Origin of the sequence: Cysteiniphilum sp. JM-1 (assembly GCF_008711525.1) — a bacterium.
GTDB lineage: Bacteria > Pseudomonadota > Gammaproteobacteria > Francisellales > Francisellaceae > Caedibacter.
Genome location: NZ_VXKS01000003.1, coordinates 1 through 115,343 on the forward strand (window position 1 = coordinate 1; position 115,343 = coordinate 115,343).

General features: G+C 40.1%; 112 protein-coding genes, 3 tRNA genes and 1 pseudogene (1 of these 116 running past the window's edge). 48 read left to right on the top strand and 68 right to left on the bottom strand.

The genetic code is table 11. The features are described 5' to 3' along the window. Positions 1–64: 64 nt before the first annotated feature. From F3D68_RS01415 to F3D68_RS01430, 4 genes are all read right to left on the bottom strand, one after another. Positions 65–634, bottom strand: coding sequence for a hypothetical protein (locus F3D68_RS01415; protein WP_224728201.1), 570 nt, complete (start codon positions 632–634; stop codon positions 65–67). Between the two features lie 177 nt (positions 635–811). Next, on the bottom strand, positions 812–2,086 hold the full coding sequence (locus F3D68_RS01420; protein WP_151192757.1) for a hypothetical protein: 1,275 nt from the start codon (positions 2,084–2,086) through the stop codon (positions 812–814). Positions 2,087–2,251: 165 nt separating this feature from the next. After that, on the bottom strand, positions 2,252–3,469 hold the full coding sequence (locus F3D68_RS01425) for an MFS transporter (protein ID WP_151192758.1): 1,218 nt from the start codon (positions 3,467–3,469) through the stop codon (positions 2,252–2,254). 79 nt (positions 3,470–3,548) lie between these two features. Next, entirely contained in the window at positions 3,549–4,127 is a 579-nt protein-coding gene (locus tag F3D68_RS01430) for a thymidine kinase (protein ID WP_151192759.1), read from the bottom strand. 150 nt (positions 4,128–4,277) lie between these two features. Between F3D68_RS01430 and F3D68_RS01435 the strand changes: the two genes are divergently transcribed. Next, positions 4,278–4,874, top strand: coding sequence for a transglycosylase SLT domain-containing protein (locus F3D68_RS01435; protein WP_117002387.1), 597 nt, complete (start codon positions 4,278–4,280; stop codon positions 4,872–4,874). 11 nt (positions 4,875–4,885) lie between these two features. Here F3D68_RS01435 and parC read toward each other — a convergent pair whose 3' ends face one another. Genes parC through F3D68_RS01455 form a run of 4 tightly spaced genes read right to left on the bottom strand, consistent with a single transcriptional unit; the run spans position 4,886 to position 9,391 of the window. Then, on the bottom strand, positions 4,886–7,123 hold the full coding sequence (gene parC / locus F3D68_RS01440) for a DNA topoisomerase IV subunit A (protein ID WP_151192760.1): 2,238 nt from the start codon (positions 7,121–7,123) through the stop codon (positions 4,886–4,888). Between the two features lie 60 nt (positions 7,124–7,183). Continuing rightward, positions 7,184–7,885, bottom strand: a complete 702-nt coding sequence (gene recO / locus F3D68_RS01445; protein ID WP_151192761.1) for a DNA repair protein RecO — start codon at positions 7,883–7,885, stop codon at positions 7,184–7,186. Further along, positions 7,882–8,217, bottom strand: a complete 336-nt coding sequence (locus F3D68_RS01450) for a hypothetical protein (RefSeq protein WP_191092657.1) — start codon at positions 8,215–8,217, stop codon at positions 7,882–7,884. The genes recO and F3D68_RS01450 overlap by 4 nt, the downstream gene beginning before the upstream one ends. 7 nt (positions 8,218–8,224) lie before the next feature. Next, positions 8,225–9,391 (bottom strand): IscS subfamily cysteine desulfurase, encoded by a 1,167-nt coding sequence (locus F3D68_RS01455; protein ID WP_151192763.1) that lies wholly within the window; start codon positions 9,389–9,391, stop codon positions 8,225–8,227. 205 nt (positions 9,392–9,596) lie between these two features. On the opposite strand from F3D68_RS01455, the gene F3D68_RS01460 reads away from it, so the two are divergent. The 3 genes from F3D68_RS01460 to F3D68_RS01470 are packed head-to-tail and all read left to right on the top strand — an operon-like array spanning position 9,597 to position 11,511. Continuing rightward, entirely contained in the window at positions 9,597–9,953 is a 357-nt protein-coding gene (locus F3D68_RS01460) for a hypothetical protein (RefSeq protein ID WP_151192764.1), read from the top strand. A 20-nt stretch (positions 9,954–9,973) separates the two neighbouring features. Then, entirely contained in the window at positions 9,974–10,804 is an 831-nt protein-coding gene (locus tag F3D68_RS01465; protein WP_151192765.1) for a DUF692 domain-containing protein, read from the top strand. Beyond that, positions 10,801–11,511 carry a DUF2063 domain-containing protein gene (locus F3D68_RS01470; protein WP_151192766.1) on the top strand — a complete coding sequence of 237 codons (711 nt, stop codon included), beginning with the start codon at positions 10,801–10,803 and terminating at the stop codon, positions 11,509–11,511. Before F3D68_RS01465 ends, F3D68_RS01470 begins: the two co-directional genes overlap by 4 nt. 4 nt (positions 11,512–11,515) lie before the next feature. Here F3D68_RS01470 and F3D68_RS11365 read toward each other — a convergent pair whose 3' ends face one another. After that, positions 11,516–11,941: a type IV pilin protein gene (locus tag F3D68_RS11365; protein ID WP_151192767.1), complete on the bottom strand. Its 426-nt coding sequence runs from the start codon at positions 11,939–11,941 to the stop codon at positions 11,516–11,518. A 135-nt stretch (positions 11,942–12,076) separates the two neighbouring features. On the opposite strand from F3D68_RS11365, the gene F3D68_RS01480 reads away from it, so the two are divergent. From F3D68_RS01480 to rpoH, 3 genes are all read left to right on the top strand, one after another. Then, positions 12,077–12,152, top strand: a tRNA-Ala gene (locus F3D68_RS01480). 25 nt (positions 12,153–12,177) lie between these two features. Next, positions 12,178–12,253: transfer RNA gene (locus tag F3D68_RS01485), tRNA-Glu, on the top strand. Positions 12,254–12,425: 172 nt separating this feature from the next. Next, positions 12,426–13,301, top strand: a complete 876-nt coding sequence (rpoH, locus tag F3D68_RS01490; RefSeq protein WP_151192768.1) for an RNA polymerase sigma factor RpoH — start codon at positions 12,426–12,428, stop codon at positions 13,299–13,301. A 1-nt stretch (position 13,302) separates the two neighbouring features. Here rpoH and F3D68_RS01495 read toward each other — a convergent pair whose 3' ends face one another. The 5 genes from F3D68_RS01495 to F3D68_RS01515 all read right to left on the bottom strand — a co-directional run bounded on the left by F3D68_RS01495 (position 13,303) and on the right by F3D68_RS01515 (position 17,920). Then, complete coding sequence (locus F3D68_RS01495) at positions 13,303–14,715, bottom strand: DHA2 family efflux MFS transporter permease subunit (protein ID WP_151192769.1); 1,413 nt, start codon at positions 14,713–14,715, stop codon at positions 13,303–13,305. Positions 14,716–14,834: 119 nt separating this feature from the next. Next, positions 14,835–15,398, bottom strand: coding sequence for a YggT family protein (locus F3D68_RS01500; protein WP_151192770.1), 564 nt, complete (start codon positions 15,396–15,398; stop codon positions 14,835–14,837). After that, positions 15,395–16,255: a pyrroline-5-carboxylate reductase gene (gene proC / locus F3D68_RS01505; RefSeq protein ID WP_151192771.1), complete on the bottom strand. Its 861-nt coding sequence runs from the start codon at positions 16,253–16,255 to the stop codon at positions 15,395–15,397. The genes F3D68_RS01500 and proC overlap by 4 nt, the downstream gene beginning before the upstream one ends. Positions 16,256–16,493: 238 nt before the next feature. Next, a complete protein-coding gene (locus tag F3D68_RS01510) occupies positions 16,494–16,955 on the bottom strand; it encodes a PACE efflux transporter (RefSeq protein ID WP_151192772.1) in 462 nt (153 codons plus the stop codon). Positions 16,956–17,035: 80 nt separating this feature from the next. Then, a complete protein-coding gene (locus tag F3D68_RS01515) occupies positions 17,036–17,920 on the bottom strand; it encodes a DMT family transporter (RefSeq protein WP_151192773.1) in 885 nt (294 codons plus the stop codon). 136 nt (positions 17,921–18,056) lie between these two features. Here F3D68_RS01515 and F3D68_RS01520 point away from each other — a divergent pair, with 136 nt between their 5' ends. From F3D68_RS01520 to F3D68_RS01540, 5 genes are all read left to right on the top strand, one after another. Beyond that, a complete protein-coding gene (locus tag F3D68_RS01520) occupies positions 18,057–18,653 on the top strand; it encodes an XTP/dITP diphosphatase (RefSeq protein ID WP_151192774.1) in 597 nt (198 codons plus the stop codon). Positions 18,654–18,741: 88 nt separating this feature from the next. Continuing rightward, positions 18,742–19,095, top strand: coding sequence for a YbeD family protein (locus tag F3D68_RS01525; RefSeq protein WP_151192775.1), 354 nt, complete (start codon positions 18,742–18,744; stop codon positions 19,093–19,095). 3 nt (positions 19,096–19,098) lie between these two features. Next, positions 19,099–19,719 (top strand): lipoyl(octanoyl) transferase LipB, encoded by a 621-nt coding sequence (gene lipB, locus F3D68_RS01530; protein ID WP_151192776.1) that lies wholly within the window; start codon positions 19,099–19,101, stop codon positions 19,717–19,719. A gap of 56 nt (positions 19,720–19,775) precedes the next feature. Then, positions 19,776–21,251 (top strand): peptide MFS transporter, encoded by a 1,476-nt coding sequence (locus tag F3D68_RS01535; RefSeq protein WP_151192777.1) that lies wholly within the window; start codon positions 19,776–19,778, stop codon positions 21,249–21,251. Between the two features lie 93 nt (positions 21,252–21,344). Further along, positions 21,345–22,037 carry a Bax inhibitor-1/YccA family protein gene (locus tag F3D68_RS01540; protein ID WP_151192778.1) on the top strand — a complete coding sequence of 231 codons (693 nt, stop codon included), beginning with the start codon at positions 21,345–21,347 and terminating at the stop codon, positions 22,035–22,037. A 23-nt stretch (positions 22,038–22,060) separates the two neighbouring features. Here the strand turns inward: F3D68_RS01540 and F3D68_RS01545 are convergent, their stop codons facing one another. Together F3D68_RS01545 and F3D68_RS01550 are read right to left on the bottom strand one after the other, a co-directional pair. Further along, positions 22,061–22,687, bottom strand: coding sequence for a hypothetical protein (locus tag F3D68_RS01545; protein WP_151192779.1), 627 nt, complete (start codon positions 22,685–22,687; stop codon positions 22,061–22,063). A gap of 24 nt (positions 22,688–22,711) precedes the next feature. After that, on the bottom strand, positions 22,712–23,878 hold the full coding sequence (locus F3D68_RS01550) for an amino acid permease (RefSeq protein ID WP_151192780.1): 1,167 nt from the start codon (positions 23,876–23,878) through the stop codon (positions 22,712–22,714). 200 nt (positions 23,879–24,078) lie between these two features. Between F3D68_RS01550 and F3D68_RS01555 the strand changes: the two genes are divergently transcribed. Next, positions 24,079–24,306 carry a hypothetical protein gene (locus tag F3D68_RS01555; RefSeq protein ID WP_151192781.1) on the top strand — a complete coding sequence of 76 codons (228 nt, stop codon included), beginning with the start codon at positions 24,079–24,081 and terminating at the stop codon, positions 24,304–24,306. 149 nt (positions 24,307–24,455) lie between these two features. Continuing rightward, entirely contained in the window at positions 24,456–26,765 is a 2,310-nt protein-coding gene (locus F3D68_RS01560) for an MMPL family transporter (RefSeq protein ID WP_191092658.1), read from the top strand. Here the strand turns inward: F3D68_RS01560 and F3D68_RS11510 are convergent. Together F3D68_RS11510 and F3D68_RS01570 are read right to left on the bottom strand one after the other, a co-directional pair. Next, the gene (locus F3D68_RS11510; protein WP_411954654.1) at positions 26,748–26,828 is read right to left on the bottom strand and encodes a hypothetical protein; all 81 of its coding nucleotides are present in this window, start codon (positions 26,826–26,828) and stop codon (positions 26,748–26,750) included. The genes F3D68_RS01560 and F3D68_RS11510 overlap by 18 nt on opposite strands. A 51-nt stretch (positions 26,829–26,879) precedes the next feature. After that, complete coding sequence (locus tag F3D68_RS01570; RefSeq protein ID WP_224728202.1) at positions 26,880–27,668, bottom strand: sulfite exporter TauE/SafE family protein; 789 nt, start codon at positions 27,666–27,668, stop codon at positions 26,880–26,882. A gap of 103 nt (positions 27,669–27,771) precedes the next feature. Between F3D68_RS01570 and F3D68_RS01575 the strand changes: the two genes are divergently transcribed. Continuing rightward, a complete protein-coding gene (locus tag F3D68_RS01575) occupies positions 27,772–28,635 on the top strand; it encodes a LysR family transcriptional regulator (protein ID WP_191092659.1) in 864 nt (287 codons plus the stop codon). Between the two features lie 14 nt (positions 28,636–28,649). On the opposite strand, the gene coaD is transcribed toward F3D68_RS01575, so the two are convergent. From coaD to F3D68_RS01610, 7 genes are all read right to left on the bottom strand, one after another. After that, entirely contained in the window at positions 28,650–29,138 is a 489-nt protein-coding gene (gene coaD / locus F3D68_RS01580; RefSeq protein WP_151192784.1) for a pantetheine-phosphate adenylyltransferase, read from the bottom strand. Between the two features lie 21 nt (positions 29,139–29,159). Continuing rightward, positions 29,160–29,711, bottom strand: a complete 552-nt coding sequence (gene sufT, locus F3D68_RS01585) for a putative Fe-S cluster assembly protein SufT (RefSeq protein ID WP_151192785.1) — start codon at positions 29,709–29,711, stop codon at positions 29,160–29,162. Between the two features lie 2 nt (positions 29,712–29,713). Beyond that, positions 29,714–30,085 (bottom strand): HesB/IscA family protein, encoded by a 372-nt coding sequence (locus F3D68_RS01590; protein WP_151192786.1) that lies wholly within the window; start codon positions 30,083–30,085, stop codon positions 29,714–29,716. A gap of 78 nt (positions 30,086–30,163) precedes the next feature. Then, the gene (gyrB, locus tag F3D68_RS01595) at positions 30,164–32,581 is read right to left on the bottom strand and encodes a DNA topoisomerase (ATP-hydrolyzing) subunit B (protein ID WP_151192787.1); all 2,418 of its coding nucleotides are present in this window, start codon (positions 32,579–32,581) and stop codon (positions 30,164–30,166) included. Positions 32,582–32,791: 210 nt separating this feature from the next. Continuing rightward, positions 32,792–33,982 (bottom strand): acetyl-CoA C-acyltransferase, encoded by a 1,191-nt coding sequence (locus F3D68_RS01600; protein WP_151192788.1) that lies wholly within the window; start codon positions 33,980–33,982, stop codon positions 32,792–32,794. A gap of 17 nt (positions 33,983–33,999) precedes the next feature. Next, on the bottom strand, positions 34,000–36,699 hold the full coding sequence (locus F3D68_RS01605; RefSeq protein ID WP_151192789.1) for an acyl-CoA-binding protein: 2,700 nt from the start codon (positions 36,697–36,699) through the stop codon (positions 34,000–34,002). 162 nt (positions 36,700–36,861) lie between these two features. Beyond that, complete coding sequence (locus tag F3D68_RS01610; RefSeq protein ID WP_151192790.1) at positions 36,862–39,168, bottom strand: acyl-CoA dehydrogenase; 2,307 nt, start codon at positions 39,166–39,168, stop codon at positions 36,862–36,864. Between the two features lie 362 nt (positions 39,169–39,530). Between F3D68_RS01610 and F3D68_RS01615 the strand changes: the two genes are divergently transcribed. After that, positions 39,531–41,225, top strand: a complete 1,695-nt coding sequence (locus F3D68_RS01615) for a long-chain-fatty-acid--CoA ligase (protein ID WP_151192791.1) — start codon at positions 39,531–39,533, stop codon at positions 41,223–41,225. 29 nt (positions 41,226–41,254) lie between these two features. Here the strand turns inward: F3D68_RS01615 and coq7 are convergent, their stop codons facing one another. The 3 genes from coq7 to F3D68_RS01630 form a co-directional block, all read right to left on the bottom strand. Further along, positions 41,255–41,893, bottom strand: coding sequence for a 2-polyprenyl-3-methyl-6-methoxy-1,4-benzoquinone monooxygenase (gene coq7, locus F3D68_RS01620; RefSeq protein WP_151192887.1), 639 nt, complete (start codon positions 41,891–41,893; stop codon positions 41,255–41,257). Between the two features lie 100 nt (positions 41,894–41,993). After that, positions 41,994–42,872 (bottom strand): LysR family transcriptional regulator, encoded by an 879-nt coding sequence (locus tag F3D68_RS01625; protein ID WP_151192792.1) that lies wholly within the window; start codon positions 42,870–42,872, stop codon positions 41,994–41,996. Positions 42,873–43,066: 194 nt separating this feature from the next. After that, entirely contained in the window at positions 43,067–44,257 is a 1,191-nt protein-coding gene (locus F3D68_RS01630) for a thioester reductase domain-containing protein (RefSeq protein WP_151192793.1), read from the bottom strand. 361 nt (positions 44,258–44,618) lie between these two features. On the opposite strand from F3D68_RS01630, the gene F3D68_RS01635 reads away from it, so the two are divergent. The 11 genes from F3D68_RS01635 (at position 44,619) to F3D68_RS01685 (ending at position 57,165) form a co-directional block, all read left to right on the top strand. Next, the gene (locus F3D68_RS01635; RefSeq protein WP_151192794.1) at positions 44,619–45,260 is read left to right on the top strand and encodes an alpha/beta hydrolase; all 642 of its coding nucleotides are present in this window, start codon (positions 44,619–44,621) and stop codon (positions 45,258–45,260) included. Next, entirely contained in the window at positions 45,254–46,174 is a 921-nt protein-coding gene (gene hemF, locus F3D68_RS01640; RefSeq protein WP_151192795.1) for an oxygen-dependent coproporphyrinogen oxidase, read from the top strand. Before F3D68_RS01635 ends, hemF begins: the two co-directional genes overlap by 7 nt. A 413-nt stretch (positions 46,175–46,587) precedes the next feature. Continuing rightward, entirely contained in the window at positions 46,588–46,911 is a 324-nt protein-coding gene (locus F3D68_RS01645) for an ATP-dependent Clp protease adaptor ClpS (RefSeq protein ID WP_151192796.1), read from the top strand. A 125-nt stretch (positions 46,912–47,036) separates the two neighbouring features. Continuing rightward, positions 47,037–49,271, top strand: a complete 2,235-nt coding sequence (clpA, locus tag F3D68_RS01650) for an ATP-dependent Clp protease ATP-binding subunit ClpA (protein ID WP_151192797.1) — start codon at positions 47,037–47,039, stop codon at positions 49,269–49,271. Between the two features lie 167 nt (positions 49,272–49,438). Further along, entirely contained in the window at positions 49,439–50,257 is an 819-nt protein-coding gene (gene lgt / locus F3D68_RS01655) for a prolipoprotein diacylglyceryl transferase (protein ID WP_151192888.1), read from the top strand. Then, on the top strand, positions 50,241–51,074 hold the full coding sequence (locus F3D68_RS01660) for a thymidylate synthase (protein WP_151192798.1): 834 nt from the start codon (positions 50,241–50,243) through the stop codon (positions 51,072–51,074). The genes lgt and F3D68_RS01660 overlap by 17 nt, the downstream gene beginning before the upstream one ends. After that, a complete protein-coding gene (gene serA, locus F3D68_RS01665) occupies positions 51,074–52,315 on the top strand; it encodes a phosphoglycerate dehydrogenase (RefSeq protein WP_151192799.1) in 1,242 nt (413 codons plus the stop codon). The genes F3D68_RS01660 and serA overlap by 1 nt, the downstream gene beginning before the upstream one ends. 5 nt (positions 52,316–52,320) lie before the next feature. After that, positions 52,321–53,532, top strand: coding sequence for a tRNA lysidine(34) synthetase TilS (gene tilS, locus F3D68_RS01670; protein WP_151192800.1), 1,212 nt, complete (start codon positions 52,321–52,323; stop codon positions 53,530–53,532). A gap of 143 nt (positions 53,533–53,675) precedes the next feature. After that, a complete protein-coding gene (gene gnd, locus F3D68_RS01675) occupies positions 53,676–55,136 on the top strand; it encodes a decarboxylating NADP(+)-dependent phosphogluconate dehydrogenase (RefSeq protein ID WP_224728204.1) in 1,461 nt (486 codons plus the stop codon). A gap of 18 nt (positions 55,137–55,154) precedes the next feature. Continuing rightward, positions 55,155–55,676: an outer membrane beta-barrel protein gene (locus tag F3D68_RS01680; RefSeq protein ID WP_151192802.1), complete on the top strand. Its 522-nt coding sequence runs from the start codon at positions 55,155–55,157 to the stop codon at positions 55,674–55,676. An 85-nt stretch (positions 55,677–55,761) separates the two neighbouring features. Further along, positions 55,762–57,165, top strand: coding sequence for a leucyl aminopeptidase (locus tag F3D68_RS01685; RefSeq protein WP_151192803.1), 1,404 nt, complete (start codon positions 55,762–55,764; stop codon positions 57,163–57,165). Between the two features lie 188 nt (positions 57,166–57,353). On the opposite strand, the gene F3D68_RS01690 is transcribed toward F3D68_RS01685, so the two are convergent. The 10 genes and pseudogenes from F3D68_RS01690 to F3D68_RS01730 all read right to left on the bottom strand — a co-directional run bounded on the left by F3D68_RS01690 (position 57,354) and on the right by F3D68_RS01730 (position 65,132). Next, positions 57,354–57,755: a type II toxin-antitoxin system HigA family antitoxin gene (locus tag F3D68_RS01690; protein WP_191092660.1), complete on the bottom strand. Its 402-nt coding sequence runs from the start codon at positions 57,753–57,755 to the stop codon at positions 57,354–57,356. Next, positions 57,739–58,062 (bottom strand): type II toxin-antitoxin system HigB family toxin, encoded by a 324-nt coding sequence (locus F3D68_RS01695; RefSeq protein ID WP_151192805.1) that lies wholly within the window; start codon positions 58,060–58,062, stop codon positions 57,739–57,741. Before F3D68_RS01695 ends, F3D68_RS01690 begins: the two co-directional genes overlap by 17 nt. Positions 58,063–58,073: 11 nt before the next feature. Beyond that, positions 58,074–58,268 (bottom strand): hypothetical protein, encoded by a 195-nt coding sequence (locus F3D68_RS01700; protein WP_117002986.1) that lies wholly within the window; start codon positions 58,266–58,268, stop codon positions 58,074–58,076. A gap of 92 nt (positions 58,269–58,360) precedes the next feature. Beyond that, positions 58,361–60,043, bottom strand: coding sequence for a dihydroxy-acid dehydratase (gene ilvD / locus F3D68_RS01705; protein WP_151192806.1), 1,683 nt, complete (start codon positions 60,041–60,043; stop codon positions 58,361–58,363). Positions 60,044–60,064: 21 nt separating this feature from the next. After that, the gene (locus tag F3D68_RS11480; protein ID WP_318010175.1) at positions 60,065–60,640 is read right to left on the bottom strand and encodes an alpha-isopropylmalate synthase regulatory domain-containing protein; all 576 of its coding nucleotides are present in this window, start codon (positions 60,638–60,640) and stop codon (positions 60,065–60,067) included. Between the two features lie 159 nt (positions 60,641–60,799). Beyond that, positions 60,800–61,864 (bottom strand): annotated as a pseudogene (gene thrC, locus F3D68_RS11485) (threonine synthase); the annotation flags it as partial. An 11-nt stretch (positions 61,865–61,875) separates the two neighbouring features. Next, complete coding sequence (locus F3D68_RS01715) at positions 61,876–62,172, bottom strand: acetolactate synthase small subunit (protein ID WP_117002983.1); 297 nt, start codon at positions 62,170–62,172, stop codon at positions 61,876–61,878. A gap of 4 nt (positions 62,173–62,176) precedes the next feature. Further along, positions 62,177–63,889 carry a biosynthetic-type acetolactate synthase large subunit gene (ilvB, locus tag F3D68_RS01720; RefSeq protein ID WP_151192808.1) on the bottom strand — a complete coding sequence of 571 codons (1,713 nt, stop codon included), beginning with the start codon at positions 63,887–63,889 and terminating at the stop codon, positions 62,177–62,179. 460 nt (positions 63,890–64,349) lie between these two features. Beyond that, the gene (locus F3D68_RS01725) at positions 64,350–64,562 is read right to left on the bottom strand and encodes a helix-turn-helix domain-containing protein (protein ID WP_117002981.1); all 213 of its coding nucleotides are present in this window, start codon (positions 64,560–64,562) and stop codon (positions 64,350–64,352) included. Between the two features lie 9 nt (positions 64,563–64,571). Continuing rightward, complete coding sequence (locus tag F3D68_RS01730) at positions 64,572–65,132, bottom strand: DUF2975 domain-containing protein (protein WP_151192809.1); 561 nt, start codon at positions 65,130–65,132, stop codon at positions 64,572–64,574. A gap of 406 nt (positions 65,133–65,538) precedes the next feature. On the opposite strand from F3D68_RS01730, the gene F3D68_RS01735 reads away from it, so the two are divergent. The 4 genes from F3D68_RS01735 (at position 65,539) to purN (ending at position 68,610) form a co-directional block, all read left to right on the top strand. Beyond that, positions 65,539–66,189, top strand: a complete 651-nt coding sequence (locus F3D68_RS01735) for an outer membrane protein (RefSeq protein WP_151192810.1) — start codon at positions 65,539–65,541, stop codon at positions 66,187–66,189. Positions 66,190–66,379: 190 nt separating this feature from the next. Next, positions 66,380–66,892: a DUF4442 domain-containing protein gene (locus tag F3D68_RS01740; protein ID WP_151192811.1), complete on the top strand. Its 513-nt coding sequence runs from the start codon at positions 66,380–66,382 to the stop codon at positions 66,890–66,892. A 64-nt stretch (positions 66,893–66,956) separates the two neighbouring features. Beyond that, on the top strand, positions 66,957–68,003 hold the full coding sequence (purM, locus tag F3D68_RS01745; RefSeq protein WP_151192812.1) for a phosphoribosylformylglycinamidine cyclo-ligase: 1,047 nt from the start codon (positions 66,957–66,959) through the stop codon (positions 68,001–68,003). Then, on the top strand, positions 67,993–68,610 hold the full coding sequence (gene purN / locus F3D68_RS01750; protein WP_191092661.1) for a phosphoribosylglycinamide formyltransferase: 618 nt from the start codon (positions 67,993–67,995) through the stop codon (positions 68,608–68,610). Before purM ends, purN begins: the two co-directional genes overlap by 11 nt. Before the next feature lie 463 nt (positions 68,611–69,073). Here purN and F3D68_RS01755 read toward each other — a convergent pair whose 3' ends face one another. Then, entirely contained in the window at positions 69,074–70,339 is a 1,266-nt protein-coding gene (locus tag F3D68_RS01755) for a cysteine desulfurase-like protein (protein ID WP_151192814.1), read from the bottom strand. 25 nt (positions 70,340–70,364) lie between these two features. Beyond that, entirely contained in the window at positions 70,365–71,066 is a 702-nt protein-coding gene (locus F3D68_RS01760) for a 2OG-Fe dioxygenase family protein (RefSeq protein WP_151192815.1), read from the bottom strand. A 192-nt stretch (positions 71,067–71,258) separates the two neighbouring features. Here F3D68_RS01760 and F3D68_RS01765 point away from each other — a divergent pair, with 192 nt between their 5' ends. The 3 genes from F3D68_RS01765 (at position 71,259) to F3D68_RS01775 (ending at position 73,940) form a co-directional block, all read left to right on the top strand. Next, entirely contained in the window at positions 71,259–72,260 is a 1,002-nt protein-coding gene (locus F3D68_RS01765) for a GRP family sugar transporter (RefSeq protein ID WP_151192816.1), read from the top strand. An 18-nt stretch (positions 72,261–72,278) separates the two neighbouring features. Next, a complete protein-coding gene (locus F3D68_RS01770; protein WP_151192817.1) occupies positions 72,279–73,010 on the top strand; it encodes a helix-turn-helix transcriptional regulator in 732 nt (243 codons plus the stop codon). 93 nt (positions 73,011–73,103) lie between these two features. Then, on the top strand, positions 73,104–73,940 hold the full coding sequence (locus tag F3D68_RS01775; protein ID WP_151192818.1) for a helix-turn-helix transcriptional regulator: 837 nt from the start codon (positions 73,104–73,106) through the stop codon (positions 73,938–73,940). On the opposite strand, the gene F3D68_RS01780 is transcribed toward F3D68_RS01775, so the two are convergent. The 4 genes from F3D68_RS01780 to F3D68_RS01795 form a co-directional block, all read right to left on the bottom strand. Next, complete coding sequence (locus F3D68_RS01780; RefSeq protein WP_191092662.1) at positions 73,934–75,553, bottom strand: SGNH/GDSL hydrolase family protein; 1,620 nt, start codon at positions 75,551–75,553, stop codon at positions 73,934–73,936. The genes F3D68_RS01775 and F3D68_RS01780 overlap by 7 nt on opposite strands. Next, on the bottom strand, positions 75,492–76,802 hold the full coding sequence (locus tag F3D68_RS01785) for a hypothetical protein (RefSeq protein ID WP_151192820.1): 1,311 nt from the start codon (positions 76,800–76,802) through the stop codon (positions 75,492–75,494). The genes F3D68_RS01780 and F3D68_RS01785 overlap by 62 nt, the downstream gene beginning before the upstream one ends. A 115-nt stretch (positions 76,803–76,917) precedes the next feature. After that, positions 76,918–78,438 (bottom strand): fumarate hydratase, encoded by a 1,521-nt coding sequence (locus F3D68_RS01790; RefSeq protein ID WP_151192821.1) that lies wholly within the window; start codon positions 78,436–78,438, stop codon positions 76,918–76,920. A gap of 77 nt (positions 78,439–78,515) precedes the next feature. Continuing rightward, positions 78,516–79,487, bottom strand: coding sequence for a zinc transporter ZntB (locus tag F3D68_RS01795; RefSeq protein WP_151192822.1), 972 nt, complete (start codon positions 79,485–79,487; stop codon positions 78,516–78,518). A gap of 170 nt (positions 79,488–79,657) precedes the next feature. On the opposite strand from F3D68_RS01795, the gene F3D68_RS01800 reads away from it, so the two are divergent. Beyond that, positions 79,658–80,443, top strand: a complete 786-nt coding sequence (locus F3D68_RS01800; protein ID WP_151192823.1) for an SPOR domain-containing protein — start codon at positions 79,658–79,660, stop codon at positions 80,441–80,443. Between the two features lie 41 nt (positions 80,444–80,484). After that, on the top strand, positions 80,485–80,943 hold the full coding sequence (locus F3D68_RS01805) for an acyl-CoA thioesterase (protein ID WP_151192824.1): 459 nt from the start codon (positions 80,485–80,487) through the stop codon (positions 80,941–80,943). Here F3D68_RS01805 and F3D68_RS01810 read toward each other — a convergent pair. After that, on the bottom strand, positions 80,882–81,991 hold the full coding sequence (locus F3D68_RS01810; protein WP_151192825.1) for an SGNH/GDSL hydrolase family protein: 1,110 nt from the start codon (positions 81,989–81,991) through the stop codon (positions 80,882–80,884). The genes F3D68_RS01805 and F3D68_RS01810 overlap by 62 nt on opposite strands. A 13-nt stretch (positions 81,992–82,004) precedes the next feature. Then, entirely contained in the window at positions 82,005–82,703 is a 699-nt protein-coding gene (locus tag F3D68_RS01815) for a YggS family pyridoxal phosphate-dependent enzyme (protein ID WP_151192826.1), read from the bottom strand. 46 nt (positions 82,704–82,749) lie between these two features. Here F3D68_RS01815 and F3D68_RS01820 point away from each other — a divergent pair, with 46 nt between their 5' ends. Further along, positions 82,750–83,790: a type IV pilus twitching motility protein PilT gene (locus F3D68_RS01820; RefSeq protein ID WP_151192827.1), complete on the top strand. Its 1,041-nt coding sequence runs from the start codon at positions 82,750–82,752 to the stop codon at positions 83,788–83,790. A gap of 1 nt (position 83,791) precedes the next feature. On the opposite strand, the gene F3D68_RS01825 is transcribed toward F3D68_RS01820, so the two are convergent. Continuing rightward, on the bottom strand, positions 83,792–85,243 hold the full coding sequence (locus F3D68_RS01825; protein ID WP_151192828.1) for a potassium transporter TrkG: 1,452 nt from the start codon (positions 85,241–85,243) through the stop codon (positions 83,792–83,794). Positions 85,244–85,334: 91 nt separating this feature from the next. Between F3D68_RS01825 and F3D68_RS01830 the strand changes: the two genes are divergently transcribed. Together F3D68_RS01830 and F3D68_RS01835 are read left to right on the top strand one after the other, a co-directional pair. Beyond that, positions 85,335–85,517 (top strand): CBU_0585 family protein, encoded by a 183-nt coding sequence (locus tag F3D68_RS01830; RefSeq protein WP_151192829.1) that lies wholly within the window; start codon positions 85,335–85,337, stop codon positions 85,515–85,517. 6 nt (positions 85,518–85,523) lie between these two features. Beyond that, entirely contained in the window at positions 85,524–86,285 is a 762-nt protein-coding gene (locus F3D68_RS01835) for a prepilin-type N-terminal cleavage/methylation domain-containing protein (RefSeq protein ID WP_151192830.1), read from the top strand. Here the strand turns inward: F3D68_RS01835 and F3D68_RS11185 are convergent. Together F3D68_RS11185 and glyQ are read right to left on the bottom strand one after the other, a co-directional pair. Then, a complete protein-coding gene (locus tag F3D68_RS11185; RefSeq protein ID WP_191092663.1) occupies positions 86,282–86,440 on the bottom strand; it encodes a hypothetical protein in 159 nt (52 codons plus the stop codon). The two genes, F3D68_RS01835 and F3D68_RS11185, sit on opposite strands and share 4 nt — an antisense overlap. Positions 86,441–86,472: 32 nt before the next feature. Continuing rightward, positions 86,473–87,360, bottom strand: coding sequence for a glycine--tRNA ligase subunit alpha (gene glyQ, locus F3D68_RS01840; RefSeq protein WP_151192831.1), 888 nt, complete (start codon positions 87,358–87,360; stop codon positions 86,473–86,475). A 483-nt stretch (positions 87,361–87,843) separates the two neighbouring features. On the opposite strand from glyQ, the gene asnS reads away from it, so the two are divergent. From asnS to ndk, 5 genes are all read left to right on the top strand, one after another. Beyond that, positions 87,844–89,247, top strand: a complete 1,404-nt coding sequence (gene asnS, locus F3D68_RS01845) for an asparagine--tRNA ligase (RefSeq protein WP_151192832.1) — start codon at positions 87,844–87,846, stop codon at positions 89,245–89,247. A 238-nt stretch (positions 89,248–89,485) separates the two neighbouring features. Continuing rightward, entirely contained in the window at positions 89,486–91,039 is a 1,554-nt protein-coding gene (gene murJ / locus F3D68_RS01850) for a murein biosynthesis integral membrane protein MurJ (protein WP_191092664.1), read from the top strand. 63 nt (positions 91,040–91,102) lie between these two features. Continuing rightward, positions 91,103–92,176: a FimV family protein gene (locus tag F3D68_RS01855; protein WP_151192834.1), complete on the top strand. Its 1,074-nt coding sequence runs from the start codon at positions 91,103–91,105 to the stop codon at positions 92,174–92,176. Positions 92,177–92,185: 9 nt separating this feature from the next. Then, positions 92,186–92,647 carry a hypothetical protein gene (locus tag F3D68_RS01860; protein WP_151192835.1) on the top strand — a complete coding sequence of 154 codons (462 nt, stop codon included), beginning with the start codon at positions 92,186–92,188 and terminating at the stop codon, positions 92,645–92,647. 100 nt (positions 92,648–92,747) lie between these two features. Further along, complete coding sequence (gene ndk, locus F3D68_RS01865) at positions 92,748–93,173, top strand: nucleoside-diphosphate kinase (protein ID WP_151192836.1); 426 nt, start codon at positions 92,748–92,750, stop codon at positions 93,171–93,173. Positions 93,174–93,212: 39 nt separating this feature from the next. Here the strand turns inward: ndk and F3D68_RS01870 are convergent, their stop codons facing one another. The 19 genes from F3D68_RS01870 to glmM all read right to left on the bottom strand — a co-directional run bounded on the left by F3D68_RS01870 (position 93,213) and on the right by glmM (position 111,255). Continuing rightward, a complete protein-coding gene (locus F3D68_RS01870) occupies positions 93,213–93,641 on the bottom strand; it encodes a type II toxin-antitoxin system HicB family antitoxin (RefSeq protein WP_151192837.1) in 429 nt (142 codons plus the stop codon). 114 nt (positions 93,642–93,755) lie between these two features. After that, positions 93,756–95,198, bottom strand: coding sequence for an NADH-quinone oxidoreductase subunit NuoN (nuoN, locus tag F3D68_RS01875; RefSeq protein WP_224728205.1), 1,443 nt, complete (start codon positions 95,196–95,198; stop codon positions 93,756–93,758). 6 nt (positions 95,199–95,204) lie between these two features. Then, positions 95,205–96,818, bottom strand: coding sequence for a NuoM family protein (locus F3D68_RS01880; RefSeq protein ID WP_117002255.1), 1,614 nt, complete (start codon positions 96,816–96,818; stop codon positions 95,205–95,207). A 27-nt stretch (positions 96,819–96,845) separates the two neighbouring features. Then, entirely contained in the window at positions 96,846–98,855 is a 2,010-nt protein-coding gene (gene nuoL / locus F3D68_RS01885; protein WP_151192838.1) for an NADH-quinone oxidoreductase subunit L, read from the bottom strand. 4 nt (positions 98,856–98,859) lie between these two features. Then, a complete protein-coding gene (gene nuoK, locus F3D68_RS01890; protein WP_117002257.1) occupies positions 98,860–99,177 on the bottom strand; it encodes an NADH-quinone oxidoreductase subunit NuoK in 318 nt (105 codons plus the stop codon). After that, positions 99,170–99,829 (bottom strand): NADH-quinone oxidoreductase subunit J, encoded by a 660-nt coding sequence (locus F3D68_RS01895; protein WP_151192839.1) that lies wholly within the window; start codon positions 99,827–99,829, stop codon positions 99,170–99,172. The genes nuoK and F3D68_RS01895 overlap by 8 nt, the downstream gene beginning before the upstream one ends. Positions 99,830–99,835: 6 nt before the next feature. Then, a complete protein-coding gene (gene nuoI / locus F3D68_RS01900) occupies positions 99,836–100,327 on the bottom strand; it encodes an NADH-quinone oxidoreductase subunit NuoI (protein WP_117002259.1) in 492 nt (163 codons plus the stop codon). An 11-nt stretch (positions 100,328–100,338) separates the two neighbouring features. Next, on the bottom strand, positions 100,339–101,352 hold the full coding sequence (nuoH, locus tag F3D68_RS01905) for an NADH-quinone oxidoreductase subunit NuoH (RefSeq protein ID WP_150468978.1): 1,014 nt from the start codon (positions 101,350–101,352) through the stop codon (positions 100,339–100,341). Beyond that, positions 101,349–103,751, bottom strand: a complete 2,403-nt coding sequence (gene nuoG / locus F3D68_RS01910) for an NADH-quinone oxidoreductase subunit NuoG (RefSeq protein WP_191092665.1) — start codon at positions 103,749–103,751, stop codon at positions 101,349–101,351. Before nuoG ends, nuoH begins: the two co-directional genes overlap by 4 nt. A 72-nt stretch (positions 103,752–103,823) precedes the next feature. Continuing rightward, positions 103,824–105,095, bottom strand: a complete 1,272-nt coding sequence (nuoF, locus tag F3D68_RS01915; RefSeq protein WP_151192841.1) for an NADH-quinone oxidoreductase subunit NuoF — start codon at positions 105,093–105,095, stop codon at positions 103,824–103,826. A 3-nt stretch (positions 105,096–105,098) separates the two neighbouring features. After that, entirely contained in the window at positions 105,099–105,602 is a 504-nt protein-coding gene (nuoE, locus tag F3D68_RS01920) for an NADH-quinone oxidoreductase subunit NuoE (protein ID WP_151192842.1), read from the bottom strand. 13 nt (positions 105,603–105,615) lie between these two features. Beyond that, positions 105,616–106,869: an NADH-quinone oxidoreductase subunit D gene (locus tag F3D68_RS01925; protein ID WP_151192843.1), complete on the bottom strand. Its 1,254-nt coding sequence runs from the start codon at positions 106,867–106,869 to the stop codon at positions 105,616–105,618. An 11-nt stretch (positions 106,870–106,880) separates the two neighbouring features. Next, positions 106,881–107,549 (bottom strand): NADH-quinone oxidoreductase subunit C, encoded by a 669-nt coding sequence (locus tag F3D68_RS01930; RefSeq protein ID WP_151192844.1) that lies wholly within the window; start codon positions 107,547–107,549, stop codon positions 106,881–106,883. Positions 107,550–107,551: 2 nt separating this feature from the next. After that, a complete protein-coding gene (locus F3D68_RS01935; RefSeq protein WP_117002266.1) occupies positions 107,552–108,037 on the bottom strand; it encodes a NuoB/complex I 20 kDa subunit family protein in 486 nt (161 codons plus the stop codon). Continuing rightward, positions 108,028–108,423 carry an NADH-quinone oxidoreductase subunit A gene (gene ndhC, locus F3D68_RS01940; RefSeq protein WP_170137198.1) on the bottom strand — a complete coding sequence of 132 codons (396 nt, stop codon included), beginning with the start codon at positions 108,421–108,423 and terminating at the stop codon, positions 108,028–108,030. Before ndhC ends, F3D68_RS01935 begins: the two co-directional genes overlap by 10 nt. A 20-nt stretch (positions 108,424–108,443) precedes the next feature. After that, positions 108,444–108,529 (bottom strand) — tRNA-Leu (locus F3D68_RS01945). A gap of 91 nt (positions 108,530–108,620) precedes the next feature. Continuing rightward, positions 108,621–109,127, bottom strand: a complete 507-nt coding sequence (secG, locus tag F3D68_RS01950) for a preprotein translocase subunit SecG (protein WP_151192845.1) — start codon at positions 109,125–109,127, stop codon at positions 108,621–108,623. A 13-nt stretch (positions 109,128–109,140) separates the two neighbouring features. Beyond that, the gene (gene tpiA, locus F3D68_RS01955) at positions 109,141–109,914 is read right to left on the bottom strand and encodes a triose-phosphate isomerase (RefSeq protein ID WP_151192846.1); all 774 of its coding nucleotides are present in this window, start codon (positions 109,912–109,914) and stop codon (positions 109,141–109,143) included. Positions 109,915–109,926: 12 nt separating this feature from the next. Further along, on the bottom strand, positions 109,927–111,255 hold the full coding sequence (gene glmM / locus F3D68_RS01960) for a phosphoglucosamine mutase (RefSeq protein WP_151192847.1): 1,329 nt from the start codon (positions 111,253–111,255) through the stop codon (positions 109,927–109,929). Between the two features lie 270 nt (positions 111,256–111,525). Here glmM and F3D68_RS01965 point away from each other — a divergent pair, with 270 nt between their 5' ends. From F3D68_RS01965 to F3D68_RS01980, 4 genes are all read left to right on the top strand, one after another. Beyond that, a complete protein-coding gene (locus F3D68_RS01965; RefSeq protein ID WP_151192848.1) occupies positions 111,526–113,085 on the top strand; it encodes an ATP-binding protein in 1,560 nt (519 codons plus the stop codon). A gap of 207 nt (positions 113,086–113,292) precedes the next feature. Further along, positions 113,293–114,258 (top strand): class II fructose-bisphosphatase, encoded by a 966-nt coding sequence (glpX, locus tag F3D68_RS01970; protein WP_151192849.1) that lies wholly within the window; start codon positions 113,293–113,295, stop codon positions 114,256–114,258. Positions 114,259–114,275: 17 nt separating this feature from the next. After that, positions 114,276–115,148: a LysR substrate-binding domain-containing protein gene (locus tag F3D68_RS01975; RefSeq protein WP_151192850.1), complete on the top strand. Its 873-nt coding sequence runs from the start codon at positions 114,276–114,278 to the stop codon at positions 115,146–115,148. A 91-nt stretch (positions 115,149–115,239) separates the two neighbouring features. Continuing rightward, a protein-coding gene (locus F3D68_RS01980) for a TDT family transporter (protein WP_151192851.1) crosses the window boundary here: on the top strand, positions 115,240–115,343 show its 5' portion. It continues 880 nt past the right edge of the window; only the first 104 of its 984 coding nucleotides appear in the window; the start codon lies at positions 115,240–115,242; its stop codon lies beyond the right edge, outside the window.

Genomic DNA, 115,343 nt, shown 5'->3' on the forward strand with positions numbered 1-115,343 from the left:
TACATCATGCAACCGTGATTAGCCTAGAAGGAGAAAGTTATCGTATGAAAAAATAATTTTTTTGCTATAAATCGGCAAAGTTAGTTGTCGTAACCGGAAAAGTTAGTTGACATTTGATATTATTAAGCAAATAAACAGCCTCTAATACTTTAAGAATATTTTCGGGTGTTTCTTTAATATTGATTTTAATGGTACCACCAAACTTCATTGTCTGATGACTTGTTTGCATCCATTTATCCAAAGGCAACGCTTGGCTATGCAAATTATCCAATGCTACTTTTGATAAATATTTCTGGTGTTTTGGTAGTTCTAAAGGAGATATAGAAGCTCCACTAAAACTTGCTTTATAATCCCTAGCCACACCTTTAAAGTAACTCTCTACCAATTTTGCAGATTCTATCGCTTGCCGAATCTGCAAAAAATTACTGACAAAAGCCCCCTTACCCATTAAATCAGTAATCACAATGAATTGCTCATCTGGCATCGAATCTGTCTCAACAATAAAGCTATAAGTTTTACTTTGAGCGTTATATTTGCCTTTGATTACTTTAAACTTTTCGTGATACCGCTCATTGAGTTCTTTGACTATGTTAGGCTTTAAGGCCTCAAGCTTAGAATCTGTTGACTCATGCATGACTGCCCTATAAATAAAATAAGACGATAAACCGATGAGTAATACCACTATTGCCGATATCGCCAAATACCTTTTACTGCACTCCTTCATCATACCCCCCAAACTGACCGGTTTTTTTATTTTGGATATATGCCAGACAGGACAAAAAGGCGGCTTGTTGCGAATTGGTTTGCTTATTCATAAGTTTTCTCCCGTAGTTGTAAGTTTAACGATTTGTTGATAAAGCGGGGTATTCACTAAAAATTGCGCCTGTTCTGAGCTATATCGCCTTGAAATTGCCCAAGAGTCTACAATATCTCCAAAAATATCAGCTTTAACAGGGTGTGTTGGGATCAATTTAATATATTTGGCAATATCTAAAGGACTTTTGATTTTCGTATCTAGTGCAGTGTATTTTGAATCTCCTCTTTCTGCGCTATTACATCCATCTGTGCTAGGACTGTTTTTGCAATCTGCTATAAATAACAATCCCCAGGTGTGCCTTATTGCATAGCTATTTTTATAATACATCAATTGTCGCCAATCAAATGGAATATCAATCTGAGTGCTATCTATTGGTTCGGGCAAATCGACCAAATGAACTTTTAGATAAGTCTTCTGAGTATTATTAATATTTTGATAAATCTCAAAGATGCTCGTCATAAATTCCAATAACTTCTCAGGCGACTTCTGTATATCGATATACCCACTTAACCCATCAGAATAAATATTAAAAATTATTTTATTAACATCAAACTGCTTAAAGTATTTTTGCCTATAGGCAAGTTCTTGTTTGGCTTTTGTTAAATCATTATTGTCCAAACTCACACTATTACTTTTAGTAATACTAACGTCAAAATAGTGCCCTAAATATTTCTTTGATCTCACTGTAAAGTAATTGGTTTCACCTTTTCTCAAATCAGTGTAGGCTTTGACATCATAAAATTTTGCATCAGGATAGTTTTTAGCTAAAAATGTCTTGATGACATTTTGCTTACTTTCAAGAAAATTCGCTTTTTTATACTTAAAAATTAATGAAGCTATTGTTATAGATAGCGTTAATCCAACGATAATGATCGAACAAATTATCCAGATTTTTTTTGCTCTAGATTTATAATAGACGCTCGTCTTTTGCTCATATTTATCCCATAATTTTTGATGTTTTTGTTTATAACTGTCCCGTCGGGCATAACCACGCAATATTAACGCAATAGATACAATAAAAGAGATAATCATCGGTATTATGATAAAAGGCGTAATTAAAGATAAAAACAAAAGTGGTCCAGCTCGATCACCTCCAACATGAGTATGCATAACATACACAATGCACAGACCAATAAGTAATGGCCAAAAAGCAATAGAAAATATGACAGTTAATATGTCAAAAAATGGCTTTACTTGCTCTAACAATCTAATTTTTCTTAGGTTTTTAAGCTTAAAAACTGTGCTTTCATTCTTTGTCACATTATGCATTTCATACCTCGCCTAGGTTATATTACCAAAGCAACACAATTAAAAATGATAACACCAAGCCCTAAAAGTCGGCTGTTAATATAATTGATCCCTCAATAGATAAATAAACAAATAGAATAAGTGTCGCCCTTGCAATCCTAGCTCAATATTTCAAAAGATCAAATGTCATCCTTGATTTTTTTGTAGTTTTCCACCACGCAACAATGGATAGATAATCATTAATGCCAAGACGATAATAAAGTAAAACCAATAGTTACTTGGGAAATGCATTTGACTATTGATAATCAAAAACATCGTATAGATGACCATGACCATTAAGCCGGATAAGCCGTAGCTTAAGCCTTGAGTTTTCCCTTGTAGCGTGATATCAGTATGCCTTTGGGCAAGAGTCACTGAAATCGCCCAACATGAAAGACATATACCAATAATAAAGTAAAAGATTAGTGCCAACCATACACTATGGACTATTGCCAGCATAAAGTATAAACAGACTGATACTAAAAGTGCGCCGACAATGGTTTTAACCTCATTATACCGATCTGCAAACCATGGCAGGATAATGCAGCCAATAATAAAGCCAATCGAAAAACCAGTTTCAATCAAGGCAAATTGCCATGAGCTTGCTTGTAAAATATTCTTAGCATAGGGTGCGATAAAAATCGGTACCGTCATAAACAAGCAAGTAAAACCAATTTCAGCGACATAAAACCAAAAGACAAACCGCTTTTTGCGCAAAAAGCGATAAACCATGCGCCAGTCTTCAATAAATCCAGTATCTCTGCGCTCAACATGACGTCTAGGTCTAACACCAAAGCTTGCTATCAATGCGACTGCTGTGCCAAATAATAAGAAGTATAGGATTTGATGCATATTATAAAACACAACTAACAAGCCACCCAGTGACATCCCGATAACCATGCCAATTTCAAATATGCCATCCATCGTGCTATTGGCATATAACAGATAACTATCATCACTAAAGATCTCTCGCACCATAATCAGCATTGCCGGCATATAAAACGCTAATATCAAGCCCCAAAAGCTGGTAAAGAAGTATACCTCAGCCAATGTATCAAGGTAGCCAGACATTAGAAATGCAGCAATCACAACAACACGTGCACTATTGGTCGCAATGATAATTTTTTGTCGTGGAAAACGATCGGCAACATAGCCTGTCACAGGAGATAAAACGGCACCTGAGACCCACCAGCTAAACATAAATATAATAATCGCATTCACACTATTGTAGATCTCAAGCAAGTGCCAACTAAACGAGACATACGCCACGCCAACGGCAATAGCAGAAAAAAAGCTCATAATACACGCACAGCTAAACGAGCTATTTTTAAATAATGCCGCACGCGCCTTTAAATATGACTTCACACACCCTCTCTATACCATCATCAGCTCTAAAGAGCATTGTGGCAAAGATCGGATTTCACAGCAAGAAAAAGTATTTTAATCAGGCAATTTGCCCTTTTTTATAATGCCAACGACAGACCGAGATATAACGCTCATTGCCGCCAATTTGCAGCTGTTCACCATCTTTAATAACATTCATATCTTGATCCAGACGCAAGACATGTGTGGCTTTTTTACCACAGTGACAAATGGTTTTGATCTCAATCAACTGATCTGCCCAAGTCAGTAGATATTTACTTCCCTCAAAGGGCTCTGCCTGAAAATCATTACGTAAGCCATAGGCAAGTACCGGAATATCCAACTCATCAACAATGTCAGTTAATTGCAGGACTTGTGCTTTTGTTAAAAACTGCGCCTCATCGACCAAGATGCAATGTAGTTTCTTCGTTTTAAGCACTTCTTGCGTTTCCACACAGAGATCCGTTGATTGATCATATAACAACGCATCTGCTTGGAGACCAATGCGCGATGAGATTTTACCCACCCCAAAGCGATCATCAAAGCTAGGCGCGAATAATAAGGTATTCATCCCGCGCTCACGATAATTGTAATCAGATTGTAAAAGAGTTGTACTCTTGCCGGCATTCATGGTGGAGTAATAAAAATGAAGCTTTGCCATATCTTAGATAGTCATACTTGGTATATTAGTTGCATAACTTACTGTATTGCGCGTTCACTTGGAATAAAAAGTTGTTGAAAATAGTTCGCGTTCTCTCAAAAATCCGTTAGGCTGTGCCTCAATGTTACTAAAAAATCGCTACTTGATTTAATGAAATTTGATTTTAAGTTTTTAGCTATTTTAGCTGTTTTGCCACTTGCCGGTTGTATTACCGCACCACCGAATAACCCTAATAACGCTTGCTCAATCGCACAGCAATACCCTGATTGGTATTACGACTCTTTAGACTCCTATAAAAAATGGGGTGTGCCTATCAGTGTCCAATGGGCATTTATTCGTAAAGAATCAAGCTTCATTGCCGATGCGCAAACACCGATGCAGTATGTTCTCGGGTTTATCCCAACCGGACGCCAGTCCACAGCTTATGGTTATGCCCAAGCACTTGATGGCACATGGGAGGAATATCAAAAAGAAACCGGAAACTCATGGGCAAGTCGCACGAATTTTGCCGATTCTGTTGACTTTATCGGTTGGTATGCCAATCGTGCGCAACGCATTGCAGGGATTTCCAAGGACAATGCTTATCAGCTATATTTAGCCTATAACCAAGGTGTTTATGGCTATATGAAAAAAAGCTATCGTAATAATCAATTTTTAATGAAATACGCACGTGAAACCCAAGATATGGCGTATCGCTACGCCTATCAGCTTAGACGCTGTAATATTCCATCGCAAAGTTGGTGGTAGTCTACTATTACTTATTCAACACCAATATGATCAACATTCTGAAAGCCACGCGGCAGAATCTTACCACGTGAGGCGCGTTTACCTTGATACTCATTAAGATCGCTAAAGCTTAAACGCATATGGCGTTTACCTGAGTAGATTATTAAGCTTTGTCCATTAGTAATGGCGCTAACAAATTTAAGCTCTTCACCTGTTGCTAGCGGGCTTGGCATATTCAAAAGACGATTGCCCTTACCTTTTGCCAAACTTGGCAACTCACTTCTATCAACCGCCAAAAGGCGTCCTTGATTAGAAATAGCAACAATCAAGCTATGCTCATCATCATGCGCGTTAGCCGGAGGCACCATCTTGTCACTGCCTAATGTAATGACCTGTTTTCCTGAGCGGTTCTTACTAATTAGATCATCGACATTTGCTAAAAAGGCATTACCTGCACTTGAGGCTAAAACAAACTGATCTTCTGAAGTCACAAATGTTAGTGCAACAATATGCTCGTTTTGCTCAAGCTTCAAATGTCCTGTAATCGGTTCACCTTGACCTCTTGCTGAAGGCAAATCAGCACTTAATAAACTATAAGCCTTACCCAAACTTGAGAAGAACAAACAATGCTGATTACTCTTACCCATACTTGAGGCGAAATAACTATCACCGGTTTTGTAGCTTAACCCTTCAACATTGACATCATGACCTTTGGCAACACGCACCCAGCCTTGCTTTGATAAGACAACGGTAACACTTTCAACCGGTTGTAAATCCGCTTCTTTTAATGCTTTAGCCTCAGGGCGCACCACAAGGGCTGATTTTCTTTGATCACCATGTTTTTGTTGTGCAGCTTTGAGCTCTTTTTTGATGAGATTTTTTAATTTAGTTGGATTCTCCAAATACCCCATAATCTCATCACGTTCTTTTTCAAGCTCATGTTTTTCTTTTTTAATCGCCATTTCTTCCAGCTTGGCTAAATTGCGTAGACGCAAATTAAGTACAGCTTCAGCTTGCGTGTCAGTAAGATCAAAACGCTTTTTCAGCTCTTGTTTAGAATCATCTTCATAACGAATAATCGCAATGACTTCATCGATATTTAAAAATGCAATCAAAAAGCCATCTAAAATATGCAAACGCTCTAAGATTTTATCCAAACGAAATTCCAGGCGCTTAGTCGTGACTTCCGTTCTAAATTGCAACCACTCTACAAGTACTTCCATCAGTGATTTTACTTGTGGCTTACCATTTAAACCGATCATGTTTAAATTAACACGATAGCTTTTTTCAAGATCGGTTGTCGCAAATAGGTGACTCATCAAAAGATTGGTATCCACACGATTTGAACGTGGTACTAATACGATTCTCACCGGATCACTGTGATCAGACTCATCACGTATGTCACTAAGCCATGAGATTTTTTTACTGTTCATTTGGGCAGCAATCTGTTCAATCACCTTGGCACTTGAGACCTGATGTGGCACACGAGTAATAACGATATTCCCCTCTTCCGTATGAAATACCGCACGCAGACGAATGCTACCAGTACCTGTCTCGTAAATCTTTTTACGTTCTTCAAAAGGAGTAATAACCTCAGCCCCTCCTGGATAATCAGGTCCAGGAATATGCGCCATTAAACCGTCTAAATCGTGATCTTTACCTGTTAAGAGATATAAACAACCTTCAACGACTTCCGTAAGATTATGTGACGGGATATCCGTTGACATCCCCACAGCAATCCCCATGCTGCCATTTAAGAGTACATTAGGCACTTGCGCGGGTAACATCTTTGGCTCTTGTAGTGTGCCATCGAAATTTGGCTGCCAATCGACTGTACCAAGCTTTAGTTCATTTAATAAAACTTCAGCGTATTTGGATAATCGCGACTCGGTATAGCGCATTGCCGCAAATGATTTTGGATCATCTGGCGAGCCCCAGTTACCTTGCCCATCAATCAAGGGATAGCGATATGAGAAATCCTGCGCCATCAGCACCATTGCTTCATAACAAGCGCTATCGCCGTGTGGGTGATACTTACCCAACACATCACCGACAGTACGTGCGGATTTCTTGTGCTTACTTAATGCCGATAAGCCAATCTCGCTCATCGCATAAATAATCCGCCGCTGCACGGGCTTTAAACCATCACCAATATGCGGTAATGCGCGATCAAGAATCACATACATCGAGTAATTCAAATATGCCTGACGACTAAAGGCGCTAATCGTCTGCTTTTCATTATCTTCAAAAGAAAGGCTTAATTGATCCATACGTTAAAAAATTAAGACGTTAAACTCGTCACATCATAGCAAATGATCACCTAAGCGTCATCAAGCATTTTGGTTTCGTAAATAACTTATTAACAACTCACGGGTTTTAAGTACTCTGCCTTGCAAACAAGCATTTAAATTAATCCGTATGAGTTTTTGCAGCACTTGCAGCGTGTCATTATCCCAACTGGACACAGGCTGTTGCAACTGTTTGATATATTTGCCACTAATACCACTTTCAGCGGTTGTTTGATAAAAGGCGGATAATGGCGCCATTGCATAATAATGCTCTTCAGTCATCATTTTATGATGCTCATCATAATCCACCTGAAAACCATAACCTAAGCTTTCTAATAGCTGCAGCTCAAAATACCGTAACAATTTCGTAATATCATCGCTAACCAACTCTTGTATTACTAATAAATAACGATCAAAAAGCACTGCATCATGATGATCATGCGGCAAAAGCCAGTATAAAACCTCATTAAGATACATCCGCGCTAATTGCGATAGATATGTCCCCATGATGAAGCTCTTTTCACACTCGGCAAAACGAATATTTGCCAAGCTTTCCGCCGCAGGCATGATCTTTATATCAACATTCAATAAGCTAAATGGCTGATAAATGCCATGATTCTTTTTGTTCGTCCGCGCAATTGCATTCAACTTACCATGGTCTTTTAACCATAATGTTAATAACAGTGATGATTCTTTGTACTTACGACTGTGTAACACAACCGCCCTATTTATTGTGCTCATCATAACTGCTCAATCAACTGCAAAATCACTAGGGCGTCTTGACGTTTATGCATTGGTAAATCAAACATCTGTTGCAACTTAGCAATATCGATATCAGCAAAAGCAGTAAGCGCTGCCTTATCGTTATCTTGCAATTGCATTACCAGCCATTTTGTTATTGCCAATAAATACGGGCTACCAATCGCTTTAAAGTAGTAATTAGTCTGATCACTATAAATGAAAACTTGCTGCCCCAACTCCCCAACATGCGCAATAGTTTGAACGCATGAAGCATCATACTGGCAGTCTTTCAATGTAATCGCTTTAAGTAGTGCTAAAATTTTCTCACTCATCATAGCACTATTAACCTTGCCATAGTGGCGATAATGCACGCAATTTCGTAACCACATCAACGATTGCTGCAGTGGCAATATCGATATCTTCTGTCGTAGTATAGCGCCCAAATGAAAAACGTAAACTAGCATGTGCCTGTTGCTGTGTTAGACCAATGGCACTTAATACAAATGACGGTTCAACACTGGCTGAATTACACGCCGATCCCATCGATACTGCTAACTGATACAGCATTGCCACTAATGACTCGCCATCAACACCTTTAAAGGTAATATTAACAATTCCAGCATAGCTATTATCTAGCGGGGTATTAATGATTAACTCAGGCAATATATTTATCCCCTGTAAAAATTGATCGCGCAACTCATATACATGCTTATTTAATTCATTTTGCTTTGAAGACATTAACTCACAGGCGCTACCTAACCCTACGATTTGATGTGTTGCCAACGTACCTGAACGAAATCCTTGCTCATGCCCTCCGCCATGAATCGATGGTGTGAGTTTTACTTTAGGCTTCCTTCTGACATATAACGCACCAATGCCTTTTGGTCCATAGATCTTATGTGCTGAGATTGACAAAAGATCGATATTCATTGCTTTCACATCAATGTTGATTTTGCCAACACCTTGCGCGGCATCAACATGAAATAAGATCTTACGCTCACGGCATAAAGCACCAATTTCTGCCAAAGGGTACGTCGTGCCTAATTCGTTATTAACTGCCATGATTGAAACTAAAATCGTCTCTTTTGTTAATGCATTTTTGATTTGCTCTAGTGAGATTTGACCTTTAGCATCAGGCTTAAGATAAGTTACCGCATACCCTTTTGTTTCAAGATAGGCACAAGTGTCCATCACTGCTTTGTGCTCAATCATTGAGGTAACAATATGCTTACCACGAGATCCATAGGCATCTGCCACACCTTTTATTGCCAAATTATCCGACTCTGTCGCACCTGAGGTAAAAACAATTTCACGCGCCTCAGCATTAATAAGATTGGCAACTTGTACTCGTGCATTATCCACGGCTTCTTTTGCCTGCCAACCATAATCATGCGTATTTGACGCCGGATTGCCAAAGGCATTGTCAACACTTAGATATTTAAGCATCTGTGCCACCACCTCATCAGCAACCGGTGTTGTTGAGGCATAATCAAGATATATTTGTTTCATAACCAGAATATATTTATAAACATTAGCGTCATTACTGGCACATAGTTTATACCCATCACAGAGCAATGCCAAAAGAAAAACTTTATTTGCAATCCACCTCGTGCATTTTTTATTATTTTCGCTATGCTAATATTCACCAAAACTTGGATGTCGTTACAAGACGCACTAAGAAGGATTTTAAACCCACAACGAGGAGAACAACTCTATGAAAGCTACAAAATCATTAATCATCGCTTCAGCTTTAGCATTTGGCATGTCAACACACGCTTTTGCTGATAGTAACTTTCAAAGCAATGATATGAATAACGGTTATGCCAATGGTCAAAATGGACAAAGCAGCCAAGTGACTGATGCAAACAGTACAAATAATGATAAATCGAGTGACATGAAGTGCGGCGCCGGCAGCTGCGGCAGTGACCACGCTACGGATAAATCACAAGATGGTAAATGTGGCGCAGGTTCATGTGGTGCTTCATCTGATAAAAGCAGTGATATGAAATGCGGTGCTGGCAGCTGTGGCAGTGACGATGACAGCGGCGACAATGATAATGGCGACCAATAAATAATAACAAGGACAAACGCATGCTAGATCACCAAGCCATAGGACTTGGACTGCGTCAGGAGTTTTTTGACGCGCTATTGCAAAACCCTCAGGGGGTTGATTTCATTGAGATTGCTCCTGAGAACTGGATTGGCATAGGTGGTCGTCGCGCGCACTTACTTAAAAAGTATCGTGAACAATTCCCCATCGTACTGCATGGACTAAGCTTATCGATTGGTGGAATATCACCTTTAAATATTGATTTTATCAAACGCATTAAAGCCTTTATGCGTGAGCATCAGATTACTATATACAGTGAACATTTAAGCTATTGCTCAGATCAGCAAGGCTATTTATACGATTTACTGCCCTTGCCTTTTAGTGATGAGATGGTTAAGCACGTCACTACACGTATCGAACAAGTACAAGATATTCTGGAATGCCCATTGATTCTAGAAAACGCTTCCTATTATGCAGCCCCTGGGCAAATACTTAGTGAAATTGATTTTATTCAAGCCGTCGTTTCCGAATCCGGTTGCCAGCTACTGCTAGATGTGAATAATGTCTATGTTAACAGTGTTAATCATGGTTATGACCCACAGCAATTTATTAAGCAATTACCCAGTGACAAAATACACTATATCCACGTTGCTGGTCATTGGCAGAAATCCCCAGAACTCATTATCGACACCCATGGTGAAGATGTGATCGACCCGGTGTGGCAGCTTCTTTGTTACTGCTACCAAATACATGGCTTCTTTCCAACTTTGCTTGAGCGTGATTTTAATTTACCGCCTTTAGCAAGTTTAAAGCTCGAGCTTCAAACCATTGCCCAAATTCAGCAACAGGTTTATTCAAGGGAATCCGTATGAGCTATAAGATAATGACTGATTTTACCTGTAATTTACGCCAGCAAAGTGCAGCGAAAGACATTCCTAATATCAATCATGAACAAATGGAAATTTATCAAAATCTTATTTACAACAACATCAATAATACTTTAAAGCGTGCATTTCCTGTCAGTGTTAGTATTTTATCAAAGGAGCAATGGCGCATATTAACCCTAGGATTTCTTGCCCACTACGAAAGTAAAAGCCCTTACTTTTATGACCTACCTAAGCAGTTTGTGGAATATATCAATACCCTAGAGAAATTACCTTGGTCTTTTTTGCATGAGCTTATGCATTACGAGTGGGTTGAGCTAGATATTGAGCTATCCGTTGAGAGTGAACGTAACCCAGACTCTCACGCTCACTACATGACGAATAATAGCACTCGCGTACTTGTCTATCGCTACCCAGTGCATCAAATATCTAAAGACTTCACGCCCGAAAAACCACCGCTAAATCCAACTTTTCTTGTGGTTTATCGCAATCTCAACTTTAAAGTATTGTTTATGGAGGTAAACCTGTTAAGTGCTCATTTATTAGAGCTATTGATGACAGAACCCCAAAGTATTGATCAAGCAATTACGACTGCCGCTCACAATTTATCGCTACCTGTAAGTGAGGACTTATTGCAAAATGGCAGAGCACTCTGTCAGTCATATATTGACAAGAATATTCTTATCCCAATTTAAATCATCACTCCCAGCAAGCAATCGGGGTGCGCGTGATTGCGCCACCACTGGCGACTAACGTTAAATTAGGACAATCACCACTATCTGCCGTTTGTGACCCCGTTGGCGTTGCAATAACTGTATAGCCGCTGCTTGTAACACCTATTAAGCTCATATCATAAAAACCTCTTGTTGAGGTCGTTCCTGACCACACATTAGTCAGCGTTGCTGTGTAAGTGCCTGAGCTTAATGCCCATGCTTCTTGATTCATTGCAATTAGATTGATTGAGCTTACTGCATCGGCTCGATGCGCCTTTAGCACGTAATTGCTATACATCGGAATGGCAATTGCCGCTAACACGGCAATCACCGCAACGACGATTAATAATTCGATCAATGAGAAACCTCGTGCTTTAGCATTCCTGTTTATTTTTTTAAGAGACATTTTCATACTCGCTATCCATGTTTATGCACCTAGTATAGAAGACTTTCACACAGCAGCCGACAAAAAACTCAAATTTTAAGAATATTTAAATCTAGCGCTTGACAGCCTTTTAAAACCTCCCTAGAATGCAGCTTCAGTTTCGGGGCTATAGCTCAGCTGGGAGAGCGCTTGCATGGCATGCAAGAGGTCAGCGGTTCGATCCCGCTTAGCTCCACCAGTAAACTGATATGACACAAGTTTGTGTCCCCATCGTCTAGAGGCCTAGGACACCGCCCTTTCACGGCGGTAACAGGGGTTCGAATCCCCTTGGGGACGCCATCATTAAAACCGCGATAAGCGGTTTTTTTGTTTCTAGGGACAAATATTTTCACGCTTAAAACATCTTCAGCAATGCTATATACCCATTATCAATCGCTTTGCAATGTTTAATGGTTTGTGATGGGTATATATATGCTATACTTTGCAGCATTATGAACAACACGAGCAGCATATGGGTAAAGAACTCGTTCCTAAAAAAAACACCTTACCAATACCAGCACTTTCTGATACGGATGGCTTAGATAGCTACATCCGCTTTGCCAGCAGTATCCCGATGCTTTCCGAAGAAGAAGAAAAAGAACTAGCGCATCGCTTACGCCAACAAAATGATATTGATGCGGCACAAAAGCTGATTCTTTCACACTTGCGCTTTGTCGTTAAAGTTGCACGTGGATTTTCGGGTTACGGTTTACCAATTACTGATTTAATCCAAGAAGGTAATATCGGCTTAATGAAAGCCGTGCGACGCTTTGATCCTGATGTCGGTGTACGTCTTGTTTCCTTTGCTGTGCATTGGGTTAAGGCTGAAATGCATGACTATATTTTGAAAAACTGGCGTATTGTTAAAATTGCGACAACAAAGGCGCAACGCAAACTGTTTTTTAATTTGAGAAGTAGCAAAGAACGCTTGGGCTGGTTTAGTGATGAAGAAATCCAAAGTGTCGCTAAAGAGCTAGGTGTTAAGCCTGAAACAGTCCTTGAAATGGAGAAACGCATGAATGCCTATGATATGGCATTTGATGCACCGGTTGAAGAATCAGATGATGAGTCAAGTTTTCATCCGGCTTTATACTTGGAGGATCAATCAAGAAATCCTGAGCAGACAGCTGTTGAAGATGACTATGAGGAAAAAGTTCAAGGTAAATTACAAGAAGCGATTGATAAGCTTGATGCACGCAGTAAAGACATCATCTTATCGCGCTGGTTTGCTGAAGATAAACTCACCCTTCACGATTTAGCAGCAAAACATGATGTGTCTGCCGAACGAATCCGCCAAATTGAAGAGCTGGCAATGGATAAGCTCAAACGCGCTGTTGCGCGCGTCTGAATTACTTCGCTATTGTCAGCTCCGCCATGCCATCGGCTTTAGTTAAGCTAAGACTTATGATTAACGCTCCTAACCAAAGCACTAGCATCGCATAAAAGCTGTAGTGATATACCGCAGCACTTGGACTAAAAAGGGATAAATTAAATACACTTAACATACTGCTTAAAACAATTGCTGTTAATGCCACACCCATCGATGCCGCAAATTGACGAATTGTTAGATCAATTGACGTTGCATTAGCTGCTTGATCCGCATTAAGATCCATGTAGGTTAATGCCCCAATGGCTGAACCTATCAAAATCGTGCTCGAGCCATACAAGAACTCAATAATCACAATATAAATAACCGAGCTATGCTGCTCAATCTGCGCAATACCAACAAGCCAGATTATTGCCAAAATCAAATTTACTTGCAAAACAGCTTTAAAGCCAAAGCGCGAAATAATACGATTGGCCAACCCTCTAAAGGTCAAATAACCCACTGCAATCGGTAAAGTCAGAAGTCCAGAGGTTGCCGCATCAAAACCAAAACCCTCTTGATACATTAAAGGCAGCAATAGTGAAACACCCGCTGTTAATGCAAATGATATGGCGTTCATTGACACAGCTGTTTTGAATGTTTTGACTTTAAAAACAATCAAATCAAGTACTGGATTAACCTTCTTCAAACAATGCACCACCAGTATCAGCAATAACACAATACCAATCACAATACTTGTATAAACAACACCTTTACTGACAATATCATAATGCCCAATCATCTCCACACCAAAGGTAACAATCACCAAAGCAAAACCAGCAATTAAAAACCCAACAATATCAAAGCGCTTTAGCGTCTTAGCAACATGCTGCTGAATATAGATAAATCCCGCGATCAACGCCAAACAACCAATTGGCAGATTAATAAAGAAGATCCAGTGCCAACTTAGACTATCGCATATTATCCCACCAATAAAGGGTCCCAATACGTAACCGAGCATTGCAGGCGTGAAGATAACTCCCTGCACCTTGATCAACTCCTTGCGTGAGAATAATCGCAAGATAATAATCCGTGCCACAGGTGTCATAAAAGCGCCACCGACACCTTGTAAAAAGCGACAAAGCGTCAACATCACTACTGAATTTGATATACCGCAAGCAAGTGATGACAAAGTGAAAACTATCACCGCAAATAAAAATACTCTCTTTGTGCCAAAGCGATCCGTACACCAACCACTAATCGGAATAAAGATGGCAAGACTGATGTAATAACTTGCTACCGCAAATTTAAGCAAAATCGGGCTAATGCCAAAATCTCTGGCAATGCTAGGAATAGCGGTATTAATAATAGTGAGATCTAGGAACTCCATAAAAATCACCACCGCAACAATCAAAGGCACTATCCGACGAATCGCCACCATCGATGAATCTGACACTTCACTACCCTCTCCAACATAAAACCCACGTTAAGTCTATGCGAATACTATGCCTGTATCAAATGAAATATAATCACCCCAAGGTTTAAATTTTTCTGCGTTTATAAAGCAAAAGCCCGCTACATCCCAAAAATTGACGAGATAAATATCTGCAAACAAATAAGCACAAGTAATACCAACATTGGCGAGAAATCCATGCCACTTTGTGTTGGCGGGATAATTCTGCGTGATTTTCTAAGCAATGGTTCGGTCAACTGGTGCAATGCCATTAAAGCAGGATTATATGAGCCTTGCGCAAACCAGCTGGCAATCGAGCGAATAAAGATCAAGATAATATACATCCAGATCACTGTCAAAATAAGCTTTATCACTGCAACAAACCAAATAATGCCCCATGGGATATAAAAGCTTTTTGCGCTTAGCATTTGTATTAACATAATTTGCAACAATAGCACAACGTACGCCAAAACAAGCGCTGCAAAATCCAGACCAAAAAAACCAGGAATAATGCGACGCAATGGTTTTAACAAGGGATTAGTCACGCGAATAATCAACTGACAAAATGGATTATAAAAATCAGCCTTTACCCATTGTAAAAAGAACCTAAGCAGTACCGCATAAGCAAATAAGCTAAAGATAATTTCTATTAAGAAAAGTCCTACATTATTAACGGCATTAATCATATTTTATCCTTTTGTTCATCATGTGTTAACGCATTACCAAACTGGCTTGCCAGCTCTTGTGAGCGTGAGAGATTCTCTTTGATCGCTTTTGCAATACTCTCTTTAAACCCTGTTTCTGAAAAGGCTTTTAATGCCGCAGCGGTTACTCCTCCTTTTGAGGTGACATTTTGACGCAAGTGTGACAAGGTTTGTGTACTTTCTAACGCCATTTTGCTTGCACCAAAGGCGGTTTGCGTCACGAGCAATATCGCTTGTTTTTCGCTTAATCCTAGTGATACTGCGACATCAATCATATGCTCCATCATCAAAAAAAAGTAAGCAGGTCCTGAGCCTGAAATCGCGGTTGTGACATCAATTAATCTCTCATGATCAACCCATGTAATAACACCAACCTTACGCATAATTTGCTCAGCCATTTCTTTTTGCTGACGCGACACATATTCATTAGCAAAGAGCGCGCTCGCACCACAACCAATAAGACTTGGTGTATTTGGCATAGCACGCACAATCGCGTAATCACCCACAAGCCAATGCGCAATTTGCGCCAAGGTAATACCTGCTGCAATTGATATAAACAACGGCTTATTCTGCTTATGTAATGATTTCTTAACCGTAAACATCAGATCCTTTAACGATTGTGGTTTAACGCATAGCATAATAATATCGGCATTTTTCACTGCATTCTCAACACTTTGTGTTGTATTGACACGAAACATCTGATTGAGCATATCCAGTTTTTCTTGGTTGCGATCAACCACCGTAATTGATTGACCAGAAACACCATCACTAACTAACCCCGCGATAATACTTCTTGCCATATTACCGCCACCTAAAAAGCAAATTTGAGCATTAACCATTGTTAAATCCTTTTTCTTATTTCTTTTACATCTTTTTAAACTTTATTAATTATTGGCATCTACACTTTTTCTACTTCAACACCCCGCCTCGCAAGCTCGGCACCCCTCTTGCAAAGAGGGGAATATAAAATCATCCTTGCCTAATTCCCCTCTTTACAAGAGGGGTGGCAGCCGTAGGCTGACGGGGTGTTTTAAAATCATAGTTTTTTCTAAAATGCTAACTCCAACTAATTATTCTTTATACACTTCTTTTTTGTCTACGCAATTGCGCATTCACAACCCTCATATAAATATGATCATAAATATAATTAAAAACAAGCGCATAGCACAAATAAAAAAACACAAAACCTAAGTTCACCATAAATGCCGCAATAAAAGGTAAATGTAACAACATAATCACAAAAGGCACACTAACCAGACATAACGATAACTCAAATAAACAAGCATGCACGACCCTTAACCAAAATTTCCGTTTAAAGCGTACTCCACCACATTTATTTTCGATCACGTCAAATAGCCAGTTATAAATAAAGTTCCAAAGCATTGCCGCAATCGCAAGAATAACAGCCAAAGCACCCAGTGCGACTGCGTTTTTCTGTAAAACAAAATACGATAATGGAACCACAATCAAAAGAGCGATAAATTCAAACGATAGCATATGGACAATGCGTCCTTTGATGCTCATTTTTTGCTGACTCATGCTATCTGTTCGTATTTTAAAATTTTCATGTCGTGCATTGTTTCAAATTGGCTCCTTAAACTCAAGGTTTTGTAACCATTTCACTGATCTTTTCGCGTAACAGCTACACCAAACTTGCTAATCACAATCGAGCCAATAACGGCAATGATTCCGCCAATGACAGAAAGAATACTTGGAATTTCGGATAAGAAAATAGCCGCTAAAATCAACGTGAATATTGGCATGAGATACAAAGCACTTGATGCCGCTGCCGCCTTAATATGCTTAAAAGCGTACCCCCATAATAAATAAGCAATCGCTCCGGGGAAAACACCCATATAAACAATACTTAAGAGGTGTGACATATCCGAATGCATTACTGATTTTATTGCCTCGGGTGCAAAAATCATCAACATCAAAGTGCCTAGCCACATACAGTAGCACACGACTTCAATCGGGTGGTAACGTGCTAAGAACTTCTTTTGAAAGCATGAGTAAATCGCTCCTGAGCAGGTCGCACCATAGACTAATAGCACACCAGCAAATCCCGCATTATTGTGACTTCCTAAAAGTATCACCAGCACACCGCATAAACTGATCACAAATCCTAAGACGCCATAACGATTAACCCGCTCTTTGAATAGGATCATTGCTAAAACAGTGACGATAATCGGCAATTGCGCAACGATAAAGTTTGCCAGTCCGGCACTTACCGTTTTCTCACCTTCATTTAACAAGATGTTATAAGAGAAAAAGCCGAAAAAACCAAGAACAGCAAATAGCATTAAGTCTTTAAGCCGTGGCAATTTTTTATTTTTGATCAAACAAAATGGAATAAAGGCAGCAAGAGAGGCTACAAAATAGCGTGATAATGCCAAGCCACCGGCTGAAAACGCTTCCATCACATAGCGAATACCAACAAATGCAGATGCCCATAAAACAACGGTTATGATCAGTGCTATCAGTGCCTTTTTCTCGTTGGTCATACTTTCTCTTCTCTTAATTTTGATGCGATATACTAACTTAATCACCTCAACACTGACTAGCAATTTACTTCATTTGCTTAGTTTTTTATTTGCTATTAAACTACGCGCAATTTACTAAACCGGACTCACTAAGCACATGAAAGAAATTGTCTTTGCATCAAGTAATAAAGGAAAAATCAAAGAAGTCAGCGAGATATTATCGCCCTTGGGCTTTAAAGTCATTCCACAAACAGAGTTTAATGTCCCCGATGCTGATGAAACCGGCTTAAGCTTTGTTGAAAATGCCATTTTAAAAGCTCGTCATTGTGCGCAATTTACAGGACTTCCAGCCCTTGCCGATGACTCTGGTTTATGCGTTGAAGCCTTAAAGGGAGCGCCTGGGATTTATTCAGCACGCTTCTCAGGCGGACATGGTAATGATGAAGCAAATATCGATAAGCTGCTTCATGACATGCAAAATGTCACAGATGATAAACGTCAAGCCCACTTTCAATGTGTTTTAGCTTTGGTAATGCATGAGCATGACCCCATGCCTGTGATTGCTGAAGGACGTGTTGACGGGAGTATCACACATGCGCGTCGCGGCAGTAATGGCTTTGGTTACAACCCTGTTTTTTTACTGCCTGAATATGAGCAAACGATGGCTGAAGTCTCTAATGAGGTCAAAAATAGTGTGAGTCATCGCGCTCGCGCGTTGGCAAAACTCAAAGAGAAACTCCACCGCCTTTTGTAGAAAAAAATGATACTTCAAGATGATTTTCTTGATACTTTACATTACACTGAAGCGCAATATTGTTTGCTAACTATAGGTTATATTTAAGATGAGCAACAACGACAAGAAAGAAACACCGGAAAACAAAAAAGAACAAGCACTTCCTGCAGAGACAACTAAAGCTGAAGGTAGTGAGACAAAGCAGACTGAAACCTTGTTTGAGTTTCCTTGCCGATTCCCAATTAAAATCATGGCAAATCCTCAAAAAGAAGTTGCTGAGTTTGTCCTTAATACCTTAGAGAAATACATCGAAAATCCTGAGAAAATCGAATTCACCACACGTGAAAGCAAAACCGGTAAATACATCTCTATTACTGCAATCTTTGAAGCAACAAGCAAAGAGCAGCTTGATAATATTTATCAAGCATTAAGTGGACATCCCGAGATTCACATGGTGCTTTAACAGATGTCAATCCTCATTAAAAATCTGGGATTACAGGACTACGAGTCAGTTTATCAGTCAATGATTGAGTTTACACAATCACGTACCGAAGATACTCAAGACCAAATCTGGCTTGTTGAACACCCCGCTGTTTTTACCCAAGGTCGTCACGGCAAGCCTGAGCATATCATTAATCCTAAAAACATTCCTGTTATCCAAAGTGATCGTGGCGGTCAAGTCACCTATCACGGACCAGGGCAAGCGGTTATTTACTTTTTGTTTGATCTTAAACGCCTTAATTTAGGTGTTAAAGACTTTGTTTGCACGATTGAGAAATCATGCATGCACTTACTAAAAACCTATGGCATCAGCAGTCATACCATTGAGAATGCACCAGGTATTTATGTCGATCAGGCTAAGATTGCATCACTTGGCTTACGTGTTAAAAAAGGGCTCACCTATCATGGTCTTGCCATTAATGTGAATATGGATCTGACACCATTTAGCTATATCAACCCTTGTGGTTATCAAGGCTTAAAAATGACACAAATTCACGCATATAATCCTAAAGTCAGCATTACCTATGTATTGAATGACTACGCCCAAATATTGACTCAAAGGTTAGATAACTCAATTTTCAGTTAGACCCATCATGAGATTATTGTCATAATAGCCAAAGACCCATTTGACGCGCATAGGCTATGCAACTAAAACCTAAAAAACTACTTCTTAATACCAAGCAGCCCTTTGGCTTGTGGTTTTTGCTATTAACTTCACTTTTTTATAGCATGGGTACAACTGCTATTACGGTGCATTTTTCCGGCTTCGTTCATAGCATTGCTGATAGCACACAAGAAGGGTTAACCCCTGATATTTTAGCCATCAACTTTAACCTTGTGACCAATCTCTTTTTATATAGTGCCGCGGGATTAATTGGTGGCATTCTAGGTTATATGATCGGTCATCGCCGCTCGGTGATTATCGGTATGCTTTATTCATTTGTCGCGCTTATTCTGTTATCACTTAATAACTTATCTTTAATTGGTTTTTCTGCTTATGTTATTGGTGTCGGACTCGTTATTCCCAATCTATTTACCACCTTAAGTTTTCTTTATACCCAAGATGACCCAAGACGTCACGCAGGTTTTACCTTGATGTATATGACCACGGTGCTTGGTGCTGCACTATCGTTATCAATTAGTGGCACACTACAACACTTAAGTTATCAGCACTGGTTTATGATTATGGCAATGGTAACGCTTATTGCCGTACTTATTTTCTTAGCCGGTGGCATTTATCTTAACCGCAATATTGGTTTGATTGATGGTATTGAGCCGAAATACACACCATCGACTTACAGCGTTATATTTATTTTAATCGTACTTTCCTCATTGACTGATTTCTTATTGCATTATCAGCGCGTGTTACAAGCGATTATTATCTCTTTAGCACTCATAGCAATTGTCGTCATGCTTATCTACGCTTATCTTGAAAAGGATGAAACGCAACGCAAACGCAACCGCTTGCTGCTTATTCTATTAGCTCTTAGCATGTTTTTCTGGCTAGCTGATAAGAGTATTATTACTATTTTTCTTAATTATCTAACCCTTTTTAACCGCGATTATGGCTTCTTTAACGCCAAGAGTTTGTCGGCTGATTTCTTTTTTGAAGCCAATATTGCTTTGGTGCTTATTATTGGTTTTGTCTCAGCAGTACTATGGAATAAAAATAAGCACACGCAACATATGAAGCGCTTAATTCGCTTATTTAGTCTTGCCACACTCTTTATGGCATTAGCATCCGGCTTGTTGTTTTTTAGCTTTTTCTCGCAATCTTTAAACCATTTTGCAATGACTGGAAACTACTTATTGCTGATCACTTTAATGTTAAACTCCGTTGCCAAAGTATTGTTGTTACCTTTGTATTACGCGATGGTTGGTAAGTTTTCACCACGCAAATATGAGTCTATCGTGATGGGCTTTTTCTTTATCATTACCGCAGGCATTGGTGTATTTGTTTACTCTCTTAATCAAAACATTCTCAATTCGCAAATTCTAACAAACACTTATCAATCATTATCTTATCTTTATGGCACGCTGTTTGTTGCTGGCTTACTATGTGCTTTAGTTGCTTACCTACTATCAAAATTCATGCACTATCATAAAAAAAATGTCTAAATTTAAGCCATTGGCTATTGTTTTTTCAGCGACTCTCCCCATATACTTAGCAGCGATTTTGAGCTTTTTAATTAAATATCATATGGAGAGAATATGAACGATCGTTTTAACTACCAACAAAACACACGCGTGATTGATGCTCGTGGCAGCTCAGTCATTCAAACCAACAAAGTGCTGCGCAACACTTATTTGCTACTATCACTAACCCTTTTGTTCAGTGCCTTAACGGCTGGCTGGTCAATGATGGTGTCAGCCCCTGTGATCAACCCTATCATTACCTTAATTGTGTATTTTGCATTGCTATTTGGCGTGCAAGCGACACGTAATAGCCCAATGGGATTGGTGTTAACATTTGCACTAACTGGCTTTTTAGGTTGGACATTAGGACCAATATTAAATCACTACATCACGACATTTAGCAATGGTTCTGAGCTTATCATGATGGCGTTAGGAGCAACAGGCGCTATTTTCTTAGGTCTTTCAGCGATTGCGTTAAATCCAAAACGTGACTTCTCAAGATTAGGCTCTTTCCTTGGCATAGGCGCACTGATTGCATTAGTTGCTATTGTGGTTAACTTATTCTTACAAATGCCAGCATTGTATTTAGCGTTGTCTGTTATTATTGCTTTTATTTCAGGTGGTTTTATTCTGTGGCAAACTAACCAAATCGTGCGCGGAGGTGAAACTAACTACATCGTTGCGACAGTCACTATCTATGTTTCAATCCTAAATATCTTCTTAACCATTTTACAATTCTTAGGTATGTTTTCAGGAAATCGCAATTAATCATTATATTTAATCACGTCAGGTTAGCGCACTTTTCGCAAATAAAATCTGATTGAATGTTTTTCTTCTAACACATCACCATTTTTCTGAATTGTTGACCAACTAGCATCACATGTTACACCTGAGTCAATTATCTCCCCAGATAGCACTGACCATGGCTCAGCAAGCGTCTTATCATCGTTATGTTTAACCGTGTTTTCTGGTTCTACATATGCTATATACTCACATTTATTCTGCTTCGCCATCAGTAAATGCGCTTGATATACACACTCTAATAAATCCATATCTTCTTGACTGGCATAATCTACTAAAAAATAGCCGATATACCAAATACTGTTAATTACATAGCCTTTACTTTGAAACTGCTGAATTGTCTCAAAGGCAAAATAATCTCGTGCTAAGTAAAATGAATCCAAAGGGATCCCTGGGGATATAGAAATGACTTGCTCATTATTCTGAACTACGACAAGTTTTGCTCTGCGTTCATTAATATACATAGTGTCCGCTGGGCTCACCTGTTGCGAGCTTTCAGGAAAGTAATAATAAGGATAATGTCTCAAGTGCTCCTTACACCAGCTATTCATTGTAGGTAGGTAGTTCAGGATATCTACAGGTTCCACGATGATTAGTTTACTCATTACATTTGACATAAGTTCTCCTTATCCCCTTTATTATTAAAAAGGTTGTGCTATTCCTGCCAAATTTAATACTTGAGCAACAATAACTAAAGCACCCAATACTAAAGGATAAAAATTAATAACTTCTTTTCTATTTCCTTTATCTAAATAAATCGGTGTAAATACAAAAATCACTACCGCAAAAATAGCCGCGTATTGCAATGCTAAGATAAAGCCTTTAGGATAAAAAACCGTAAATATAAACGGCGGGATAAAGGTTAATAAAAAGCCAATAATTTTATTTAGCTCAATATTAAATCGTCTAAACGTGTCTCTAATGTAATGATAAAGCGACAAGCCAACACAAATAAATGAAGTAATAATTGAAATATTCACAAATACCGATAAGAAGGTATTGATACTCGCACTTTGGGTGGCTTGTTTTATCTCACTCATCAACGCGGTTAAGGTATTTCCATCTTTAAAAATCGTCTCATAGCTATGCGCGCCTTGTTGTGGCAAGATTGCCAAGCAGACAATAAGCCAGATGATATAAATCACCAATACAGCGATACTGCCGATAAAAACACTACGCTTGACTGCTTGAACGTCACCCTTTTGATATTCATACAACACGGGAATGATGTTCTGAAAACCAAAAGAAGGCAGAAGTGTTGGCCACGCAAACACTAAAGCATAGAAAGATAATGGCATCTTAAGCATATTTGCCCATTTTAAGGCAAACAGCATACTCACGACACAAAGCACATAAAATACGAGTTTAATCGACACAAATGAGCGATTGACATAATCACTTAAGCGCGTACTTAAGATGACAAGCCCAAAAATCAAGATAAAGACAATAGCATCAACACTAACTGTTGGCACCTGTGCTTGTGATACCAAGTTTACTAATGACGCGCCTTGCGTGGTATAGGCAGCCATTAACGCATACAGCAAAAGCAAATAAACCAATGTAAAAACTACTTGTAAACTCTTTGGCATTTCCTCTTTGATCAGCGAGGTAAAATTCACCCCCAATGGCTGATGCGCACAGACTTTGATTAGCCTTAATCCCGTTAAGTACATTACTGACCATGAAATAATAATTAATAATATCGATACCCACAAGCCGCAGGCTGCCGTAATTAACGGCAGTGACAACATCCCCGCACCAATTGTTGTACCAACGACTAAAAACGCACCACCAAGCGATCTTGCCATTTGTTTTCTCCATTAAACACACCAAAAACGTAACGATACAACAGTACAAGCAAAAAGTATATTTAATCATTGCTTAAATCATAGTTATTTTAGAAATCTTTAATATTTTCTTAATACTTCACCATTAATATTGCCACTTGCGAACAATATTGTCGCTCATTAAAGAACAAAAAAATAATAAAGCAAAAAAAGGAAAATTTATGATTAAGAAAATCACACAAACCACATTGGCTTTAGTTGGTATTATGGGAATGTCACTTACAGCATTTGCAAGTACACCAAGCACTACTAGCAGTACAGGACATACAAAAACAACGAAACATCACAAAGAAGCCAAGCATAATACACATCAACATACGAGCAAATCTCATGCCAAAACACATGCATCAACAACTAAAAAGACGACTACAGCACCAACCCAAGCCTAAATAAAAATTGTACTTTTCCAGATTCTCTGCCAGTATGCTGCCATGAGTTTAAAATCTATATCAACATGCACTCTCAGAAGAATTGTTTCAACAAACGTTTATATCTTTGGTTAATACTTTCAACCTTAAGCCTTCTAAGCTTTGTATTTTTGCTTTTTCAAGGGTTGCCTATTAACACCAATATGCTTGCGCTATTACCAGGTGCCAAAAATGCTAATAGTGTGGAAAAGATTGCGGATGATTTTGCCAATACGATGGGCAAACAAATCGTTATTTTGGTTGGCAATCCTAATCAAGATAAGGCACTACAAGCTTCGGATGTCTTTAGTCATAGACTTCAACAATCTAATTATTTTTCCAGTGTGACTAATGGTGTGAGCACCAATGAACAAGAAGCTTGGGCAAGCTTTTATTTCCCTTATCGTTTATCCTTATTATCGGATAAAGATCACAAGCTTATAATGCAACATGACTTTGACACCATTAGCCAACAGGCTTTGTTTAACCTATATAATCCTATTGGCATTAGTAATTCTAAGCTTCTGCAAAACGATCCTTTCTCTCTTTTTCAGCACTTTATCTTAGCTCTGCCTAAACCATCTAATAAGCTTGATTTATATAAAAACCACCTGATGACCGAAGACAATGGCATCTGGTACAGCATGATTAATGCTACATTAAAAGATGATAGTTTTTCTTTAAATAATCAAAATAATATCACGCATCTTTTTAGTGATATTAAACAAGCGATTACCAGTAATTATCCACAGAGCAACTTTTTAATGACGGGCATGCTGTTTTATGCCAAAGCAGGCACAGATAGCGCGCGCCATGATGTCTCAATCATCGGTGTTGGCTCGTTGATTGGTATTATTCTCTTAATGCTTATTAGTTTTCGTTCATTATCACCACTGCTATTGACATTATTCTCGAGTGCTATCGGCTTTGTTTTTGCCTTTATTGTGACTTATCTCATATTTGGTAAGGTCTTTTTATTCACACTTGTTTTTGGCGCCAGTTTAATTGGTATATCAGTTGATTATGCATTTTTCTACTATGCTGATCGACTCTATGGTGGCAAGCTATGGCAATCAAGAGCGGGATTAAAGCGCATCTTCTCTGGTATTACTTTAGGTCTTTTAAACGTTATCATTGCTTATCTGATTATTGCCATCGCCCCTTTTCCTGGACTCAGACAGCTTGCCACCTTTGCCATTAGCGGTTTATTTATGTCATACCTGACTGTGGTGTGTTTGTTTCCTTATCTCCTTAAACCACATAAGCGTGCCTTTAATTCCTTTATTTGTCACATCGCCACGCTTTATCTGAAGCTCTGGCAAAAATTAAGTATCAAAAAAATCATGATCATCTACATGATTCTTGCCATTATTGCCGCCATTGGCATCTCCAAGCTTCATAGCAATGATGACATTCGCATTTTAGAGGCAACCCCCAAAGCACTAAAGGCCAATGAACAGCAGTTAAAATTGATTATTGGCAGCGATGTTAGCACTGATTTTGTTGTTGTGACAGGTAGCACTCCTGAAGATGTGATCAGTCATGAGCACATATTGATTAACCAAATTAAAGCGCAAAACCCAAATATCTTACAACCAGTCATCTCGATTAGCCAGTATCTACCAAGCATTGAAGATCAACAACAAAACTACACCCTTGTGCGCAAGAACCTGTTACAAAATCGATTAAGTGACTTTTTAAACCAAATTGGTGTTGATGATAAAGAAATCGATAGCATTGAAAAGAACTTGCGGAATATCCCTTTTAAACCACTGGCTGTTAACGATTGGTTAAACTCACCCGTTTCACAAAACTTACAATTTTTATGGATGGGCAAAGCTAATGCTTCAACACATTCTAATACAGAGTTTACTTCTTTTGCTTCCATTGTTTTGTTATCACAAAAACTAAACATGAATGATATCAAGATAATTTGCGCCGAGCTTCCTTATGCTACCTTTATCAACAAGGCAGATGAGATCTCTCATGTTTTTAAAACCTATCGTCAATATATTAGTTATCTCCTTAGCATCGTATTCGTGGCGTTATTTTTACTATTATTGTTACGCTATAGAAGCCTTCAAAAAGCGATTTGCTATTTTGTACCACCAACGATGGCAACCTTGCTAAGCCTTGCCGTGTTTGGCATATTTAACGTCCCTGTCACCCTCTTTAGCATTCTGGCATTAATTCTAGTGCTGGGCATTGCCGTTGATTATGTGTTGTTTTTTGCTGAAACCAAATCAAGCTTGCATAGCACGATGCTCGCAGTCACGCTCTCAGCAATTACCACCATTCTCTCCTTTGGACTATTGGCTTTCAGCCAAACACCCGTTATCCACTACTTTGGCTTAGCTGTATTTGTCGGCATTGCCAGTGCGTTTTTATTGTCACCCTTGGCATCTAAAGTAAACAAAATCAATTTAGACACTCAAATGTAGGCGAATACCCACATTAATCTTCTCAATGGTTGCACTTTTTAGTGCGCCGATTTTATGACTCATTATTCGCTGAACTGAAACCGTTCTAATCTGATGACATTGCGCTTTAGAGTCTTAAATCATATCAATAATTACATAGATTAAAATCAACCGAAATAACCACAGCGATACGACTTCAGGGCATTTTTTAACAATGCGAATACCAATCGGTGTGCCGATAACTGAACCAACTAACAATCCACAAAAGGCAGGTAAATATAAATACCCCAAGCTATACGCAGGAATCCCCGCAGCATGATAACTGGACACTAGCATGGTGATGGTCGCGACGAGACCCGTTGGGAAAGCGGTTGCTGCCGCCATTGCTGCACAATTTTTCATTGGATAATGGTAGTGTTTCATATATGGATTAACAATACTTGAACCACCAATACCAACAATACTTGATAATAATCCCGTGGTACTGCCAAGAAAAATGCATGAACCTTTAGATGGCATCACAACATCTTCACTCGCGTGTGTTTTCTTCAAACGAAATGTCTTAATAAGACTTACTAATAGCACGACGGCAAACAAAATCTCAATCGCTCTTGCAGGCATAAACTCACTAATAATAGTACCTAAAATCGCACCAACAAAGATCATTGGCAGCGCATTTTTTAGAATTGTCAGCACTAAATGCCCATGTTTATAATGTTTGTAAGCATTATAAAATGCATTGATCATAATAAATGCCAATGATGTTGAAACCGCTAAATGAATAGCTATCACATTTGACATCCCTTGATATTTACAGACCACTAACATCAATGGAATAATGATAGCGCCACCACCTGCGCCTACCCATGCAGACAAAATACCCGTGACAATGCCCGCCACCAAATAAATCATTAATACAATCATCAAATCACCCTTTCGCAAAAATTTATTATGTTATTATTCTAACAAGCGCTACACTATAGATAAAATGAATTAAATAAATGGAAATCATTCAAAGATGGAATCAATGAAGAATATCCGCGCCTTTCTAGCCGTCGCTGAAACCCAATCATTTACTGCCGCGGCTGATAAATTATTTTTAACACAACCGACGATTACCAAACGTATCTCACAACTGGAATCACAGTTAAATAATCAACTATTTCATCGCACAGGATCTCTGGTTCAGCTCACTAGCGCAGGCAAAGCTCTTATCCCTGACGCTAATCATTTAATCCAAGCGTGGAGTAGTCTTGAGCACAAAATGCAACTTTTCCAAGACGATGTTATCGGTGATTTAAGCATTAGTTGCAATTATCATATGGGGCTCCATTTTTTGCCAAAAATACTTGAAGAATTTACATCTAAATACCCCAAAGTAAATATCAAACTCGACTCAACCTACTCATTACCGATCATTGAAAAGGTGAGCGCACTTGAAGCAGAGATTGGTTTAATTACCATAAAAGAGAACATGCCTGAAAATATTGACTGCCATATCCTGCAAAAAAATCGTGTTATCGCTGTTATTGCTAAAAATCACCCATTTTGGCAGCAAAATGGTGATATTATGCAGCGCTTAAATGAAATTCCTGTGCTATCTCCAGCACCTGAGAATAAGCATCATACGGTTTTGCATACACTACTGAATAAACATAACATCCGCTCACCAGAGCTTAGTAACATCAATATGCTTGAAATCATTAAAAGACTTGTGGAATCAGGCTTTGGCTGGTCGATTATTACTGAGGATATGATGTCAGATAAACTCAAAGAATTACCACTTATCGATACACCGATCTATATTAATAGTGCCTGTATCTATCATAAAAAGGTCGAGCTATCGCGTGCAGCCAAGGCTTTTTTTGAAATATGTCAAAAGGTTTCTTAAATCAAGCTCTCAACTTAGTTATGGCGACTTCTTTTTTCCAACAATGCATCTAACACCACCGGATGTACATAGTCCGCCACGCGATGAGGATCAATTTTGGAGACTTGACGAATCATTGTTGATGATAAACACGTATATTTTTCATCTGGCGTTAAAAAGATTGTTTCAAACTTTTTATTTAAATGCCGATTGATATTTGCCATTTGAAACTCATAGTCAAAATCAGAAACCGCGCGTAATCCGCGAATGACGGCATTTGCGCCCACTTCATCAATAAAATCAGCAATCAATCCTTGTAAGCGCACAACACGCACATTGGGCATGTCAGACAAAACTTCAGAGGTGATTTTAAAGCGCTCTTCTTCAGTGAAGAGTGTTGACTTGCCATTACCCGTTGAAATAGCAACAATCACTTCATCAAATAAAGATTTCGCGCGTTTGATTAAATCAATATGCCCTAAACTAATAGGATCAAATGTCCCGGGATAAACTACCTTTATCATGGTTCAAATCCTTTACTCAACCTAAAAAAGTCCAAGCTCAAGCTTTGCTTCTTCTGTCATCATTTCAGAGTTCCATGGCGGATCAAACACCAATACCACATCGGCCTTTTCGACATTGGCAAATTGTTTAAGCTTATCTTCAACATCCTGCACCAACACAGGACCCATGCCGCATCCAGGAGCGGTTAATGTCATTTGCACACCAATATGATAATTGCCACTATCCAAACGCGTGGTTGAAATATCATAGATCAGACCTAAATCAACGATGTTTACTGGAATTTCAGGATCATAAACCGTGCGTAGCTGATCCCATAGAAGATCAAGATTAACCTCATCTTTAGCTTGAATATTGGCTTTATCACTCGGCAAAAGCACTACCTCACGATTAATCGCATCGGCATCTTTGCCATCAAGATAAACAAGATTGCCCATCACATTCAGTGTGAAGCTTGCACCCATTGCTTGCGTTACCAGCACTTCTTGCCCAGGTAAAAGCGTCATTTTTTCACCATAGGGAACTGTGGTTACTTCAACTTCACGGCGTAAAATAGCAACATCAGACATTTTCATTATTATTTTAATCCTTCTTGTTGCACGGTGAAACTCTCACCACAACCACAACGCGCTGACTCATTGGGATTATTATAAACAAGTTGTGATAAACCTAATTCTCTTTTGACATGATCTATTTCAAGACCATTAACATATTGTAATGCCTTAGGATCCACAAAAAACAAAACGCCTTCCTCATCGATCTTAATAAAACCTTCAGGAATTTCCTTAATCGGTTCAACAACATAAGCCAAGCCTGAACAGCCTGTCGTTGTAATGCCAATCTTAATGGCAATCGATTGGGTTTTTATCAAATGGTTCCTAAAATGCGCTAAAGCCGCTTGAGTGAACGTCACTGGCTGCTCTCTTTTTGGGTCAAATTTTTCTATCATCGTAATCTATCTTTAACTTTACTTGTAAATAGCACCGCCATGGTATCATTTACTTATGCTTTTTTCTAAAGGTTTTAATTAGACATCAATATTCACGACATTAAGCGCATTGCTTTCAATAAAGTCGCGTCTAGGTTCAACATCGTCACCCATAAGCGTTGAAAATAACTCATCAGCAGCAACAGCATCCGCAACGGTGACTTGCAGCATACGGCGTTCAGCAGGATCCATTGTTGTCTCCCATAATTGCTCTGGATTCATCTCACCAAGACCCTTATAGCGCTGTACATTCTGCCCACGCTTAGCTTCTGCGATTAACCATTCCATTGCTTGCTCAAACGTATCAACAAACTCTTTTTTGCTTCCTCGCTCGACGTATGCGGCTTTGGTTAAAAGACCATTCAATGCGACGCCCAACTCAACAATGCTTTGATAGTCTTTGCTTTCAAAAAAGCTCAAGTTGAAGCTGTATTCAGTATTTACACCATGCAATAAACGTGAGAGTCTAAGCTTAGTGACTTTTTCATCTTCATGCTGTTCGCTATGAATAGCTGTCGTGTAAAACTCATAACCACCAGAGAGCTTGTTGGCATGCTCGGCAAAGCCTTGCCACCAAGTGCTTAGCGCTGATTCATCTCCTGTTGCAGGATATGGCGCATAGCTAACAAGTGCTTTAAGTGCATTGACTGGATAGCGCCGTGATAAAGTAGTTATTTTTGCACTGGTTTTTTGATATTGCTGATACAAATTTTCCAAGCCAACACCTGAGATAGGTGGGATGTTGTCTCCTGGGAATAACGACGCGCCCTCAATACCAATACTTCCTAAGTATTGCGCTAAAGCGGCATCATCTTTGAGATATGTTTCCTGCTTGCCACGTTTGACCTTATACAATGGCGGTTGTGCAATATAGATATAACCGCGCTCAATAAGCTCAGGCATTTGACGATAAAAGAAAGTCAAAAGTAACGTACGAATGTGTGAACCATCGACATCAGCATCCGTCATAATAACAATGCGGTGATACCTTGTTTTATTAGGATCATACTCATCGCGTCCAATACCACAACCCAAGGCTTTGATTAACGTGCCGACTTCTTGCGAGCTTAGCATCTTATCAAAGCGCGCTTTTTCAACGTTTAAGATCTTACCTTTTAGTGGCAAAATAGCCTGTGTTCTACGATCACGTGCCTGCTTGGCTGAACCACCCGCAGAGTCTCCCTCCACAATGTAAAGCTCAGATAATGCCGGATCTTTTTCCTGACAATCAGCAAGCTTGCCGGGTAAGCCGGCAATATCCAAAGCCCCTTTTCTACGTGTCATTTCACGTGCTTTTCTTGCGGCTTCTCTAGCGCGCGCTGAATCAATAATCTTATTAGCAATCAGTTTTGCTTCATTTGGATTCTCAAGTAAAAACTCTTGTAACTTCTCATTCACCAACGCCTCAACAGCGGTTTTTACTTCAGAGGAAACGAGCTTATCCTTAGTTTGTGATGAGAATTTAGGATCTGGGACTTTGACCGATAGTACGGCAGTTAAGCCTTCGCGCGCATCATCACCTGATGTGCTGATTTTAAGCTTTTTATTTAAGCCTTCTGACTCAATATAACCATTAACCGTACGTGTTAATGCTGCTCTGAATCCCGATAAATGTGTACCACCATCTCTTTGTGGAATATTATTCGTAAAACAATAGACGTTTTCTTGATAGGACTCATTCCATTGCATTGCCAACTCAACGACAACGCCACTGCGTTCACCTTGAATACTAATAATATTTTGATTCAACGGTGTTTTACTTTTATTTAAATGCTCAACGAACGCACTAATACCACCTTCATATTGGAAAGTAACTTGCTGGTCATTGATCTTATCAATCAGTTGAACCTTAACACCTGAGTTTAAAAAGGATAACTCGCGAATACGCTTTGCTAAAATTTCATAACTAAACTCAACAATCGAGAAAGTTTGAGGTGACGGCTTAAAGCGAATCATCGTACCTTGCTTGGTGGTATCACCTATTTCTTTTAACGGTGCTAATGGCTCACCATGAGCATAGAATTGCTGATACTCTTTGCCATTTTTCCAAACACGCAACTCAAGGCTCTCTGAAAGTGCGTTAACAACAGATACACCAACACCATGTAAACCACCTGATACCTTATAAGAATTATCATCAAATTTACCACCTGCATGCAATACCGTCATAATGACTTCCGCTGCCGAGCGCCCTTCCTCAGGATGGATATCAACAGGAATCCCACGACCATTATCACTAACTGATACCGAACCATCGGTATGCATGGTCACAATAATATCATCGCAATATCCCGCTAACGCCTCATCGATCGAGTTATCAACAACCTCAAATACCATATGATGAAGGCCTGAGCCATCATCCGTATCCCCAATATACATACCTGGGCGTTTACGTACCGCCTCAAGCCCTTTTAATACCTTAATATTTGACGAATCATAAGTTTTAACGTCGGACATTCAGTCACTCCATTTTCATTCAAAACAAATCGCCACAGAGTATACCAAAATTTAACGCCAAGCACCTTAATTTATTGCCCATCAACACGAGATCATGCCGCAATAGCGCAAACGATGAAAAGAGAATACGGAAGAATAAAAAGAAAGATTGACCATCCCCCTTTCAAAGAAAACAGTCAAGCTGAATAATAATATTTCAGATTAATAGGATTAACACGCCTCAATAATGCCAGCAGCACCCATCCCTGTGCCAATACACATGGTGATCATGCCGTATTTCTTGCCGGTTCTTCTTAAGCCATGCAGGGCTTTAACTGTCAGCACCGTACCTGTGGCACCTAACGGATGTCCTAAAGCAATAGCACCACCACAAGGGTTGACCTTGGCTTCATCAAGTTTTAATTCATTGATTACAGCCAAGGATTGCGCGGCAAACGCCTCGTTTAACTCAAACCAATCGATATCTTCTAGTTTTAAATTGGTTTGCTCAAGCACTTTTGGAATCGCCTTAATCGGCCCAATCCCCATAATGCGCGCTGGTACACCAGCTACTGCAAATCCTAGAAATTTCCCAAGCGGTGTCAGATTATGTTTTTTCAAATAAGACTCACTGACTAATACCACAGCCCCAGCTCCATCAGAAACCTGTGAGCTATTGCCCGCAGTAACTGAACCACCCGTCGCAAACACCGGTTTAAGTTTAGCTAGCGCCTCAATCGAGGTATCTTTGCGCGCACCTTCATCAATCTTAATCGTTTTTTCATTGTCAATAATCTCAGCTTTTGCCTCATCAGGCTTACGATGATGCACCTTGACGGGAATAATTTCATCATTGAAATAGCCATTTTCAATCGCATGCGTTGCTTTTTGATGACTCTTTAATGAAAATTCATCCTGCATTTGACGTGTGATATTCCAATCTTTGGCAACGTTCTCCGCAGTAATTCCCATACCATAAGCAATCGCGACATTTTCATCTTTGGTAAAAATCTCACTACTAAATGAGATGTTATGCCCACCAAATGGGATCATACTCATCGACTCAATACCACCGGCAACTGCCACCTCCATATTGCCTTTAGCAATTTCATTGGCAGCAATAGCAATTGACTGCAGCCCTGAGCTGCAATAACGATTAATGGTAAAAGCAGGCACCGAATCAGGTAATCCTGCCAAAAGTGTTGAGATACGCGCAACATTCATACCCTGCTCACCTTCAGGCATGGCGCAGCCTATGACGATATCACCAATATCCTCAGGGTTTACACCTGATTCTTTCACCGTTTCTTTTAAAATATCCGCTAACAAATCATCCGGACGCTTCTTGGCAAAACCACCACGCCTACCCTTAGTAACAGCTGATCTTTTCGCTGCAACAATATATACCGCTTGTTCAGTCATTTTCTAAAAACTCCTTATTAATTTCTCAATGGTTTACCTGTTTCTAACATATGCTGCATTCTTGCTGCACTTTTCTCAGAAAGCGCCAACTCAACAAAGTTCTCAAGTTCGCGCTTAAGTAACCAGTCTTCTGAAACATAGGTATCTTTCTCAATCTCACCACCACACATAGCATCCGCTAAATTTGTCGCAATCTTGTAGTCATGTGCTGAGATTTGATTGCCATCACGCATATTAACCAAAAGCCCTTTAACGGTCGCAATGCCTGCCTCACCAAAGACTTTAATCTTTTGTTTTAATGGTGGTTGATAACTAGAGTATGCTAAGAATCGTGCTTTTTCGATTGCAACACTTAGGATTTCTTTGCTATTCATCACCACGGTATCACTCTCACGTAAGAAGCCCATCTCAATGGCTTCATAGGCACTTGTTGCCACTTGTGCCATTGCCAGATTCTTATAGCGCTTCTCAAAATCTTTCCATGGGTCTTGCGCAACTGAGGCGCGTTTTGCCATCTCTTTTGAACCACCCCAACCAGGGATAATCCCAACACCCGCTTCAACAAGACCGATATAGCTCTCGTGTGCTGCAACCACGGCATCACAATGCATCAATGTTTCACAACCACCACCAAAAGCAAAGCCCTTAACCGCTGCAACCACAGGGATTTTGCTATAACGAAGCTCTTGGGTGATTACTTGATGCCCTTTCTGAATGACCTCATAAACAGCTTCTTTGCCATGCATCATGAATTTAAAACCAAACTCTTCAAGATTCGCACCTGCCGAGAAGATATCCTGCTCCTGCCAGATAACCATCCCTTTAAGTTTGCTTTCAGCAACCTTAATCGCCTCAGAGATACCTGCTAACACAGCATCGCCAATCGAACACATCTTGCTCTTAAAGCTTAAAATACCGATCTCTTCATCAACACTCCATAAGCGCACACCTTCATTTTCATACAAGGTTACACTTGGCATTGTGCTATGCTCACCTAATACGTAATCTTTGTGTAGTTGGCGTTTGTATACAGGTAATTCTTGACGAGTAACGAGGGCATTATCAGTGAAACTAAAGGATTTATTATCACCATAAACACCTTCTTTAAGCGCATAAACCCATTGCGGAAGCGCCTTACTTGAAAGCGTTTTTCCGGATTTAATATCTTCATCAATCCAGCGTGTTACTTGCTGCCAACCAGCTTGTTGCCATGTTTCAAAAATCCCTTCTTTCCAGCCAAAGCCCCAACGAATCGCCAAATCCATATCTTTTGGATAATTAGAAATATCACCGACTAAACATGCGGCATAGTGGAAGCTATCTCTAAAGCACGACCATAAAAATTGTGCTTGCGGATGGTCCATGGTTTTTAATTTTTCCAACTTCACTGACCAGTCTTTTTCGCCTAGAATTTCAGTGACTGCTTTATCAGGTTTCTGATCAGATAATCGATACGTTTGGCTTTGCAGATCAAGTACTTTAAGACCATCTTTCTCTTTAACATAAAGACCTTTTTTTGTCTTTTGTCCAAAAGCACCCTTTTCGATTAATGCATGGATCCAGTTGGGTAATTGATAAACTTTCTCCCAACCATCTGTGAGCGAGTTTTTCATCGTATCAACAACATGGGCGAAAGTATCCAAGCCAACCACATCTGCCGTGCGATAGGTTGCACTCTTAGCACGTCCAAGCTTCTTACCTGTTAAGCCATCGACAACCTCAAGTGGAATATTAAATTTCTCAGTGTAATAGCACGTTGCCAACATCGAGAAAACACCCAAGCGATTGGCAATAAAGTTTGGTGTATCTTTGGCACGAATAATGCTTTTACCCAGTTTCTGCACCAAGAAAGTTTCTAGCTGATCTAACACGTCTGGCTTAGTTCCATCATGTGCAATAAGTTCAACCAAAGGCATATAACGCGGCGGATTAAAGAAATGTACGCCACAAAAATGTGCATGTAAATGCGTTGGTAAACTTTCAGTCAATGACTCAATGCTTAAACCTGAGGTATTGGATGCAATAATCGCGTGTTTTGCCACGTGTGGTGCGATGTTATGATACAGATCTTTTTTCCAGTCCATACGCTCAGCAATCGCCTCAATAATCAAATCACAATCTTTTAACAGCTCAAGATTATCTTCATAATTCGCTGCAGTAATATAATTGACCGCTTGCGCTGAACCAAAAGGTTTTGGATTGAGCTTAGCAAGTTTTTGTAACGCACCATCAATCAGCGCATTTGGCGCACCTTCTTTGGCTTTCAAATCAAAAAGTACTGCAGGGATGCGTGCATTAGCAAAGTGGGCGGCAATTTGCGCACCCATCACACCAGCGCCAAGAATTGCAACTTTTTCAATGCCTACATGCGGGCGCTGTACTGGCTCAGACTTAAATGCTGCTTGAACATCAGCTTTAGGCTTAGACGCTTCAGATTCAGTAAACTCATGCCCAAAAACTGCCAAATAACCACGCATTGCCTGATCTTTTGATTGCCCTTTGATAGAGTCCCATGCCATCCATTTAGCACGCTCGACCATTTTTAAAACCGATGGACATTTACCTTCAACATCACCAACCGTTGCTTGCTTATAAAAGGCATATAGCTTTAGTTTTTGGTTATTATCGGGTTTGAAATCAATCGTTGCATCGCGTACTGCTTGCACCATTTCGTTAAACTTCTGCTCTAACTCGCTTAGTTGCTCCAGTTCACTCATCTAAAAGGTCTCCTTATTTTGACTTTCTTATCTTTTATATGTCTTTCAAGTAGCTTTGCAAATATTATCAGGTGTCCTTTGGATTCTCGGATCAAGTCCGAGAATGACAATGAGTCGTCATATTCGGGCTTGACCCGAATATCCATTATTACCCATAAACTATTATATGCTCTCAGCTGTTGTCTTTAATTTTTCAGATTTATCGGACATTTTATGCATTGCTTCATAGGCTTCACGCCACTCTGGATGCGCATTTTTAGGTCCCAAGGCATAAGGTGAAAACTCATCCGTTTGAATCACGTCATTAACACGCTTCATCACATCTTTAAGTAACGTCACCTCATCATCACTAATGACATTATGCTGACGCGCCTTATCAATCGAATTACTCCAACTGGCTTTTGGTATCGTGCCAGCTTTAATTGCCTCTTTGATTTTCTTTTGCACAGGGATTGCAGCAAGCACTGCTTGATAAGCAAGCTCAACACGCCCTACTGGATCCTTGTCATCCTCAGGCACATAACACATTGATTTCATGCGTTGACGTGTTTTCTCATCTTTCAATAACGCTTGCGCCAGTTTATGATCCAAACGATCATCTGGCTTTTTAAATGGTTTACCATAAGGAAATGCCATAAAACGCAATGTGCCTGCCAACGCCTTATTCGGAAAGTTGGCAAAAATTTCATACAATGCATTTTGCGCTTCATATAGACAATGCTGCAAGCTCCAGCTAACAAATACATCATCAGCGGCAACCTCGCCATTATCTTTATAATATTTCAATACCGCACACGCCATATATAAGTAACTCATCACATCACCTAAACGCGCCGATAACCGCTCTTTACGTTTAAGTGCGCCACCTAAAGTTACCAGTGCAATATCATTGACACAGGCATATACCGTACTTAAGCGGGTAATGCGCTTGTAATATTTATTGAACTTAGATGAATAACCTTTTGCTGTCGCACCACAGGTAACGCCATACCAGAATGTGCGTGCTGTATTTTTAATCATATAACTGATGTGCTTTTTCATCAATTTCGAGAATTGCTCAAAACCTTCCTTTTCATCTTTATTCATCAAGCTTTCAGACTCATCACGCACATATGGATGACAACGCATTGCACCCTGTCCAAAGATCATTAAGTTACGCGTCATGATATTAGCACCCTCAACCGTGATGCCCACTGGAGTTGCTTGATAGCCTCGTGCTAAATAATTATTTGGGCCCATAATCACAGCACGTCCGGCGTGAATATCCATCGCATGATTAAGGACGTTTCGACCCATTTCAGTTAAGTGATATTTGGAAATAGCTGATGCTACCGAGGGCTTAATACCCGCATCAACCGCTGCCACAGTAAACTGTCTTGTGGCATTGGCAAGATAGGCAAGACCACCCATTTGTGCAATTTTCTCTTCAACACCTTCAAAATAACCAATTGGTGATTTGAATTGCTCTCTGACCATACTATAGGCTGAGGTCATCACACTTGATAATAACGTATTGGCTGTGCCACACGCAGGTAGTGATATCGCCCGCCCAATCGATAAGCACTCAACCAACATACGCCAACCCTCGCCTGCCATTTTTTGCCCACCAATAATCCAATCTATTGGGATAAATAAATCTTTGCCTCGAATAGTGCCATTCATAAAAGCTTGTGATAACGGATAGGCACGATTACCAATTTCAAGTCCTGGGTGATCATGCGGCAATAGTGCACAGGTAATACCCTCTTTACCTATATCTTCTAATAGTTGATCAGGATCATGTAGTTGAAATGCCAAGCCAACTAAGGTAGCAATAGGTGCTAAGGTAATATAACGCTTGTTGATATTCTCTAATCGAATACCCAAGACCTCACGCCCATTATACTCACCCTTGCAAACAATACCTTTATCTGGTAGTGAGGTAGCATCTGAACCCGCCGTGGGTCCAGTTAATGCAAAACAAGGAATATCAATACCTGCTGCTAATTTTGGCAAGAACATATCTTTTTGCTCATCCGTGCCATAGTGATGCAATAACTCACCAGGACCTAATGAATTAGGCACCATCACAGTTACTGCAGCCGAAACACTTTTGGTTGCGATCTTCATCACAATCTCAGAATGTGCGGCAGCTGAGAATCCTTTACCGCCATATTCCTTGCGAATGACCAATCCAAAAAAACCTTTTTCACGAATAAAATCCCATACAGCAACCGGTAGATCACGATCAACATGTGTCACCTGCCAATCATCAATCATTGAGCAAAGCATAGTGGTTTCATTATCTAAGAAAGATTGTTCTTCTTCATTTAGCTGAAACTTCTGCAAACGATGCAACTCATCAAAGTCTGGCAAACCTTGGAAGACTTGCTTTTCATACCAACAGTCCCCTGCATCTAAGGCAACTTGCTCAGTTACCGAAATAGGTGGCATTGATTTTTTACTTGATTTATAGATTTTCTTGATCATGCGCGTTTCCTTAATCTTAACTTACTTAATCCAGCACTCTAAAGGTCAACCCTAACTACTCTTTGCCGCAAACACCCTCAATAATGATGCTTCTCCTAATGCAGCAAAGCCTTCCTTAAATCAGTTAGTCCTTCTTCATTTATCTAGCAATATAACAGCGATTTTGTAAAAAATTAAGCGACAGCAACCAAAATATTCCCTAAATCATGCAAATAATATTGCAAAGCAACATAATTAATGCAATTCGCAGTGAATTTATTTACAACATGCAAGATAGACGTCTAGAATGTGGTTAAGCTTATTTTTGGTATATTTACTTATTTAGCTTTTTTGACTTTTGATAAAAACGGAGAGAAGACACTATGTCAGAAAAACCATGGATTAAACACTACCCAAATGACGTCCCTAGCGAAATTCCAGTTTCAACTGAAACATTAACCTCAATGCTAAAGCAAGCGGCATTAAAATTTCCAAATAACGTGGCACTTTCCTGCCATGACCATGATATCACCTATCAACAAGTTGATCATTACAGCAATAAAGTCGCGGCATTCCTGCATTATGAGCTCGGTTTTAAGCAAGGTGATAAAATCGCAATCATGCTACCAAACCTATTACAATTTCCAATTGTTCTTATCAGCATTCTAAAAATAGGCGCAAGTTTTGTTAACATCAATCCACTATACACCGCACATGAAATCAAAGAAATCATGGAGGACTCAGGTGCTACCGGTATTTTTGTATTAAGCACATTTGCCCACTTAGTACAAGAGGCTAAGAAAGATTTCCCGCAGGTTAGACACATGATCGCAACAGATCTTGTCGACTTATACGATTTCCCTAAAAAACAGATTATTCATTTTGTTGCAACCTATCTTAAGGGCATGAAAAGCAAACACGATCAATCTCAGTTTCATAAATTAAGCACGGCTCTCCACTACCACCGTAGTTTTGATGAAGCAAGTGTTAAAATTTCATGTGATGATATGGCATGTTTACAATACTCTAGTGGCACCACCGGCAAGCCTAAAGGCACCATATTATTACATCGTAATATTGTTGCTAACATTCAACAAGTATGGCTTTGGATTGGTAATCAAGTCGAACTGGATAAACAAATACTTATTGGCGCACTGCCGCTCTATCACATCTTTGCACTGACCGCTAATTTTTTCACCTTCTACCTTGCTGGTTCTAAACATATACTTATCCCTAATCCACGTGATATTAAGTCATTAGTTAAAACCATGCAAAAAACGCCATTTACTATTTTTAACAGTATTAATACTTTATATGCTGCCCTTTTACACAATGACACCTTCCGCCAATCAACTTTCCCACACTTCAAATATACATTAAGTGGCGGCATGTCGACGGTTAAACGCATTGCGGATGATTGGAAAGCAGTGACAGGTGTTACCATTCACGAGGCATATGGTCTATCTGAAATGTCACCTGCAGTTACCATCAACCGTTTTGATGATGATGTATTTAATGGCACCGTGGGTTACCCTCTACCAAGCACGGATGTCTCGATTCGTGACGATGGCGGCAATGATTTACCTGCCAATGAAAATGGTGAAATCTGGGTCAAAGGTCCGCAACAATCCCCAGGTTTCTGGCACTTAGACAAAGTCACCAAAGAGCATTTTACTGGTGATGGTTGGCTTAAAACGGGAGACATTGGATTCTTGGATGACATGGGACGCTTAACGATTTCAGGGCGCTCGAAAAATATGCTCATCGTCTCTGGCTTTAACGTTTTTCCCAAAGAAATTGAAAATACTATTTTGCAAATTCCCGCAGTCAAAGATGTTGCTGTTGTCGGCGCGCCATCGCACTCAAGTGGTGAGAAACCATTTGCCTTTGTGGTGCTTGAGGATAACCAATCAGTTACTGCCAAAGAGATTACCGAGTTCTGTTATACGCGTCTCGCGCATTACAAAACACCAAAAGACATTATGTTCTTGGATGAGTTACCTAAGAATCCCGTAGGTAAAGTGTTAAAGCAAGAGCTAAAAGAGAAATATATTTTAAACCCTAAAGAGCATCATTGATCGCCTAAGACATTGGCGTATCCTCTGTTCTAAATACGATACGCCAAGGTGGTCATAACTTTTGACTGAGCTTTCATAATCAACTTCGCCCACAGTGGAAATTCAACACCGCCGGCAAGGGCTGCTTCATCGGCATGTGACTGCTCATCCTTATACATTTGCATCAAAATCACACGTGACTTCTCATCCTGAACGGGTAATTCATTTAAATGTGCTTCTAAATGACGCATCACCTGTTTTTCAGTTTCAATCACAAAACCATAGCTTACTTTATCACTAATGAGCCCAGCGACAGCACCGATAGAAAAGGAGCCAACATACCATAAGGGATTAAGTAAACTCTTTTTCGCATCCAAATCATTTAAGCGCGTTTCGCACCACGACAAATGATTATATTCTTCCTCTGCCGCATGATGTAAATGCGTACGTGTTTCATGCTCTTTCGCGACAAATGCCTGCCCTCGGTAGAGCGCCTGCGCACAGATCTCACCAGTGTGATCAACACGCATGAGTCCTGCCACATGTTTTGACTCAGTCGCGTCAAGTTCTGGCTCATTCATATCATGAGCGGGCGTCACTGACATTGGATTTTTTGCAGGCAAAACAACAGACTTTACAAAGTGTTGAAGCTCACCTAAACATTGGTCTAAAAATGAATGACGACGCATTGACATAGTTACTCTTTATTTATTGAAAAATCCATGCCCTGCATGTTATACCCATCACAAAACATTTTAAAGTCTGGCGGCATATTTTAGGCCATTTTAGCTAGATCATTTCCTTAACCAGCTCAACAAAGGTTTTAATCTTTGGCTGAACATATTGCTGTTTTTGATAGTACATATTGATATTAACCTGAGGCGACATAAAATCCGGTATCCTAATCTCAACTAAAGCACCACTTTTTAACTCATCGGCGAGCATATAACGATGCGCTTGGATAATACCTAACCCTTCTATGGCAAATCGTTTCATGCAGCTAATACTATTAACACTTAAGCGCGACTGACACTGTGCATTCAATTGTGAATCACCTAATATGATCGCATCACGCCCACTGTGTGCTATAAAATCATGCGACATTAATTGCGAAATGTTTTTAGGCAATCCTTTACGCTCCAAATACTCAGATGAGGCGCACAAAACATAGTCTGTACTATTTAAACGATAAGCAACCACATCATCCGGTGGCGTCCAGTTAACCCCAAACACAATATCAATGTTTTCCTGATATAACTCCGGCATACGTTCCTCAACAATCAGCTTAACTTCCATACTTGGGTATAGCTGTAAATAACGTTTGATAATGGGTGCCAAACTTTCCTCAACGAAATAATAATTACTACTAATGCACAGCACGCCTTCTGGGTGCTCATCAAAGCTATTAATCAACTGCCCAATGCCAAACCATTCACTTTCCAAGCGCTGACATTGCATTAATAGCTTATGACCTTCTCGTGTGAGCTCAACCTTGCGTGTTGTGCGTATCAGCAAATCTGCCTTTGCCAATGACTCTAACTGTTTGATATTCTGACTAATCGCAGATTTTGTAATCCCCAAAGCGTCAGCTGCCTTAGTAAAGCTCATGTGTTTAGCAACTGCCAAAAATGACGCCAACTGTACTAATGAAAAATCGCCTTGAAACATATAATTACCTTTAGTCCATTTATCTAAAATTAAATCTATCGTTTGTCAGCACCTAACAATAGTAATGAATCAAAAATAAGTTGAGTTCACCCCTCACCCGTGTAGTTTAAGCTACACGACCTCTCCCTCAAGGGGAGAGGTACTAGCGGATTCAACTTATGCTTGATTCATCACATAGCTACTTAAAGTGGAGGTTAACGTAGTAAACTCGAGAACTCTAATGACTGCCAATAATCTAAATACCTTGCAAATAACGCATGATAATCCTCGGTAATATTAACACCCAAGCGCTTTAAAGTGCTCATCGTTTTGCTATTTTCTGTGGTGACAAAGGGGATTGTTTCCTCATTATCATAATAATCGATCAATGGAAAAAGCGGATTGCTTTTAGCAATTTCTCTCAGCTTACTGCGCCATTGATCTAAGGCGATAACTTCAACTGAATGACCCAAATCATTAATAACCTTAAAGATATCCCCATGAGTTATTTGCACGTTATTAACAATATTCCAACCATTGGCTTGTGTATACGGCAGTTGTGATAAAGCAACAATACTTTGTGCCACTTGATCCACCGGAATCATCTCATGTTGCGAGTGTAGATCAGGTGCCACCCCCATCTCAATACAGCCTAGAATAAAGCGCGTTAAATTATTCTTTTCATAATTACTTTTTGCGGTAGTTGATTGCCCTGTAATTTGTCCTAAGCGATAAATATCAACAGCAATACCACGTTCTTGCGCCTTCCACAGCAACCATTCCGCTGCCCATTTAGTGACGGTATAGCCAAAACTTATATCAGGGTGAATGGGCGCAATTGGTGGCATACCTTCACGCGCAATGGTTGAAACGCAATTAATTGCTGCATATTTTGTTGAAATAAAGTGAATACGCTTTGGTTTAGTATGGCAAGCTAACTTAATAATCTCAGCCGTGCTGCCGACATTGGTTGGCGCCATACGTTCATAGCTTTGTAAATGGTGAACATACGCACCATTATGATAAATCGCATCAAGATTCGTACTTAACGACGCCCAATCATTATCACTTAAGCCAAGCTTGGTTTCAGCGAGATTAACGATAACTATCTTAAGCCGTGGATGATCAATATGCGCATCAAATCCATATCTCTTAAGATTAGCATCAAGCTTTGCTTTAGCATCTAAGTATGAATCACCACGAATCGCACAATGAATCACTGCCTTGGTATGCCTCATCAACTCATCAATTAAGTGCACACCAAGGTAACCATTGGCACCGGTAACAAGAACTTGAGCATATTCTTTTGGCAACATTTGTGTGCTTATACTCATAGGAGGAATATAGCGCTCGATATCACTTAATGCCATTAACAGATTACTGTTTAGTCTTATTTCAGTGGACATTGAAACTCCATGTCAATCAGATATAAACCATATTGTAGAAGTAAAGACGCGCTGTTGCCAGTGGTGCATGCTTTATCACAACAAAAGAGATAAAAACCGGCTAAAACTAAATATTCACCCATAAGTGCTCACCGTACCCTGAGCGTAAGTCGAAGCGGTATGCTGAGCATCAGCCGAAGTGGGTAAGCTTGGGAAAATCACATTTCATAGAGGCTTCGACTTACGCTCAGCCAACGTTTACAAAATCAAAGTGGGCAGAAATATGGTCATAGCCTCAAAACCTTTGCTAATAGCCTTAGCACTTTGCAACCTGCTTTGTTAAAATTAATCTCAATATAACTAGCTAAGCGTCATACTCAATATGCAACAATTCTTTATTCAAGGTGAGTCAGGCGTTATTGAAACAGTCGTTGATACACCTAAAGAGAATCTACACCCTACAATAACTGTAGTTATTTGCCACCCACACCCTTTATTTCAAGGCACGATGAACAACAAAGTCATCACCACCATTGCCAAAGCATTTAATAACCTTGGCATTGAAGTTGTACGTTTTAACTACCGTGGCGTTGGACAAAGTCAAGGTGAGTATGCTGATGGCATCGGTGAACTTAAAGACACATTATCCGTTATCAATAATATCCTTGAGAGAAAACCAAATCAGCAAATCATCCTTGCTGGCTTTTCTTTTGGTGGTTCTATTGCTTATAAAGCAGCAGCGCATTATGAGAATAGCATTAACTCTTTATTAACCATCGCACCTGCGGTTGTAAACTTCCCACTAGAGCAACAACCTGAGCCTAAAATGCCGTGGTGTCTTATCCAAGGCATTGATGATGAAGTAGTAAGTTACACGGCAGTCAGTGAGTTTTTTATCCAAAAAACCACAGTGGATGCGACATTTATTCGATTAAATCACGTTGGACATTTCTTTCATGGACAACTGGTTAAATTGAGAAAACATCTTGAACAACATTATCAAAGTGAGATCAAATCATGGTAACAACAAACGACATTACACGCGTAAAAAATTATCTCTTGGCATTACAAGATGATATTTGTGCCAAATTAGAAAAAATTGACGGCAAGCGTTTTCAGGAAGACAACTGGCAATATCAAAATGGTCAAGGTGGCGGACGTACACGCGTATTAGAAAATGGCAATGTCATTGAAAAAGGTGGGGTAAATTTCTCACATATTGAGGGCAATGAGTTGCCTAAAGCCATTTTAGCCATGAAACCTGAACTGACAGGATTTTCCTTTCAAGCAATGGGTGTGTCATTAGTTATTCATCCACAAAATCCTTACGCGCCAACCTCACACATGAATGTACGTTTTTTTATTGCTGAAAAAGAAGGTCAAACACCTTTTTGGTGGTTTGGAGGTGGTTTTGACTTAACCCCTTTTTACGGCTTTGAAGAAGACTGCATCCACTGGCATACCATGGCATATAATGCTTGTAAAGATTTTGGCGATGACACCTATGCCACGCATAAAAAACAATGTGATGAGTATTTTTATTTGCCACACAGACAGGAATGCCGCGGCATTGGCGGATTATTCTTTGATTATTTGAATGATTGGGATTTTGAAAAATGCTTCTTATTCACCCAATCTGTGGGGGATCACTATATCAAAGCCTATGCACCAATTTTGGATAAACGTAAAGATACTGCCTATGGTGAACGTGAACGCGAATTTCAGCTTTATCGTCGTGGGCGCTATGTTGAATTTAATCTTGTGATTGATCGCGGCACCCATTTTGGTTTGCAATCCTCAGGACGCACTGAATCCATTTTGATGTCTTTGCCTCCTTTGGTTAAATGGGTTTATAACTATCACCCGCAAGTAGGATCTCAAGAGGAGAAACTCTATAGCGATTTTCTACCGGTTCGCGATTGGTTAGCCAATAAGTAATAAATCAAGAATAAGTTGCGTTTTACCCCTCACCCGTGCAGCTTAAGCTGCACGACCTCTCCCGCAAGAGGAGGGGTACTAGCTGGTGCAACTTATTTTGGTGAATTATCTAAATGACACATCGCAGCATAGTGAAGTACTCATAGTTAAATCTCAAAACCACCTAAAGATAAGCCTTTACACGCTATCATAAAAATTGGTTGCACATTAACCAGAGATTCACTTGCATTTTCAAAAACTTTTTGCTGTAATACTGCCAGCGGTTAAAACGCGATCAGTTCTTTTTGCGTTTTGATCCGAGAGCCCACTTGATTGCATAGCAAACAAATTAAAGAAACAATTGAATAAAAATAAATTTAACCCATCCATCAACATGCAAATCAGGTGATTTTGTTGAACATAAGGAGTTAACCATGTTAGATCTTGATATTGAACTAACTCAACATACAAAAACCGCCTTTCAACAGCCAATGACTGAGCAAAGTGGTGCGCTGATGCGCAACGTCTATGTTCTCAATGATGATTTTACACCCATGGAATTTGTTCTTGAACTAATGCAAAGCATTTTCAAACTCCATGCTCAAAAGGCTGAGAAAGTCACAATGGAAGCCCACTACAAAGGTAAAGCACTTTGTGGCAAATACGCTAAGGACTTAGCTGAAACAATGGCTTGCAAAGCAATGGAAATTGCACAAAAAGCTGGGCATCCACTCATGCTTATAACGAGTAAGGCATAACGCATTTATTCGTCCTGACTAATTTTTTCTTAAAATAAAACTCGATTTAGTAGTTTCGAGTTTTTTTGTGCCTGCAATTCGTCTATTATAAAACATAAGGATTATAAAACTATTGCAGGTGTCGTATGCTAAGTAAGGAACTAGAACAAACATTAAATCAAGCATTTCAGCATGCAAGAGACCTAAAACATGAATATTTAACTGTTGAGCACTTATTAAGTGCGTTGGTCGATAATGCTGATGCAAAGAAAGTATTAAAAGCGTGTGGAGCCAACCTTCCTGAGCTTAAAAATGTTTTAAATACATTTATCGATCAATCCACGCCAAAAATCACCGAAGATGGTAAAGATACTCAGCCAACGCTTGGCTTTCAGCGTGTTTTGCAGCGCGCAGTGTTTCATGTGCAATCTTCAGGGCGCGGTGAAGTCCAAGGCTCGAATGTATTGGTCGCTATTTTCAGCGAACAAGATAGTCAAGCAGTAAGCTTTCTTAAGCAGCAAAATGTTACTCGCTTAGATGTGGTAAATTATCTTTCACATGGTGTTTCCAATAATAACAATACCAGTCAAAGCACTCAGCAAACCATTTCTAATGCACCAACTGAAGAACAAAAAGAAAAAACGCCACTTGAGTTATATGCTATTAATCTTAATCAGCGTGCTAAAGACGGTAAAATCGATCGCCTAATTGGGCGCGATTATGAAATCGAACGCGTCACTCAAGTGTTATGTCGCCGTCGTAAAAACAATCCTTTACTTGTCGGTGAAGCAGGCGTTGGTAAAACAGCTATCGCCGAAGGCTTAGCTAAAAAAATTGTTGATAAGCAAGTGCCTGATGTATTAGCAAATGGCGTTATTTACTCGCTTGACATGGGAACATTACTTGCGGGCACTAAATACCGTGGTGATTTTGAAAAACGCTTCAAAGAAGTGTTAAAACAGCTTCAAGAAGAAGAAGGTGCGATTTTATTTATCGATGAAATCCACACGATTGTTGGTGCGGGGGCTGCATCCGGAGGTGTCATGGATGCCTCAAATTTAATTAAACCCGCGCTTGCTTCAGGTGACTTGAAATGTGTAGGATCCACCACTTACCAAGAATATCGCACGATCTTTGAAAAAGATCATGCGCTAGCCAGACGTTTCCAAAAAGTCGATGTCGAAGAACCAACGATTGATCAAACATTTGAAATTTTAAAAGGCTTAAAGCCTTATTTCGAGGATCATCACAATATCAAATATACCTTGCCAGCATTACAAGCTGCCGCTGAGCTCTCTGCCAAGTATATTACTGAGCGCTTTTTACCTGATAAAGCAATCGATGTTATTGATGAGCTGGGTGCTTATCAACGCACCAGTGGCAATGCTAAGAAAAAGAAACTCATCAATGTCACTGATGTTGAAAATATGGTTGCCCGCTTGGCGCGCATCCCTGCCAAAACGGTTTCAGCTTCAGATAAAAGCTCAATGGCAAATCTTGGTAAAGATCTCAAAATGCTGGTCTATGGACAAGATGAAGCGATTGAAGCCATGGTTGATACGATTAAATTAGCAAGAGCCGGATTAAGAGACCCTAATAAACCTTGGGGATCATTCTTGTTTGCAGGTCCCACGGGTGTTGGTAAAACAGAAGTAACACAACAACTTGCTAACTTGCTCGGTGTTGAGCTTTTGCGCTTTGATATGTCTGAATATATGGAAAGGCATACCGTATCGCGCTTAATCGGCTCGCCTCCTGGTTATGTCGGCTATGAAGAAGGTGGTTTGTTAACTGAAGCTGTAACTAAACATCCTTATGCCGTTGTTCTCCTAGATGAGATTGAAAAGGCGCATCCTGATATTTATAACTTGTTACTACAAGTTATGGATCACGGGACATTAACAGATAACAACGGGCGCAAGGCTGATTTTAGAAATATTATTTTAATTATGACAACAAACGCGGGCGCTTTTGAGTCACAGAAAAATTCAATAGGTTTTGCTAAACAAGATAGCGCGCCTGATAGCATGGATGCACTTAAGCGCGTCTTCACACCTGAGTTTAGAAACCGCTTAGACGCTGTTATTCAGTTTGCTTCACTATCTAAAGAAGATGTTAAATCCGTCGTTGATAAATTCTTGGCACAACTGCAAGGACAACTTGATCAACGCGGCGTCTCTCTTGAGGTTGATGACAAAGCCAAAGACTGGTTAGCAGAGCATGGTTATGATGAGAAAATGGGCGCACGCCCAATGGCGCGCTTAATCCAGGAATCCATCAAAAAACCACTCGCTGAAGAAATCCTTTTTGGTAAGCTTTCCAATGGCGGTCGCGCTGAGCTTACTGTCAAAAACGATAAGCTGGTGTTTAAATATAGTTAATCACCTCCAAATAAGTCATATTTTTTCGTAATCGAGCAATCAAAACAAGAGCCATGTCAGCATGGCTTAAACTATTAAATAAGCTCATAAATTCAATGGCAGAAACACTATAAAATGGTTTGTCAGCGGTATATAATGCCTATACTTTTGATCTATCAATAAGACAAATGCTTATTTATCCAAACATTGATCCAGTTGCTTTATCACTTGGTCCGATAAAAGTGCACTGGTATGGCATCATGTATTTAGTTGGCTTCGCTGGCGCTTGGTTTTTATCAAGCCTTCGCTGCAAGAAACCTTATAGCCCAATTACCAAAGCTCAAGTCTCTGACATGATTTTTTACGCCGCCCTTGGTGTGATTCTCGGTGGGCGCATTGGTTATATGCTGTTTTATGATTTTAGTAACTTTATTCATGCGCCTTGGATTATCTTCAAAGTCTGGGATGGCGGCATGGCGTTTCATGGCGGCTTAATCGGTGTCATCCTTGCTATTTCATTATTTTGCCGCAAATATAAATGCAATGTTTTTGATATTTTAGATTTTATCGCGCCGATGGTGCCGATTGGCTTAGGTGCCGGACGCTTAGGTAATTTTATCAATGGTGAGTTATGGGGACGTGTTACCGACTCATCAATTGGCATGGTATTTCCTAATGGTGGACCGCTGCCGCGCTACCCTTCGCAACTTTTAGAGTTCGCGCTTGAAGGTATTGTCTTATTCTTAATCTTATGGTTTATCTCCAGAAAACAGCGTCCACGCTTATTTGTTTCTGCCAACTTTTTATTATGGTACGGCTTATTTAGATTTATCGCTGAATTTTTCCGCCAGCCAGATCCACAAATGGGTTATATGCTCTTTAACTGGATGACTATGGGGCAACTGCTTTCAACCCCAATGATCGTCGTTGGCTTAATTATTTTGTTATATATCACTACCCAAAAAACACAAGATAAGGTAAAGGATAATAATGCAGCAATATCTTAATTTCTTGCGCCACATCAAGGAACATGGTGTCACTAAGACCGATCGCACGGGCACAGGCACACAAAGCGTTTTTGGCTATCAAATGCGTTTTGATTTAAGCGAAGGTTTCCCATTAGTTACAACCAAGAAAATTCATATCAAAAGTGTCATTCACGAATTACTATGGTTCTTAAAGGGGGACACCAACAATAGTTATCTTGCCGAAAATGGCGTGCGCATCTGGAATGACTGGGCACTTGAAGATGGTGATCTTGGTCCTATTTATGGCAAACAATGGCGCAGTTGGCAGACACCTGACGGTCAAGTGATTGATCAAATCGAAGAAGCCGTCAACTTAATTAAAACACGCCCTGATTCAAGACGAATTATCGTTAATAGTTGGAATCCCAGTGTATTGCCTGATGAGTCGATCTCGCCACAGGATAATGTCAGGATGGGCAAAGCGGCATTACCCCCTTGTCACACGCTTTTTCAGTTTTATGTTGCTGATGGCAAGTTGTCGTGCATGCTCACTCAACGCTCAGCCGATGCCTTTTTAGGCGTGCCGTTTAACATTGCTTCTTATGCACTGTTAACGCATATAGTCGCCAAAGAGTGTGACCTTGAGGCCGGTGATTTTATCTGGTCAGGAGGTGATTGTCATATTTATAGCAATCATCACGAACAGATTAATGAGCAGCTAACACGCACACCACTGCCATTGCCAACGTTACAGATCAAACGTAAGGCACCAACAGTTTTTGATTATCAATTCGATGACTTTGAAATCGTTAATTATCAATGTCACCCAGCCATTAAAGCACAGGTAGCCGTCTAATGAATGAACAAACCACTTCTCTTGATCGCAGTGCAATTAAAGTTTTATTACTTGAAGGTGTGCATGCCCAAGCATATAACGCCTTTGTCCAAGCAGGTTATAGTAATGTCACTTCACTGACGCATGCCTTGGATGATGATGCCCTTATTGAGGCTTTACAAAGTGTTAAAATCGTTGGTGTGCGTTCACGTACCCAACTTACTGAAACTGTCCTTAAAGCCTGTCCGCATTTGATTGCTATTGGTTGCTTTTGCATTGGCACCAATCAGGTGAATTTAACAACGGCGCAAAGTCTTGGTATCCCGGTTTTTAATGCGCCTTTCTCCAATACGCGTAGTGTGGCTGAGCTTGTCATTGGTCAGATGATCTTGCTTTATCGCAATGTTGTTGACAAAAATATGCAGATGCATCGCCAAAACTGGATCAAATCAGCTAGTGGTGCACATGAGGTGCGTGGCAAAACATTAGGTATTATTGGTTATGGTCATATTGGCTCACAAGTTAGCGTCCTTGCTGAAAGCTTAGGCTTAAGGGTTATTTTCCATGATATTGAAAATAAATTGCCATTAGGTAATGCCACAGCGTCCGTTAATCTAGCAACTCTTCTTGATGAAGCTGATATTGTGACGCTACACGTACCTGATACCCCAGCCACTAAAAACATGATTACTGCCAAAGAGCTCAAGCTTATGAAAAAAGGTAGTGTGTTGATCAATGCTTCACGCGGGAGCGTGGTTGATATTCATGCTTTAGCACAAGCGATCAAAACCAAACATCTAAAAGGTGCGGCAATTGATGTGTTCCCAAAAGAGCCATCAAGTAATGGTGAACTTTTTGAAAGTGAGCTTATCGGACTTGATAATGTATTCTTAACACCACACATTGGTGGCAGCACATTAGAGGCACAACAAAATATTGCCGTTGAAGTTGCGGATAAACTCATAAAATATAGCGACAATGGCTCAACCATTTCAGCAGTAAACTTCCCTGAGTTATCACTACCGACACAAGATAATGTTCATCGTATTTTGCATATCCATGAGAATAAACCTGGAATGATGCGTGCGATTAACCGTGTTTTCTTTGATCATAACATCAATGTCGAGGGTCAATTTTTGCGAACCCTTGCCAATATTGGTTATGTTGTTATTGATATCAATAGTAGCGAAGAAACCTCACGCGCCTTACTACAAAAGCTCAAAGCCATCGATGGCACAATTCGCTCACGTGTATTATTCTAAAATCTATGCATCAAGCACTTGCCCTCATTGATAACGTTATAACACAGCAACATATTCAACATCTTTATGTTGCTTATAGTGGTGGCGTCGACTCAACTGCCTTGTTGCATTTGGTGACACAGCTAAAGAGTAATATTAATATCCATGCCATTCATATTCATCATGGCTTAAGCAAAAACGCTGATCACTGGCTTGATGTTTGTCAAATAGAAGCAGCTCAATTAAACATCCAATTTACTGCACATCGACTCGCACCACCCACCAAACGCAATAATATTGAACACTGGGCACGCACAAAACGCTATGCATTTTTTGAGTCTGTGATGCAACAAACTCCTCATAGTTTATTACTTACCGCCCATCATATCGAAGATCAAGCAGAAACTTTTTTATTGCAAGCACTTCGTGGCAATGGTGTAAAAGGGCTTGCTGCCATTGCCAAAGAAAAACTTTTTGCTAATGGTTTGCTTCTTCGCCCTTTTTTAGATCTGAAAAAAAGCGAACTTATTGCATATTGTCAACGCCATCAGCTAACCTGGATTGAAGATGAAAGCAATCAATCCACTGACTTCAGACGCAACGCACTTCGTCACAATATCATGCCAAAATTACGTGAGATTCTGCCGCAAGCCGATGCCACATTAGCGCGAAGTGCTGAATTATGTGCTGAAGCTGATCGTTTAATACATGAGCTATTAGCCCCACATTTAGCAAAGATCACGACGGATAATCATCTTGATCTAATACAATTTACAACCTATTCATCACTACAGCAAAAGCAGCTTTTAAAAATGTGGTTAACTAAACACAACCTTTACCCATCGCAAGCGCAGTTATTACAAATTCACGTTGGCGCCCAGAATATGCAAAATAATTGGCACTATACGTTATCTGAAAGTCATTTATCTATTGTAAACGGTTATTTACTTATTGAAGCCAATATAGCACCAACATTAGCAACTACTGCTGACGTGGATATAGTGCATTGGCTCAATAAACAACAACAAACAACCTTTTCATTAGATGATTTAATTATTCGTCCACGTCAAGCAGGAGATCGTTGCCGCCCTCTTTATCGCCATAAAAGTCAAAGCTTAAAAGTCATTTTCCAAGAGCAAGGCATCACTGCCCAAGATCGTTCTCACGCACGAATTATTACCTTAACGACAACACCTGATCACATTATCGCGGTGTATCCTTTTTTTGTGTGTCACTAAAAAGGTTAGCACATACGTCAATTCAAAAAACTTCTTTTACTTAAATCCTGTTACCTTTTTTCACCCCCAATAAAAGCCTTTATCTTGCCTGTCTAAAGTTTTAAAATGCTCACAAAATGCAAAATGAGTTTAGGAGCGTTTTGATGCAAGCGATGCAACAAAAGGGAGATATTGCCGTTATTGGTCTTGCGGTAATGGGGCAAAATCTAATTTTAAATATGAATGATCATGGCTTTCATGTCGTTGCTTACAACCGTACCACGAGCAAAGTCGATGAGTTTTTGAATGGCAATGCCAAAGGCACAAACATCATTGGAGCCTACTCGATTGAAGATATGGTTTCCAAATTAAAAGTCCCACGCAAAATCATGCTAATGGTCAAAGCCGGTGACGTTGTTGATCAGTTTATCGATGCTTTAGTACCACATCTAAATAAAGGTGACATCATTATTGATGGAGGTAACTCCAATTTCACCGATAGCGAACGTCGCACGCATGCGCTTAAAGCGAAAGGCATATACTTTATTGGCACTGGAGTTTCAGGTGGCGAGGAAGGCGCGCGCTTCGGACCGTCAATGATGCCTGGTGGCATGCCTGAAGCATGGGATGCAGTCAAACCTATTTTCCAAGCGATTGCTGCTAAAACACCCACTGGTGAAGCATGCTGCGAGTGGGTTGGCAACGGTGGCGCTGGGCACTTTGTCAAAATGGTTCACAATGGTATCGAATATGGTGATATGCAGCTTATTTGTGAAGCGTATCAATTTATGAAAGATCTGTTAGGTTTAGATAATAAGCAATTAAGTGAAATCTTTGAGCGATGGAATAAAACCGAACTAGATAGTTATTTAATTGAAATCACTGCCAACATTCTGAAATTCAAAGATGCTGAAGGCTATGTTATTGATCGCATATTAGATACCGCCGGTCAAAAAGGCACAGGCAAATGGACAGGGATTAATGCACTTGATTTAGGCATTCCACTAACATTGATTGCTGAGAGCGTTTTCGCACGCTGCATCTCTGCACAAAAAGATATTCGTGTTGAAGCTGAAGCTATTTATGGCAAGAAATCATATGAAAAACTTACCGTTTCTGATGCGTTATTGCATGATTTACAACAGTCTCTTTTATTTGCCAAAATCATCTCTTATGCACAAGGTTATATGCTCATGCAAGAAGCATCTAAGCATTATCACTGGGATTTAAATTATGGTGATATTGCGCTGATGTGGCGCGAAGGTTGCATTATCCGCAGCGTATTTTTAGATAAGATCAAAACGGCATTTAACAAAAATGCCCAACTGCAAAACTTACTGTTTGATAATTATTTTAAAGAGATTATTAGTAAAGCACTTCCAAGTGTTCGACGCATTGTTGCCAAGGGCATTGAAGCTGGTGTTGCTATGCCTGCATTGACTTCAAGCTTAGGCTTCTTTGATGGTTTTACCACTGGACGCTTACCGGCAAATCTATTGCAAGCACAACGCGACTACTTCGGTGCGCATACCTATGAGCGTTTGGATAAAGCGCGCGGTGAGTTTTTCCACACCGATTGGATTGGTTCAAATAGTAACGTATCCTCCACTGGCTACAGTATCTAATAACAAGGATTTAAACTTATGAAAAAAATATTAGCCTCCCTTACACTAGCTAGCATGATTGCTGCAAGTTCGGCTTATGCTGGACTTTATGTCGGTGCCCAAGGCGGTGTTAGTCACTCATCAAGTGAGTTAAATGCCGACAACAATGTCACCACAGGTTTTCTTGTTGGTTATCAGTTTTCTGTTTTCCCGCTATTAAAACTTGGCGTTGAAACAGAGCTAAACTACCTCAACAGCACGGTTAAGCTTAATAATCAAACCGGTGATTTAATGACGATTCCGTTTTATGCTACAGCAAATCTGAGTCTGCCACTGGGTTTAAACCTTACTGCCAAAGCAGGTTATGCTTATAACCACATCTCAGGCGTTGATGAAAATGTATTTCCTAATACACTATGGCGCCCAGCTGTTGCCATTGGCATGGGCTATCAGATCCTAGGTTTTAATATATTTTTCCAAAGTAGTCGTTACTTTTTATATAACCGCGGTGAGCAACCTTTTGCTGATGCGTATACATTTGGTGTCAGTTACGAGTTCTAATCTGCTGATAGCAACTTGCAAATCGCTTTGTATCTATGCGACACTGCAACCTCTGAATTTGTAATCTAAAATCATGAGGGATATTATGCAAATTAATGCACTGACACAAAGCCCATTACAGACTGAAATCGTATTTGTTTTTGATAACGACAACAGCACAATCACCACCATTCAAACTGCACTGACGCAAGGACTTTTTAAGGCCAAAGTCGCAAATACCTATTTTAGCGTAGATAATGGCAAAAACTATCTTGCCGTTGGCTTAGGTGAAAAGGACAAATTAAATACCAACGCGCTAAGAAAAGCTGTTGGCGCTCTATATAAGCATTTAAAATCATTAAACATTGATCGTTTTGCTGTAGACACTAAATTGATTGGTGATAATCATATCCGCACATTTGTTGAAGCACTCATCAATGCTGCTTATGTCTTTGATCAATTAAAGTCTGAGAAAGAAACCTTCAAACTAAAGCAAGTTGATATTGTTACCCAATCAGCTAGCGAGGTAGCTAATGAGATCCACATTGCACAAGCAGTAGCGCACGGGCAAAACTATGCCAAGGATCTAAAAAACTTCCCAGCAAATATCTGCACAACTGACTATTTATTAAATGAAGCCAAAAAGTTAATGGATAGTAGCGAGCATGGCACATTACATTATATTGGCGAAGATGAAATGCATAAACTTGGCATGGGTTGCATCACGGCTGTAGGACGTGGTTCTAGCATGCCAAGCTATATTGCTTGCATGGAATACCGTGCTGGTAACAAAGATGACAAACCAATCGTGTTAGTTGGCAAAGGTTTAGTCTATGACACAGGTGGTCTATGCTTAAAACCATGGCAAAGCATGGGTAGCATGAAGATGGATATGGGTGGCGCTGCCGCTGTCTTTGGCACCATAAAGGCAATCGTTGAGCTTAACCTACCAATTAATATCATCGGTGCGGTTGCCTTGGTTGAAAATTCTATTGATGGTGATTCTTATCGCCCAGGTGATGTCTTGACCAGCATGAAAGGCATTACGGTTGAGATCGGTAATACCGATGCCGAGGGTCGTTTGGCATTGTGTGATACGCTAACTTATATAGAGCGTTATGATCCTAAGGTTGTGATTGATATTGCGACCTTAACGGGTGCCATGGTCATCTCTCTTGGTGGCGACATTACAGGGCTATTTGGCAATAACGACGCCTTAGTTAATGATATCAAGCTTGCCGCTGAAGAAAGTCATGATCACGCATGGCATATGCCTTTGCATCAGGCGTATCATGAGCAGTTAAAAAGTGAGATTGCAGATGTTTATAATATCGGGGGACCTGCGGCGGGGAGCATTACCGCTGCATTATTCCTATCAAAATTCACTGAAAAATACACTTGGGCACATCTAGATGTTGCGGGATCTGCAATGAAAGGCTTTGAAAAAGCCACTGCCACTGGACGCCCTGTACCGATGTTAACTCAATACATAATCAACCAAGTAAAATAGGGTAATATCCACATCACCACTTACTTTCATTATTTAGTCGTTGGCTGAGCTTAGTCGAAGCCATCATTGCAACTGTTGGCTGAGCGTAGTCGAAGCCTTTCTTAGGGAAACACCCTTCGACTGCGCTCAGGGTACGGGGATGTTGTTTACCGCCCCCTATAAAAATGGAATACTCTACTAGAAAGGTCTTAAAACCATGTATTAATGGAAACATTAAAACGCTTGGATAACGCTTTGATATGCTCGAGTGTTAATTCTCTTTCACCATTTAGAATCTTAGACACCAGTGACTGTGAACCAATCTCAGGCAAATCTTTCTGAGTTAAGCCATTTGCTTTTATCAAGTAGGCTAGGATATCTTTAGCCTCAGCACTATTATCTGCAGCTAAATGCTTCTGTTCATAATAAGCGACTTGCTTGGCTAACGTTTTGGCAAAAGATTGGATCTCGACTGTTCTCTCACCAGTTGGTAAGCTCATGAGTTCGCGCAATAATTGCTTTGATGCCTCATATTGTTTCTTTGTTTTGTATGCCTCTAAATATGGCATTAATAAAACCCAAGATTTACTAATATCATTTATCGTTAGCATGCTTCTTTGCCTCTTTTTTGAGTATGCTTTGCTTTTTGTTATACTCTTCATGCGTCCATATATGGCGCACATCAATCACCGCAAAATCATAATCAACAATCGTTACCATGCGATAATTATGTCCTACTACGTCAAAAATGGTAAAAACATGGTAAACATAATCTGCTGTTTTAAATGTTTCAGTCAGGTGTCTAAACCCACTGAAGTCATTAGTTTCTAAGATTTTAAGAAGCGGATCAAAACTTTTCTTAGCACGTGCATGCTTCTTACAAAACTTTATAATAAGCTCTTTGTTGATAACAATCATCGTTAACTTACTTAATAGCTATCTAATGAATTTGCTTCAGAAAACAAACTCATTAAATAGCTATCAAAGCTACGTGATAATGATTTCAATAATTTTTGCTTTTCTTTAATTCGTTTTGCTTTATGCGTTTTTTCATGAAACCCTGCATTATAATTAAGCTTAGCAAGGCTCTTTGCTACCGGATTTATCTTGCCTTTTTTTAGCATTTTTTTACCCCTTGTTGTAAATCTTGCCTAATTATGACAAATTGTCATTAAAAACACCAGATGATTTTATGACTTTTTGTCATTTCCAAATATCACAAATCAGTGACACAACCTTCAGAGGCAGAAGCAACTGTTTTAATATACTTCTTCAAAGCACCTTGTTTGGCTTTAAGCTCAGGGGCTCGCCAATTGGCGCGACGTGCGTTAAGCTCATCATCCGTTAGGTCAACATCAATGCGATTATTCACTGCATCAATCGTGATCTTGTCGCCATTTTGAATCAAAGCAAGATTGCCACCTACTTGCGCTTCAGGCGCAATATGCCCAACGATAAAGCCATGAGAGCCACCTGAGAAACGACCATCGGTAATAAGTGCTACATCTTGTCCAAGCCCCGCGCCCATAATTAATGAGGTTGGCTTTAACATCTCTGGCATACCCGGACCTCCCTTTGGACCCTCATAGCGAATCACAATGACATCACCCTTTTTAACGCGACCTTCTTCAACGGCAGTTACTAATTCTTCCTCAGCATCAAATACGTTGGCAACGCCTGTAAAGACCTCACCCTCTTTGCCAGTAATCTTAGCAACTGAGCCTTCAGTCGCGATATTACCAAAGAGCATTTGCAAATGTCCAGTTGCTTTTAAAGGGTTAGTCAATGGGCGAATAATGTCATTATCTTTGGGTAGACTCTGCACATCAGCTAGATTCTGTGCTACTGTTTTACCCGTTACGGTCATGCAATCGCCATGCAATAATCCTTCTTTTAATAACATTTTCATAACAGCAGGTGTGCCACCAATCGCATGTAAATCTGCCATAACGTACTTCCCACTTGGTTTAAAATCCGCTAATAATGGAACTTTATCACTGATACGCTGAAAATCTGCCAAGGTTAATTTAACACCCACCGAGTGTGCAATAGCAATTAAATGAAGCACTGCATTGGTTGAACCCCCCATGGCGGTAATCACCACCATCGCATTTTCAAAGGCGTGTTTGGTCATGATATCGCGCGGTTTAATATCCAATGCCAATAAATTTTCAATAACACTACCGGCTTTATCACATTCTTGAATCTTCTTCACATCAGTTGCTGGCGTTGATGAACTAAATGGTAAACTCATCCCCATTGCTTCAATCGCGCATGCCATGGTATTTGCGGTATACATACCACCACAAGCACCAGCGCCAGGACATGCTTTTTTAATCGTCTCAACGCGCTCTTCTTCACTAATACTGCCTGCTAGACACGCACCATAGCTTTGGAAAGCCGTGACGATATCGACAGGTCTCCCACGCACAACACCGGCTTGAATCGTACCACCATAGATCACAAATCCAGGGCGATTGAGCCTTCCTAATGCCATCATGCATCCAGGCATATTCTTATCGCAACCTGGAATAGCGACTAAACCGTCATACCAGTGTGCAGACATCACGGTTTCAATAGAGTCAGCGATTAAATCACGCGACTGCAACGAGTAACTCATACCATCCGTACCCATTGAAATGCCGTCACTGACACCAATGGTATTAAAGCGCATACCGACAAGATCAGCTTTGGTGACACTGTGTTTTACATATTGCGCTAGTTGATTTAAATGCATGTTACAGGTATTACCCTCGTACCAAACGCTAGCAATACCTACTTGCGCTTTTTTCATATCTGCTTCATGCATTCCCGTACCATAAAGCATCGCTTGAGAGGCACCTTGAGTTTTATCCTGAGTTAACACCTGGCTATAACGATTTAGTTTTTGATTGGTCATTATGATTATATTCCTTTGTTTTTATACTGGATGCGCAATATTGTACGCATCAATAAATGCTTCAACAGATGCCTGAATAATATCAGGTGAAACTGCTTTGCCAACCGAGTTTTGGCTACCTTTGATTAACTTCATTTCAACATACACTACTGCATCGGCACCTTGTCCACGAATCTGCACCTTATAATCAGTCAATTGATATTGAATCTCACTAGGGCACGCCTTGCATAAGGCTTGGATAATGGCATCAACGGGACCAACACCTTTATTTGAGGCATAGTAAAGCTGACCATTAAGCTCAACCGTGACTTCAGCCTCAGCAATTTTATCTTGCCCTGTGGTTACCTTAAATGACACAACTTTTAAAATATCACTACGTGTAATATCGACCATCTCCATCGCATCTTGCACGATGTCTTGTAAATCTGAAATATGGATTGCACGCCCTTTTGCTAAAAAGCGCTCAATGCAACTTTGCACCTTGGCAATCAAATCATCATTATAATTAGCACCAAATAAATCCTCTAACGCCTCTTTGGTTTGAGTAGGATTTGGCATGTCCCTAAACAGCACTTGATCTTTTTCAACAAATACCATCGTTTTATTATCAAAGAAATTACTGTCATACAGTTTGTCAAAATCTTTTTCATTTGGATAAATAATCGGCGGTTGAATCGCTGATTTCAGCACCACTGACGGATCTTTCAAGCCCTCACCTGATAAAACACAAACAACACGTTGCCCTGATTTAATAAGACCTTGTTCTTTTTTCTTAAACAAATGTGCAACCGTTGCCGCTGACGCACTTTCCACAAATAAGCCTTCTTGTGTGGATAGATAGTATTGCGCTTTTAGCATATCGGTATCACTGACTGCTGACGCTTCACCGCCGGTTTGATAAATCGCATCAATCGCTTTGTCACCATCAATTGGGAAAGGTACTGCAATTGCCGTGGCAATCGTATCGGCACGCTCTAGTGGTTCAAGATGTTTCGCCTTTTTATCAAATGCATTTACCAAAGAGCAAGCACCGGTTGATTGCACACCGACTAGGCGTGGTATCTTATGAATAAGTCCCAAGTCTTTATACTCAGCAAAGCCCTTGGCATAAGCCGTAATATTCGTGCCACAACCCACAGGAATAATCACTTCATCCGGCACTTGAAACAATAGCTGATCAATCACTTCAAAGGCACCGGTTTTTTGTCCTTCAACCCGAAAAGCATAGTCTCCCGCTAGGAAAAACTTGCGTGATTTAGCAATTTTATAGGCAAGATTCGCTGCATCGTTATAACTACCTTTGACCTGAATAATTTTGCCACCAAATGAGATGACTTGCGCAAGCTTCGACATCGACACCCCTTCAGGCACGACGATAAAGCATGGCATTTTAGCCGCTGCTGCATAACATGAGCATGATGCTGCCATATTACCCGTTGAGGCTAAGATTACTCCTTTGGCACCCAACTCTTTGGCAATGCTAATATCAACCGCAGAGCCACGATCTTTAAACGAACCTGTTGGGTTTTTACCCTCAACTTTGAAGTATAAATCAATCCCTAACTCCTTGCCCAATACTTTGCTTTTGACAAGTGGTGTTGCACTTTCGCGTAATGACACAAAGTTAGCGGGTTCTTGAATCGGCATTAAGGGTAAATATTTAGAAAGGCAAGGTGCGGCAGAAACAAAATAATCTAAATTAATCTTCCGTCGAATGTGCTCAATATCCATTTGCACTTCCCACGGTGAAGTCTCACCAGCAAAAACAAAATCATCAGTTGTCACCACATCTTTGGTGTTAAAATCTAGCAGTTGATACATGAACTTTTCCTTTAGGCGACTTTCAGTGATTCTTTGTTTGTAGCTTCTTCGGTAGTAATTGGCATGCTATTTGAAATCTGAATATCGATCACTTCAATCACTTTGGCAAGTTGTCTTACGACTTTTTGGATTTTTTCATCGTTAGAATGCAGAACCAAACTAAAATGCGAAACCCCTTTATTGGCAGTTTCAAAAACATTCATCTGCTCGATATTGATTCTATGGCGTGAAAAGATCGATGAAATGCGCTGTAAAACGGATAAAGCATTTTCTGTCGTCATTGAGATAAAGTAAATTTTCTGTTGCATGATCTTACCCTCCTACGGATAGTTGTGTATCACTGATTGAAGCACCTGCTGGCACCATCGGGAAAACATTTTCTTGCTGCTCAACCACCACTTCTAAAAAGAATGATTGTGGCGAATCTAACATCTCTTGAATACTTGCCTCTAAATCCGCGCGATCAACGACGCGCTTACCGCGAATGCCATAAGCTTCAGCGACTTTTACAAAATCAGGCGATGATATATTAGTGTATGCATAACGCTCTTCAAAAAAGAGCTCTTGCCACTGTCTTACCATACCAAGATAACCATTATTAAGAACGATCATCTTAAGATTAATCCCCTCTTGATTAAGTACAGCAAGCTCTTGGATATTCATCTGAAAACCACCGTCTCCGGCAATGGCAATAACTTGTTTTTGATCTTTAACACCAAGCTTAGCACCGATGGCTGCAGGCAGCGCAAAACCCATTGTCCCCAAACCACCTGAGGTAATATGACTGTTACTATTTTTAAACTGATAATAGCGTGCGGCAATCATCTGGTGTTGCCCAACATCACTAACGATAATCGCTTCCCCTTTTGTCTTTTCAGATAAAAGAGCAACGACTTCCGCCATTTTTAGCTCACCCATAGCTGGTTTTGTTTCATTCTTGATAACAACATCATACTCTTTGGCATGATGCTCAATAAACGCCTTATGCCAATCATCATGTTTATTCTGACAAACGTACGGCAAAAGTGCGGTTAATGCTTCTTTAGCATCGGCATGAATCGCAACATCGGCTTTAACGTTTTTATCAATCTCTGCCATATCAATTTCAATATGAACCACCTTGGCATGTGGCAAGTAACTTTTAAGATCCCCCGTAACCCGATCATCAAAACGCATACCCACAGCGACAACAACATCGGCATCATTGCATAAGATATTAGCCGCATAATTGCCATGCATACCAAGCATCCCTTTATATAGCGGATGCTCAACAGGGAAAGAGGATAAACCTAATAAGGTACTAACTACCGGCATATCTGCTTTTTCGGCGACTTTAACAAATGCTTCTTCAGCACCAGATATCATCACGCCATGACCTGCAATCATAATCGGTTTTTTTGCCAAATTAATCAGCTGTGACGCCTTGTGTACACTATCCATATTGATCATTGGCTTTCTAAGCCATTTCGGTTTAGTGGTGCTTTTCTTTGCTGTTTGATGCGCACTGATATATTCCATCATTCCTACTTGTGCGTCTTTGGTGATATCGATGAGCACAGGCCCCGGACGTCCATTTTGAGCAATTTCAAACGCTTTTTTGAAAATAGCAGGAATTTCATTTGGATCGGTGATTTGATAATTCCATTTAGTCGCAGTAATGGTCATGCCGATAATATCTGCTTCTTGAAAAGCATCCGATCCCAATAAACTGCTAAATACTTGTCCTGTGATGCAAACTACTGGAATAGAGTCAATAAGGGCGTCAGCTATACCGGTGATAAGGTTTGTCGCACCAGGTCCTGAGGTGGCAATAGCAATACCAACACCACTGGTTGCGCGCGCAAAACCAACCGCACCATGAATAGCGGCCTGCTCATGACGCACCAACACATGGTGAAGCGTATCTTTGGCATCATACAAGGCATCATAGGTTGGCATAATCGCGCCCCCTGGATAGCCGAAAACAGTACGAGCCCCTTCTTCTATTAGTGCTTTAACAATTGCTTGTGCGCCAGTTATTTGCATATTTACTCCCTACTGTCTCTATTTCAATTTATTCACATATTCTTTCTCTAACACTACAAAACGCATAATAAACAAAAAGCAAAAAAAAACCCGCATCCTCCTTTGGTTGGAAGATGCGGGTTTCCTAATCTTGGCTTTTCTTAGCTACAGCCGCGCACCTTCCGATCGTCCAATGACGACCAGAATAATAATCAGGATCAGACTGATTACTGGTGAACGTAGCATAAATTAATCTCCAAAATTTGTGTGTGTTTCAAGTGTTTACTAACAAATGCTCTGCATCTGTTTTAAACAACATAAGCATTAAACTAGCAATAGATTTTGCGAAACACAATCTTTTATTTATATTTTTTTGAAATTTATTTTTTTAAGTGTAAACACGATTCTTTGTTTATTAATTAAACATAAGCGCGCCACGCCTAAGAGCTCTCGCATCATTTGAACATTTGCTGCAGTTGCATTAATTTCCCTTTTTTTCATAAACCAAAAGATCACCCGGTTGGCAGTCCAATGCTTCACAAATTAGCGCTAAGGTTGAAAAACGTATTGCCTTGGCTTTGCCCGTTTTTAGAATCGATAGATTCTGCTCAGTAATGCCAATTTTCTCAGCTAACTCTTTTGAGCGCATCTTTCGCATTGCCATCATTACATCCAAATTTACAATAATTGCCATACTTGTCTCCTAAATCGTCAAATGACTTTCTTCTTCAAGCTGTTGCGCTTGCTGCATCACCTTGGCAATTAAAATAATAACCGCTCCGGTGATTAAACTCGCAAGATCAATACCAGATAAACTCAATGTTAACATGCGCTGCCCAGGCGGATTAGCAAAGCTTAGCACCACTGAAATAAGCGCATCATAAATAAGCCCGCCAATCACCCATGCAAACAGGGTATAACCCATTTTTTTGTAAGCCAGTGTATTTTGATGAGCAAATACGCTTCCTTGTGAATAGTTTTTAAATACGATAATCAATTGACTTAATCCATACATTATAATCCCGCATGGAATCATCGATATTAAAAATGCCAACAGCTTCGTTCCAAGTGGCACCGTATCACCATGAATATACTGCATTAAATCATTACCAATACCAAGCTGCATAAATAAGCTTGACTGCCCGCTACTTGCTGAGCCCTTGCTAAAGCTTAACCAAAATAAAAAGGTAACAATTGGTATCAAATAGAAACATATTTGGAAAAACCAATAATAACGATAACTTGATTGTTGAAACTTAGACATATTTTCTCCTGAATGATTACTTTTACCACAGATAGGTGCGATTACTATAACAAGATAAAATGCATTTGCGCAACAATTTTTATTGTTTATCAATAATTATTTACCGAATAAACATCTATATTTGTATTAAATAACAGTGCCATAACTTTAAAAAACACCGCTAATGCAACGTCTTACCTCAGTCCCACACTCATCACAAAACAATGCATTAAAAACACTAGAAATATTCCAATACCCCTCCTCATATAGTAAAAAAGTTGAGATTTTTTGATATTTTTCTGCACTTTTTATCCAAAACCATATGATCAAACTTGCATTTTCAGCATGCTTTGGCTAACTTTGACGGCGGTAATTGTGTTCAAGTTACTTTTGAAATCAAAATGGAAATAAAATAGGAGAGCAAATTATGAAGAAAATTATTGCAACAACCGTCGCTGCCGCGGCACTGATTAGTGGTTCAGCATTTGCCGCTGGCGCGCAAACCGGTTTGGTGATGGGCGCCAATTTAGGTCTTGCAACACCTACTGGAAACTTAAAGGGCGATGATTTATATAACAGCGCAAAAAACAACCCATTTGTTACATCAGCATCCCAAGATACAGGTAATATCGCTGGTGGATTATTTATTGGCTATGACTACGCGCTTAATCCAATGCTAGCTGTAGGGATCGAACTCGGTGGACAATATGCTTACGAAGTTACTAAGATAAAAGTTTCTGATGCATCGGGTAATAGCCTATCTCTTAAAGCAAGTGTTATTAGTGTACCATTATTCTTAACAGGAAAATTCTATATCCCTCATACAGGTGGCTTAAATGTCTTTGCTAAAGCAGGCTATGCTTATAACAGAATTAATGTGACATTAGATACAACAGGTCTTCCCAGCCAAGATGATCATCAAACCCTATGGCGCCCAGTGATTGCTGGTGGTATTGGTTATCAATTACAACAGTTTAATATTTTCGCACAATACCAATATAATTGGTTACCCTACAATGGTCAAAATAGTGGATTAGGCACACTTTCAGCAGGTGTTGCTTACACCCTTCCTATGTAATGTAGCAATTATTTCTAATCATTCTTTATCTTAGGCGAGCGATTGACTCGCCTATTTTTGCAACCTAATCAAGACTTTTCTTCGCTAGAAACAGCATAACAGTCTGTTATGTTAAAGCATATTTAGGCTATGTTTAGCTTGATAATCAGTATAAAATAGCCTCCTTCTCTAATCAAAAGCGGATTGTTGAATGCGGCATAAAGCACGTAAATTCTTAAGACAAGCACCAGTTGGTGTTGTTAAATTTATTATGAATCGCTACCGACCTTATCGTGGCGCGGGAATTAAGACCTTACATATTGCCAAAGATTATCGTTATATAAAGGTTGCGATGCCGCTTAAGTGGCATAATCGCAATTATTTCGGCACGCATTTTGGTGGCTCATTATTTGCCATGACCGATGCCTTTTATCCGTTGATGTTGAGTCATATCTTAGGGCATGACTATATTATCTGGGATAAAGAATCTTCGATAAAGTACATCACCCCTGGTAAAGCAACGGTTTATTGTGAGTTTCGTTTAAGTGATGAGGACATCGATCAAATCAAACAGCAAACTGCTGTTAATGGCAAAATCTACTTTCAAAAAGAGATTGAGATCTATGATCAAAATAAACAAACCATCGCACGTGTTTTGCGCACAATTTATATCAAAGACAAAAAATTCATTGCCACTGATAATGAAAAACCAGTGAAGAATTAGGCGACTTTTGCTGGCAAGTATTTTATACTTTGGGCACTGCAGCGGTTAATAGTTACGCATAGTCATGAGTGATCAATCATTAAGTTATCAGGATGCTGGTGTTAGCATCGATGAAGGCAACCTGCTTGTCGAAAAAATCAAACCCTTAGCTAAATCCACCATGCGCAAAGAGGTGTTAGGCGGATTAGGTGGTTTTGGTGCTTTGTTTGAAATCCCTTTGGATCGTTATAAAAATCCGGTGCTCGTCTCCGGCACTGATGGCGTGGGCACCAAGTTAAAACTTGCTTTTGAATTAAACAATCATACAACTATCGGCATTGATTTGGTTGCGATGTGTGTTAACGATCTCATTGTTGGTGGCGCTGAGCCATTATTTTTCCTTGATTATTATGCCACTGGCAAGCTTAATGCTCATCAAGCGGCTGATGTAATATCCGGCATTGCTGAGGGTTGTCGCCAATCAGGTGCTGCTCTTGTTGGCGGGGAGACGGCTGAAATGCCTGGCATGTACCAAGGTGAGGAATATGATCTTGCGGGATTTTGCGTTGGTATTGTTGAAAAAGATAAAATCATTTCAAGTGACAAAGTCAAAGCTGATGATGCATTAATCGCTATTGCCTCATCAGGTGTGCATTCCAATGGTTACTCATTGGTGCGTAAAGTCATTAAGCACGTTAATGCTGATTTAAATATGCCTTTTCAGCAAAGTACGTTAGGTGAAACGTTATTAACGCCGACACGTATTTATGTCAAAACCATTTTAAAACTGCTTGAAGAATATGATATCCACGCGATCAGCCATATTACCGGTGGTGGTTTTACTGAGAATATTCCACGGGTATTACCAGATTTCACTTGTGCAAATATTAATTTAGATAGTTGGCAATTTCCTGCAATCTTCCAGTGGTTACAGCAAAGTGGTAATATTAGCCAAAGCGAGATGCTTAGAACATTTAACTGTGGCGCAGGCATTGTAATGGCAGTGTCACAAAGTGATAAAAAAGCGATTCTTGACACACTTAAAGCACTTGGTGAAACTGTTTGGGAGATTGGTCACTTAAGCCAATCACAGCAACAACAAGCATATGTTAGCTACTTCCATGGCAAATAAATCGATATTTAAACTTGTTATTCTCTCGTCAGGATACGGCTCAAATCTACAAGCGATCATTGATCAGCTACATAATGAAGATGGCATTGAGATCAGTGCTATCATTTCCGATAAAGCATCTGAGTCCATCACACGCGCACTTAATCACAATATTCCTTGCTTATATTTACCTAGACAAAAGAAACAAACGCGCGAGGCATATGATCAGCTACTTTCTGAGCTTCTTAAACCCTTTAGCCCTGATTTGATTGTATTAGCTGGATTTATGCGTATTCTATCACCTGCTTTTATCCAGAGATTTCCGCAACAAATTATTAATATCCACCCATCGCTACTGCCTAAGTACAAAGGTTTAAATACTCATCAACGCGTAATCGATGCCAAAGATAAAACCCATGGCACCACCATTCACTATGTTGACGAGCATCTTGATGGTGGCAAAATCATCGCGCAAAAGCGCATCGATGTTCTGCCATTTGACACGGCTGAAACCCTAGAGCAAGCCATCAAATCACTTGAACATGTTTTTTATCCAGCAACGATTCATAAGCTTGCAACAAAGATGCGTAGCAATGCTAGCTTAACACCTGTAAATAACGATAACTAAATCGACTTAGTAATGAATCAAGAATAAGTTGCGCCAACTAATACCTCTCCCCTTGCGGGAGAGGTCGTGCAGCTTAAGCTGTGCGGGTGAGGGGAAATTGAAACTCAACTTATTTGTGCATTATTACTTACTGCAAATATTAAACATCAATGTAAAAAATAAATCTATCGCTAAAAATAAAAATTCCTTATATATCAAAGAATCTTATTCGTGATCAAAATATGAAATATCCTTGGGGTTTTACATCCTTGTGATCAACTCTTAGTAACAAAGGGGAGGGAGTGTTATTGAGTCGTAGCGTCCTGCCACGAAAGTCATTCTCTCAAATACTCTGGCTGTAAGATAGGGAAAATATCTGAAATTCATATAAGAGATTACTGTTTTTTCTATAGCAGATATCTCACAATGACATAATTTAGTCTTATATACCGCTCGCAAAATGATTTGCGAGTGGTATATGAAATCATCTCAAAGCAACTGCATCACTTGATTTAAATGGAGTAACCTCAGCTAAAACATCAAATAAATAATCAATTTCAGCTAGGGTATTATAATAAGCAAAGCCAATGCGCAACACACCATCGTTTGGATCCAACTCGAGTTTTTTAATAAATCGTGGCACATAAAAGTGTCCATAACCGACACAAATATGATGTTTTGCCAAAGCTTGTGCTAAATCCCTGTTGCTGACACCGGCAATAGTTATTGCAAATGTTGGCGTGCGCTTGCTTAGCTTATCCTGGGAAGCTATACCATGCACCGTGATGTGCGGACATGCCTCAAGTTTTTTCAAAAAGTAAGATTTAAGCATTAACTCATGTGTCTCTATTGCTGACATACTTAATTTTAATGCTGCCTTTAAATCTGTTTTTGCCATTTGCTCATTGACCAAAGCAGCTTTGTGATAAATGGCTGCCTCTAAACCTGCCAATGCTTCAAAATTTTGCGTACCGGTTTCTAGCGCATAAGGCAAAGTATCAGGTGCTGGCGCTATTTTATAAGGTTTAATCGATGCCATAGTCTGTGATTTACTATACAAAATACCGATATGCGGTGCCGAGAACTTATAGCCTGAACACACTAACCAGTCACAATCCATCACTTGCACATCAACTTTATGATGCGCAATAAAATGCACTGCATCGACAAATAGCTTAACCTGATACTGTTTTGCCAAAGCACTAACATGCGTAATATCCGTAATACTGCCGCAAATATTAGATGCCAACGTTATCGCAATGAGTCTTGTCTGACCCTTTTTCAATATCACTTCAAGTCGATCAAGATCAAGCGTATAACTATCTTGATTAAATGGTAGTATCTCAGCATTAATTCCCTTCTCCTGTGCCTTGGTAAGCCACGGACTGATATTTGCCTCATGATCAAGCTCACTAATAACAATGTTATCCTTAGGCGACCAAGTATTAGCAATCGCATGTGATAATGCCCATGTGATCGTTGTCATATTTTGCCCAAAACTGATCTCTTTAGAATCTTTTGCATTAATCAGCGCTGCCATCACCTCTCGAGTTTTATCCATTTGCTGTTGTGCGCTAATGCTACTTTGGTAAAAACCACCTAAATTGGCAACACCACCTGCCATAAACTCAGCCATCGCACTTATTACTGCAAAACTTACCTGCGTACCACCCGGACCATCAAAATAAATCGCCGGATTAGGTTTAATCAACGCCGAAAAGCCTTGCCGTATTTTATCTACATCAAACATAAATAGCTTGTCCTCTTATATTTTACTATTTGTTAATCTGCATAGTAATCACAAACACATCACGATGCCCTGCTCCTGGTAATAAAGGAACAATTGGTGAGGCATAATGTGCATATTTGCGATCATTAAAGAGAAACATCTCACCCTCTTGTAGCGCTTGATTGACATAAATATGTCGATGATTATTAATATCAACCAATAGCGAATTACCACCCGTGATATTTTGCATATCAACACAAACCACAGTGACATAATCAAAACCATCTTGATGCACTCCCTCAGGAGCCGGCTTGCCTGTTACCTCATCATTGGTGTATATGCGAATCTGATGAATACCAAAATGATAGTCACATGCTGGCAGCTTAGGATAAATGTGCGCCATGATAACGTTGCTAGCCACTTTCTTGGCGACATCCATCTCGATTAATGGGAAACTTCGGTCAATCCCGCCTTGGTATTTATTAAGCTTCTTTGATTGGTGAAACACTTCACTATGCGGACTCACACTAATCTCACCCCGCAAAATATCACCCACAGCAAACGCACGATGGCGATAATTGTCCCCCGATCTCATATTTGGATCACGCTTGAGTGTTTCAAAAGACTTGGCAAATATAGGTTTTAAGTCACCAATAAACGCAATCTGATACATCATTTCTTCGGCTTTTTCTGCTTCTTCAGCTTTTCTATTTGATCCTTTTGGCATATCTAATTCCACTTGATACATCTAAATCCTCCTTAACATAGTTATATATTGCAAATAAAGCAAAAACGCCGTGCTTTACCAAACGCAGTTACTACACCTTTTTTTGTTGCTAAGCGCAAGCATTTCAGTATTTAATTTACAGAACACTATCTTTTTAATTTAATTTTCTCTACCATTGGCGCGTTTTAGCAATCATTTGACAGGAGTTTTCTTATGTTTTTCGCGCAATCTTATGGACTTGCGATTTTATTTTGTATTATCACAATGCTCTGCTGGGGATCTTGGGCAAATCTTCAAAAAGCAACAGGCAAGCAATGGGCATTTCAATATTTCTATTGGGATTATGCCATTGGCGTGCTCTTAATTAGCTTTATTCTTGCCATCACTTTGGGTAATACTGGCGACATTGGACGTGGATTTTTTACAGATCTGGCACAAGCAAATACTGGTATGATTCTACTTGCGTTTATTGGTGGTATTGTCTTTAACCTTGCCAATATTTTACTCGTTGCTGCCATTGATATTGCAGGCATGGCAGTCGCTTTCCCTGTTGCTATTGGCCTTGCCTTAGTGCTTGGCGTGATTCTTAATTATATTGCCAACCCGTTGGGTAATGCCTTAGTTTTAGCCATCGGTGTAATCTGTGTAGCCATTGCCATCATCCTTGATGCCAAGGCATATAAAACACTCAAAGCGCACTTAACGCAATCAGCATTTAAAAAAGGACTTATTATTGCACTGATCTCTGGCGCATTGATGGGTACATTTTACTATTTCGTTGCGGCATCGATGGTTACCAATTTCCACACACCAGAAGCAGGAAAGCTAACACCTTATAGTGCTGCGGTTATTTTTGCGATTGGCTTATTTTTATCAAACTTCATTATCAACATATGGATGATGAAGAAGCCATTTATTGGCGAACCAATCAAAGGCGCGGGTTACTTTAAAGGAAGCTTTAGAGCACATATCTTTGGTATTTTAGGAGGTGCCATTTGGGGCTTGGGTACTGGCTTAAACTTTATTGCTGCGGGTACCGCAGGACCCGCTATCTCTTATGGTCTTGGTCAAGGGGCAACGATGATTGCCGCTCTTTGGGGCGTGTTTATTTGGCGTGAGTTCAAACAGGCACCTCAATCAGCTAATAAGCTTTTATTGTGGATGTTTATCTTCTACTTTATTGGTTTATTATTGATTATCTTTGCTAAAGCTTAATAAGTTAAAGACCAAGCGATGAGTGATCAGACTGACAAAAATCTCGCACACATTCTAAGCATTGATATTAGCCATTTCCCAACGGCTAAATTGCATGAGCATGATGAAGCTCAATTAAGCTATATACAAAAAGGCGTGCTAAAGGTGATCGTCGCGCATAAAGTCTATATCGTGCCCGCAGGTTTTGCGATTTATACCCCACCAAAGATCACCCACGGCATTGAATGCGGACAGGATATTGATGGCATCATGCTGTACTTTGATCAAGACCTGCCGCTATTACCAACTTCTGTCATTATTTTTAAACCAGATGAGCTGATCAAGCAATTGATACTTAAAATCCATCAGCAAGATCAACAGGTGCCGGCTGTTTTTACCCAAGCATTATTACAAGCAATGCATGATGATAAATCCGAGCCTAACTACACTTTAAGCTTTCCAACACATCCTTTACTGCGTGATTTAATTACCTATATTGATCATCAGCTATCACAACCAGTATCCATTGAAGTCATTGCTCAAAAAGCACATCTGAGTGCTCGCCACTTATCACGTATTTTCAAGAAAGAAACGGGGCTGTCATTTTCCTATTGGCTACAGCAATACAAAATGCTCTATGCTTTGGTACTCTTGCCACAACATCAAAGCACATCCGTCGTTGCCCGAGCATTAGGTTATGATAGTGATAGCGCTTTTATTAGCACCTTTAAGAAATTCACGCATGGCAAGCCACCCTCTTTCTTCTATTAAATTACTACTTATCAGACTGAACTTATTTATAAACCGATCAATCAAAGGTATGATCAATATCATTGCTATTAACCGCTGTGATTAGATGACAAAATGACTTTGTTTAGCGCCAGTCGGAATACACCGTTAATTAAGAAGTTTGAACAATGGATTACTGAGGCAAAAACATTTAAAGAAATCGGTCAGCTTTCGATTAAATATAGCCAACCGATTAAACGTATGTTTCATTTAGCACTGCCTAATGAACAGCTCCTAAACTTCACATTTATTCGCACGCATAATGATTTAAAGCGTAATATCGTCACATTAGAGCCTATGTTAGCGCTAAAGTTTTATCGTCAAAATCTACATATTGACGATCATATGCTCGATCGCAACCTTATCAATCCATTCTATGACCGAGTTGAATTAATGAACCCCTTTTACCAGAAGGCATTTATTGAACTGACCTCACCAAACGAATTATCAACACCTGTTGTTATTGAGCATGATCTTGATTTCTATAAAGATGCTTTTTGCTTTCAGATTGCTAACCCAACCAATAAAGACTTTATTACTGGGGCACGGTTTGCAACGTTTCTGCAAATGATTATCGCATTTTACAACTTTTATTCGCCACAGCTAACACCCAACTTTCCAAGCTATGATACCCGAAGTATAATGACAGAATTTAGGCAGGATGATCTTTTCCAAGACTTCATCACAATGCACGATCTAACACCCACACAAGGCCAATATCTGAAATATTTAGTATTTTCTTGGGAAAGTAAGCGCATTGCGACGCATTTATGTCGCTCTGAACGCACAGTTGAAAAAGTAATTGATGCCATCAAACTAAAGCTCAATTTACACTCCAAACAGGAGCTGTGTACATTGCTACAATGTTATTACATCAACTTGATTTCAGAGTGTATAACTAACTGTCATTGAGCGTAGTTTAGTGTACAGTTATCAGCTGCTAAGCCATTTTGATCAGCGCTACAACTTTGGTTTAAATAGCCTGCCGCCTGATAGTAGGCATCGTGAATCTGGTCATAGCACACCAGTTTGGGATAAGTTGGATCACTAGCAATGCATGCTTTGACACCTTCTTTTGCTGTAGCACTACAAGATAGCGCCTTTTTGCTGACAGCAAGCTCACCAAGATAGGCACCCCACCCAGTATATGGCTTGTTATTATGATCAAGAATATAAGCGCCAATATGCAACGAGTGAGGACAGCTGTATTTAAGGGATACATCCACAGGTTTTTCAGCCTTAAGAATATTATTTAGATAAGCGGCTAAAGCTTGTGCATGTTGATAAGCGTAAGCTTTGGTTGGATGCCCGCTACCTGAGCCATCACTTGGAAGACGCATATCAACAAAGCAGCTTACTGTATTGCCATTAAAGTATAGATTTTGTGGTGTAGCACACGCCTGCCCTACTATATTTTCCTCTGCTTGCCAATACTGCTGATACATTGGCACATAATCAGGACGAAAACCCCATAAATCCAACACAATTTTGGCATGTAAATTTAGTGCTTGCACTTTATCAACAAATTTCTGCAGCGCTTGCTGATATGTGCTTTTATCAGCAACAAAGGTGTCATTGGTGCCAAGATTAATCACAATAATATCGGCGTTTTCACTCATTATTGGCTGATTGTGTTGATCTGTGTTATAGCTACTGCTGTCATAATATGTGAACATGGTCGAGCTACCCCAGTATGAGCCCGGTGTTAACGATATTCCTGATAGCGCAATAAAGCTTGGATCAACATGCCAACCTTGTGCATTTAATTGTTCAATGCTTTGAAAGGCATAAGAAATCGCGATATTAGCATAGCCGATATTATCACTTGCACCACCATCATTATTGCCATCTTGCATTCCTGCCGTGATCGAGTCACCATAAAATACAATTTTTTTTAAATCACTATATTTCTCAACTAACTCAGTGTTATTTAGTGTCATCGATTGCACATAAAACGGTGAGTAGAAAAATGGCGCCTGCTTTGCATCTGACTCATTTAATTGCACCAACTTGATATTATGCACTTTGGATAAATCTAGTGTTGGATCAAGGCTTAAATCAATATCAACATCCGTCGTTAATGCATTATCAAGTTTAATAGCGCTGGCAGGTGCTTGTACTATTGAGGTGCGTGCCACGTTCGCTAGCTTATTATCAACATAGATATTAAACCATGTCTCATTGCTATTACTTGGCGTAACTTTAGCAAGCTTTATCACTACATTGGCGTCATGCTTAAGCGCTTTAATATTAAAAGATACCGTACTTCCTGACCAATTCATTGCAACTCTATCATTAATAAGCTCGTGATTACTGCGCCCTAAATACATGATATTAGGATTATTACCTAAAACTGTCTCGCTACTGGCAAACCCCATACCACTTAAACTCGCAAGCCCACATATCATTGCATATTTTATTTTACTATTTCCTTGCATACCAAAGCCTCCTTTTGGGTTATTTTCACACTTGATAACACCCCCATAAATCGCAAGGATCATGATCAACACCACTGATACTGCCATAAAGAGGGATTCCATTTTGATCAACAACACCCATATGTAATTGACCATCATCTACTGCAAAGGCTTTACCATTTTGCCAATAAACACTATCACGCCCTGTTTTTCCGGTTTCATCGCCTATTTCAAACCATAAAAGCGCATACGTCTGTTGTGGCAAATAATCTGATAGAACAGGTGATAGCGCACCAAAGTAGCGCTTAGCATAGCCTAACAGCTTGCCATTTTTATCTTCCCAAGCAGTTTTTGAACTATGCGCCCAGCCTGTTTCACCAATGCCCCAGCGCAATTGTGATAATTGGCTTTGGCTAAGGATGTTATAATTGAGCAAATAATTTTTGAAAGTTGTTATGCTGTCACTAAAGGTTGTTGCTAAATTTCGTGCATTAATAACAGCACTGTCATCCAATACACCGCTATAGTAAAACGGGTAAATATTCAGCCAGACAACTGCTTTTAATTGATGCGCTAGATCATATGTGTAAATAGCTTTGAAACTTTGTAAAAGTGCTTGAATATAGTCTTGATTGTGACTTAGCTCACCATTCATCACGCTACCTATCAGCCCATAAATCGCGCCTTTTCTTAACTTAAGTAAATATGTAAGCTTACTTTGATCGCCAACATCAATATCAACACTTAATGGTACACGTGTTAGCGCTGGATTTTCTTGGTAGAAATTAGTCATCGAATCTATGAATATCTGAATACGCTTACTAATATGATTGTAACTCTCTGGCGAAATCCCCGGTTCCTGCAATAGCACAACATCATCCACACTATTAAGTCCTTGAGGAAGTGAGTTTTGTAATGCCAATATAAACTTAAACAAGGCTTGTTGACCATTTTGATTGGTAAATAGCTTAAGCTGTCCTGCATCTATTGTTAATACCACGTGTGCATAAGGATAAGCTGACAATGCCTTGGTAAACGCACACCAACGATCATTTGGATTCTTGCTCGCACCATCAAAACTATTATGACAGCTTGTGTAATCAGTATTCTGGCTGAATAAACCAAAATTACCATATAAGCGAATCATCTGCTGATTTTTCTGATTCTGCTGTTGAAAATGATATGCCAACGCGATTTGTGTAATCTTATACACATCATCTGCTGTGAGCTGCAGCGCTTTATCCGCATTACTATCGACCCAATCACCAAAATCAAAGCCCTGCATCAAGGCATTTGCTTGATTTAACTGAATAAATAATGACAGCACACAGCATAAAAGTATACGTAACAATCGCATATTAGAGCCTTATATTGGATTATTTTCACACAACCCAATATCCACAAATCCATGGCTTGTGCATAGGGTAATGACTACCCTATTTGCTATTTTTTGCTATTTTTGTTGTTTTTGCTTACTTCCCTGCCGTATGCATCTCAGCAATTTTTACTTTCCATTCTTTAGGACCTGTTTGATGCACTGAAGTCCCTTGACTATCAACAGCAACCGTCACTGGCATATCTTCCACTTCAAACTCATAAATAGCTTCCATTCCCAGATCCTCAAATCCAACCACTTTGGCCTTACGAATCGATTTAGAGATAAGATAAGCAGCCCCACCAACGGCCATTAAGTAAACTGCTTTATGCTTTTTGATTGAATCAATCGTTGCCTGACCACGCTCGGCTTTACCCACCATGCCGGCAATCCCCACTTCACTTAACATAAAATCGGTAAACTTATCCATACGTGTTGCTGTTGTGGGACCAGCTGGTCCTACCACTTCATCACCAACGGGATCAACAGGACCTACGTAATAGATGAATTTACCCTTTAGATCCACTGGTAATGGTTCACCATTTTTGACCATATCCATAATGCGCTTATGCGCTGCATCACGCCCCGTTAATAACTTACCATTTAATAAAAGCGTCTCACCTGGTTTTAGGTTTTCAATATCAGCTTGTGTTAGCGTATTTAAGTCCACGCGTCGCACTTGTGATTTATCCATTTCAGTAATTTCAGGCCAATCTTCTAATTTTGGTACAGGCAACTTGGCAACACCTGAACCATCTAGAGTGAAATGAACATGACGCGTTGCGGCACAATTGGGAATAAGCGCCACAGGCTTACATGCTGCATGCGTTGGATACTCATGGATTTTGACATCAAGCACAGTTGTTAAACCACCCAAGCCTTGTGCGCCAATGCCTAGATCATTGATTTTGTGATAGAGCTCGACACGCAATTTCTCAAGTTCCGTTTGCGCACCACGCTCAAGAATCTCATGCATATCAATCTCTTCACCTAATGATTCTTTAGCTAGTAACATTGCTTTTTCCGCCGTACCACCAATACCAATACCAATAATGCCTGGTGGACACCAACCCGCCCCCATTGTTGGCAACATCTCAAGTACCCAATCAACGATACTATCACTTGGGTTTAAGACTTTAAATTTTGATTTAAATTCAGAGCCACCGCCTTTAGCTGCTAACTCAATCTCGATATTAGATCCTGATACCATATCAATATGTACAATCGCAGGAGTATTGTCTTTGGTATTTTTACGCGCGCCATGCGGTGGATTAACCATCGATGCTCGAAGCGGATTATCGGCATTTAAATACGCGCGACGCACACCTTCATTAACAAGTTCGGTAATCGTGCGATCAGTGCAATCAAGCTTTGCTTCCATCCCAACTTTAACAAAGGCGCAGACCATGCCAGTATCCTGACAAATCGGGCGATGACCATACGCAGCCATGCGCGAGTTTATCAAAATCTGCCCAATCGCATCTTTTGCTGGCTTTGATGCTTCATGCTCGTATGCGCGATACATTGCTTGCACAAAATCTTTAGGATGATAATAAGAGATAAATTGCAATCCATCGGCAACACTTTGAATAAAATCTTCTACTTTAATAACTGACATATAAAATGACTCTATTGATTAAACTTCAGCGCATTTTAACAAGGATTGATGCCTATGGTCTAGTGATACAGAAAAAATCAAATCCATCGAATCTTGCGCATAATGGCAATATAGCCCACCATAATCAACGCAAGGATTGCGCAAACAATAATAAAACCATAATGAGACTCAGCGCCTGGAATGCCGGCAACGTTGATCCCCAAAAGACCAGTGATAAACCCAAGCGGGATAAACACCACACTGATCATCGATAAGATATACATACGTTGATTCATCTGTGTTTGCTCATAAGCATGAATTTCATTTTGGATAATTAAACTTCTATCTTTCATCGCATCCAGATCTTCCAATAAACGCATATTCGCATCAAGCACCTGTTTTAGTTCAAAGACATCTTCATCACTTAGCCAAGACAGTTTATTTGCTGAAATCGCCAATATCGCTTCGCGTTGCGGCAGGATATAGCGCCTGATTTTAATGACCTTTTTACAAATCCCATTGACCCTGTCTGACAATACAATCGATCGATCTTTCTTAATCGCAAGTTCAATATCATCAAGCTTACCATCATAGCCATCAACTAACTGATCAGTATGCTCAGTAATATGCATCAATAAAATATTCAAAAACTCGCTTGTCGCACAAGGTCCTGCATTTAAGCGTAACATGTTGTTAATCTCAGCAATCGAGTGCAGATCTCGACGCTTAACGGTAATAATCAAGCGCTCAGTTAACCACATGCGAATCGATGTCATATCTTCAGGCTTTTGCCCCTTGTTAAGATTAATCGCGCGAAAGGTTGCCAACATGCCATTATCAAGTACCAAAATACGCGGTCTGGTTTCCTGCGCGCATAGCATATCGATGATTCTCTCAGGGATGATCTGATATTCATTTAAAAAATCAGCCGCTTGCGTTAAATCCAAATGCAACCAGATAATGCCAGAAGGTAACGCCATTGCTCGGGATATATCTTTTTCGGTGATTTCTTTAGCGCCACCGTTACCATCTAACAGTTGAATATTTACATACTTTTTTTGTACTTCCATCACTTGATATCATTAAATACCTTTTTGCATCACTCTAGCGTAAAACGCTATAAACGCAACCAGTTAATAAGATAAAGTGCACAAACATGCTTTATACTTTGGCAATATCTTATTAAAATCGCTGGCATATCTTAAAAATAATTGACAAATAAAAGGCAAGTTTCTTTACAATGCGTGATTTTGCTAAAAACAACTCAATAACCACTGCTAAAAACGATAAAAACAAAGCAGATAATAAGCCTCGTCAGCAGTCCTCATTAGCCATAAGAAAAATCATTCTTGCCCTTTTGTTATTGGTATTAATCATTGCTTTTATTGTGAGCTTTTATGGTAGTAACAAATCAAAAGACAGCACAGCGACAACGACCACACAAACGGTACATGTCTCTCCCAAGCCAGTTGTTAATGTGAGTGATACGAAAGAGCAAAACAATCAAACGCAAAATAATACCACCACAGACAGTAAGCCAACTCAAGGCGCTAAGCAGACGTCTGATAGCAATGCGGTGGCAGTAGCACCTGCTAATGAAAATAGCACGAAAGAATCAGCTGCAACAAACAACAAAAAAGCAAAAGATAACAAAACGGATAATAAGAAAGATGACGATCAGCCTTTAACTTTCACATTTTATAACACACTAACCAATAAGACCGTACAAGTCGATGCTAATCCTGAGAAACTAAAGCAATATCGCTATACCTATATGTTACAAGTTGGCTCATATCGCAATCAAAGTGATGCCAATGCCACACGTGCCAAGCTTATTTTGGCAGGGCTTAAACCAACCATTAAAAAAGTGGGCGATTGGTATCGCTTGGATGTGGGACCTGTCTATAGCCAACGTGATGGCGATGTGATCAAACACAAAGTTGAAGCCGCCGGTATCTCTGGCAGTATTTTGCGCCAAGTGGATAAAGAGGAAATTACTCAACAAAGAAGCAATGATAATCAGTAAACTGTTTAGTAATTGGCGTTTTGCATTTTAAGGAATAACTTATGCAAATATTCAAAACACATTTTAACGTGATGGCGGAGCATATCGACGCCAACAACCATGTTAGCAATATCGTCTATATCAAATGGATGCAGGATATTGCCGTGATGCACTCAGACGCTTGCGGTTGGGATACCAAGCGTTATCATCAAAACCACTGTACATGGGTTGCCAAAACCCACTTCATTGACTACATCAAGCAGGTTTTCTTAAATGAGGTCATTGAGGCGAGAACATGGGTTGATGAAATAAAGCGCTCAACTGCGCTACGCAAATATGAATTTATCAATCAACTCGGCGAAATCGTTGCCAAAGCCGAAACCAATTGGGTTTTTATCAACACCGAAACTCAGCGCATTCAACGCGTGTTACCCGAAGTACGCGAAGACTTCGAGCGCTTTAGGTCATCTGAATATAATCAAGCAGCTGATTTGCTAAATAGCGATGCACCGTTGTTGTAGGGTGCATGCCATTATAGAATAGGTAGCCGTTACAATACGGCAAATCTTTCGCATCGGCACAGGTTAAATCAACTGGTTTTGTAATGCCAATATTTGCCAAAACATTGGCTTTATTAAAATAGACATCTAAAAACAGTCGATCGATTGCAAAGACATGATTGGCTGGAAATTCACCTAAAGTCTGAAGCACAAGGTTAGTTTGCAAACTTAAGTTATACATTTGTGAAATGGATGAAATCACTGCTAGTACACTTTGACGCATAATATGACTATGAATGTGTTCATCAACTAGATTCGTCAATGCCGGCACCATTGAAAAATTAGGCAGATTAAGCACGTAGATATTTGCTACAGGCACGCCATGTTGCATCAATATTTTTACTGCTTTAACGATATTATCAATCGGATGCGCAAGCGCTTGACCATTATTTGACGCAATACGCACGATATTCTGATAAAAATCATTACCGCCAGCCCATAAGATAAAAAGTGTCTTGGGATTTGGCTTGTTGTTGACATTAGCAAGATATAATTGCAGCTGCTTTAACACGCCAGGCACGCAGTTATAAGCACCGTAATCGCCGACACCATGCGCGCATTGTTCACTTGTATCACGTGCCCATGTTGTATCCGTTAAATAATAATCACCGGTCTCAGCTGAAGCTGTTGCAAACGACGCATTATGATCAAACGCCATATGAGGCTTTAACGCTTTAATATTGTAAAACTTATCTCCTGCACTCGTTGGCAGCTCAGCTAAGATATAATTAAGCCACGTCTTGCGTACTGGGTCATTTGCACTTAATTCACTGGTAATTGGTGCGCCAATTTTATCGGTAATACCACTGGGTTTAACCCAATAGTTGTTGCCAACACCTTGTCCATGATAAGCACTATCACTTAAGCTATCGCCAAAGACGACAACATTCGCAAAGTGCTTTGCTTGAGGATCATCGACCCTAGCCTCTGCCTGGCGCTTAATTAATGCAATCATCGCAATGACAATCACAAGGGCCGCAATCAAACTCCAAAAAATTCTCTTTAACATCCTGATCTCCCTCTTAACGCGCACCAAAAATGGTGCTGCCTATACGTAGCATCGTGCTGCCTGCGGCAATCGCCGCTGGCATATCACCACTCATGCCCATCGATAGCTCTTGTAGATTAAGCTTAAATTTTTGGTTTATGTTGTCTTTACACTGAGCAAGCTTACCAAAGCTTACTAACTCTTTATCATACTCTCCAGTATCTTCAAGCATACACATGAAACCGCAAAGCTTAAGATTAGGACAATATTTCACAATGTAGTCAACTAAATGCTCAATTGCATCGCAATCATCTAGCATAATACCTGATTTTTGTGGTTCAAGATCAACATTAATCTGAATCAGCACCTGCATTGTTTTGTCCAATTCAGCGCAGTGACGCTGTAATTTTTGAGCATGTTCAATACTGCTAAGCGTATGCACCCAATCAAAATATTGCGCGATTTTTTTAAGTTTATTTGACTGTAAGCGTCCAATATAGTGCCATGTAATATCCTCTGGCAGTGCAGGAATCTTGTCAATTGCTTCCTGGACAAAGCTCTCAGCAAAAACGCATATACCCGCATCGTAAATCACACGCATCGACTCAATAGACTGTTTTTTTGATACGGCTAATAGTTGTGGTTTAGTACTATTCTTAGTAGCCAATAACTCAATTTGTTGTCGCAGCTTTGATAAATTTTGTTGCAATCGCACCTCTTGATCATGATTCATCTGCTATAGTCTTAGAGGGTATAGTTAGTAAGAAGGATATCTTAACATGAACCTCACGGAATTATTATCGCTTTGTATTAGCAAAAAGGCATCGGATTTACATCTCTCTAGTGGCGCTAAAGCCAAACTGCGCATTGATGGACATATTGAATCTGTCAGTGATGAGCTATTAACTGAGGAAACCCTTGAGAACTATTTACATGAAGTCATGAGCTCAGAGCAGTATCAACATTTTCAAGAAACCTTAGAATATGATTTCTCTGTCCATTTGCCAGAGCTTCACTCACGCTTTAGGGTCAATGCCTTTAAACAAGATCGCGGCAGTGCGCTTGTTTTTCGCGTGATTCCTGAGAGTGTTTACACATTGGATGAGCTTGAAGCACCTGAGATTTTCAAAGAACTGATGCATAAACCGCATGGACTGATTGTTGTTACTGGTCCCACAGGCAGTGGTAAGAGTACGACACTTGCAGCGATGATTGATCATATTAACAAAACCGAAAAAGGGCATATTATCTCGATTGAAGACCCGATTGAGTTTACCCATAAATCACAGCAATGCCTCATCAATCAACGTGAGGTTAAACGTGATACTTTAAGCTTTAATGCAGCTCTACGTGCGGCACTGCGCGAGGATCCAGATTATATTCTAGTTGGCGAGATGCGTGATGTTGAGACCATTCGTCTGGCGTTAACCGCTGCTGAAACGGGGCACTTGGTATTTGCCACCTTGCATACCTCATCAGCACCTAAAACGGTTGATCGGATTATCAATGTCTTTCCAGGGGACGAGCAGCCAATGATCCGCTCGATGCTCTCAGAGTCTTTACAAGCCGTTATTGCTCAGCGGCTTATTCGTAAAAAAGAAGGTGGACGCGTTGCAGCTCATGAAGTCCTCATCGCGAATACAGCCGTGCGCAATCTTATTCGTGAGAATAAAATTCCTCAGCTTTATAATGTGTTGCAGACCAGTCAAAATAAGGGCATGCAAACCTTAGAGCAGGCATTGACTAAACTCTTTAATCGCGGAATGATCGATGCTGAAGAGCTTAAAAAGTACAACAACATACAACAACCGATGTCCTAGTTTATCTGCGCCAAAAATCCGGTGTGAATAATACTAAAATCGTAAAGACCTCCAAGCGTCCTAAAAGCATCGCAAAGTTCAAGATCCAATGCGCCTCAGTCGGTAAGGTAGCGTAATTCACCCCAACTTGCCCAAGACCAGGACCTAAGTTCGAAATACTTGCTGCCACAGCAGAGAATGCCGTTACCGAATCAATTCCGACACCCATCATGCATAGCCATAAGATCACAAACAAAATAAAATAAGCAGCAACAAAGCCCCAAACACTGCTCATGACGGTTTCTGACATGACTTTATTGCCAAATTTCACGGGGAAAACGCCCGCAGGATGCACCAAGCGCCTTGCTTCACGAAAGGCCTGCTTTCTTAAGAGTACCGCGCGCACGATCTTAAGTCCGCCCGAGCTTGAACCCGCGCATCCACCAATAAGACCGATAACCATTAATAAAATTGGCAAGAATAATGGCCATGAATGATAGTTTGAATCGGCAGTAAAGCCTGTGTTTGAAACAAATGATGCAACTTGAAATAAGCCATCCCAAAACGCGCGATCATTACTCTTCGTGGCATCTTGTGAGATCAACGTTAATACCACGATCACAATCATCGAAAAAGCAAAAAAGATATAAGCGCGAAACTCAGGATCACGCCAATAGACCTTAAGTGATAAGCGCTTAAATGCGGTAAAATGCAGTGCAAAGCTTGTCGCACTAACCATCATATAAAAGATACAGATCGAGTAAATCAATGGCGTTTGACCGCTCATTGATGCATCACTTGGCGCAAAACCACCGGTACCAATCGTTGAATAAGCATAACAGATCGCATTAAACCAATTCATGCCACCGAGTCTATAACTGATAATACATAGCACAACAAGCAAGAGATAAATACCCCATAGTACTTTGGCAGTATCGGCTATTCTTGGGGTTAACTTATTCTCTTTCCACGGACCATTGGCTTCAGCGCGATAGAGCTGCATACCGCCAACACCAAGCATCGGTAGGATTGCCACAGATAAAATGATAATCCCCATACCACCTAGAAGTTGTGTTTGCTGACGATAATACAAGATACTCTTAGGCAATGAATCAAGACCATGAATAACCGTAGCACCCGTAGTGGTAAACCCTGAAATTGATTCAAACACCGCATCAGAAAAGCTCAAATGCAAGCCATTTGATAACATGTAAGGAATCGCACCATAAAATCCAAGTACTGACCAAATGGCAATCACAACAATAAACCCATCTTTAACCGTCAACTGCTTTTTTGACTTCGAGCTAAGCGCCCAAAAGACAAGCCCTGAGATCAATGTAATTAAAAAGCTCGATAAAAAAGGTTCGCTATTATGTTCATGATAAACCAAGCTGACAATGATGGGGGTTAACATCGTCAAACTAAAGAACATCAGCAACATGCCTAATACTTTAAAAATAGGGCCTGGGCGCATAAATTTGCCTTACGGTTGTACATGGTATAGGTTTTTGTTAGGCATTCTAGTATAATCGCCAACAAAATAGAAACAACAACTTAGATAAGTTATGTCCATTATTCTTAAAATGCTGCACCTTTTTGACAATAAAAAGCAACGTGAATACGTCAGTAACGCAGGTGATTTCCTTGCCAATTACGATCGAGATTTCCCAACACGCTCGCAATCACAAAAAAAGGAAGCACAAAAGCATCGTAATATTTTTAATCGTAAAACAGATGACCTGTTCTAAATCTTAATGACTATTTCAAAAGATATGACACCCTATTACAAGGGCTTTTCAGTTATAGAGCTTATGATTGCTCTGGCGATTGGTGTGATTATCGTTGGCATTTCGCTGCCTGTTTATTTTAGCTACACCAATGCAGCCAAGGTTTCAACTTCTTATCCGATGATTCAAGCCGCGGAAAAGAAAATTGCGACATTTTATACTCAAAACAATACTTTTGATCAAGCTGATAATAATGCACTTAACATCAATAATGATGCACAAAACACCAAGGTTATTAGCAAATTTTACATCAGTGACGGAATCATAACAGTTGAGTATATTCCGGCATTATCAACGAATGACACAGATACACGTCCAACGCTTATTTTCTCACCCAGCTATCAAAACCAAGCCATCATCTGGTCATGTGCTGCGAGCGCTGGCATCAATTGCCCTGAAGGCTATTCAAGTTCAGCTCTGGCACAGCAAGAGTTGCAAATGCGCACATTGGCAAATAATATCACAGATCAATATAGCTTCACTCAGTTAGATACTCACTGGTCTAGCAATTGGGCGGGAGGTAATTATTGGGTTTATACATCAACCGTCTCTCAAGATGTCAATAACAGAACGTGGAGTTGGATGTATATGAATAAAAACAATGGCAACGCCTATGTCATTCAAAACTTGATGGTTAACGGTTCGTGGACGGGCTGGCAATATCCTTGGACCTATCTAGGCGCTTTTGATGCGTCATACACCAGTGATCCTAACAAAATATTTGCTTAGTTGGGCTCTACGGGTAATGTAGGTGGCGCTGGATATTTAGCCGGTGGCGGGATATTCGCTTTATGCCCACTTTCCTTAGATCCTCCACCAGTAACATAAATCAAAATCACAACCAGTATGATTAATGCCACAACAATGCCCAGTAATTTATTCATCTAAAGCCCTATCTATAGTTACAAAAACACCATCACACATTACTCAAAATCGGAAACCCAAGTTCCTCGCGGGTTTTGTAATACACTTCAGCGACTCCTCGTGATAACGTGCGCACACGTAAGATGTAGCGCTGGCGCTCAGTGGCTGAGATTGCATGACGCGCATCTAACAAGTTAAAGGTATGTGACGCCTTAAGCATCATTTCATAAGCAGGTAATGCTAGGTCTTTTTCTAAAAGGCGCGCACTTTCTTTCTCAAGAAAATCAAACTCGCTAAATAAGTGCTCAACATCGGCTTCTTCAAAGTTGTATTGCGACATCTCGCGTTCATTTTGTTGAAACACATCGCGATAATACACAGGACCCATTGCTGTATTTGCCCACAGTAAATCATACATGCTATCAACATTTTGCAAATACATTGCCAAGCGTTCAAGTCCATAAGTAATCTCACCGGTAACAGGTTTACACTCCAAGCCACCAACTTGTTGGAAATAGGTAAACTGCGTCACTTCCATACCATTTGCCCAAACTTCCCAACCTAAGCCCCAAGCACCTAAGGTAGGCGACTCCCAGTTATCCTCAACAAAGCGAATATCATGCTCTAAGGGATCAATACCTAAAACACGCAATGATCCCAAGTATAGCTCTTGTAATTCTTTCGGTGATGGCTTCATCACCACTTGAAATTGATAATAATGTTGTCCACGATTAGGATTCTCACCATAGCGACCATCGGTTGGGCGACGTGATGGCTGAACATAAGCAGCATTCCAACTCTCAGGACCAATTGCTCTTAAAAAAGTTGCCGGATGAAAGGTACCCGCACCTACTTCCATATCCAATGGTTGCACGATCATACAACCTTTTTCTGCCCAATATTGCTGAAGTTTGAAAATAATATCCTGAAAACTAAGCATTAGCGATTATCCACATTCATCACATCAAAATTGCGCTAAAGTATATATTAGTCATCAAGCATTTTACAGTGTTTATCTAACCTTGATGCCAATTTGCAATCTTGTTCTACCGCTTAGGTTCAAATATCGTTATAATCGCTTGCGAAATTTTAGTTACTGGAGTTATGCATTTTAGTAAAAGCTCTAATTTTATGAACACCCCGTCAGCCTCCGGCTGCCACCCCTCTTACAAAGAGGGGAATTAGGCAACAGTGATTTTATATTCCCCTCTTTACAAGAGGGGTGCCGAGCTTACGAGGCGGGGTGTTGAAATAGTAAAAGCTCGTAACTTCGGTTGGTTAGATTATATTAAACATGACCTCACGTAGGGGCGTATTGCATACGCCCGAGTGTTGCATATGCCCTTTTACGGCAACCACCTTATGCAATGCCCAGTCATGCTAAAGAAGTTAAATAAATAGGTAAAAAAGGTACAAAACAAATATGACACAAACACATACCGCAAAAGCGCTATTTACCACACCAAGTCTTATTGGGCAAAAAGTCACCGTTAAAGGCTGGCTAAGAAGCCGTCGTGATTCAAAAGCTGGACTTTCTTTTCTTGCCATTCACGATGGCTCATGCTTTGACCCCATTCAGGCAATTGCTGAAAGCACGCTTACTAATTACCAATCAGAGATCTTGAGTTTAACTAAGGACTGCGCGCTTGAAGTAACAGGCACATTAGTCGCATCACAAGGTCAAGGTCAAAGTGTTGAAATCCAAGCAGATGAAGTCATCGTTCATGGCTGGATTGATAACCCTGAAACCTATCCGGTATCACCTAAACGTCACACGATGGAGCACTTAAGAGAGCATGCGCATTTACGCGTGCGCACTAATTTGATCGGTGCAGTTTCTCGCATGCGCCATACTTTAGCCAATGCCATTCATAACTTCTTTAATGATGAAGGTTTCTTTTGGGTTAACACGCCCATTTTAACGTCAAATGACTGCGAAGGTGCTGGTGAGCTATTTCGTGTTTCAACATTAGATCAATTAAACTTACCTAAAAACGATCAAGGCAAGGTTGATTACACCCAAGACTTTTTTGGTCGTGAGACGTTCCTAACCGTTTCTGGACAATTGAATGTCGAAACCTATTGTATGGCATTATCCAAAGTATACACCTTTGGTCCAACATTTCGTGCGGAAAACTCTAATACCTCACGTCATTTGGCTGAGTTTTGGATGGTTGAGCCTGAGTTTGCTTTTGCTGACCTTAATGATGATGCTGACTTGGCTGAAAAACTCTTAAAATCAGTCATTAAAACCATTATGCAAGAGCGCCAAGATGATCTAAAGTTCTTTGATCAGTTTATGGAAAAAGGCTTGCTGGATAAATTAAACTCTGTTGTTAATAATGACTTTATCCGCGTTGAGTATACTGATGCCATTGAGATCTTAAAAACCTGTGGCAAGACGTTTGACTATCCGGTTGAGTGGGGCTTGGATCTACAATCTGAACATGAGCGCTTTTTATGTGAGGAGCATTTCAAATCCCCTGTCGTCTTAATGAACTATCCAAAAGACATCAAAGCCTTTTATATGCGCTTAAATGATGATAATAAAACCGTTGCCGCGATGGATGTCTTGGTGCCTGGCATTGGTGAGATCATCGGTGGCAGTCAGCGTGAAGAGCGTCTTGAAGTGCTTGATCAGCGCATTGCTGAAACCGGTGTCGATGCTGAAGGCTTATATTGGTATCGTGATTTGCGTCGTTATGGCACCGTACCACATTGTGGCTTTGGCCTTGGTTTTGAGCGTCTATTGGGCTATATCACTGGTGTGCCGAATATTCGTGATGTGATCCCATTTCCACGCACACCAGGTAATGCGAAGTTTTAATTTACTTTAATTCCCCCTCACCCGTGCAGCTTAAGCTGCACGACCTCTCCCACAAGGGGAAAGGTGCTCACCAATACAACTTACTTATTACATCATAATGACCTTTAGTTTACATAAGTCACCAAAAAGCATAGAACTACTGAGGACTTTTGGGAATATTACAATACAGTTTTTTTTGACCTCCTAGTCATTACCCCCTACAATCACAGGCAAAAATGCAAAAGCTAATGTTATAAAATTGAACAAGCAAAAAAAGCAAAAAAAGTCTTTATTTAAATCTACTTTCTTGCTCAGTAGCATCACACTGATATCGCGTATTTTGGGATTTATTCGCGATATGCTTTTTGCTAAATACTTTGGCGCCACAGCGACAATGGAAGCTTTTCTAGTTGCCTTTCGCGTACCTAATTTTATGCGCCGCTTGTTTGTCGAGGGATCACTGACACAAGTCCTTGTGCCAAGTTTAAGCAAACAGTCATCTCATAAACGTTTAAATTACTTATTCTCCACCTTGCTCAACATTATTGCATTAACAAGCTTTCTGATCTCATTAACAGGCATCATCTTTGCCAGCATTTGGGTGATGGTTTTCGCCCCTGGCTTTTATCATGATCAAACACAATTTGTCCTTGCCAAAGAGCTACTACAAATCATGTTTCCCTACGTGTTTTTCATTTCCATTTCTGCCCTTTTCTCGGCACTTCTGAATCGTTATGAGCATTTTAATATTCCAGCACTTATGCCTTGCATACTAAATATCTGCATGATTGGGTTTATCCTAAGTGCCTCCCACTTTAAAGCACCAATTTATGCTGTTGCTTGGAGTGTGTTTATCGCAGGATTCATTCAAAGTGTCATTCTATTTATATGTGTACGACGATTAAGTGTTAAACTCACACTGAGTTTACGCAAACCCAGTTACCATTTAAAGCGCATATTAAAATCACTATTACCCGGCATTCTTGGTGCCTCAGTTGTGCAAATCAGCTTATTGCTTGACACTATTTTTGCCTCATTTCTAGCCGTTGGCAGCTTATCATGGCTATATTATCCTGATCGCTTAAATCAGTTTCCTTTAGGAATTTTTGGCATTGCCATTGCCACTGCCATTTTGCCAAAATTAAGTAATATCAAAACCTCAGCACATGATTTTAGTCAAATCGTTAATTGGGGGATTAAGCTTAGCCTTATTATCACCATTCCTGCAGCCTTTGCGATGAGCGTATTATCTGCACCGATTCTCATTACGCTATTCCAATATGGCAAATTTAGTGTTTTTGACGTCATTCAATCACAGCGTGCCTTGATCTGTTTCGCTATTGGACTGATTGCCTTTGTGCTTATTAAGGTATTCATCTCGGTACTTTATGCCAAAGGACACACCAAAGCAGCATTAAAGATTGGTGTGATCTGCATTATCTGTAATATTCTAAGCAATATCGTATTAATCTTAATTCTTAAAACGCATCATTTAGGTTATCTAGCATTAGCCACCTCAACAACGATTACCGCAGCTATTAATGCATTGTTATTATATATAGCACTAAAACGTATCACCCATGTGCGCCTTGATTTTTCGACATTTACGCTTATTGTCAGAGCCATTATCGCCGCAAGTGTTATGTTTATTGTTTTGTATTATCTTAAACAGAATATAGGCTATTGGTTAACTCTTGGCTTTAAAACGCGTGTTTTACATTTGTCTATGATTATAAGTGTTGGCATCTTTAGTTACTTTGCTTGTTTGTTTCTGGTAGGTGTGCGCTTGAAACATATTAAGCTTAGCGTATAGTCATTGCCGCCATTTTCGATTACAATCACGCCTTAGATTGATGACTTATATTAAGGAGAGGCTGTGAAAAAAAGTACCAGACTTTATCTCAAATCACTTATTCTAATGACTGCAGCATTTGCAATGCCGAGCTTTGCGATTACCACCTATACCGTTAAATCCGGTGATTCATTATGGCGCATTGCCAGTAAACACAGTATCTCGGGCATTCCCAACAAAGATATGATTGCCGCAATCAAGGGGATTAACGCCAAAGAAAACCCTTCAATTAATGACAATATTGTCAATGTTAATCAAAAGCTTTTAATTCCAAGCACTAAGTCTGAGCTTGAAGATGGCTTAAAGCTTTATAACCTAAGACATACTCAATACCTCACCCCCAAAGCGTCTGCACCTACTCCAGTTCAGACTGCGCCAACGGTTGAAGCATCGAACACTTCTGCTGCACCAGCGAATGCAAATACCAATGCGCCTACTCTTGATCATCAGCAAACCGTAGTAGTATCTAGTGACAACACACCTAGCAGTACTAATGACTCAATAGATAATACCAAAGAAAACACGCAACAAGGTGTTGTTATTCCTGTGGCAAATACAGACGATCAATCACAGGCGACTAATGAGGCACAAACCACCGTCACTACTGAAACAAAAAGCGATGGTAGCAAATGGTATATTATTCTATTAATTATCATTATTGCCCTGTTGATATGGCGTCGCCGCTATAAACGTAAGTCATCAAGATCAACTGATGATAAACGTCAATTAAAAGAGCAGTTTTATGCTAAACAGCCTGAGGTCAAAGTTAATATTGACACACCAGTTAACGCATCAAATGATAAAAAAACTGCCAAGAAAAAATCCAAAGATGAGCTTGTGGATCTCCTTAAAAAGGCGGATGAGCTAATTGAAACACACGACATTGCTCAAGCTAAAGCGCTCTTACAAGAAGCGTTAAATAGCGATGCTAAGAATTTAAATATTCGTCTTAAGATCTTGGCAGTCTACGCTGCTGATGGTGATGAGATTTCATTTAATAGCGAGCGCGATTACTTGGCATCTAATCTTTTACCTTATGATGATAATCGTTGGCAAGAAATCAACGCACTTTATAATAAATATTTTGGTATTAACTAAGGATAACTAATGGACGAGAAACTACTACAACCAAGCAAAAAGACTTCTAGTGGCAAACAAACCGTTGCCATTTTGGTGCTCCTCATTCTTGCCGGCGTCTTACTGTATATGGCTTTTATTTTCTTTGCTAAATTTCAAGCTTATAAGAAAATCTCAGAGAACTTAAAAGTTGAACTACAAAGCAATTACAACCAATACCTAGCACTTAATCACACCACAGTGAATAATGTCATTCATATGCATAACTATAACTACGCACAAACAATCAAGGCACTTGGTGGTGTGTTTGGCAATATCCAATGCACGACAAAATATAGTTGTGAGATTAACGGTATTGTTTACCAGTTTGATGTCAAAAACCAAGGCAATAGCGCGCATATTGCAGGTTATCATGCTAATTTGTCTGATGATACGGCAAAAGCTGCAGATAATAGTTTTGTCGTGGCACAAACTTATTCAAAGTATTTTTAAATCCATTTTCATTCTTTGCTGTCAGCTTAATCTTGCATTCCATTCGTTCATTTGTATAATGCCCAAGACTTTTATCAAATAAAAAATAAGGAAAATACACATGGCTATTGAAAGAACACTTTCGATTATAAAACCTGATGCAGTTGCTAAGAATGTTATCGGTCAAATTTACTCGCGTTTTGAACAAGCAGGTCTTAAAGTAATTGCTGCTAAAATGAAGCAATTATCCACAGCTGAAGCCGGTGAGTTTTACGCTGTGCACAAAGCGCGCCCTTTCTATAACGACCTTGTGAAATTCATGACTTCAGGTCCTGTGATGATTCAAGTATTAGAAGGTGAAAATGCTATTCTTAAAAACCGTGAGTTAATGGGTGCGACAAACCCTAAAGAAGCCGCTTCTGGCACGATTCGTGCTGATTTTGCTGATAGTATTGATGCTAATGCTGTGCATGGTTCAGACGCCGCTGAAACAGCTGCCGTTGAAGTCGCTTTCTTCTTCAGTGGTTTGGAAGTTTGCGCACGTTAATTTTTCTTTAAAGGGGCGTATGCCATACGCCCCTACTATTTACATAACAAACCTAACATCAACATTCGCTCCCAAAGATGCGGCAGCTTTTCTTAGTGTTTTGAGTGTAATATTCCTGCCTTTTTCAATATCATGATAACGCTGAAAACTAACATCCATAGATTTGGCAACATCGGTTAACGTCTTCCCTGATCTTTTTCTAGCCAATCTTAAAAGTATGGGAACTGCAACCTCAGGACTTGCATATACGTCAAACACATCATCACCTTTGTGTTTTGTTGCAACAGGAATATCATCATCCTCATCTATTACACCAAGTAGCGCACAATCTAATGACTCTTGGGCATTATATAATGCCTCTTCCAAGGTATCGCCTGAACTAAACGCTGGCAGATCAAAAAAATTAACACTATAACCATCTGTGTCTGATTTAATTTTAGCCTGATAACATATATGTAAACTTTTCATAATACCAACCTCATTTTAATAGTTTTACACCTGTTGATTTTTCAATGCTTTTGACTGTACCAACTGGAATATCTTTTTTACCGTGCACGGGAACTGAAAAGAACAGATAAGTATTTAGAACAACCCATAAATCGGTGAGATAAGCGTTACTAACAACGCAGGGAAAATACCTAATAATAAAATAAGTGCCGCATTGATGCTTAAGCCAAACAAGGTCACTTTATTGGCGTAAACTGGCGTTTGATTTTTCGGTAGATCAAAGTACATCGACTTGATCACACGTAGATAATAGTAACAAGCAATCACTGACATAATTAAGGCATAGATACCTAATCCTAAGTGCCCTGTATCAATCAAGCCCATAATCACAAATAGCTTAGCGGTGAATCCTGATAATGGTGGGATACCTGCCATTGAGAACATCACGATTAACATAATAAAGGCAATCCATGGATTACGACGATTAAGACCCGCAAAATCCGCCAAGTTCTCAACTTCATTGCCGCGAACACTTAATACGATCAACACACCAAAGCCAGCTGCCGACATCAATACATAGATAATGACATAGAAAAGCGCTGTCGATACGGCAAAAGCTTCAGGGTTTAGTATCAACGCTAATAACACAAAACCAATATGTGAGATCGTTGAATAACCCAACATACGTTTGACATTTTTCTGTGCTAATGCCAGTAAGTTACCAAAGAAGATTGATAAAACGGCTAGTACAGTCAGCACTTTACTCCATGCAAAAGCTTGCGCTGGCATGCCGATCATAAGGATATTAACAAGCATCGCAAAAGCTGCAACCTTGGGAACTGAGGCTAAAAATGCCGTTACTGCATTAGGTGATCCTTCATAAACATCCGGCACCCACATATGAAAAGGTACCGCACCCAATTTGAAAGTCGCTGTCGCAATCATCAATACCATGGCAATCAACACGATTTGTGAATGTGCCATTTCTGGATTGGCGAGATATTTACCAATTTCCGTTAAATCCAAGCTACCAGTAACACCATAGATAAATGACATGCCATACAACAGTAAACCTGAGGCAATTGCACCTAGTACAAAGTACTTAATTGCCGCTTCTGCTCCCGTGGCAAAACCGCGACGAATGGCTAAAAGTGCATACAAAGGCAAAGATAACAGCTCTAAACCAATATAGATTGTCAACAAGCTATGCGCTGACGTTAATACAAGCGCACCTAGAATAGACAAGAGGGATAAGACATAAAACTCACCCTGTGGCAGCTTTCTATCCTCAATATATTCTTTGCAGTAGATAAAAACGAAAAATGCGACAAGCACAATCACTTCTTGCAGGATAAAGGTCAGCTCGTTTGATAGTGTCTGCCCTTCAAAACCAACATGAATATGCGAGTTAAGTGATTTTAATAAAATCCAAGCCGCAATAATCAAAAAGACTTGTGTCAGAATATAGGCAATATTTTTGACTTTCTTGCCAAAAAATAAATCCGCTAGCATCACAACCAATGCGGCAATGCCTAACGTAATTTCAGGAAGTATGGTGATAATATTTGCTAACATCATTTCTCTTTACCCTATCGTTACCGCATGTGCAGCTTGAATGATATGTGTCGAAGCTGCTGAAGAAAGTTGTAGAATTGGTTCTGGATAAACACCAAACCAGATAGTAGGAATCGCTAATAATACAAAGACAAAGATCTCAAGACCGCTAATGTCTTTTAAGTTAGCCACTTGGGTTGTGATCACCTTACCAAAGAACACGCGCTTGTACATCCACAGCGTATAGGCAGGCGCAATAACAAGTGTTAAGCCAGCAAGTAATGCCACCCATGGTGAGTATTTAAATACCGCCAAGATAATCAAGAATTCGCCGACAAAGCCACTGGTACCAGGAAGTCCGACGTTTGCCAAACAAAATAACATAAAGAATGTCGCAAATATTGGCATTGAACGGGCAACCCCTTGGAAATCGGCAATATTGCGACTTTGCATACGTAAATATAGATAGCCGCAACCAATAAACATACCCCCCGATGAGAATGCATGCGCGATCATTTGAAAGACTGCACCTTGAATTGCAAGTTGCGCATCTGCCATACCTAATACTTGATCAGGATTGTTCTTCACCAATAAGAAGATAGAGAACATTGCCAACGTTACTAAGCCCATATGGGAAATTGATGAGTAAGCGATAAGGCGTTTAAAATCAGTTTGCGCAATCGCAACAACACCAACATAAACAATGGCAATCAATGAAATAGCAATAAGTAACCAATCAAGGACTGCTGCAATACTCGGAATCAATGGCAATACAAAACGTAAGAAACCATAAGCACCCAACTTTAACATCAATGCAGCAAGTACAACCGAACCACCAGCTGGTGCCTCAGAATGCGCATCTGGCAACCATGAATGAAATGGCCACATCGGGATCTTAACGGCAAATGCCAAAAAGAACGCACCAAACAATAGCCATTGAGCCGTTAGCGTGATATTGACTAACTGTCCCATATCATTTGCTTGAGTTGCCCAGAAAATAAAGTTCTGAATAGAGAACGTACCGCTGTCAACTAAGCTTGCACTTGGCAGGCTTGCCACTTGTTGTTGGATATATAAAAACGCAACCAATAAGAAAATAGAACCAGCAAAGGTATATAAGAAATATTTAATCGCGGCATAGGCTTTTTTCTTGCCACCCCAGATACCAATACCTAATGTGGTTGGAATTAATAGCGCTTCCCAGAAAACATAAAACAGCATCGTATCCTGCGCCATAAACACTGCATTGGTTAAACCTGTGGTAATCAGGAAAATCGCCATATATTGTCTTAAGCGCACTTTGATACTACGCCAAGCCGCAAGCACAATCACCACATTGGTGAAGCTTGTTAAGATAATAAATAGCACGGAGAATCCGTCAACGCCAAGATAGTAGTAAACCGCATCATTATTATTGAATAAACTAAACCAACGCACACGCTCAACAAATTGCATACTAGCACTGGTTGGATCAAACTCAAGGTATAAAGGAACACACAATAAAAGCGTTAATATGGCAACCGCCAGCGCCGTCCAGCGTGCCGCTTCTTTTTTGCCATCTGGCGATTTCGCTGCTAATACAATAAAGCCACCGATAATCGGCACCCAGATTAGCAAGCTTAATAAATAGTGAGTTATAAACATAGTATTAACTTTCCTTTAACCAAAGCCTTAGTTTACCCAAAAAATTAGCCATGCGATCAATGCTAAAACACCAATCAACATCACCAGTGCGTAGTCAAACAAAAACCCACGTTGCACACGTGTCATCTTCTTGCCCGCAAAATAAATCAAATCCGCACTGCCTTGAACAGCCACCTTATCAATCATGAAGATATCAATCACCACCCATAACACTTTACTTAGCAGCACGACTCCTTTGACAAACACAAGATCATACAAGCCATCGATAAAATATTTTTTGACAAGGATATAATGCAAAACACCAAATCCTGAACGCACATCGGCTAACGCCTTAGGAATGCTTGGCACCAATACATAGAAGATATATGCCAAAATAAGTGCTGAAATTGCCAACCAAAATGCCGGTGTATGCACAGAATGCATAATGAAATCCCATGGTGTTTTGGTTGCTGCTTCTTGCGCTAAAGTTGCGACAACCGTCATATTACCTAAAGCGGGTTCATAGTATTGCGCAATCGTATTACCAAAGAAGCCATGTGCATTAGCAAGATTTGGTGTTAACGCCGGTTCAAAGAATAGCATCCCCGCAAATACCGATGGAATCGCTAATAAAATCAATGGAATCAAAATTGTTAATGGTGATTCTTTGACATGCGCTTTAGTATGCGCATCCATTCGTGTTGGACCATGGAATGTCATAAAGATCATTCTAAAGGTATAGAAAGACGTAACAAACGCACAAGCCAATACTAAATAATAAGCAAATTCATGCCCTGGCAAAGTTGTGGTTGCTGCTGCATCAATAATCAAGTCTTTTGAGAAGAAACCAGCAAATGGCGGAATCGCAGCTAATGCCCAACCCCCAATAATCATACAGATATAGGTAATTGGCATGTATCTTCTTAAACCGCCCATCTTGCGCATGTCTTGCTCGTGATGTAATGCGACAATCACCGAACCGGCTGCCAAGAATAACAATGCTTTAAACATCGCATGTGTCATTAAATGAAACATGCCAATGGAAAAACCTGAGGCGCCTTGAGCGACCATCATATAACCTAATTGTGACAAGGTACAATAAGCGATAACGCGCTTAATATCCATTTGCACAATGGCAATGAGCCCCATAAATAAACAAGTGATGGCGCCAATAATCATCACAAAGCTTAATGCGGTTGCCGAATGAACAAACATCGGTGATAAGCGCGCGATCATAAAGACACCTGCAGTCACCATCGTTGCCGCGTGGATCAATGCTGAGATCGGCGTTGGGCCCTCCATTGAGCCTTCTAACCAAGTATGTAGCGGAAATTGCGCTGATTTACCCATCGCTCCGATAAACAGCAGCACACACATCAACGTGATCGGGCTAAATTGCATACCTAAGAACGAAATCATTTGGCTGTTATCAAGATTACTCACAGCAGTGAATACGGTGTTGTAATCGATTGAATTACAATAGTAAATAACTGCAGCAATTCCTAACAAGAATCCTAAATCACCGACACGATTAACAATAAAAGCGCGTAAGCTTGCTTCATTGGCTGAGTCTTTATCAAAGTAATAACCGATTAAGAGATACGAGAATAACCCCACCCCTTCCCAACCAAAGAAGAGTAATAAGAAATTATTAGCCATAACCAAACAAAGCATGGCAAAGGTGAAGCCCGAGATATAGGCAAAAAAGCGCGCGTAACCATCTTCGCCCTTCATATAACCTATTGAGTAGACATGCACCAAGGTGGATACAAATGTCACGATCAGCATCATAAAGACAGATAGTTTATCGACAGTGAAGCTGACCGTCATGCCTAAAGATGGGAACAATGCCCAGTTGAAGTAGGTTACGGTATAAACCTCATTGTGCAAATAAACGCCTAATGCCAGAACAACACTCAAAATAAAGGATAAAAGTACCAAGCCAATCGTAATGCAGTTAACACCGGTTAATTGCACCTTTTTTGAAAAAAAGCCGGCAACGATTGCACCTAATGCTGGCGCCAAGATAATAATGGCAATAATAAAATCAATTCCCATCGCCTTAGCCCTTTAATGTGTTTAGTTGACCGACATCGATTGTTTTGCGTGTTCTAAATAACACAACCACAATCGCCAAACCGATGGCTGCTTCAGCAGCAGCAACCGTTAGAATAAAGAAGACAAACACATCACCGGTGTTTTGCTTAAGCATACTTGAGAAAGCAATAAAGTTCGTATTGACTGCTAAGAGCATTAACTCAATTGACATCAATAGGATCAATAGATTGCGACGGTTCATAATAATACCGGCAATACTTAATGAAAATATAATCGCACTAAAAATCAAATAATGCGTAATGGGTACCGGAATACTAGTCATTCTTAGGTTCTCCCTGATCAGAATCATCTTGTGATTTTTCTTCTTTTACTTCTTTTGCTATTTCAGAAGTGTTTTTTTCTGCTTTCATCTTAACCATCGTCAAACGATCTTTCGCCTGTGTTTGAATCTGCAGGCTTGGATTAATCGATTTATTACCTGGTTTTTTACCACGGAAAGTCAAAGTAATAGCAGATACCATCGCTGCTAATAAGACCATACCAGCAAGCTCAAACGCATAGAGATATTTATTAGAGAACATCTCGCGCCCTAGATTTTCAACGGTACCTAAACCACCGGTCATTGTTCTATCCGCGAAGGTATGGCTAACTACAATTGAAATAAGCACGGCTAAACACGCACATAATAAGATCACGATTGGCCAGTAGAATACTAATTTCTTCTGTTTGATGACGATGTCGATATCTAGCATCATCACCACAAACAAGAACATCACCAAAACCGCGCCAACATAAACAACGATCAAAAGTAACGCCAGATACTCCTGCTGCATCGTAAGCCAAACGCCCGCCGCCGCAAAGAAAGTAAAGACTTTCGCAATAACTGCACGCACTGGGTTTTTTGCACTGACAACCAATAGTGCCCCTAGCACCGTTAGTGCGGCAAATACATAAAAGATAATATTTACACTCATCGATCCCTACCTAAATGCTCTGTCTGCTTCACGATCTTTCGCGATCTCATCTTCATACTTATCACCAACTGCCAAAAGCTTTGCTTTGGTCATGATATTCTCACCACGTTTTTCAAAGTGGTATTCAAACACACGTGTTTCAACAATCGAATCCACCGGACAAGACTCTTCACAAAAACCACAAAAGATACATTTGAATAAATCAATTTCATATTTTGTCGTACGTCTTGAGCCATCTTCACGAGGTTCTGCTTCAATGGTAATCGCCAAGGCAGGACAAACGGCTTCACATAATTTACACGCGATACAACGCTCTTCACCATTTTCATAGCGACGCAGCGCATGCAGTCCACGAAAACGACCTGATTGCGGCGTTTTTTCATCCGGATATTGCACGGTTACTTTGCGCGTGAAAAAGTGCTTACCGGTAATCTTAAGACCTTTTAACAATTCCCATAGCAAAAAGGTCTGACAATAGCGTTTAATTGCTTTAAACATCAATAAATCTCCTACCACCAAGGACCTAAGCCAAGTTTAACCATAAATGCAACCACAATAACCCATACTAAAGTCACTGGAATAAAGATCTTCCAGCCCAATCGCATTAATTGGTCATAGCGATATCTTGGGAAAGTTGCACGAATCCATAAATACATAAACATGAAAATACCAGTTTTTAAGAATAACCAGATCATGCCTGGCACAAAGCTAAAGAACTGATCAAGCACAGGAATGTTTTCAAATGGTGAAATCCAGCCACCTAAAAAGAAAACGGCAGTTAACAAGCTGATCAAAATCATATTGGCATATTCTGCTAAGAAGAATAACGCAAAGCGCGCACCTGAGTACTCGACGTGATGCCCAGCAATAATCTCAGATTCACCTTCGATCACATCAAATGGCGCACGTCCCGTCTCAGCAACACCTGAGATAAAGTAAATAACAAACAACGGAAATAGCGGGATAAAATACCAATGCCAAATACCACCTTGTTGTGTTTCGACAATCGTGCTTAGATTAAGTGAACCCGCAGCGATCAACACACCGATGATGGCAAAACCCATTGCAAGCTCATAGGATACAACCTGAGCTGCTGCACGCAATGCACCAAACATCGCATATTTCGAGTTAGATGCCCAACCAGCAATAATCACACCATATACTGCAATTGAAGTCATCGCCAGAATATATAACACACCGGCATTGATATCTGCCAAGACGATACCCTTGCCAAATGGCACAACTGCCCATGCAGTATAAGCAGGGGCGAAAGCAAGCATCGGTGCGATAAAAAACAAATAGCGGTTTGATTTCGCTGGAATAATAATTTCTTTGAGTAATAACTTAACCGCGTCAACGATGGGTTGTAGCAAACCAAAAGAGCCCACACGATTTGGACCAATACGGTCCTGCATGTAACCGATCACTTTACGCTCTGCATAGGTATAGTAAGCTACAACCAAAATCAAAGGGATAACGATTAATAAGACTTTTAGAACAATCCAGATAATATCTAAAATCATGCGTTTACCACCGTCTGTTTAATTGGCGTGATTGTAACATTGCCCCAAGCTTTGCCACAAGTCGGCATAAGCTGAAACGGCACGATTATCGTGTCTTTGGCTAATGTCCCATCAATAATGAGATCAACCTCGTATGCTTTGTCATCAAGCTTGACAACAACACGACCTGATGCGTTTATCTCATGCGCTGCGGCATACTTAGCTGATACACGTAGGCTTTGCGCATAATAAGTATCTTTCGTTGCTTGCAATGGTTTAGCACGTCTTAATAACGCATTTGTACAATACATCGATGTAGATGGCGTGACATGATAGCCCTCAGCCAATGCTGTTAAGCCTTTTTTAAACAATCCATCAACATCGACTTTTAACTCAGCTTGTTCATGTGTTGTGAACTCATGATAAACCTCATCAACTGTTTGGTAATCAAAGCCTTCTAAACTTAATAAGTTCGCTAATACACGCAATACTTTCCACAAAGGTTTACTGTCTTCATATGGTTGGATAACCGCTTTAAAATGCTGTGTTTGTCCAGCGATATTAATAAAGGAGCCATCTTCTTCAAAATGTGTAGTAATCGGCAATATGATATCCGCATATTCAAACATATCAGCAGTTGCATAGCTTGTAAATGCTGCCACGATATCAATCTCTTGTAGCTTTTGTAAGGCTTCTTGACCTAACACTGAATCAAACTCAGGTTCAACTGCAAAGTTTAATAATAATTTGGTTTTATTACTCAATATCGCTTGTGCGTTCATGCCTTGTTGTAAGTTTTCATTAGCACCTGGCAGATACTCACTCGCTGCTCCTGCAAGTAATGCACCCTTGGCATTAGCGCCAAAACTAAGTACTCCACCTTTGGCAGAGAGTAAGATTTTAAGCTCAGTAAACAATGCGTAAATTTCAGCAAAATCTTTATTTAAAATCGCATCAAAACCTAAAATCATCACTGGTTTTTCAGAAGATACCAACGCTGTTGCCAAAGCTTCAATTTCAGGCAAAATTTCTAGTGTTTCAATAGTCTTATTAACTATCTCTGATGATATTGGTTGTGAGATTTTTTGCGCTACGGCTTTCACTAAATTCGCCAGCGCATAAACCATCTCATTGGCTTCAACTTGTGTCGTCTGAACGGCATAATTGAAGTCATATTCTTGGCTATTAAGCGCCAAAACCCTCGCGCCATTTTTCACTGCCTTATGCACGCGGTGATTAATTAATGGGACTTCTTTTCGTAAATAGCTACCAACCAGTAATGCAACATCGGCATTTTCAATCTCAGCTAATTCACAATCAAACCCGATACCGGTGTGTAATGTTAAGGCGTGTGCTGCTTGCATTAAGCGTGTATCAATATTGTTTGAGCCAACTTGACGCATCAGTTTTTGGATAAGGTATAAACTCTCTGTTGTTAATGAATCTGAAGCAAGGCTCGATATCGCATTAACACCGTCTTGCGCTTTGGTTTGCTCGATGGCTACTTTGACAAAATCTAATGCTTCCTCCCACGATACATCAACCCAAGCACCTGCTTTTTTAATCATCGGCTGTGTAACACGATCTTCGGCATAAACACCGGTATAAGCAAAACGATCCTTATCGGCAATCCACGTTTCATTAATGCTTTCATTTTCTTTTGGCACAACACGCATTAGTTGATTGCGACGCGTGTGCGCATAGATGTTTGCACCAACGCAATCAGCGCCTGAAATCGTTGCATATTGCATAAGCTCCCAAGCACGTGCGTGGAATCTAAACGGTTTAGACGTTAACGCACCCACTGGGCATAAATCAATAATATTACCGGATAATTCCGAATTGACGGTTTTAGCAACATAAGTACCGATTTGCGTGTGATCTCCTCTGCCCATCGCACCAAGCTCTTTATCACCACTTATTTCTTCACCAAAACGCACACAACGCGTACATTGAATACAACGCGTCATATCAGTTGCCACTAATGGTCCTAAGGTTGGGTCATCAAATACGCGCTTAGTTTCATTATATTTAGAAACATCACTGCCATAACCCATCGCGACATCCTGCAGTTCACATTCACCACCTTGATCACAAATAGGACAATCAAGCGGATGGTTAATCAGTAAAAACTCCATGACTTTCTTTTGATAAGAAAGTGTCGTTGGCGATTTTGTAAAAACCTTCATGCCATCCATAATCGGTGTCGCGCATGCTGGAGATGGCTTTCTTGCCCCTTCAACTTCGACAAGACACATTCTACAGTTGGCTGCTATCGAGAGCTTCTTATGATAACAAAAGCGCGGAATATAAATACCATGCCTATCAGCGATTTGAATAATCATCTCACCGGGCTTCGCCGCATATGGCTGACCATTGATCTCGATATTAAGTTGTTTTGTTGCTTCTTTTTCTGACACGGGAGTCACCCTTCATCAATTACGTTTATTTTTAACCCTACGCTTAAATCAGCAATAGGGTTTCACTATTTATTAAGCACCGACAATACTGCGCTTATGTTCAATCATATATTCAAATTCATGTCTGAATTTCTTAATATAGCTCTGTACCGGCCATGCCGCAGCATCACCTAAACCACAAATGGTATTGCCTTCAATATTTGAGGCGACACGTGTTAAATTATCAATATCTTCTGGCTTACCTTCACCATGCAAAATACGCTCTAAGGTTCTTGCTAACCAACCAGTTCCTTCGCGACACGGCGTGCATTGTCCACAGGACTCTTCATAATAAAACTCAGCTAAGCGCGCTAGTAACTCAACCATACACGTATCTTCATCAAGTACGACAACAGCACCTGAGCCTAACATTGAGCCTGCTTGACCAATAGCTTCATAGTCCATGGTTAAAGATAGCATCTCATCACCAGTTAGGATCTTACATGAGCTGCCACCTGGAATCACTGCTTTGATTTTTTTATTCTCACGCACGCCACCTGCCATCGCTAGCAAGTCTTTAAATGGCGTGCCAAGACCAATCTCAAACACACCAGGAGTATTAACATGCCCTGAAACACAAAAAAGTTTAGTACCACCACTTTTCTCTGTGCCCATTTTCTGAAACCACTCACCACCATGCTCTAAAATCGGCGGTACTGAGGCATAGGTCTCAGTATTATTAATATTGGTTGGACAACCATATAAGCCTTTATTGGCTGGAAACGGTGGCTTAAATCGCGGTTGACCTTTACGCCCTTCAAGCGAATTTAATAATGCCGTTTCTTCACCACAGATATAAGCACCCGCGCCAATTGAACAATATAAATTAAAATCAACACCTGAACTACGCAGATTAAAGCCGATCAAACCCATGGCACGGGCTTCATTTAAAGCCGCTTCAAAACGTGCAATAGGCTCATAAAACTCGCCACGGATATAGTTATAGCCGACTGTTGAACCGGTGACATAACCAGCAATTGCCATGCCCTCGATTAATTGATGTGGATTATTGCGTAAAATCTCGCGATCTTTACAAGTACCTGGTTCACCCTCATCGGAATTGCATACAACATACTTCTGTCCTGGCAAGTTGCGCGGCATGAAGCTCCACTTAAGACCTGTAGGGAAGCCCGCACCACCACGACCACGTAGACCTGATTTTTTAAGCTCTTCAATAATGACTTCAGGTGGAATTTTCTCATCGAGAATTCTTTTCCAATAAGAGTATCCGCCTATCGACTCGTAAGACTTCAATGACCACGGTCGCTCAAGGTGCAGGGTTCTAAAACACACTTCATTCGCCATCTGCTACTCCAAAGAATCAATAATTTGATCGACTTTTGCAATGGTTAAGTTTTCATAAAAAACCTTATCCACTTCCAACATTGGCGCACCACAGCATGCACCCTGACACTCGACAGACTTTAACGTAATTCTACCATCAGCCGTTGTTTGCCCCGCTTTAATATCAAGCTTATTTTCAAGATGCGTCATGATTTTCTTGGCACCATTTAACATACATGAAAGATTAGTACATACATTTAGCTTATGCCTGCCTACTTTTTTAAGATCATACATGCTGTAGAAAGTTGCCACTTCATAGACTGAAGCTGCTGGCACATCCAAATAAAGTGCTAATTTATCCATCAACTCTTCGGTTAAATAGCCGTTGTTATAGTCTTGCAAAACATGCAAGCCTGGGATGATGACAGAGCGCTTTTGATTAGCAGGATAGCGCTTTTCCCAATTTTCTAGCAACTCAGTGACTTGAGGTGAAAAGATTTCTTTTTTATCTAACTTATTCTCTAACATAGACAAACCTTACTTATCTATCTACATCGCCAAACACAATATCTTGTGTCGCAATAATTGCCGGAGCATCGGATAACATATGCCCGCTTAACATTTCATTCATCGCACTTAAATGGGTAAAGCCTGGCGCTCTAATCTTTAGACGATACGGTTTATTGGCACCATCTGATACCAAGTAAATTCCAAATTCACCCTTTGGATGCTCTGTTCCCACATATACTTCACCTTCAGGCACACAATAGCCCTCAGAAAATAGCTTAAAGTGATGAATCAAGGCTTCCATACTGTTTTTCATCTCATCACGCTTAGGCGGAGTCACTTTGTGATTTGGCGCCATAATAGGACCTTCGTTGTGACGTAACCACTCAACGCATTGACGGATGATTTTATTGGATTCGCGCATTTCTGCCATACGTACCAAATAGCGATCATAGCAATCACCATGGCTACCAACAGGAATATCAAAATCAAGTTCGCTATAGACATCATACGGTTGTTTTTTGCGAAGATCCCAAGCAACGCCTGAGCCTCTTAACATTGGACCACCAAAGCCTAATGCCTTAGCACGCTCTGGCGTTACCACACCAATACCAACGGTACGCTGCTTCCAGATACGGTTATTGGTTAACAGGTTTTCATACTCATCAACACATTTTGGAAAACGCTCAGTAAAGTCCCAAATAAAATCAAGCAATGAACCTTGGCGATTTTTATTAATCGCTTTTAATTTACGCTTTGATGTGAAACGAGACTTTTCATATTTGGGCATTGTCAATGGCAAGTCGCGAGCAACACCTCCTGGACGGAAATAAGTTGCATGCATTCTCGCCCCTGAAACCGCTTCATAGCAATCAAACAGATCTTCACGCTCACGAAACGCATAAAGAAACATCGTCATCGCACCTAAGTCTAAACTATTAGCTGCTGTCCACAATAAGTGATTCAAAATACGCGTAATTTCAGCAAACATCACACGGATGTATTGCGCGCGTTTTGGCACTTCAATCTCAAGCAACTTTTCAATCGCCAACACATAAGCATGCTCATTACACATCATCGATACGTAGTCTAAGCGATCCATATAACCAATGCTTTGGTTATATGGTTTAGATTCAGCCAATTTCTCGGTACCGCGATGCAAAAGACCAATATGTGGATCAGCGCGAACAACGACCTCACCGTCAAGCTCTAACACCAAACGCAATACCCCATGAGCCGCCGGATGCACCGGACCAAAGTTCATTGTATAGTTTTTAAATTCTGCCATAGCATTCTCAATTACTGTTCATCTAAGTAACGGTTATCTTGACGAATAACCTTAGGCGCATTCACACGCGGATCAATTTCTACTGGTTCATAAACCACACGTTTTTGCGTTTCATCATAACGCATCTCAACATAACCGCTTTGCGGGAAATCTTTTCTAAACGGATGACCTACAAAGCCATAATCTGTCAGTATTCGGCGTAAATCAGGATGCCCTGTAAAAACAAAGCCAAACATATCAAAAGCTTCACGCTCGCTCCAGTTTGCCGCAGGCCAAATATCAACAACGCTTGGTAACATCAGATCAAACTCATCTAAATAAACCTTAACACGCAAGCGAATATTAAGTGCTAAACTCATCAAGTGATAAACTACCGCGAAGCGTTTCTTGCCTTTATTGGGTTCTTTATGTAACAACTCACCTTGCACAACACCGCGCGAAAAGCCACTACTCGTGGCACTTTGCGTTTTCCACTCATCTTCACCAAAGCTTAAGTAATCAACACCACTGACATCAACAAGCTGTTCAAACTTAAATACTTTTTTTAAGCGCGTCATCACTTTGATCAGATCGTCTTTGGCAATTTCAACGGTAAGCTCACCGTGTTGAAAAGATGTTGAGATAAACTGACTGTTAAAGTCATTTTTTAAATCATCGATAAATTCTTGCGTTAACGACATCGTCATTTCCTCGCAATTGTATTAGTACGTTTGATTTTATTTTGCAGCTGAATAATGCCATAGATAAGCGCTTCAGCCGTTGGCGGGCAACCAGGCACATAAATATCCACTGGCATAATGCGATCGCAACCCCTAACTACGGAATAAGAATAATGATAATAGCCACCACCGTTAGCACATGACCCCATGGAAATCACCCATTTTGGATCAGGCATCTGATCATAGACTTTACGCAAAGCTGGCGCCATCTTATTACACAAAGTGCCGGCAACAATCAAGACATCTGATTGACGTGGGCTCGGGCGAAATACAATACCAAAACGATCCAAGTCATAACGCGCAGCCCCTGCATGCATCATCTCAACGGCGCAACAGGCAAGACCAAAGGTTACCGGCCACAAAGATCCTGTACGCACCCAATTTACTAAAGAATCAGCGCTGGCAGTGATAAAGCCTTTATTATTGTTAATGCCTTCTTCTACTCCCATTCTAGCGCCCCTTTCTTCCACTCATAGATAAATCCAATTAGTAAGATGAACAAGAATATCATCATCGCAATGAAAGCTGCCCATGAAATACCACCTGCACCGCTATCGCGTACCAGCACACCCCAAGGAATCATAAAAGCAACTTCAAGATCAAAAACCAAAAATAAAATGGCAACCAAATAAAAACGCACATCGAACTTGATGCGCGCATCTTCAAATTCAGCAAATCCGCACTCAAATGGTGCGTTTTTTTCAGGGTTCGGGTTATGCACCCCAACAATAATTGATAGCATTTTGCCGCCAATCGCCATTGCTGATGCGATAGCAATCGCCACAATGAGAAAAATCAAAATCGGCAAAAACTCATGATATACACTATATTGCAACATGCCTATATCCTCGTTTTTGGTGCCAAAGGCGGGACTCGAACCCGCACGAGCTGTGCTCACCACCCCCTCAAGATGGCGTGTCTACCAATTCCACCACTTTGGCAAAATAAACTTAACCTTACTAAAACAGTCTTTGACAAATCGCTATAAGCCCATAAGCATCATAGCTTTAACAATCAAAAACTCTACTTTAGCTATTTAGTTGACGCGGGTACCGCTTCATTTTCTTTAGTTGTTGCACTCTTCACATCCAATGCCTGCTTTGACTTGTCATCAGCGTTTTCAGCATTTGATGTTGTCGCTGTTGGAGTTTTTAGAAGATTGCTCACCGGAAGTGTTACTGTACCTTTGTTTTCTTTTGCATCAGTTGCTTTAGCCTGTTCAATCAAAGCCTGCTGAGCTGCTTGCTGCTTTTGGTAATCAGCTTGCGACACACCGCTTGATGCTTGAGCCTCGGCACCCTTGTTTGCATTTTGCTTGCCAATATAGCTTAAACTTACGCTTGTGACAAAAAAAACAGCGACTAAAAAAGCTGTAAACTTAAACATAAATGGCGCCGCTCCTCGGCTACCAAATACGGTTTGAGATGCGCCTGACCCAAATGAGGCGCCCATGTTTGCTCCTTTGCCTTGTTGCAACAATATCAATCCAACAATCAATACCGCAACAATAATATGTACAGTGATAACTAACGCTAACATCTACTCGTTTTGCCTATTTTACATGCTTGGCATTTTTAACCGCTTTTGCATGTTTAACAATTTTACCAAAGTCCTTCCCACAAAGAGAAGCACCCCCTATCAAACCACCATCGACATCTGCCAACTTCAATATCTCATCAGCATTCGATGGCTTAAGGCTGCCACCATATATAATTTTGATATTTTTAGCAAGCTCAACATGGAAGTTTGTGACGATCGAGCGTAAGTAAGCATGGACTTCCTGAACCTGTGATGCCGTTGCCGCAAGCCCTGTACCAATCGCCCATACCGGCTCATAAGCAATGATAACATTTCTCAATTGATTTAGAGTCAGCTCATTTAATACCGTACTAAGCTGAGTTTTTAAGACTTCCTCCAATTTACCTCTAGTTCTTTCTTCTAATGTCTCACCAACGCAAACAATGGCACAAAGTCCTGCTTCAGTTGCTTTTTTAGCTTTCAATGCAACATCGATATTACTTTCACCAAATAGCGCACGACGCTCAGAATGTCCAATAATAGCGTATTGACAGTTAAAATCCTTAAGCATGCTCACACTAATCTCGCCAGTGTAAGCACCATTATCATATTGGCTAACATTTTGCACACCAAGAGCAACGCTTTTGATATTGTCGCTAACATACGACAAATAAACATTAGGCACACACACTGCCATATCGGCAAAGAGCGATTCTGTTGATAATTTATTTAATGACTCACATAGACTTTTAATCGATAATAGTGAGCCATTCATCTTCCAGTTGCCAATAATAATTTGCTTTCTCATCGTTACTCCATATTAAGCATTTAACTTTTCTTTAACTTTTTCAACCAAATAATCTACCCACTTTTTGGTTAGATCAACTGTTTTTGCCTCAACCATTACACGCAATACGGGTTCGGTACCTGAGGGGCGCAATACCACACGACCATGATCACCTAGGGTTTTCTCGACAAAGCTAACATCTTCGATCAATAGACTCATATCATTAGCATCAAGCTTCTTTGTCAACGGCACATTGATCATCAACTGCGGCATTTTTTGACTATCAGCCAGCATTGACAAAGGTTTATTTGTTTTTGTTAATAATGCCAAAATTTGCAATGCTGCCATTAATCCATCTCCGGTTGAGTTGTAACGAAGATCAATGATGTGCCCCGAAGATTCACCACCAAGCGCCCAATCATTCTCAAGCAACAACTCCATCACATAGCGATCCCCCACTTTAGCACGCTTAAATGGTAAATTAAGCTTTGAAAATTCTTGCTCAATCGCAAGATTCGTCATCACCGTACCGACCACACCGGGTATGTTTTCATTGTGTTTTGCTAAAGCCAATAAAATATCATCGCCATCAACCACACATCCTGTTTCATCAACAAGCATAATCCGATCACCATCACCATCAAAGGCAATACCTAAATCAGCGTTTTGATTGATAACTGCGGTTTTTAATGCCTCAAGATGTACCGCCCCACAGTTTTCATTAATATTTAAACCATCCGGATTTGATGCAATGTTAACAGTGTTCAAATTCAAGCGCGAAAATACTTCTTTGGCAACACGAAATAGCGCGCCATTAGCGCAATCAACAATGATTTTTTTGTCACTTAAATTAATCTGATCCGCAAATGACGTCAAGCAATGCTTAATATAAGGTTTAACTTCATTGATCTGACTATAAATCTCACCAAACTCACCTTCTGGCTGGTAGTAAAACTCCTCATCAATATAGTGTTCGATCTGATACTCAACATCATCTGGCAACTTATGTCCTTCAGATGAGAATAATTTAATCCCATTATCATAAAACGGGTTATGTGATGCACTTAAAACAACGCCGGCACCGGCTTTAAAAATTGGTACCATAAAGGCAACAACGGGTGTTGGCACCATGCCTAAATTAATCACATTGACACCAACCGCAGTGATCCCTGCAATAAATCCAGCCTTTAACATATCCGAGGAGCGCCTAGTATCCTGACCAATCACGACGACAAGTGGTAAGCGCTTTTCGCGCAGCGCTTGCCCCACCGCATTACCCATCTTCATTGCAAACTCTGGCGTAATCGGATTAACACCTACTTTCCCGCGCACACCATCGGTGCCAAAATATTTCCTTGCCATGTATTTAGTGCTTTTTGCTTTTTAGATTTAAAACGCTCTACATTATGCGCTACTAAATAGAAATCGTTAAGTGATTTTCTTGGCGAAAGTCGTATTTTCGCTGTGATGGTGCTTTAAAAACACTTATCCACAGATTATCCACCACAAAAAACAAGGCAAATAGCAATTGCTGTTATTTTTCACTCTATTGCTCACGTTCGTTTCACTTGAGTCTATAAGGGTAACACGATAAGATTGATGATAATTTTTTAAAAAGCCAGTATAGATCACATGAAAAAACTTCCAATTGGTATCTCAGGGATAGAAAAAATTATCAATGGCAATTACTTGTATGTTGATAAAACAAAGCTTATCAACACTCTCATAAATAATGGCGGTGGGTTTTACTTCCTATCACGACCACGACGCTTCGGGAAATCGCTACTTATTGACACCATCAGACAACTTTTTCTAGGCAATAAAAAATTATTTACAGGTCTACATATAGAGAAACACTGGGACTGGCAAGTGCAACACCCTGTACTGCACTTTACCTTTGGCGAAGGCAATGCTGCCTCAACAGAAGAGTTAGATGCTAAAATCATGCGCTTTTTAGATGAATATTACCAAAGTTATGAAATAGACAATGTCTACAGCGAAATCAGCAGTCGCTTTGCTTATTTGATTGAACAACTTGCCAAAAATCACCGTAAAGTTGTCATTCTTGTTGATGAATATGACAAACCAGTACTGGATAATATCGACAATACCGAAATGGCAAAAGCGATGCGCCAACGCCTTAGAAACTTCTATAGCGTGATCAAATCTCAGGATGTTAATATTCAATTTGCAATGTTAACCGGCGTATCACGCTTTACTAAAATCAGTATTTTTAGTGAACTCAATAATTTAAAAGATATTACTCTTGATCCACGTTATGCAGATATCTGTGGCTACAATCAATCTGAGTTAGAACACTCTTTTAAAGACTATTTAACCGCTGGCAATGTCGATCTAGACCAGCTTAAAAAATGGTACAACGGCTATAACTTTGCTGGTGACAAGACGCAAAGAGTTTACAACCCTTTTGATATTCTACTATTCATTGATGGTGGCTATCGTTACCAAAGCTATTGGTTTGAAACGGCGACACCCGCTTTTTTGGTTAAGATGATCCAACAGAATCGCTACTTTATCCCTAATTTAGAAGATCTTGTTGTCAGTGAGACCATGTTGTCGAAGTTTGATATTAACGATATGCCGATCGCCACTTTACTCTTTCAAACGGGTTATTTAACCATCAAAGAAATAACAGCACGCGGCAATCGCATGGCATATCGCTTGGGTTATCCCAACTATGAAGTAAAATCAAGCCTAAATGAATCTCTTGCCAATATTGGCACAACCACAGATAACAAAGACTTTATACTTGGTCGCTTGGTTAGCAGTTTTGAAGAAGGCAATTTTGACGACTTAAAGATGATTTTAAGCAGTCATTTTTCCTCTATTCCACATGATTGGTATCGCAACAACCAGATCGATCAATATGAAGGGTTTTATGCCAGCATTGTCTATAGTTTATTAAGCGCTTTAGGCTATGACACAATACCAGAGGACGTTACTAACCATGGTAAACTCGATTTAACGATAATAATGGATGACAAAATTATCATTATCGAGTTTAAACTCGCCAAACTAGGTGACGCTAAGACCGCAATAGAACAGATCAAATCAAGGAAATACCCTGAAAAATATCTTGCTCTGGCTAAGCCTATTTATCTTGTTGGCATAAGCTTTGATACCGAAGAACGCAACGTTGCTGAATTAGAGGCTGAGCTGTACCAATCGTAAATTATTTGCAGATGACGTAAAACAAGTGACATTCTCCACTAGCTGCGCCACAACGTTGTTAGATCGAACTCATAATTTGTCAGCCTGATTTCCCGAAAACACATACCCTTTTAACCCCACAATTGTTACAATACTGGCGATTTTCAACAAGCACTGGATTCTTTGTAATCATTTTGACAGTGCATATACAAACTAAGGGATAGAATAATGGATCGTAATTTAGCATTAGAAACCGTTCGCGTTACCGAAGCTGCTGCTTTATCTGCCTGGCGTCAAATGGGTCGAGGAGACGAAAAAGCAGCTGATCAAGTTGCTGTTGATGCTATGCGTCGCGCTTTAAATGGTCTGGATATCGATGGCACTGTCGTCATTGGTGAGGGTGAGCGAGATGAGGCGCCCATGCTTTATATTGGTGAGAAAGTCGGCAAAGGCGGACCCAAGGTTGATATTGCACTTGATCCACTAGAGGGCACAACTATTACTGCTAAAGGTGGACCCAATGCCTTGGCAGTCATCGCCATGGCAGAAGATGGTGGTTTTCTAAACGCTCCGGATGTTTATATGGATAAAATTGCCGTGGGTGGACATGGCATGCCGGCAGATATTATCGATATCAATGCGACACCTGCTGAGAATTTGAAAAACTTGGCTCAATTTAAAAAAGTCCCTATTGAAGCACTAGTTGTCTGTATTTTAGATCGCCCACGCCATGAAGAGATTATCCGTCAAGTCAGAGAAGCCGGTGCACGCATTGCCCTTATTGGCGACGGTGATGTTTCCGCAGTCATTGCTACCGCACAAGAAGATACCGGCATTGATATGTACATGGGCACAGGAGGTGCACCTGAAGGTGTGCTTGCTGCTGCCGCCCTTCGTTGCTTAGGTGGACAAATGCAAGGTCGCCTGATCTTCAGAAATGATGATGAAAAAGCACGCGCGAACAAATGGGGCATTGATGATTTAAATAAAATCTATCATTTAAACGACCTAGCCTCTGGCAATGTGTTGTTTGCCGCGACAGGTGTCACCGATGGACAGATGCTCAAAGGTGTCAAGCGCAAAGGTCAATTTGCACAAACGCATAGCCTTGTCATGCGCTCATTATCAGGCACAGTAAGACATATTGAAGCCGAGCATAATTTTAATTTTAAGAAAGGCTTTGAGTACTTATAACCGAAATTAGGTAAAATATGCTTTCACACAAACAATTACTGATCTTTGCTGCCATTGCCAAACATGGCAGCATTACCAAGGCATCGGAGAGCTTAAGTCTCACGCAACCAGCACTAAGTACAGCATTATCAACGCTTGAGACTCAGCTTGGTGTTAAGCTCTTTGATCGTATTGATCGCAAAATCGTGCTTAATCATCATGGGCAGCAGCTTTACCCCAAAGCGATGGCGCTTTTAGAAGCTACTGATAAAATTGAACATTTCTTCAAACATACACAAGCTTTGATTGGCAGCTTGCATATTGCCGCAAGTAATACGATTGGTAATTATATCCTGCCGACACTTATGTCCTCCTTTAAACAGCAGCACCCTGAAGTGGAGCTATCTCTTAACATTGGCAATAGTGAACAAGTTATTGAATCGGTGATTTCCCATCAAACAGATTTGGGATTTATTGAGAGCGCTAGTTTAAGTAATCAGACCAATTGTTTTGCCTTTGCTAAAGATGAATTGAAACTTTTTGTGCATAAAGATCATCCTTTAGCCAAAGAAAAAACGGTCAATATTAAAACACTAAAAAAACACCCATTTATTCTCAGAGAAAAAGGCTCAGGCAGTCGCACGCTGATCGAGCAGACCATGCTGCCATTATTTGATTATCAATTGAATTTATTCTTGGAGCTTGGCAGTAGTGAAGCCATTATTCTTGCGGTATTAAATAGCAATGCCATTGGCTGCATTTCGCTATCTGCCTTATACAATCAATCAAACATTCACATCCTTGAATGCCCTGAAATGAAACTTCAAAGAGACCTGCTAATTGTCCAAAATAAGCGTGCGCACATCTCAGAGCTTACCGAAGAGTGGCTCGATTGGGTCACTAATAAATAATTTCAATTCAACCCATAAAATTTAACAAATTTTATTTATATAAGAGTCAACATAAACTAACACCATAACAATATTCATAGAGGTGTTTATCATGACTCAGAAATTACATGGCTTTTTAGAAAAAGTCCCCACCCCAATGGCTGGTTTAGCTCTTGGTATTTCAGGTTTGGGGTGGTGTGCTGAAAATGCATTACC

Coding starts and splice junctions, on each gene's coding strand:
- F3D68_RS01415 (WP_224728201.1), bottom strand. CDS start 634: ATGCATGAGTCAACAGATTCTAAGCTTGAGGCCTTAAAGCCTAACATA.
- F3D68_RS01420 (WP_151192757.1), bottom strand. CDS start 2,086: ATGCATAATGTGACAAAGAATGAAAGCACAGTTTTTAAGCTTAAAAAC.
- F3D68_RS01430 (WP_151192759.1), bottom strand. CDS start 4,127: ATGGCAAAGCTTCATTTTTATTACTCCACCATGAATGCCGGCAAGAGT.
- F3D68_RS01435 (WP_117002387.1), top strand. CDS start 4,278: ATGAAATTTGATTTTAAGTTTTTAGCTATTTTAGCTGTTTTGCCACTT.
- parC (WP_151192760.1), bottom strand. CDS start 7,123: ATGGATCAATTAAGCCTTTCTTTTGAAGATAATGAAAAGCAGACGATT.
- recO (WP_151192761.1), bottom strand. CDS start 7,885: ATGATGAGCACAATAAATAGGGCGGTTGTGTTACACAGTCGTAAGTAC.
- F3D68_RS01450 (WP_191092657.1), bottom strand. CDS start 8,217: ATGATGAGTGAGAAAATTTTAGCACTACTTAAAGCGATTACATTGAAA.
- F3D68_RS01455 (WP_151192763.1), bottom strand. CDS start 9,391: ATGAAACAAATATATCTTGATTATGCCTCAACAACACCGGTTGCTGAT.
- F3D68_RS01460 (WP_151192764.1), top strand. CDS start 9,597: ATGAAAGCTACAAAATCATTAATCATCGCTTCAGCTTTAGCATTTGGC.
- F3D68_RS01465 (WP_151192765.1), top strand. CDS start 9,974: ATGCTAGATCACCAAGCCATAGGACTTGGACTGCGTCAGGAGTTTTTT.
- F3D68_RS01470 (WP_151192766.1), top strand. CDS start 10,801: ATGAGCTATAAGATAATGACTGATTTTACCTGTAATTTACGCCAGCAA.
- F3D68_RS11365 (WP_151192767.1), bottom strand. CDS start 11,941: ATGAAAATGTCTCTTAAAAAAATAAACAGGAATGCTAAAGCACGAGGT.
- rpoH (WP_151192768.1), top strand. CDS start 12,426: ATGGGTAAAGAACTCGTTCCTAAAAAAAACACCTTACCAATACCAGCA.
- F3D68_RS01500 (WP_151192770.1), bottom strand. CDS start 15,398: ATGATTAATGCCGTTAATAATGTAGGACTTTTCTTAATAGAAATTATC.
- proC (WP_151192771.1), bottom strand. CDS start 16,255: ATGGTTAATGCTCAAATTTGCTTTTTAGGTGGCGGTAATATGGCAAGA.
- F3D68_RS01510 (WP_151192772.1), bottom strand. CDS start 16,955: ATGAGTCAGCAAAAAATGAGCATCAAAGGACGCATTGTCCATATGCTA.
- F3D68_RS01515 (WP_151192773.1), bottom strand. CDS start 17,920: ATGACCAACGAGAAAAAGGCACTGATAGCACTGATCATAACCGTTGTT.
- F3D68_RS01520 (WP_151192774.1), top strand. CDS start 18,057: ATGAAAGAAATTGTCTTTGCATCAAGTAATAAAGGAAAAATCAAAGAA.
- F3D68_RS01525 (WP_151192775.1), top strand. CDS start 18,742: ATGAGCAACAACGACAAGAAAGAAACACCGGAAAACAAAAAAGAACAA.
- lipB (WP_151192776.1), top strand. CDS start 19,099: ATGTCAATCCTCATTAAAAATCTGGGATTACAGGACTACGAGTCAGTT.
- F3D68_RS01535 (WP_151192777.1), top strand. CDS start 19,776: ATGCAACTAAAACCTAAAAAACTACTTCTTAATACCAAGCAGCCCTTT.
- F3D68_RS01540 (WP_151192778.1), top strand. CDS start 21,345: ATGAACGATCGTTTTAACTACCAACAAAACACACGCGTGATTGATGCT.
- F3D68_RS01545 (WP_151192779.1), bottom strand. CDS start 22,687: ATGTCAAATGTAATGAGTAAACTAATCATCGTGGAACCTGTAGATATC.
- F3D68_RS01550 (WP_151192780.1), bottom strand. CDS start 23,878: ATGGCAAGATCGCTTGGTGGTGCGTTTTTAGTCGTTGGTACAACAATT.
- F3D68_RS01555 (WP_151192781.1), top strand. CDS start 24,079: ATGATTAAGAAAATCACACAAACCACATTGGCTTTAGTTGGTATTATG.
- F3D68_RS11510 (WP_411954654.1), bottom strand. CDS start 26,828: ATGAGTCATAAAATCGGCGCACTAAAAAGTGCAACCATTGAGAAGATT.
- F3D68_RS01570 (WP_224728202.1), bottom strand. CDS start 27,668: ATGATTGTATTAATGATTTATTTGGTGGCGGGCATTGTCACGGGTATT.
- F3D68_RS01575 (WP_191092659.1), top strand. CDS start 27,772: ATGAAGAATATCCGCGCCTTTCTAGCCGTCGCTGAAACCCAATCATTT.
- coaD (WP_151192784.1), bottom strand. CDS start 29,138: ATGATAAAGGTAGTTTATCCCGGGACATTTGATCCTATTAGTTTAGGG.
- sufT (WP_151192785.1), bottom strand. CDS start 29,711: ATGAAAATGTCTGATGTTGCTATTTTACGCCGTGAAGTTGAAGTAACC.
- F3D68_RS01590 (WP_151192786.1), bottom strand. CDS start 30,085: ATGATAGAAAAATTTGACCCAAAAAGAGAGCAGCCAGTGACGTTCACT.
- gyrB (WP_151192787.1), bottom strand. CDS start 32,581: ATGTCCGACGTTAAAACTTATGATTCGTCAAATATTAAGGTATTAAAA.
- F3D68_RS01600 (WP_151192788.1), bottom strand. CDS start 33,982: ATGACTGAACAAGCGGTATATATTGTTGCAGCGAAAAGATCAGCTGTT.
- F3D68_RS01605 (WP_151192789.1), bottom strand. CDS start 36,699: ATGAGTGAACTGGAGCAACTAAGCGAGTTAGAGCAGAAGTTTAACGAA.
- F3D68_RS01610 (WP_151192790.1), bottom strand. CDS start 39,168: ATGATCAAGAAAATCTATAAATCAAGTAAAAAATCAATGCCACCTATT.
- F3D68_RS01615 (WP_151192791.1), top strand. CDS start 39,531: ATGTCAGAAAAACCATGGATTAAACACTACCCAAATGACGTCCCTAGC.
- coq7 (WP_151192887.1), bottom strand. CDS start 41,893: ATGCGTCGTCATTCATTTTTAGACCAATGTTTAGGTGAGCTTCAACAC.
- F3D68_RS01625 (WP_151192792.1), bottom strand. CDS start 42,872: ATGTTTCAAGGCGATTTTTCATTAGTACAGTTGGCGTCATTTTTGGCA.
- F3D68_RS01630 (WP_151192793.1), bottom strand. CDS start 44,257: ATGTCCACTGAAATAAGACTAAACAGTAATCTGTTAATGGCATTAAGT.
- F3D68_RS01635 (WP_151192794.1), top strand. CDS start 44,619: ATGCAACAATTCTTTATTCAAGGTGAGTCAGGCGTTATTGAAACAGTC.
- hemF (WP_151192795.1), top strand. CDS start 45,254: ATGGTAACAACAAACGACATTACACGCGTAAAAAATTATCTCTTGGCA.
- F3D68_RS01645 (WP_151192796.1), top strand. CDS start 46,588: ATGTTAGATCTTGATATTGAACTAACTCAACATACAAAAACCGCCTTT.
- clpA (WP_151192797.1), top strand. CDS start 47,037: ATGCTAAGTAAGGAACTAGAACAAACATTAAATCAAGCATTTCAGCAT.
- lgt (WP_151192888.1), top strand. CDS start 49,439: ATGCTTATTTATCCAAACATTGATCCAGTTGCTTTATCACTTGGTCCG.
- F3D68_RS01660 (WP_151192798.1), top strand. CDS start 50,241: ATGCAGCAATATCTTAATTTCTTGCGCCACATCAAGGAACATGGTGTC.
- serA (WP_151192799.1), top strand. CDS start 51,074: ATGAATGAACAAACCACTTCTCTTGATCGCAGTGCAATTAAAGTTTTA.
- tilS (WP_151192800.1), top strand. CDS start 52,321: ATGCATCAAGCACTTGCCCTCATTGATAACGTTATAACACAGCAACAT.
- gnd (WP_224728204.1), top strand. CDS start 53,676: ATGCAAGCGATGCAACAAAAGGGAGATATTGCCGTTATTGGTCTTGCG.
- F3D68_RS01680 (WP_151192802.1), top strand. CDS start 55,155: ATGAAAAAAATATTAGCCTCCCTTACACTAGCTAGCATGATTGCTGCA.
- F3D68_RS01685 (WP_151192803.1), top strand. CDS start 55,762: ATGCAAATTAATGCACTGACACAAAGCCCATTACAGACTGAAATCGTA.
- F3D68_RS01690 (WP_191092660.1), bottom strand. CDS start 57,755: ATGCTAACGATAAATGATATTAGTAAATCTTGGGTTTTATTAATGCCA.
- F3D68_RS01695 (WP_151192805.1), bottom strand. CDS start 58,062: ATGATTGTTATCAACAAAGAGCTTATTATAAAGTTTTGTAAGAAGCAT.
- F3D68_RS01700 (WP_117002986.1), bottom strand. CDS start 58,268: ATGCTAAAAAAAGGCAAGATAAATCCGGTAGCAAAGAGCCTTGCTAAG.
- ilvD (WP_151192806.1), bottom strand. CDS start 60,043: ATGACCAATCAAAAACTAAATCGTTATAGCCAGGTGTTAACTCAGGAT.
- F3D68_RS11480 (WP_318010175.1), bottom strand. CDS start 60,640: ATGGTATTTGTTGAAAAAGATCAAGTGCTGTTTAGGGACATGCCAAAT.
- F3D68_RS01715 (WP_117002983.1), bottom strand. CDS start 62,172: ATGCAACAGAAAATTTACTTTATCTCAATGACGACAGAAAATGCTTTA.
- ilvB (WP_151192808.1), bottom strand. CDS start 63,889: ATGCAAATAACTGGCGCACAAGCAATTGTTAAAGCACTAATAGAAGAA.
- F3D68_RS01725 (WP_117002981.1), bottom strand. CDS start 64,562: ATGGCAATTATTGTAAATTTGGATGTAATGATGGCAATGCGAAAGATG.
- F3D68_RS01730 (WP_151192809.1), bottom strand. CDS start 65,132: ATGTCTAAGTTTCAACAATCAAGTTATCGTTATTATTGGTTTTTCCAA.
- F3D68_RS01735 (WP_151192810.1), top strand. CDS start 65,539: ATGAAGAAAATTATTGCAACAACCGTCGCTGCCGCGGCACTGATTAGT.
- F3D68_RS01740 (WP_151192811.1), top strand. CDS start 66,380: ATGCGGCATAAAGCACGTAAATTCTTAAGACAAGCACCAGTTGGTGTT.
- purM (WP_151192812.1), top strand. CDS start 66,957: ATGAGTGATCAATCATTAAGTTATCAGGATGCTGGTGTTAGCATCGAT.
- purN (WP_191092661.1), top strand. CDS start 67,993: ATGGCAAATAAATCGATATTTAAACTTGTTATTCTCTCGTCAGGATAC.
- F3D68_RS01755 (WP_151192814.1), bottom strand. CDS start 70,339: ATGTTTGATGTAGATAAAATACGGCAAGGCTTTTCGGCGTTGATTAAA.
- F3D68_RS01760 (WP_151192815.1), bottom strand. CDS start 71,066: ATGTATCAAGTGGAATTAGATATGCCAAAAGGATCAAATAGAAAAGCT.
- F3D68_RS01765 (WP_151192816.1), top strand. CDS start 71,259: ATGTTTTTCGCGCAATCTTATGGACTTGCGATTTTATTTTGTATTATC.
- F3D68_RS01770 (WP_151192817.1), top strand. CDS start 72,279: ATGAGTGATCAGACTGACAAAAATCTCGCACACATTCTAAGCATTGAT.
- F3D68_RS01775 (WP_151192818.1), top strand. CDS start 73,104: ATGACTTTGTTTAGCGCCAGTCGGAATACACCGTTAATTAAGAAGTTT.
- F3D68_RS01780 (WP_191092662.1), bottom strand. CDS start 75,553: ATGGCAGTATCAGTGGTGTTGATCATGATCCTTGCGATTTATGGGGGT.
- F3D68_RS01785 (WP_151192820.1), bottom strand. CDS start 76,802: ATGCGATTGTTACGTATACTTTTATGCTGTGTGCTGTCATTATTTATT.
- F3D68_RS01790 (WP_151192821.1), bottom strand. CDS start 78,438: ATGTCAGTTATTAAAGTAGAAGATTTTATTCAAAGTGTTGCCGATGGA.
- F3D68_RS01795 (WP_151192822.1), bottom strand. CDS start 79,487: ATGGAAGTACAAAAAAAGTATGTAAATATTCAACTGTTAGATGGTAAC.
- F3D68_RS01800 (WP_151192823.1), top strand. CDS start 79,658: ATGCGTGATTTTGCTAAAAACAACTCAATAACCACTGCTAAAAACGAT.
- F3D68_RS01805 (WP_151192824.1), top strand. CDS start 80,485: ATGCAAATATTCAAAACACATTTTAACGTGATGGCGGAGCATATCGAC.
- F3D68_RS01810 (WP_151192825.1), bottom strand. CDS start 81,991: ATGTTAAAGAGAATTTTTTGGAGTTTGATTGCGGCCCTTGTGATTGTC.
- F3D68_RS01815 (WP_151192826.1), bottom strand. CDS start 82,703: ATGAATCATGATCAAGAGGTGCGATTGCAACAAAATTTATCAAAGCTG.
- F3D68_RS01820 (WP_151192827.1), top strand. CDS start 82,750: ATGAACCTCACGGAATTATTATCGCTTTGTATTAGCAAAAAGGCATCG.
- F3D68_RS01825 (WP_151192828.1), bottom strand. CDS start 85,243: ATGCGCCCAGGCCCTATTTTTAAAGTATTAGGCATGTTGCTGATGTTC.
- F3D68_RS01830 (WP_151192829.1), top strand. CDS start 85,335: ATGTCCATTATTCTTAAAATGCTGCACCTTTTTGACAATAAAAAGCAA.
- F3D68_RS01835 (WP_151192830.1), top strand. CDS start 85,524: ATGACTATTTCAAAAGATATGACACCCTATTACAAGGGCTTTTCAGTT.
- F3D68_RS11185 (WP_191092663.1), bottom strand. CDS start 86,440: ATGAATAAATTACTGGGCATTGTTGTGGCATTAATCATACTGGTTGTG.
- glyQ (WP_151192831.1), bottom strand. CDS start 87,360: ATGCTTAGTTTTCAGGATATTATTTTCAAACTTCAGCAATATTGGGCA.
- asnS (WP_151192832.1), top strand. CDS start 87,844: ATGACACAAACACATACCGCAAAAGCGCTATTTACCACACCAAGTCTT.
- F3D68_RS01860 (WP_151192835.1), top strand. CDS start 92,186: ATGGACGAGAAACTACTACAACCAAGCAAAAAGACTTCTAGTGGCAAA.
- ndk (WP_151192836.1), top strand. CDS start 92,748: ATGGCTATTGAAAGAACACTTTCGATTATAAAACCTGATGCAGTTGCT.
- F3D68_RS01870 (WP_151192837.1), bottom strand. CDS start 93,641: ATGAAAAGTTTACATATATGTTATCAGGCTAAAATTAAATCAGACACA.
- nuoN (WP_224728205.1), bottom strand. CDS start 95,198: ATGATGTTAGCAAATATTATCACCATACTTCCTGAAATTACGTTAGGC.
- F3D68_RS01880 (WP_117002255.1), bottom strand. CDS start 96,818: ATGTTTATAACTCACTATTTATTAAGCTTGCTAATCTGGGTGCCGATT.
- nuoL (WP_151192838.1), bottom strand. CDS start 98,855: ATGGGAATTGATTTTATTATTGCCATTATTATCTTGGCGCCAGCATTA.
- nuoK (WP_117002257.1), bottom strand. CDS start 99,177: ATGACTAGTATTCCGGTACCCATTACGCATTATTTGATTTTTAGTGCG.
- F3D68_RS01895 (WP_151192839.1), bottom strand. CDS start 99,829: ATGAGTGTAAATATTATCTTTTATGTATTTGCCGCACTAACGGTGCTA.
- nuoI (WP_117002259.1), bottom strand. CDS start 100,327: ATGTTTAAAGCAATTAAACGCTATTGTCAGACCTTTTTGCTATGGGAA.
- nuoH (WP_150468978.1), bottom strand. CDS start 101,352: ATGATTTTAGATATTATCTGGATTGTTCTAAAAGTCTTATTAATCGTT.
- nuoF (WP_151192841.1), bottom strand. CDS start 105,095: ATGGCGAATGAAGTGTGTTTTAGAACCCTGCACCTTGAGCGACCGTGG.
- nuoE (WP_151192842.1), bottom strand. CDS start 105,602: ATGTTAGAGAATAAGTTAGATAAAAAAGAAATCTTTTCACCTCAAGTC.
- F3D68_RS01925 (WP_151192843.1), bottom strand. CDS start 106,869: ATGGCAGAATTTAAAAACTATACAATGAACTTTGGTCCGGTGCATCCG.
- F3D68_RS01930 (WP_151192844.1), bottom strand. CDS start 107,549: ATGTCGTTAACGCAAGAATTTATCGATGATTTAAAAAATGACTTTAAC.
- F3D68_RS01935 (WP_117002266.1), bottom strand. CDS start 108,037: ATGGGAGTAGAAGAAGGCATTAACAATAATAAAGGCTTTATCACTGCC.
- secG (WP_151192845.1), bottom strand. CDS start 109,127: ATGTTAGCGTTAGTTATCACTGTACATATTATTGTTGCGGTATTGATT.
- tpiA (WP_151192846.1), bottom strand. CDS start 109,914: ATGAGAAAGCAAATTATTATTGGCAACTGGAAGATGAATGGCTCACTA.
- glmM (WP_151192847.1), bottom strand. CDS start 111,255: ATGGCAAGGAAATATTTTGGCACCGATGGTGTGCGCGGGAAAGTAGGT.
- F3D68_RS01965 (WP_151192848.1), top strand. CDS start 111,526: ATGAAAAAACTTCCAATTGGTATCTCAGGGATAGAAAAAATTATCAAT.
- glpX (WP_151192849.1), top strand. CDS start 113,293: ATGGATCGTAATTTAGCATTAGAAACCGTTCGCGTTACCGAAGCTGCT.
- F3D68_RS01975 (WP_151192850.1), top strand. CDS start 114,276: ATGCTTTCACACAAACAATTACTGATCTTTGCTGCCATTGCCAAACAT.